Genomic DNA, 115,343 nt, shown 5'->3' on the forward strand with positions numbered 1-115,343 from the left:
GCGCTACTGGTGCCACTGGACCTCAAGGTGCTCAAGGTAACACGGGTGCTACTGGTGCCACTGGACCTCAAGGTGCTCAAGGTAACACGGGTGCTACTGGTGCCACTGGACCTCAAGGTGTTCAAGGTAACACAGGTGCTACTGGCGCTACTGGACCTCAAGGTGTTCAAGGTAACACAGGCGCTACTGGTGCTACTGGACCTCAAGGTGTTCAAGGTAACACAGGCGCTACCGGGCCTCAAGGCATTCAAGGACCAACGGGTGCTACCGGCGCTACTGGCATAGGAGTTACTGGACCTTCTGGACCTTCTGGTGGACCTACCGGACCTACTGGGCCTACTGGACCTAGCTTCCCTATAGCAACAATTGTTGTAACAAACAATATTCAGCAAACAGTACTGCAATTTAATAATTTTATTTTTAGTACTGCAATTAACGTAAACAATATTATCTTCAACGGCACAGATACAGTTACTGTTATTAACGGTGGTATTTATGTAATTAGCGTATCCATTTCTACAACTGCGCCAGGATGCGCTCCACTCGGAGTAGGAATTTCAATTAATGGAGCAGTCGCAACTGATAATTTCTCTTCAAATTTAATAGGCGACTCACTTTCATTTACTACAATAGAAACATTAGCAGCTGGTGCAAGAATCTCTGTCCAATCTACACTTAATGAGATTACGATCCCTGCAACAGGAAATACTAACATCCGCCTTACTGTATTTAGAATCGCTTAAATTTCACTATATATTGTTTATGACAAATAAAAAAAGAGCGAGGAAACTCGCTCTTTTTTGTTATGTACAATAATTCATTACTATTCTAATTCAATTGAAACATTTTTTTGTGGTACAAATGTAGAAATTGCATGTTTATAAATAAGCTGTTGCTTACCTTCTGTTTCCAGCAGGACTGTAAAATTATCAAATCCTTTAATTAGTCCACGAAGCTGGAAACCATTTAATAAGTACAGCGTAACAAACGTATTTTCTTTACGGAGTTGATTTAAAAACTGATCTTGAATATTGATTGATTGCTTCATGTCGAATCCTCCTCTTTTTCTCTACTTACTATTATTCGACTTTACTTGTAACTTTCCTTCTATGTATCGTAAAATTTCTGACGTTTTTTCACCGTTTGTAACATCAAACCACGTGACATCCATTTTATTACGGAACCACGTTAATTGACGCTTTGCATAACGACGCGAATTCGTCTTTAATTGTGATACCGCATCTTCTAAAGAAACTCGATTCTCAAAATAATCATAGATTTCTTTATATCCAATCGCTTGAATAGATTGACAATCTCGTATCCCTCTATTATACAGCCCTTCTACTTCCTCTAATAGGCCTTGTTCCATCATCAAATCCACTCGTAAGTTAATGCGATCGTATAGCATTTCTCGATCCATTGTCAAGCCAATTAATGAAACATCATAGAGTAACTCTTTTTCTTGTTTCTCAATTTGTTCACTCATTTTTTCACCCGACGTGTGGAAAATTTCTAACGCCCGAATGACACGTCGTACATTATTTGCGTGAATACGCTCCGCACTTTCTGGATCTACTTCTTGCAATTTTTTATGTACATATTCCACACCGCGTTCTAAAGCTAACTTTTCCATTTGCTCTCGGTATATCACATCACCAGCATCATCTGTAAACTGATAATCGAATAAAACAGATTGTATATAAAGACCGGTCCCACCAACTATAATTGGTAATTTACCACGTTCTGTAATTTCTCGAATATGCTTGCGAACACGTTCTTGAAATTCCGCGACAGAAAATGAATCTTCCGGATTTTTTATATCGATCATATAATGTGGAATTCCGTCCATCTCTGCTTTTGTTACCTTTGCAGTTCCAATATCCATCGTTCGATAGATCTGCATGGAATCACCACTAATAATTTCACCGTTCAACGCTTTGGCAAGATTGATACTTAACTTCGTCTTTCCAACAGCAGTTGGTCCAATGATGACAGCAACTTTTTCACGTTGCACTTCTCCCATATCATTCAACTCTCTTTATGTAATATACTCCATCTATTGATTATACCCAATCTTACCAATTTTAACGGCATGATTGCAAGTTCTTTCATTTCGGTACATGAAATTACACAGAAAAAAGAACATAGTTTGTCCAATTCTGCATATACATGATAAAAATAGTTTCGAGAGGATGAGTTAACTATGAAACAATCCACCATCAATTTTTCATCTTTGACAAAAGACCTCATTTTAGCTACTTCTATAAAAGAACAAAATTGTTCACAAGAGGAATTATACTTCGCCCTAAATTGTTTACTACGGGCTTTTCATTCTACCCTCCATGAAACAACATTACATCCAGAAAATAAAAATACAGAATATATACAAACGCAATTTTGCAGTGCATATAAAATTATTACAGGTAAAACTATTTATCCATTTCAATAATCCATAAAAAGCGGCTGCTTACATAATTTCAAGCAACCGCTTTTTATATTAATATCGATAACCTATTGTATAACTTTCACTTTTACAGATTTGCGCCCCCAGCTATTAGCACTACCATCTGAACCGACTAATACATCAATACGATTTCCTTTAATCGCACCACCAGTGTCTCCAGCAATCGCTTCTCCATATCCTTCTACCCATACTTTTGATCCAAGCGGAATTACTTTCGGATCAACAGCAATTACTTTCATATTTGGATTTGCTGTTAAATCATGCCCCATTGCAGTTAATACACGACCACCATACGAACCATTCTCACTCGGATCTGCTGTATATGCCGTCGCTTCTACTGTAATTTCACGACCACCAGTAGGCGCACTTGTTTCAGTAGATTTTGCAACTGGTTTTGCAGCCGGTTTTTCTTTTACCACAGGTTTACTTGATTCTACATTCTTAATAGAATCGTTACTCTTAACAGACTCTTTATTCTTAACTACTGTATTATTTTTAACCGGCGTATTTGTTCTAGCTGGCGCTTCTTCTTGAGCTACAACCTCTTTCTTTTCGATTACAGGTGCTGTTCCTGTTAAAAATGGCACGTGAACATATCCAACTTTTCCATTGTAGTCGAATTGTAACCATTCATTTTGAACTTGATTCGTCGTTTCAATCACATCATTTTTATTAAGTTTACCTAAAATTTCAGAATCAGTATTCGCTCCAGCACGAACATTTAATACGCCCGCCGTTACATAATATGTGCTCTTTGTAAAATCGGCACTTACAAACGCTTCCTTACCGTTCAACTTAATTTTTGTCCATCCATTTTCTGTATTTATAACATCTAGTGTATTCCCACTTAACACTTTACCTACAAGCTTTGACTCTACATTTGGGTTTTCTCTAACATTTAATACGTCTGTTGTTACAATTGTTTCCGCTTTAGCAGAACCCGCAAAAATCCCAAGACCAAAAACTGCTGCTGTTGCTATACCTAATAATTTTTTCATGAATAGCCTCCATTTGCTTTGTTTTCGTATTTTCATTATAGCAACAGATTTTTAGAATTTTTAGAAATCACACAATTACAAAGCATTCGTAATATACGATTAACGAGTTGTAACATAAATTTCCATATTAATAAAATGTATTTCTCATACAATCTCCAGTGGTTTTCATATATTTTTCATATACGAGCACAAGAACTTTTTTCCAGAAAAAATTACAGTGTTACTTTTTTGTTACAAAAAATTCACAATTCGTTACATCTTTTACCAAAAAACATCAATATTTAATTGTTAACCTATTTTTTTGTAATAAAAAGAGAGCAGCTACTAAAAGCTGCTCTCTTTTCATTTGTTATTGAACTTTCTTTTTCCAAACACCTAGCATAATAGCCGAGACAATCGTTCCAATTAATATAGAGAAAATATATAGTAACGGTTTATTTACTAACGCTATTACAAATAATCCACCATGCGGTGCTGGTAATGTAATTTGGAATAACATAGATAACGCACCTGCAATACTTGAACCAACAACACAACTTACGATTACTCGAACCGGATCTGCAGCTGCAAACGGAATCGCACCTTCTGTAATGAACGATGCTCCCATAATATAATTTGTTAAACCAGATTTACGTTCCGCTTCTGTAAACTTTGATTTAAAGAATGTAGTTGCAAATGCAATCGCAAGTGGCGGTACCATACCACCAGCCATAACTGCTGAGTGCACTCCAAAATTCTGTGCTTCTATTGCAGCAATACCAAACGTAAACGCCGCTTTATTAATTGGACCACCCATATCAATTGCCATCATACCACCTAAAATAAGACCTAGTAATATAGCATTCGTACCGTTTAAACCATTTAACCACCCTGTCAACATTTCATTTAATGCTACTACAGGCGGAATCACTGCTTTTTGCATTACAACTCCTGTAATCAATAATCCAAAGACTGGATATAACAAAACAGGTTTAATTCCTTCTAATTGTACTGGTAGTCCTGAAAATAATCTTTTCAACCCTAAAACAACATATCCAGCTAAGAAACCAGCAATTAATCCACCTAAAAAGCCAGCATTCGCATTCGCCGCTAAAAATCCACCTACAACACCAGGCATAAAACCAGGACGATCAGCAATAGAACTCGCAATAAATCCAGCTAAAATTGGTACAAGGAATAAAAACGCACCTGTTTTTCCTCCACCAATTGACATGAACAATTCAGCTAAAGGACCTTCCGCCTTTATACCACCAAACGAAAACGCTAGCGCTATTAAAATCCCGCCGCCAACAACGAACGGAAGCATATTACTTACGCCATTCATTAAATGCTTATAAATTCCTAATCCTTTTTCTTTTTCCGTACTTTCTGCCTTTCCATCTTCTTTTACACCTTTAAAGATTGGTGCATCTTGCTTTACAGCTCGATTAAGAAGTGTTTCCGTTTTTCTAATCCCATCAGCGACTGGTACTTGAATGACATGTTTACCAGCAAAACGATTCATTTCTACTTGTTTATCCGCCGCAACAATAATAGCTGTTGCACGTTCAATATCCTCTTTCGTTAAACCGTTTTTAATACCTGTCGATCCGTTTGTTTCAACTTTAATCGCTATTCCTAACTCTGTCGCTTTTGCTTTTAAGCTATCCGCTGCCATATATGTGTGAGCGATTCCAGTTGGACAAGCTGTAACAGCAAGTACGTACGGTTCATTTACTTCTGGTTTTGCGACTTCAATCTCTTCTTCTTTTTCATTCTCTTTTTCATCAAATAGTTGAAGAAGCTCACTTTCATCCTTTGCTTCTAATAGTTGCTTGCGAAACCCTTCATCCATTAATAATGTCGATAAACGAGACAACGTTTCTAAATGAGTATTATTCGCTCCTTCACTTGCAGCAATCATAAAGAATAAGTGTGCTGGCTGTCCGTCAAGCGACTCATAATTGATACCGCTTACACTTCTACCAAAACAAATCGATGGTTGTTTAACAGCCTTTGTCTTCGCATGAGGTATTGCAATACCTTCCCCTATTCCAGTCGTACTTTGGGACTCCCGCTTTAAAATAGCTTCTTTAAATTCCATTTTACTATTTAAACGATTTGCCCCATTTAATTTCTCAACTAATTCATCTATGACAGCTTCTTTATTTGAAGCTGTCAAATCCATAATGACTGTATCTCTTTTTAATAGTTCTGTAATTTTCATATGTTGCTTCCCCCTATCGCTTAGCTACAATTACTTGCGACAATAATTCTTCTACTTTTTCCTTCTTACATAAATCAGCTGAAAATGCTGTTGCACTCCCTGTTGCAACGCCGTATTGAAATGCCTTTTCAATATCTTTTGTCTGTTCATATTTGCCTACAAACCCTGCAACAAGAGAATCTCCGGCCCCAACTGAATTAATTACAACACCTTTTGGAACAGTCGCTTCATATATACCTTCTGCCGTAAATAATAAAGCTCCCTCTCCAGCCATCGATACGATAACGTGTTTTATACCTTGTTCAATTAATTTTCTTCCATAAGGTAAAACGTCCTCTACTGTTGAAAGCTCCACTCCAAACAACTCACCAAGTTCATGATGGTTTGGCTTAATTAAAAATGGCTTATTTTTAATTACATGCTGCAGTGCACTTCCACTCGCATCGACTACTACTCGAATACCTTTTTCAGCTCCGAGCGCTGCGATTGATTCATAAAAGGTAGTTGGGATAGATGCAGGTACACTTCCAGCTAGCACAACGCAATCTCCCTGCTTCATACTTTCGATTTGTTTCATTAATTGTTCAAATTGCTCATTTGTCACATTAGGACCTTGCCCATTTAATTCTGTCTCTTCTTGCCCTTTTATTTTCACATTAATTCGGGAATCTCCGTCTACTTGGATGAAGTTTGTCATTACGCCTTCCGCCTGTAATACACCTTTAATAAATTGACCGGTGAATCCACCAGTAAATCCAAGTGCTATATTTTCCACACCTAAACGATGGAGAACGCGAGAAACATTAATCCCTTTTCCTCCAGGAAACTTCATATCTTTCTCTGCTCGATTGATTGCGCCTAAATCAAAGGAATTAACTTGTACTACATAATCAATAGATGGGTTTAAAGTAACTGTATAGATCATTGTTTATCAGCCTCAATTACATTGGTTTGTCTTTTATATTTTTCTAAATCAATTTCTAAATGGTTTGTAATAATATTTGCTTCTTCAACATTTGCAATTTTCGCAAATGCAACTTCTGAAAACTTACTTTCATCAATTAAGAAATATCCTTCGTTTGCTAATGTTAATGCCATTTGTTTTAAGAGCGCTTCTTCTGGATCTGGCGTTGTAAAGCCAAGCTGTTCATGTACACCATTTGCACCTAAAAAACATTTATCAAAACGATACTTCTGCATACTTTCCTGTGCCATAGCACCGATTAAAGCTTTCGTCCTACTCTTCATCATTCCACCTAGTAAATACGCACGAATATTATTTTCAACTAAAGCTTCAATATGCATAAGTCCATTCGTAACGACAGTCACATCTTTATTTATTAAAAATGGAATCATTTCAAATGTTGTACTTCCTGCATCTAAATAAATACAATCACCTTGTTCAATAACGCTAGCCGCATAATTAGCAATTTGTTGTTTTATTTGAATGTTTTTGGATGATTTTTCAACCATCGTTGGTTCTTGCCCTTTTCCTGTTAAAACAGCGGCACCACCATGAACTCTTTTTAATAACCTTTGCTTTTCCAATTGTGCTAAATCACGGCGAATTGTCGACTCAGAGCTTTCTGTTCTTTCAACTAATTGCTGTAATTTTACAACTTTCTGTTCTTTTACAAGTTGCAATATCATTTGATGACGTTCAGGAGTTAACATTTTATTCACCTCTTCTTTGATTACAGTATAATGAAAACGGTCACAAAAATCAACCACAAACAATCAAAAATAATCAAAAACACCCATAAACATTTATAAACAGCAAAAAGAAACCTATTCGATTAAACAATCAAATAGGTTTCTTTTCTAAATTCACTTATAAAGAAGCTTTATATATACTTAAAACATCATCTTTATTTAATTTTTTAAAGTTACCAAATTCACCATACGCCATCGCTTTATTAGCCATTATATCAATTTCATTTTCTCCAATACCGTAATCAGCTAATGTTGCTGGCGCTTCAATTGAAGTCCAAAATTGACGCAGTGCCTTAATTCCTTCTAAAGCCACTTCTTTATCTGTTTTGCCATCTGTTTCTATATCAAATACACGAATAGCGAACTGTTTAAAACGACTTACATTTTCCTCTACAACATGTTTCATCCAGTTCGGGAATAAAATCGCAAGGCCACCCCCGTGTGGTATATCATGAACAGCAGAAACTGCATGCTCAATATTATGAGTCGCCCAATCTCCTTTTACTCCCATCGCTAAAATGCCGTTTAACGCCATAGTACCACAATATAAAATAGTTTCTCTATGCTCATAATTTTCTAAATCACTTAAAAGCTTAGGTGCTGTCTCAATTACTGTTTTTAAAACAGCTTCACAATAACGATCTTGTAGTTCTGTATTCGTTCCATGATGGAAATATTGTTCTAATACGTGCGACATAATATCTACCATACCGTAAATGGTTTGATCTTTCGGTACAGAAGTAGTATGAACTGGATCTAAAATTGAAAACTGCGGGAAAGTAACTGGGCTACCCCATCCATACTTTTCATTCGTTTCCCAGTTTGTAATTACCGAGCCTGCATTCATTTCAGATCCTGTTGCTGCAAGAGTAAGTACAGTACCAAATGGTAATGCCTCATTAGCAAATGTTTTTTTCGTTACAATATCCCATACATCTCCATCGTACTTACTACCAGCTGCAATTGCCTTCGTACAGTCGATCACACTTCCTCCACCAACTGCTAAAATAAATTCAACACCATTTTCTTTACAAATTTGAATCCCTTTCTTTACAGTTGATACACGTGGATTCGGTTCAACACCTGTCAATTCAAATACTTCTGCATTTATATTCTTTAAAATAGAAATTACATTATCATAAATACCGTTTCTTTTAATGCTGCCTCCCCCGTATACGAGAAGAACTTTTTTACCGAACTGTGGAATTTCAGTTTTTAACTGCTCTAATTGACCTTTACCGAAAATAAGTTTCGTTGGATTACGAAATACAAAATTTTGCATATTCCTTTACCATCCCTTCTATATGAAAAGCAACTATACTTTTGTATACCATATTTTTTTCATTTCACAAAAATATTTGCTTAATAAAAAAATCCCAGCCTACAGGCTGAGATTTTTTATTGGTAATAAGGTGAGATCATTAAGTAAACAATAACACCAGATAAACTTACATATAACCAAATCGGCATCGTCCAACGTACAATTTTACGATGACGTGTTAATTGATTTGTAAAACCAAATACAAGTGCAAACAATGCAAGCGGTACAATAATTGCCGCCAGGATAATATGTGTAATTAAAATGATGAAATACACATATTTAATGAATCCTTCTCCGCCAAAATGTGTTGCTGGTGCTAAGTAATGATAAGATAAATAAGAAACACAAAATAGCAACGTCGTTGTAAATGCTGCCAGGATGAAACCACGGTGCATTTTCACATTCTTCTTAATAATAGAGTATAGAGCTGCTAATAAGAATACGAACGTAAAGCTATTAAAAATTGCATTTAACATTGGTAAAATTGTTACATCAAAATGTAATTCTCCTTCATAGCCAACAGGTCCAAAGAACAAAAATAAAATAATCGCATTTACAATTACAGAAAGCGTTATCACAATAGGAGCATAGCTTTTCTGATTTGTTGATTGATCCACCAAAATGGTCACTCCCTCTTCCTTCAAATATGTATACGTAACCTCACTATTTTAACATACTATTCACAGTGTAAATGTGACAATAGTTTGACACAGCAAGATAAGACAAAGAAAAAATCCTTCTTAATAAAACTTCTTAAGAAGGATTTTATCGCTTTATTATTCAAATAGCAACGCGATTAGTTTTTGTTAAAAAATGTATCGCTATATGCTTGAAAAATTTCAGACACTTGATATCCCATTAAAGAAATTGCTGTTAATGAAAAGAAACCAATCATAAGAAATCGAAACCACATATAAATCTCCTCCTTGTATTTAGCTTAAAAAACATTCGCTATATTACAAGTTGAGTGGCACTCTTCATCGTCACTTTCCTTTTTCCTTACAATTGCTGTAATAAATCGAATCATAAAGAAAATAACAAAAGGAATTTGTTCGTAATTCACATTGGCATAGTTTAGCAACGGCTCGCGCTGCATATCGAACGGGGATGAGAAGGAATAGAACATACCTTGCTCTTCCATATATACAATTACAATTTTCATGCAAAATACGATTCCTAGAAACGAAACAATATCTTGCCATTCTGTCGTATATAACAGGTTATACAGCTCTAATACGTACTCTTCCATTATCATCCCCCCCTTCCTTTTTTACCATTTTGCTCGCCTTCGTATAAAAAGTCAAGAAAAAAGTTTATATCCACTATGACAATAGTAATTACTTGTTTCTATGATTATATATGATTCTTTTATAGCAATGACTGGGTGTAACTCTCTTCGAAAATTAGAAAATTAGAATCGAACAGATTCCTCATTCTTACTTTTAGGATTCAAAACTGTGCTATTTTTATTTCTATTAAAAATAAAATAAGAAAGTATGATAAGAACAGTAACAAACATTGTTAAAAGTGCTTGTGAACGTAAAGTATCAATTGCGAACATCGCAACTAAAACTGCTATAATAGCAACAATTGTAACATACGTTACATACGGAAAAAGCCACATTTTCACTTTCAAATTTTGTTGTTCCACTTTCCCCATTTTTTTACGCATCTTTAAATGCGAAACTGCAATAACGAGATAAACTAGTAACGCAATCCCGCCAGATGCATTCACTAAAAACAAAAAGACTTTATCTGGAGAAATGTAACTAAACACAACGCCAATATAAGCGAAGAAAGTTCCAAATAAAACGGCCCGAACTGGAACACCACTACTGTTCAATTTCAAAAACGCCTTTGGAGCATCTCCTCTTTCTGCCATCGAAAAAAGCATTCTTGAGTTTGTATATAAACCCGAATTTAAACAAGAGAGTACAGCTGTTAAAACGATAAAATTCATAATTTGTGCCGCAGCTGGTATTCCTATATGTTCCAATACAGCTACAAATGGACTTTTTAATATGTTTGCTGAATTCCATGGCAGTAGCGTAACAACTACCGCTATAGACCCAATAAAAAATACAAGAATACGCCAAATCACACTGTTTGTTGCTGTTTTTACTGCTTTTACAGGTTCTGCAGATTCACCTGCGGCTACCGCTACAATTTCTGATCCCATAAATGAAAATATAACGACAGTAATTCCAAGCAGTACCGAACTTATACCGTTTGGCATAAATCCACCTTGTCCAATTAAATTCGAAGTGCCGGGTGCTTCTGTTCCTGGAACAAATCCTAAAATAACAGCAAGACCTAGACAAAGGAACAAAACAATACTTATTACTTTAATAAAAGAAAACCAATATTCAAACTCTCCAAATGATTTCACCGAAAAAACGTTCGTCAGCGTTAATAAAATTGTTAATATTAAACTTAATAACCAAAGCGGTATTTGTGGAATCCAATATTGGATAATACCAGCACCTGCTGTGGCTTCTATTGCAATAACAATTACCCAAAAAAACCAGTATAACCAGCCTATTGTATAACCCGCCCAAGGACCAATCGCTTCTCTTGCATACGTTGCAAATGAACCACTTGTCGGATTAACAGCTGCCATTTCTCCTAGCATTCTCATGACGAAAATGACTAGAAGTCCTGCTAATGCATATGAAACGATAGAACCTGGTCCTGCCGAATGTACAACTGCACCACTTCCAACAAACAAACCAGCCCCTATTACACCGCCAATTGAAATCATTGTAATGTGACGTATTTTGAGGTCTTTCTTTAGATTTTTATCCAAATCTTGTACATCCCCTTCCAAACTAAATTTTGAAATTTATGTAAGAGTACTGTGCGAAAGATTTTGTCCTATACTTTAAAATATATCAAAATATTCTGAATTCAACAATTAAAATTCAACCTCCTTCAAAAATTATTACATTAGGTTTAATACTTTCCCATACACAATTGTTGAGAAAATTATAGTCCCTTTACAAAAGAAAGAATTTTCAGATATTATTAAATAAACAAGATTATACATCTAGACAACTTTTTGTATAGGAGTGTTGATATGTTAAACAAGTTCAAATTTTTTTGTTGTATTTTAGTAATGTTCTTACTTCTACCGTTATCCCCTTTCCAAGCACAAGCAGCAAACAATTTAGGTTCAAAATTACTCGTTGGATACTGGCATAATTTTGATAACGGTACTGGCATTATTAAATTAAAAGACGTTTCACCAAAATGGGATGTAATCAATGTATCTTTTGGTGAAACTGGTGGTGATCGTTCCACTGTTGAATTTTCTCCTGTGTATGGTACAGATGCAGAATTCAAATCAGATATTTCTTATTTAAAAAGTAAAGGAAAGAAAGTAGTTCTTTCAATAGGTGGACAAAATGGGGTCGTTTTACTTCCTGACAATGCCGCTAAGGATCGTTTTATTAATTCCATACAATCTCTGATCGATAAATACGGTTTTGACGGAATAGATATTGACCTTGAATCAGGTATTTACTTAAACGGAAATGACACTAACTTCAAAAACCCAACTACCCCTCAAATCGTAAATCTTATTTCAGCTATTCGAACAATCTCAGATCATTATGGTCCAGATTTTCTATTAAGCATGGCCCCTGAAACAGCTTATGTTCAAGGCGGATATAGCGCATATGGAAGCATATGGGGTGCATATTTACCAATTATTTACGGAGTGAAAGATAAACTAACATACATTCACGTTCAACACTACAACGCTGGTAGCGGGATTGGAATGGACGGTAATAACTACAATCAAGGTACTGCAGACTACGAGGTCGCTATGGCAGATATGCTCTTACATGGTTTTCCTGTAGGTGGTAATGCAAATAACATTTTCCCAGCTCTTCGTTCAGATCAAGTCATGATTGGGCTTCCAGCAGCACCAGCGGCAGCTCCAAGTGGTGGATACATTTCGCCAACTGAAATGAAAAAAGCTTTAAATTATATCATTAAAGGAGTTCCATTCGGAGGAAAGTATAAACTTTCTAACCAGAGTGGCTATCCTGCATTCCGCGGCCTAATGTCTTGGTCTATTAATTGGGATGCAAAAAACAACTTTGAATTCTCTAGTAACTATAGAACATATTTTGATGGTCTTTCCTTGCAAAAATAACAAAGTAAAACTATAATTAGCCCTCATCAATCGGACATTTATGGGCAATCAATGCAGGATAAAAACAACAATAGGTCCCTTTATAGGTCCTATTGTTGTTTTTTACTTATGAAAATTACTTTGTCACATCTAAAGTTTTAAGAAACTCTTTTCCATCGACCAACATCGCACGTTCCTTGGAATCATATTGTTAAATATTCTAGTTACTATTTTGCTTCAACACAAAAATTGAAAGTTCAGGTACACTACAAAATCTAACAGGCATCCTAGTAGTCCCAATGCCACGATTTACATATAAATATAACGGCTTACTCTTCCCCTCTACTTCATACATACCTTCAACGTAGTGCTCAGCTAGTTTGGTAGTAATTAACGGACCTACAAAAGGAATTTGGACTTGTCCTCCGTGACTATGTCCTGACAGTTGAAGATCAACTGGGTAACGATTTATTTTGGTTACAACATCCGGCTCATGTACTAATAACATGTTGAAATCATTTTGTTTCAAGTTTTTTAAAGTTGAATCTATTTGCGGCTTCCCTAATAGAAAATCATCCAAACCTGATATTATAATATATTTGCCGTTTTCCACTTTAATTTTCTGCACTTCATTTACTAATACAGAAAAACCAGCTTCTTCCATATATTTTTTGTAAAATAAACTACCGCCCCCGCCCCTATCATGATTCCCGAACACAGCATATTTCCCTAAGGGCGCGTAAATTTTCTGCAAAATAGCCTTCGCTTCTTCTCTTTCCGCACTATAAGATCCAAATTTATCTATTAAATCTCCGGTAAAAACTACTATATCTGGATGTAATTCATTCATCTTCTCCACTAAATGTTCAAGTTGCTTCAGTGTAAACTCTGGCCCTAAATGTACATCTGAAAACTGTAATATTTTTTTATTATTAAATTCTTTAGGAATTGCAGAAGCTTCTATTTCATTCCATGTAACTGTTACTAGTTTTCGTTCTATTTCTGTCGCATAATAATACAAACTTACTGGTATCATTAATATACTTATAAAACTAATAATAAATATCTTTACGATTGATTTTTTTCGTTCTTTTTTTACATGATTCGTATTCATGTTTTCACCTCTAGAAACACTTTAAATCCTTATTGTTACATTCATGTGACAACATGAACAATGTTATTAATATGTAATTTCCTCCCTATTCACTTTGACAATTTTATACAGAAGTCATAACATATTTCTATAATACATAGATTTTCGAAATTTTTTTCTATTCATTCCATCATTTTATTACGGAGGGGTTATTCATGTCTGTATTTACACCAGAAGAAATTACGGAACTTGCTGCTAATTCCGGAAGAAAAAAAGCTCATTTATCATTGCTCCCTATGTTAATTCTCGGTTTTTTTGGCGGTGCTTTTATAGCATTAGGGTATTTACTCGATATTCATGTTATTGGAACAATGCCAAAGGCTTGGGGATCATTTACTAGTTTTCTAGGCGCTGCTGTATTCCCTATTGGCCTTATTCTCGTTATTCTTGCAGGCGGTGAACTAGTAACTGGTAACATGATGACAGTTTCTATGGCCTGGCTTCAAAAGAAAATTACTTTATTTTATTTCATACGAAATTTAGTTATTGTTACATTTAGCAATTTCATAGGGGCTGTATTTGTAGCCTACTTTTTCGGTCATATCGTTGGCTTAACTGAAGGAGCTTTTTTAGCAAAAACTATTTCTATCGCTCAAGCGAAACTACAAGATACACCATTGCAAGCATTTATTTCTGCAATCGGATGTAATTGGCTCGTTTGTTTAGCTGTTTGGCTCAGTATGGGAAGTAAAGAATTTATCGGAAAGATTATCGGTATTTGGTTCCCGGTTATGACTTTTGTTGCGATTGGATTTCAACACGTTGTAGCCAATATGTTTGTCATCCCAGCCGCGATTTTTGCCGGTCATTTCACTTGGGCTGAATATTTTCCAAACTTTATTTTTGTTTTCTTTGGAAATTTAGTAGGAGGTATGTTATTTGTAGCACTACCTTACTTCATATCTTATAATAAGAAACTACCTGCTCATCAAGAGAAGACTGAAATGAAGAACAAATCTCTGTCCGCTTAAATGGAATGTCTATAAAGTGCCCTAAAAAATATTACAAATTTCATTTTTTTTGCGAATATATGTACGTACACTTGTTCTCGAATGTTTTATACGTTATAATAACAACTTAAATAGCATTATTTACATATGAGGTGAAAAACATGAACAAAACAGAATTAATTAAAAACGTAGCACAAAATGCTGAGATTTCTCAAAAAGAAGCTACTGTAGTTGTACAAACTGTAGTAGAATCAATCACTAACACTTTAGCTGCTGGTGAAAAAGTACAACTTATCGGATTCGGTACATTCGAAGTTCGTGAAAGAGCTGCTCGTACAGGCCGTAACCCACAAACTGGTGAAGAAATGCAAATCGCAGCTTCTAAAGTACCTGCTTTCAAAGCTGGTAAAGAACTAAAAGAAGCTGTAAAATAATGAAAAATATCCTTCTCATTTATGAGAAGGATATTTTTTTCATAACATAATTAATAAAAATCTGACCATTATGTTGTTTCTTTTGTTCTTTTATGCAAATAAAACCTTTACTTTCAAAAAAAGGTTTTGCGGTAATGCTCGCCTCTGTATATATCTCCCTATGCCCTAGGTTCACTGCTTCTTTTTCTAACTTCTGTAGTATGTATGAAGCGACTCTTTTCCCTTGATAATCTTTATGCGTAAATAAACGATCTACGTAACGATCATCGTTATAATCCCCAAACCCCACAATCACACCTTTATGATCCGCTACATAGCTAATATTCTTTTCTAAAGACTGTAACCAATTTTCTCTATCTAGTCGCTCCGGTGCCCACGCCTGTAGCTGTAACTCATTATAATCTTTCGCATTAACCGTATGAACTGTTTCATAGAACAATTGTAATACTTGATCTAAATCTTCTTTCTGGAATGTTCTAATTATAATATCTTTTAACATATATAAGTCTCCTTACGAAACTACCTCTTAACTTTTCTACTACATACGATTCTATATTTCTGCTTTATTATATCGTTTTAATTTCTATACGAACAAAAAAACAATACTTATTCAAAGTATTGTTTTTTAATTCTATTCAATTACTTAATGTAGCTCTTTAAGATTTTAATTTAACTCTTTGTAATCGTAATGCATTTAATACAACGGATACAGAACTAAATGCCATCGCTGCTCCAGCAACCCAAGGGGCTAAGAAACCTAATGCCGCAATTGGAATTCCTAACGCGTTATAAGCTAATGCCCAGAATAAATTTTGTTTAATATTTCTTATCGTCATTTTACTCATAAAGATCGCATCAGCAATACTATTTAAGTCACCGCGGATTAACGTTATATCCGCTGCTTCCATCGCTACATCCGTTCCCGTTCCAATTGCCATACCAATGTTCGCTGTAGCAAGAGCAGGAGCATCATTTATCCCGTCTCCAACCATCGCTACTTTCTTACCATTTGCTTGCAGTTTCTTCACTTCTTCTGCTTTTCCTTCTGGCAATACTTCTGCAATTACGTGATCAATACCAACTTGCTTTGCAATTGCCTGAGCAGTTTGTGTATTATCTCCTGTAATCATCACAACGTCTAGACCCATTTTTTTCAGTCTTGCGATAGCTGCTTTTGAAGTATCTTTTACAGTATCTGCAACGGCAACTATACCAGCATATTCTTTATCGATTGCAATAAGCATTGCTGTTTTTCCTTCTCGTTCTAGCGCTTCCATTGATTTAGAAACTTCTTCAATATCAATATTGAATTTCTTCATTAATCGACGTGTACCAATTAATAAGTGTTTTCCTTCTACAACTGATTCGATACCAAATCCCGGAATCGCTTCAAACGTTTCTGAACTTGGGATATCAATTTTCTTTTCTTTAATTCCTTCTACAATCGCTTCTGCAAGTGGATGTTCAGAATTTCTTTCTGCTGCCCCTACTAATCTAAGCAGTTCATTTTCATTGAATCCATCTGCTACAATTACATCTGTTAACACCGGCTTCCCATTTGTCACTGTACCCGTTTTATCTAAAATAACCGTACCTAATCGGTGCGTTGCTTCTAAATGCTCTCCACCTTTAAATAAAATACCATACTCTGCTGATCTTCCTGATCCTGCCATAATAGATGTAGGCGTTGCAAGACCTAATGCACATGGACAAGCGATAACAAGTACTGCTATCATTTTCTCAAGTGCTCCGCCAAAATCACCAGGTGTAACAAATATCATCCATACTGCAAATGTGATAATCGCAATCACAACTACAACCGGTACGAAAATACCTGAAATTTGATCTGCTACCCTTTGAATAGGAGCTTTTGAACCTTGTGCCTCTTCTACTACTTTAATAATTTGAGCTAATGCAGTATCTCTTCCTACTTTAGTTGCTTTCACTTTTAAAAATCCATTTTTATTTATTGTCGAACCTATTACTACATCCCCAATTGACTTATCAACAGGAATACTTTCACCCGTTAACATCGATTCATCAATTGCTGACTTTCCTTCTACAATCTCACCATCTACTGGTATTTTTTCACCAGGCTTTACATAGACGATATCACCAGCTACTACTTCTTCAATCAAAATTTTTATTTCTGTTCCATCTCGCACAACTGTAGCTGTCTTCGCTTGTAAACCCATCAATTTTTTAATTGCTTCTGATGAGCGCCCTTTTGCTTTCGCTTCAAATAATTTACCTAAAATAATTAATGTAATAAGTACCGCACTCGTTTCAAAATATAAATCTGTCATATGTTTCGAAGAACCAATAGATTGAATACTTAAATATACACTATAGAAATACGCGGCCGACGTTCCAAGCGCCACGAGAACATCCATATTCGCACTTTTATTACGTAACGCTTTATAAGCTCCAACATAAAACTGTCCACCAATGATAAATTGAACAGGGGTTGCAAGTGCTAGTTGCACCCAAGGGTTCATTAACATATCCGGTAAATAAATAAACGACGTAAATGAGAAATGACTAACCATTGCCCATAATAATGGGAAAGATAAAATAAACGAAATAATAAACTTCTTCTTTTGTCTTTCAATTTCTTGTAATCGATGATCAGTTGATGCATCTTGATCATCTGGTTTCACTTCTAATTTATATCCTAGCTTCGTAATCGCACTCTTCATTTCATTTACATTAACTTCATCAGGATTAAAGTCTACTGTAGCTGATTCTAAAGCAAAATTTACTGTCGCTTTGTTCACACCATCTAACTTATTTAAACGCTTTTCAACTCTATTTGCACATGCTGCACATGTCATTCCTGAAACAGTAAATTCAGCTTTATCACTTACAATTCCATATCCTAACGATTCAACTTTTTCTTTAAACTGTTGCGGATTTGTTTTAGTTGGATCGTACATTATTTTTGTTTTTTCAAGTGCAAAATTTACATTCGCCTCATGAACACCTTCTACTTTTTTTAGACCTTTTTCAATTCTATTTGCACATGCCGCACATGTCATTCCTGATATTTGAAGATTGGCCTCTTTTTTTTCATTCATGTCTCTCACCTCTATATACCCTTATGAGGTATAATTATTAGCAAAATAAATCGTACTTCATTTAAAGTACGATTTATTTCCATATCTAAAAATAATTATTGAACATCGTATCCTTGGTCTTCGATTACAGCAACGATATCTTTTAATGTTACGGCAGACGAGTCGATAGTAACTTCAACAGTTCCTTCTGCTAATTGAACCTTCACTTGTTCAACACCGTTTAGCTCTTTCACACTGCTTTCGATAGCATTTACACAATGTCCACAAGACATACCTTCAACTTGTAATGTTAACTGTTCCATTTAAAATCCTCCTCTTGTTTCTTCATTCTTTGTTAATCACAATTACATCTTACCATACCCCCCTAAGGTAATCAATGGTTTTGTATCATGATTTTTCAATTATTTTCTAAAAGTTTATTTTACACACACTTTTTCACATCAATACCCCGAAACCTTATTATGAAGGTAAACAAAAAAACAAGCCAGTGACATACTAGCTTGTTTTTACGCTTTTGAAAAACGTTCAAATACAGTCATTAATTCTTCAATTGCTTCGTCACCATTGCCATCTTTAATAGCACCTGAAACACAATGACTTGTATGGTTTTTTAATACACCCATTCCTACTTTTTTCATCGCTGCATTAATCGCTGAAATTTGCACTAAAATATCCACGCAATAACGATCATTTTCAATCATATTTTGAATACCGCGGACCTGTCCTTCAATTCTCTTTAATCTATTTATAATTTGTTCTTTTTCTTTTTCTGATCTATGTGTTACCGCTTCATGCTCTTTATGACCCATATTATCACCTTCTTAAAGTTTCTCTTCATCCAATAAAACAATTGCTTTTACGAGTATACCAATTATAGCATTAATTATCTATGTATGATACCCCATATGAGTATATTTCCGCTTTATGATTATTCTTAACAACGCATTAGCTTCTTAATCTCAATTTTCAGTATACCCTTTCTTTTTTTCAAAAAAATCATTATATCTCTCATCAAAGTTCAATAAAATGAAACAAGAATAAGCGGGGATTACCCGCCCCCGCTTATTCTTTGTCTATAATATTAAAAACTTAATTTTCAGCTATTTAATCCAAGAGTTTTTTCTTTCCATATATGATTATTGCTGATCGCATACTTTTGTATCATTCACTACTGAAGTTCCTTCAACGGTTACCGTATGAAAACAGTCATTTACTCGAACTGTTACAACATTATCTTGCCGGTCAATGATATGATATTCATTAAAATTTTTATTCAGAGCACTGCGAATTTGTTCTCCTTCATAAATTGGGATGCCATGCGATAGAACCCAAATAAGTCCAGCGATAGCAAGAATAGTTTTCATACGATCTACCTCCTTGGGAATATAGTGAACTTTTAATCCATACTTTTTCAGCTCTACAAATCATGATCGGAATAAACCGAGCCTTTTTGGAAATAAGTTCATTTCGTCTATTTTATGTTTATGCTAATTGTGACCGTTTTGTGACAACTTTTTGTCTCTTTAGACGAAAAGTTGAAACAAAACTTTCAAAAAGGACAATTCTACATATCAAAAAAGGTTATGGAATGTTTCATCCATAACCTTTTTTCCTATATGTAACTAATAAATCTCAACCCTTTACTTAAAGACGTCGGCACAACAGATGCATGATTCTCCCCTTCAGCTTCATAAAACTTAAATTTAAGTTTATCGTGGTTTACTTGGAGAAGGCGCTCTGATAATTCATTTGCACCTACAACCATATGCTCTCGTTCTAGTGACCCAACTGTAAGGAACACTCCTGTTTCAAACTTAGCATTGTTTAATTCATTTATAAGGTTCTCTTCTTTTTCAAGTACGGATTGGTTATTCCACCATATAGATGGACTACTAATAAAATAATTTTGAAAAGCATTTAAGTTTGTAAATAGTATATAAAGAGCAAATAGTCCACCTAAAGAATGTCCAAATAACGTTTGCTTACTTTTATCGATCTCAAAATTCTTTTCAATTTGTGGTTTCAGTTCTTCTTCAATAAAAGTAAAGAAATTATGTGCTCCTCCTGTTTTAGGCCACGGTTTACCGTCTGGTTTTAAAGGGGCATCTTTTGAAATTACGCTAGGCGTAAAATCATAACATCTTTCTTCCCCTGAAAATGCGCCTTCAATTGGATAACCCAATCCTACTATAACAGCTGGTGAAACACCGGTTTTTTCCGCTCTTACTGATTGTATTTTAACTGCTTCATGAAATGTTTGAAAAAAGGCATTGCCATCTAATACATAAATGACAGGATATCCTGAATCCGGTGCTGGTTGCCTCGGCTTTGAAATATGAATTTGATATTCCTTACCTTCTAATTTTGAATACATTTTCCACTGTTCTGTATTAGATGTTATAATCTGCTGTTTTTCAACTGTAGTATTCACCCTATCCCCCCCTTTTTAACTTGTTACATATATTTCGATTTTTTCTTCTTGAGATACAACGCTATCATAACCGAAACAAACAGGAGCCCCGTTATACGGATCTATCATGACACGTGCATCAATATGAAATACTTCTTTTAATACTTCATTTGTAATGATTTCTTCTGGGCTACCAGTTGTAACAATTTCTCCTTCCTTCATTGCAATAATTTCATCTGAAAATCTTGCTGCATGGTTAATATCATGTAATACCATAACAACCGTACAATTATGTTCTTTATTTAACTTCTCCACAATTTGTAATACATCTAATTGATGAGACATATCAAGGTATGTAGTTGGCTCATCTAATAGCAACACTTCTGTCTCTTGTGCTAATGCCATCGCTAGCCATACCTTTTGTCTTTGACCACCTGATAAATTTGCAATTTGTCTCGTTCGAAATTCAGAAGTTTTCGTTATATTTAATGCCCAATCAATCATTTCTTTATCTTTTGTCGTTAACTTATTTACGTTATTTCGATGTGGATAGCGTCCATAAGAAATTAATTCTTCCACTTTAAGTTCACCTGGTGCAATTGGAGTTTGCGGGAGTAAAGCTAACTGCTTCGCAATTTCTTTCGTTGAAATTGTATGTAAATCTTGCCCTTGCAAATATACTTTTCCGCTTTTTTGTTTTAAAATTCTTCCCATTGTTTTTAACAATGTCGATTTACCGCAACCGTTTGGACCTATAATTGTCGTTACTTTTCCTTCTTGTATTTCCACATTTAAATCGCGAAACACTGTAAGCTTTTCATAACTTGTTTCTAAATTTTTTGCACTTAAAATACTCACTTTTATTCCTCCTCTTACGCTTTCGCCTTATAAAGTAAATATAAGAAATACGGTACACCGACAATAGAAATAACGATTCCAACTGGTAACTCTACAGGTGTGAAAACTGTTTTTGCAATAAAGTCTGAGGCAATTACAAGAAACATTCCGATTACGCCGCACGTAGGAATTATATACTTATGTTGAATACCGACAAGTCTTTTCGCTATATGCGGTGCCATTAAGCCAATAAAACCGATACTCCCTGAAACAGCAACACATGCACTCACAAGCCCGATACTGCTTAATAATAAAATCGATTTCTCTCTTTCTACTGAAACACCTAAACTTGTAATACTCGTTTCTTCCAATTGGAATAAATCTAATAAATAAGCTTTCTTTTGTATAAGTGGAATTAAGATAATAAGCCATGGTAACATAGCCACAATATACTTCCAGTTCGCACTATATATGCTTCCAGACACCCACACTGCAGCCATCTCGAAATCAGTTGACTTCATTTTGAGTGATAAGTACATAGAAAAAGCTCCAAATCCCGATCCAATTGCAATCCCTGTTAATAAAAGTCGCTGCGAATCTAATTTACCGTTTTTCCAAGAAAACAGATAAATGATGATAGCTGCACCTAATCCACCTACTAAACCAAACATTGGCATCATCATAATAGAAACCCAGTCTGTGCTTTTTAATTGTCCTTGAAAGAAAAACATAAAAATGACAATCGCTGTTCCCGCTCCGGCATTTACTCCTAAAATACCTGGGTCCGCCAATCCATTTCTCGTAATCCCTTGAATAACAGCACCTGCAACACCAAGGCCTAATCCTACTAATCCAGCAATTACGATACGCGGAAGACGAAACTCAAAAATAACTAAATCATGTTCTGGTACTGGATCAATTCTAAAAAGTGTTTTAAATACATCTGTAATCGTAATGTCGAACGTACCATTTGTTAAACTAATATAGATAGCACATAGTATGAAAAATATAATAATCCCCATCGTCATTCCGAAACGTTGACTTGAACTTTTAAGCATGTCTCTCTCCTCCTCTAGTACGGATTAAATAAAGGAAGAAAGGAATTCCAATTAAGGAGGTAACGACTCCAATAGGTGTTTCAAATGGATAGTTTACAAATCTACTCAAAACGTCACATAACGCTAAGAAAACGCCACCAATAACACCTGCACATGGCAAAATCCACTTATAATCTACCCCAATTATAAAGCGGGTAATGTGCGGAATAATTAAACCTACAAAACCAACTTTCCCCACTAAAGCAACTGCTGTTCCTGTTAAAAAAATTACCGATAAAATTGCCATCGCTTTAACTAGTTTTGTACGCTGTCCTAAATTAATAGAAACCTCTTCGCCTAATGAAAGAATGGTAATAGATTTTGATATTAACAATGCTAAAATTATTCCAATTATCCCAAACGGTATCGTGATTTTAATTATATTAGGATCTACTTGATCTAACTTTGCATTAAACCAAAAACTAACATTTTGAGAAATTTGGAAATACGAAGCCATTGCAGTCGATACACTGCTTAAAAATGTTCCAATAACTGTTCCTATAATCGCTAACCTAACTGGTGATAAGCCATTTTGAAGGAGCGAACCAAAACCAAACACGATACCGGCTCCGAGTGCAGAACCAATCATTGAACATATAACCATACCAATTGATGACATTCCTGGAAGAAAAATCATACAAAGTGTAATAACAAAGGCAGCACCATCCGTCACACCCATAATAGAAGGGGATGCAAGATAGTTTCTTGTCATCCCCTGCATAAGTGCTCCTGATATGGCTAGAAATGCTCCGACTAAAAGAGCTGCAACTACCCTTGGTAAACGTGAAGTAATAATAATATTATGATTTACATCACTTGAATCAAAATGAAATAATGCGTTCCACACTGTTTCAGCATCAATACTTTTCGCCCCATACAAAATCGAAAGTATAACTGTAAATAAGATGAGTATGGGTGCTATACATAATATAGTTACTGGTACTGCATTTGTTTTCTGCATATCATTCAACGCACCTTACTTATTGTATTATTTAGATAAATTTTTCACTGCTTCTTTTAAGAAGGCAGTTTTACTCCAAGCAGTACCACCTTGCGCCATTGGATCTACAACGTTTACAAATACTTTCTTTTCCTTCGCAGCATTCATACTTTGCCAAATTGGATTACTTTCAATTTCTTCTAACACTTTTGGATTTTTATTTTCACTTGCCTCATATTGTAAGAAAATATAATCTGGGTTAAGTTCAGCAAGTTTTTCAAATGAAATTTTCTCTTGTGCTTTTACAGTTTTCAATTGTTCTGGAGCAGTTAGTCCAAGATCTTTATAAATTACAGGGTTGAAGTATACTCCTTCTGGATATAGGAATAATTCGTTTGCTCTTAGTCTAATGACAAGTACTTTTTTATCTTTTAACTTATCTCCTAGTTTTGCTTTTGCTTTTTCAGCGTCTGAATTGTAGTCTTTAATAATTTTTTCTGCTTTATCTTTTTTACCAGTTAATTCTCCCATTAACTTTAAGTTATCTTCCCAATTTGTTGAAACGTGTGATACCGGGAATGTAGGAGCTACTTTCGTAAACTTTTCAGCTGTTTCTGCTGGGAATTTCGTACTTGATGTAATCACATCTGGTTTTAATTGTAGTAATGTTTCGAAATTGGGTTGCATTTTCTCACCAACAGATTTCGCACCTTCTAACTCTTTTTCCAGGTATTTTGGTAGTTTACCACCTACAGTAATGGCACCAACTGGTTTAATTCCAAGTACTGCCGCATCTTCCATTGACTCTAAACTAGCTGTCGCAATTTTATCTACTTTTGCTGGCACTGTATATTCTTTACCTAAATATGTAATTTTTCGTTTTTCATCTTTTTTCGTTTCCGTAGCTTTTGTCTGTTGTTTTTGCTCGCCTGAAGTTTTATCCGCACTATTACATGCCGCTAAACCTACACTTAAAACTGTAACCATCCCTAAAGTAAATAATTTCTTGTTCATCTTTATATGTCTCCTCTCAAATTTTCAAACTATATTCTCAATAGAATTTAACTATATGAATCTTATCCCATATATATATTTCATTAGATTAATAATTTTATCCAGAACTCATTCACGTTCACTTCCCCTAGACTATAATTCTTTTACGCCTTCATCACTTGATAATCATTTTCACTGATAATGATTATCGTTACTAAGTATATATTTAATATGAAATTATTTCAAGAATGATTTGAAAAATTTTAACAAACTGAATTAAAAAAAGAAGTATCTCCCTAATATTAGGGAGATACTTCTTTTTTTAGAAATTTATATGCAATTCAACTGGACAATGGTCTGATCCCATCACTTCACTATTAATTTTCGCTTCTGTTATTTGGTCTTTCATTCTTTCCGAAACAACAAAATAATCTAAACGCCATCCGATATTTTCACCTTTGCAATCTTGCTCTTACATTTATGAATACATACATACGCACTTTATTCAGGTTATACTAATTTCAGAGGTGATGTTCTTTGCACAATGAAGGAGTTATATTAACAAATGAGTATTGGCAAGCAATTATTCATAACGATTCTTCCTATGATAGCAAATTCTTTTATGCTGTGAAATCAACTGGAATTTTTTGCAGGCCATCATGCAAATCAAGAATACCGAATAGAAACAATGTACGAATTTTTCATCATGCAGAGCAAGCATTAAGCGAAAACTTTCGCCCGTGCAAACGTTGTAAGCCAAATGGGATCACTTTACCTAATGAAGAGTGGGTAGAACAAATTAAAGACTATATCGAAAAGCATTATGACGAATCCTTAACCCTCGACATGCTTGCGGAAATGTGTCACGGTAGCCCTTTTCATTTACAGCGTACTTTCAAAAGAATAATAGGGCTAACTCCTATAGAATATATACAACAATTCAGGGTTCTTAAAGCAACCAAATACCTTTTACACACAAATCAATCTATTAAAGAAATTAGTACTGCTGTCGGGATAGAAAACCCAGAGTATTTCGCAACTTTATTTAAAAAGAAAACCGGATTTACTCCTACTGAATATCGAAAAAAGAACGAAATGAAAGAGGGATACGATAATGAATTCCTACAAAAATAATTATATATATTGGACGCTACTTACACATAAAAATTGGCGATTTCATATTGCTGCAACTGAAAATGGACTATGTTTCATTGGATCACAAGACGAAAACTTTGAAGAATTAAATATATGGGCTAGAAAAAAACTGCCCCAACATATATTGATTCATAGTCCAGATTACTTGCAAATATATACTCAAGAAGTTATCGAGTATTTAGAAAACAAGCGAGAAACTTTTACATTTCCTATCGATGCTTATGGAACTAATTTTCAATTATCTGTTTGGAATACGGTACGTGAAATTCCTTATGGAAAGACATATTCTTATACAGAAATTGCTGAAAGAATTCAAAAACCTAAAGCTGTGCGCGCCGTTGCTTCTGCTATTGCTGCTAACCCTCTCCTTATTACTATTCCTTGTCACCGTGTTATTGGGAAGAATGGGAAACTAACCGGATTTAGGGGTGGATTAGAAATGAAGAAAAAATTGCTTACATTAGAAAAGTTACAGGTGGAATTCATATGACAGCAGAATATAATAGCGCATTATCTATAGTAGTTCCAAAAGAATTTTGTTTCCAAGAAAATTTACGTTATCTATCACGTTCTAACAATGAATGTATGTTTCATATTGAAGATAACAAAATTTATAAAGTTATCCCTGTTCAAGATGTAAATCCTTTAGTTGAAATTAGTGTGAATACAGATGGCAATATTCAAATACGTTGTTTAGAAGAATCATATACATCTGAAAAATCGATACGTGAAACTGTAGCTAACTATGTAAAAGAATGGTTTGATTTAACTACTGATTTAGCTCCCTTTTATACATTAGCTAAACATGATTTACTCCTTCAAGGACCAATTGAACAATATTATGGCCTTCGTACTTTAGGTATTCCAGACTTATTTGAGGCACTTTCCTGGGGAATTATCGGTCAACAAATTAACTTAACATATGCTTATACGCTAAAAAGAAGATTAGTTGAGCAATTTGGCAGTTATGTAGAATGGGACGGTAGAAAGCATTGGATATTCCCATTACCTGAAACAATTGCAAATCTACATGTAGAAGATCTCCAACAATTAAAAATGACGACTAGAAAATGTGAATATTTAATCGGTATTGCGAAGCTTATTACAGAGAGAAAACTATCAAAAGAGGATTTACTGCAAACACAAGATGTAAAGGTTGCTGAGAAACAATTAACCGCTATCCATGGTATAGGACCATGGACTGCCAACTATGTTTTAATGCGTTGTTTAAGATTTCCTTCAGCTTTTCCAATTGATGATGTTGGTCTGCATAATGCAATTAAATTTATAACAGGTTCCGAAAATAAACCGACTAAAAATGAAATAAAAGGTTTCGCGGCAAACTGGGCTAATTGGGAGTCTTATGCGACTTTTTATTTGTGGCGAGTACTATATTAAAAAGAACCAAGTAGCACATTCGTACTACTTGGTTCTTTTTTAAGCTTGCTCCTCAAAACGTCTTGCAATTTCCACAATAACTTGAACGGCTTTTTCCATAGTATCTACCGAAACATATTCAAATTTACCGTGATAGTTTTCACCACCAGTGAAAATATTCGGCGTCGGTAATCCCATATATGATAATTGTGATCCATCTGTGCCTCCGCGAATCGGATGAATATTTGGTTCAATGTCTAAACTTTTCATTGCTTCATATGCAATATCAACAATTTCTCTTACCGGTTCAATTTTTTCAAGCATGTTATAGTATTGATCATTCATTTCTAAAACGACTGCATCTTCGCCATACTTTTCTTGCATAGTCTTCACAATATTTTTAACGTTATTTTTACGCGCCTCAAAATTTTCACGATCAAAGTCTCGAATAATATAATACGCTTTACTTTGCTCAACATCACCATTTAAAGAAAGTAAATGATAGAATCCTTCATAGCCTTCTGTATATTCTGGCGCCTCTTCTACTGGTAAATACCCGTTAAACTCCATAGCTAGTTTAGTAGCATTGCGCATTTTATTTTTCGCTGTTCCAGGATGTGTATTCGTTCCGTTAAACGTTAACTTAGCACCTGCAGCATTAAAACTTTCATACTCTAAACCACCTAATGGACCTCCATCCATCGTATAAGCGAATGATGCACCAAACGCTTCTACATCAAAATGCGCTGGCCCACGACCAATTTCTTCATCCGGTGTAAATGCTACTCTTATTTTCCCGTGCTTAATTTGCGGATTATGTATTAAATGGTTCATTGCAACCATAATTTCTGTAAGACCAGCTTTATCATCTGCTCCTAGAAGTGTTGTACCATCAGTTGTAATAATGGTATGTCCTTTATATGATGGTAATTCCGGGAACTGCTCTGGTGTTAACACAACATTTAGCTCTTCATTTAACGTAATTGCATTACCATCAAAATTTTCATGAATTTGTGGTTTGACGTTTTTCCCTGTAAAGTCTGTTGCTGTATCTAAATGGGCTAAAAATCCAATTACAGGAACATCCTTGTCCGTATTAGCTGGAAGTGTTGCCATTACATAACCATTATCATCCATCGTTACTTCTGTTAAACCAATTTCTTTTAGCTCTTCCACTAATAACTTACCAAACTCAATTTGTCCTGGTGTTGTTGGTACTGTATGGCTTTCTTCATTTGATTGCGTATCAATTTTTACATATCTCGTAAATCTTTCAATAAGTTCTTGTTTCAAGTTCATTCACTCCCTTTTATGTTTCTCCCTCCATTATAATCCTTAAAACGAAATATTTTAACTTTTTTGAATGTGAAGATGTATATTTCATTTACATTGTTAACACTTTTACATATTTTACATAACAAAAAGAAAATTAGTGAACATATTTAAAGTACAGCTTAATACAAATAAATTCACCCTATTTACGACTCTCATCGCAAATAGGGTGTTTCTGTTTTTATCTCGCAATTTAAGAATATATACTACTCATTTACAATAAAAGTATATACATCATCATAAATACAGCCATTTACTTTAATCACATACTTCCCAGGTTTATTAAAACTAATTGTGTATTTATTTAACTGAATTGCTTCTTTATCTCCAGAAAGAATATCAATACTTCTGCCACTTAATACATACAATTCATTTAGATTCATCGTTACATCAATTATATTGAAATTTTCTACTTTCACTTGCTGTGCTTCCGCAACGCTTACACTTGGTTCTAAAAACAGTAGTCCACTTAATCCAATCGTCCCCGCTAAAGCAACTCCCGCAAACTTTTTAATCTGTTTCATTACAATGACCTCCTTATAGATTTTGTGTAAAGGTGATGTCCTCCCTTACACCACAAAGCCTATATGTAATGAAATGAAAAGTAAACGGGGACTGTAAGACAAAATTCTACATCTTTTTCTCCTATTGAATATAAATCCAACGTTTGGAGTTTTGACACATTTAAAATTGTTTCCCTAAACCAATTTCTCCATAATTTATTCAAAGACTGAATAATTACTTATTTATTTAACATTCTAAAAATAGTTGATAAAGATGCTTTCTATTCAAAAAAAAGACTTTGCTATAAAAGTAACTTTTACAACAAAATCCATGCAACTAATTTTATTCCTCTTTCCATAATCTCTCCACATTCATTAATTGTTCTTCTTTAAACTCCATCTTATATATATCCGGTTTTGACGTATTCATTAAAAATTCAAAACCATATTGTTTATCAAAATAGTTTATCATTAATGTCATGACAAGCCCATGTGTACCAATTACAATTTTGCATCCTTGAAAATCCATTAAGATTTCTTTTAATACTTTCACTACTCTTCTCTGGCAATCTGCATATGACTCTCCTTCCGTTCGTGCAAAGTCCGGATTAGAGAACATCTTCTGTACAAGTGGATACACCTCTTTGTCTGATATAACCTGATCCTCACTTGAAAACATACACTCTTTAAGATTTTCATATACTACTATTTCTTTTTCATGGAAATTAGCTGACTCCTCTATCGTTAGCACAGCCCGATTATAAGGACTTGAAATAAAAGTATCAATCCTCTCCGCTTTTAATATGTCAGTTACTCTACGGGCATCCATATGTCCCCTCTCAGTTAACCCGCGCATTCTTTCATTTCCTTCTAGTTTTGGTGATTCACCATGTCTAACCATATAAATATATGTGCTCATAATTTCTCCTTAAAATTTTTTATAAAGTGAAACTTTAATTAGCCCTTACTAATCGGGCTTTTACAGGAAAATAGCGAGATAAGTTAATAAATCACGTTCATTTATCCCATTTCAACACTTAGGCGTAATACTACAATACTTTATAAACTGTGCTGATTTGTTCGTCTAATCCATTCTCCTACTAAACTCTCAAATAATTCAGGCTGCTCAATTTGCAAATTATGCCCTGCCATATCTAACACTGCTAATGTTGCCCTTGGATATTCTTCAATAATTTCTATAATATTTTGATAACCTACTGATATATCTTGTCTTCCAGTCAGTAAAAGAACGGGATTTTCATATTTTTCATGCTGAAAATCCATAGTAAGAGAGTAATTCTTTTGCAACCTTTCAATAAATTCATCATTAGCAACATCTAACCCAGGCTTAATTTCTTCTTTAAATCGCTTATATGTATATTCATTTGCTATTACAGCTAACTCACAAAATTCCTCTCTTTCTGTGGAAGTGAGCGTATTTAAAAATTCCTCATCTTGTACAATTACCTGTTTATCTGGAAGAATCCTTTTTTCTGGCTCCGCTACAACAACAGGACATACTAATAGTAATCCGCTAACTCTCTCAAACATCTTTGCAAGTATACCTTTAGCTAAATAGCCTCCATATGATTCTCCTACCAATAAAAATTTTTCAGTAGAAATGATTTCCTCAATAAATGTGATAAGCACTTCTACTATACGATCTGAACTATTTATCCAATTTGGAGCATTCGATTTTCCCATACCAGGTAAATCAATATATATTCGCTTATAACCTTCATACTTCTGAAATACTGATTCCATACATTTCATCATTAACCTATGGTCAGGGGAGCAGCCATGTATGATAATGACTGGTTTACCCTCTCCCACAATTTCATAGTATATTTCTGCATCTTTAATTCGATATATCATAAAAAAGCCTCCCTATTTAGTGGCAATACTATTCCACTCTGTAAGAATACACGTTCTTATTTTATATCCTTTCTCAACATTTTCACAAATGTTAATTTTCAGATTAAAAATAAAAATCTCACCAAAAAAAGATACACATCATTTTATATGCAATTTTGCATCTCCACTTACAAATCACTAAAAAAACTTTACAATTCAAAGGATGACTAAATATACAATTTCTATTTAAAGTCTTGATACAGTCTATACTATCAACCGCAATATTTTTTCAACCTTAAGAATACTTACACTCTTTAACACTTTCCTTATAAACATGATTTTTATAAGGAAATCTGATACAATTCTTAAATAATATTATTATGTATAGATATAACGAACATAGTGCATAATTAAAGAAGGTGATTTCATTGAAATTAAATAAAAATTTACAATTATGTATATTAGTCGGAACATTGATATGCTTTTCAATCTATTTTATGTTTTTCTATCTGTTCCCTACTCATTTTTCAAATTCAGATGTACGCTTCGCTTCACTTGTCGTTGAAGCCATTACATTTGTATCACTGATTTACTCTATATATTCTAAGAAAGTCAGTTCAAATCCGTTTTGGATATGTATTACAATAGCAATTGGTAGTTTTTTATTAGGAAAAATAGTATATACATATCAAGATAGCTTCTTCGAAATTCCAATACATCGTTTTACGGTTTCTGATGTATTTTACATGTTTTTTCTATTTTTCTGTCTTATCGCTTTCTGCTATAAAATCTTAAAGGAATGCAATAAATGGGAAAAAGCGTTCTTTATTTGTGATATATGCATAGTGCTTACTTCCATATTCACATTAGAATGGTATTTATTTAATCAACCAAATTTAAATATATTCGCTCTTTCACTAGGAGATGTTTTCCTTTCATTTTTATACCCAATTGCAGATTTATTATTTCTACTGCTAGGTGTTAGTCTCTTTTTCCGTCCAACAATTTTTAATTCCAAACGGAAAATTTATATCTTTATTTTTGTATTAATAAGTTCTGCAACTTTTAACTATATTTATTTTTACTTAAATAACCACTTATCAACTGAAACTATAATATTATTACGTCTTTTATATAGAATACCTATATTACTTATTGCAATAGCTGGCTCTATTTCAGAAGATCATAATAGCCATAAAAATTATTTCCTTGTAAACCCTATAATAGGAAAAAAAGCTTTAGTTGTATTTCCTTATCTTGCTGTTGCAATACTAATCGGGTTTACATTAAAAGAACAAACATCCTCTTCAACTCTCATTACAGGAAATTGTATTACTTTTATTTTCGTACTCATTCGTCATTCTATCGTACGTATGCAAAACAATTCCTTAACAAAACGTTTGCAGGCATTTAATGCCCAACTAGAAGAAAAAGTTACTTTACGGACGTCTGATTTAGTTCATAAATCAGAGGCTCTTTCTCAAAAACAGCAAAAGTTTAAATCATTATATGAATATCATCCTGACCCTATCTTCACCATTGATTTAAATGGAATATTCTTAAATGTAAATAAGGCTGGGAGTGTACTACTTGGGGCACCAACGGATGAGTTACTAGGTGAAACTTGTTTTTCGATCATTTTAGATGAAGATAAGCATAAGCTAGCATTGGCATTAGAAAAAGTGAAACAACAAGAATCGGCATTCTTACAACTTAGTTCTCAATATAAAGATGGCTTTACTTATTTTTTATACGTTACAATCATTCCTATTATAATAGACGGACAAATTTCAGGAAGCTATATTATGGTGAAAGATATTACTGCACTAAAAAAACAGCAAGAAGAAATAAAATATTTAGCATTCCATGACACTGTAACGAAAATTGGGAACCGTGCCTTTTTCCATAAGAAATTAAAGAGAGTTATAAAAAATGCTAAAATAACAGAAAGCGAGTTTGCATTATTATATTTAGATTTAGATCGCTTTAAAGCAATTAACGATACACTTGGACATTCATCAGGAGATTACATATTAGAAGAAGTAGCAAAGCGATTCCAATCATGTCTTCCATCACATACTCATCTTTCAAGAATCGGTGGCGATGAATTTACAATCATAATTGAAAACTATACTGACGAAGATTACTTATTCCAATTATGTAACCAATTATTTGAATGCATGAAAAAGTCATTTATCATACATGAGCATAAATTAACTTTATCACTGAGTATCGGCATCGCTATTTATCCACATTCCGGAATCGATACCGCTACACTTCTGAAAAACGCTAATGTTGCAATGTATGATGCAAAAGCAAAAGAGCTTAACTCTGTCTCTATTTATGACGATGTAATCGCTAAAAAAATTGAAAGACGATTACGATTAGAAAAAGATTTACCAAACGCACTACAAAATGAAGAATTGTTCCTTTTGTATCAACCTCAAGTTGATAGTGAATCTAATAAAATTATCGGTGCAGAAGCTTTAATTAGGTGGAATCATCCTGAATTAGGTATTATTTCTCCATACGAGTTTATTCCGATTGCAGAAGAAACACTACAAATTATTTCAATAGGAAAATGGACATTAGAGCAGGCTTGCAAGCAAATGAAACGTTGGCACGCACTCGGATATTCACATTTAAAAATAGGTGTAAATTTATCTGCTAAAGAATTTGAACAAGAGGATTTTGTAAAGTCTATTTCTTCTACTTTAACAAATACAGGTTTACCAGCAAGCTCTCTTGATCTTGAATTAACAGAGCGAATTGCAATGATGGATGAGCGAGAAACATTGATAAAACTGCGTACACTAAAAAGTTTAGGGATTCACATTTCTATCGACGATTTTGGTACAGGTTATTCTTCGCTAGCCTACTTACCTTTGTATCCAATTGATACGTTAAAAATCCCGAGAGAATTTATTACAATGTCTGAAACATGTGATGATGGAATGGAAATTATTAAAACGATCATCACATTAGCAAATACATTAGGAATGTCTGTCATTGCTGAAGGTGTAGAAACGAAAGAGCACGTAAATTTCCTTCAAAAAAATAAATGTCAGTTTATTCAAGGTTATTATTACAGTAAACCTATTCATATTCATGCATTTACTGAGCTATTAGAAAACGGCATTCACCGATAGTACATAACTAATTAGAATAAATAATAATGAATTTGAACAAATATAGTAAAAAGGAAAGAAGATACCTTCTTTCCTTTTGTTTTTCTATTTACATTTCTATTACTCCACCACTTCATTTATTATATCTATTATTTGATGAATTCCCTCATCATTTGTTTTCTTATATCCATTCATGTTTTGAATATATTTCTCCTTATTTGTATACAACTTATTTACTGCATATATAAATGTATTCGTACTTACTCTGTCTTGGAGTATAACTTCCGCATATCCTTGCCGTGAAAAATATTCAGCATTTAAAACTTGATCTCCCCTGCTGGAACTGTTAGTTAACGGGATAAGCAACATCGGTTTCTTCAAAAATAACAATTCAGAAATAGCAGTAGAACCCGCTCTGGAAACTACAACACTTGCCATATTTAGTATATGCGGCAACTCGTCGCCTATATATTCAAATTGCATATACCCCTCCATGCCAATAGATGGGTCTACCTTCCCTTTACCACATATATGAATAATATTAAAGTTTAATAGTATTGTATCTAAACATTCCCTTACCATATCATTTATCCACTTAGCACCTTGACTCCCACCCATAATTAATAATACTGGTTTATCTTGCTGAAATTCACAATATCTTCTTCCTCGTAATACGTTACCCTTCTCAATTTCTTCCCTTACAATTGGTCCTACATAAACCTTCTTCTCATTACTTACATTTTCTCCTGTCTGAGGAAATGTTGTGCATAGCTTTGTAGCAAAAGGTAATGCTATTTTATTGGCAAGTCCTAATGTGCTATCTGGTTCACGTATAATTATAGGCACACGATTTAACCATGCTCCTATAGCTACAGGAACTGAAACAAATCCTCCTGCTGAAAAGATAACGTCAGGCTTTGTTTTCTTAATTAATTTATAACTTTGTAAACAACCTCGTATAATTTTAAAAGGATCTTTAAAATTTTCCCAATCCCAATATCTCCTAAGCTTGCCCGTTGAAACACTATTGTATTTAACATTTTGCACTAATGATTTTTCAATTCCATTTTTGGATCCAATATACTCGACTCTCCAGCCTTTCTCTATAAATTTAGGAATTAATACAATATTAATCATAACGTGTCCGGCTGTACCGCCCCCAGTAAAAAGAATCGTTTTGCTCATAACTTATACCCACCTTTATTATTAAAAATCTAGCTTTATATTTACCTTTTAAATGTAAATAAAATTATTATTTTTTATATAAATCTTTAACTCCACCTCTATATCTTGTAAAAGATCTTTAATGAGTTCATAAAAATCATTTCCATACTCACTACACTCGTATTGAGCAAAGATTTGAATCACATATCTAGTTTTCGTCTCTAATGCTGACTTTATTTGTTTAACCCTTTTTTCTTCTACATACGCTTGATATTTATGTATTGCCTCATAAAGACGCAATACATGCGCTTCTTCATCTCTCCAATCCAACGCATCAACAATTGAAAGAAATAGCGTATTTTGATTATCTATTATTTCATAATCATTCATATATTTCTTACACCCTTTTTTGTTTTTCATTGCATGCAGATGTCACTACACTTCGCATACTCAAGTACATCTTTTAATGATTGATGAAATTCAATTTCTGGGATCCAACCTAACCTTTTTATTTCCTCTATTGCTAAACTCTCATTTGAGTCGCTCCCACTTTTCTCTGTTTCCTCTATAAAAAAATTTAGCTGTGTTAATTCTTTATATTGTTCTAGTACATTTAACAAAGATCGTTTTACTCCTGATCCGATATTATATTGTTTTCCATTTATTCCATCTCGTAATAACACATGATACGCTTTGACCGCATCACGTACATCTAGAAAATCTCTACTATCTTTCAAACTGTTTACTTCAATAATGGCTTTACTTCTACCTGATTCTATATCTATCATTTTCTTTGCGAGAATCGAACAAATGCCATTCGATTCCCCTGGACCAATTAAGTTTGAGGGCTTTGCAATGATAATATTTGAATCCATTAATCCTCCCCAAGCCTCTGCAATAATAACTTGCATCGTTTTACTTAAACTATATGGATTTGAAATTTTTATTTCGTTCATACTATCTGCTTGCAAAGCAGATCCTATAACTAATGTTCTACAATGCGAGGCTTCTTGCTTAATTGCTTCTAATAAATATAATGTTCCTATTACATTAACCTCTATATATTCAAGGGCAGCTGTCCAAGATTCTATAACCGAATTCCTTCCTGCTAAATGCAATACGTAGTCTGGCTTTATTTGTTTCATTACCTTCATTACTTCGCTCTTATTAGTTAAATTACAAGTAATACCATTTCTAATTTTTTCTCCATATGCACGATTTTGAAACATAGGAATTACATGAAAGCCCTGCTGTAAAAAATAGTGGCAAGCATGGCGTCCTGTGAAACCATTTGCACCAGTTATTAAAAGGCTCGCATTTTTTTTCATCGCAAAAACCCTCCTTTTAATAGCATTTGTTTCACCTCATGTTTTGCAAGTAAATCTTGTTGAGAACTAAAACTCTTCACATCCACTAGAGGATAGCTTGAATAATATTGTTGAAGTCCTTGTATAGGAATAGTCGGTAGTACCACAAAATAATTTTGATCAAAACTTATACTTGTTTTACTCTCTACCTCAGATAGAAGCATTTCACTTAATTTTTCACCCGGTCTTATCCCTACCTCTTTTACCTTAACATTTTCTTTTCCGGAATCTTCAATTAATACTTCTGCTAAATCTGTTATTTTACATGCCGGCATTTTCATAACAAAGATTTCCCCGCCTCTACCTTGAGATACGGCTTTAAATAACAACCCAACAGCATCTTCAACTGTTAAGAAAAATCTAGTCATATTCGCATCGGTAATCCCTACTTGTGAAGATTTTTTAATTTGTTGTTTAAAAAGTGGTACTACACTTCCACTCGTTCCTAAAACATTTCCACCACGAACACAAATGAATTTTGTTTTCTTCGTTTGTATATTCGCATGAACCATTAATTTTTCACCAATTGCTTTTGTCATCCCATACGTATTTGATGGATCAGCTGCTTTATCAGTTGAAACATATATAACTTTTTCAACTTGCATCTGTATAGAGGCTTCAATTACATTTTGCGTACCATGTATATTGGTTTTTATAGCTTCATAAGGATAATACTCACATACTGGAACATGTTTTAAAGCTGCAAGATGGAACACATAATGTACACCTTGGCAAGCATAGACTAGTTGATCTTTATCACGAATATCTCCAATAATAAATTTTAACCTATCATCATTTATAAACTGTTGCTGCATTTCAAACTGAACCGTTTCATTTCTTGAAAAAATTCTAATTTCTTTCGGTGATTTTTCTAATAGTTGTTTTATAAGTTCATGCCCCCACGAACCTGTACCACCAGTAATTAAAATTATTTTATTTAACATTCTTCTTCCTCCTACGAAACATCTCAATTTAAATAATATTTATTGAATTATTTTCAATTGATTCAAATCATAATCGTCGTTTGTTACATTTAATTGACAAAATAAAAAAACAGAAACTATTAAACGTAGTTTCTGTTTTTCATTTCATCTCACAACAGTAAGATTTTTTATACTGTTTGCATGATAAATAAATTCCTTGTAAAAAAACACCGCTCATTTATTTCTTATACTCGTAATAAAATAAATAGAATGATTCATAGCCAATAATCATGTTTAAATTTATGAAAAAGGGAGGTAACGGAATGGACCGAAGCAATTCAAATCATACATATAACGGACCTTCCAAAGCACTGCCTCTCTCCCTATTCGACGTAAAAAATGAATTGAAACAAAAAAGCAAACTTATTCCTTCTGACACCATGTATAAATTAACGAAAGAAGAACAACTCATCATCAACAAAATAAAAATACAAACAGAACAACTAAATAAAAATAATGTTACAAGAACACGCGCATACTACCAATTTTACATTCAATATCCAGAAATACATTGGGCACTGCTTGGGCATATGGTATCACGTAACGGCGGTTGGAATATGACTGATTTAAAGGGCGATTTATATACGAGAATTTTATCAGAGAAAGATCAATTCATATTTTTTTCTTTTTTAGAAAGAGGGAATTGGCTTATTTTCCAAGATGTATACCCTCAATTTTTACTTTACGAACAAAGTGTAAAGAGATCACAAAAGTTATTTCACCTTCTCCCTCACCTAAATGTTTCTACATTTATGGAAACGATGTGGAACCATTTTTGGAAAACAGGTAACAAAAAAACTTTAGCAATTGCAACTATTATTAATGAACAAAACTACTTAGAAAAAAGAGTAATTCAAAATGTACAATTTAAAAAGACTGTACTAAATAGTATTGGATTTAAACTCTTTGATTTCTTTCAGTTTAATCATATCCTTTTCCCATTCTACGAAAATGATAAGAAACAAAAAGTATTACTATTTGGTGATACAATGAAACATTTCACTTCCTTACATGAACGGATATTAATTGGAAAAAGATTGTACTCATTATTATTTCGAGATACACATGTTTTATCTCAAATAATAAGCTGGGCTCAACACCATCCACATACAGGATCTAGGAAAGATTACTGGCCCCATTTATTTTCAAGTGTAAATGAATCTTTTTCCCGTGAGTTTTATAAGCGCCGAATTAAGAAATGCCAGTTACGAAATGGCGCTTATCGTATATACAGCCCTGCACTCATCTATGCATGGCGAGATATGAAGCATGAAGAAGTTGACAGTGAAGATTGGTTTACCGATTGGCAAGTTGTAAATTACTTAGTTGATAAGGAGGAAAATATAAATGGACAAATTACAGAAGACTACTGCAAAACACTCGAAAAAATTGAAATCGCCATTCTCGCAAAGAAAAATGTCCTCCTCCGAGAAGAAGAATGAGTTTCTAGCATTAGTAGTTACAATCTTTCTCTCTTCTATTATTGCAACTTGCTTAGATGCCTTTTTTGTTCATAAACAAATATATTCCTTTCCGGCTAGGCCCTTCTCATCCACATTTTCGGTTAATATAGCTTTTACATTGTTCGTACTGCCGATTTTAACAGTTATCTTTATACACATTTCAAAAAAATTATCTAAAGTTTCTAGAATTTCATTTATTATTTCAATCGGTATTTGTGCTAGCCTTTTTGAACAGATTGCTGAAAGTTTAGGTTTATTTGTACATAGTGCGAATTGGAACCATACATATTCTTTATTTGGTTATATAATTTTTCATTCTTTTATTTGGAACGTATATAATTGGATAAAAAAATAAAGAGACCATTATAGGTCTCTTCTTAAGCATACTCTTCCGTTATTACTAATGGTGTCAATGTTTGAAGGCTTTTAGAGCGTAAACGATAGGCAACGACTTTCTTCTTATATTGCTTAATGACATCAACATGTTCCTCATAGCTATATAGCGAAAATCTAATCTCTTTACTCCCTTTCTTCGTATCAATGACTATTGGTGTCCCTTCTCCGTGCGGCGGGAAATAATGTTTATCTAAAAACAACGCCTCATTAAATTCATGAATAACTTGTAGTTTCATTTCTCCCTCTATATTTTTTCCATCTATCGATATAGAAGTATTTTCCGCCTCAAGCTTTTGATGCAATTCAAATCTACTAATAATTGATTCTACAACAGAAGTGGGCATGCTAGAAACTAATACTTTAATAGCTCCAAAAACAAATAATGTAACTATAAACCATGTTGTCATTGTTATCATCTCCATTACATTTAAAAAATAAATTTCGTTCCATACGGTATTAGTATACTAATAAGTATTCCAGTTACAATCATCGTTACCGAACCGATAGTCGCTTCTTTCTCGCCTTCTTTCACTAAACGACTCACACCGATAATATGTGATGCACAGCCCATTCCAACTCCTTTTCCAATCGTACTTGTTATACGGAAAAACTTAAGTACTGTTGGTCCGATCATAGCACCTGTTATTCCTGCAACAACTACAAAACTAGAAGTCATAGATGGAATACCACCAATTTGATCCGCTATTGAAAGGGCAATTGGCATTGTCGCTACCTGTGGTAAAGTAGTTAATATAAGTTCCTTATCTATATTTAAAATTCCGCCAATCACTACATTCATGCTCGTTACAGCCACTATACCTATCACTACTCCGATTAGTATCGATGAAAAATTTTTCATCAGTATCTTTCGCTCTTTAAATAGAGGTATGGCCAATGCTACAATTGCAGGGCTCAATAAGCTTGAAAGAATGTTTCCCCCATTTTCCCTATACTCATGATGAGAAATACCAAAAATCAAAAATAAACAAATCATAATTGCCGTAACTGTTAACACTGGTAACGTAAATGCAAACGTAAATTTTTTATATAGCTTTGTCGCCAAGAAATAAATTGCTACAGTAATAATAATTAAGACCATTTGAATCGTGCACCTTGTCGATTTTATTTTTTTGATGTGACTAATAATTGACTTATATACCCTGAAACAATCAAAGTTACTACAGTACTTGCAACTACTAAAAGGAATATAATACTTCCCTTACTGAAAAGAAAAGACCCGTATTCCATGAGCCCTGTTGTCGAAGGGATTAAAAATAACGGTAAAAATACGATTAACTTTTCCGAACCTAACTCAAACCATTTTAACGGTAAAACGCGAGTGGAAAGGAGCAGGAACAGTATTAACATCCCTATTAAATTCCCCGGTATTGATAGATGGAATATTTCCTGAATCCACGTACCCACTAGGCTAAATACATATAGCACGCCTACTTGAAGTAAAAGCGTCACGTACTTCATTTCTTTCCCTCATTTCACTATCACACATCCATATTATGAAATCTCATTTAGCGTGTCGGCAAACCGTTTAATTCCAAGTTGAATTTGTTCTATATTCGCTCTACCAAACGTAAATCGTATATATTCATTTTTCGAACCTAAAACACTGCCCGGAACAAATGCGACACCATTCCGTATAGATTCACCTAATAAGTGATATTCATCAAACTTTCCTGTTACTTTACACCATACATGTATTCCACCCTCTGGCACGAAACATTCAACTCGTTCTCCCAATGTTCCTTCAAGCTCTGCAATTAATTCATCTCTTCTTTGCTTCAATTGTCCACGAAGTATCGTAATATGTGTATGGAAATCCTTTGATTCTAAAAATTGATTTGCTACCCACTGCGTAAATACACTATGGCCAAAATCAACTTGTTGCTTTGCATCTGCTAAACGCTCAATTACGCGTGTAGGACCAATTACCCATCCAATACGTAATCCTGATGCAACAATTTTTGATAGTGAACTTATATAAAGAACATTTCCATTTTGGTCCATTGATTTTAATGTTGGGTTCACTTCTCCATTAAAAGAAATTAAACTATACGGATCATCTTCTACAATTGGTATACCGAACTCAGAAGACAGTTCTAAAATTTTTTTACGTCTCGCTAATGAAAGCACAGTACCCGTCGGATTCTGATAATCTGGATTCAAAAACACCATACGAATGCGATGCTTTTTGTGCAAATCGATTAAGTCATCTGGATTCATTCCATGCTCATCAACAGGTAAATGAAATATGTTTAAACCGGCCGATTTAAACATTGGAAGCGAAAAACAATACGAAGGATCTTCAATCGCGATCGCATCGCCAGGTTTTAATAAACATTGAACGATAAGATTAAGCGCCTGTTGTGCTCCTGACGTAATAAGAATAGAGCTTGAATCTGCTTCAATTTGTTTATATTGCTGAACATGTGCTGCAATTGTTTTTCTCAACATCTCATTTCCAAGTGGATGGTCATAACCGAGGTTTTCCATAAATGTTTTCTCCGACAAAATTGTTCGAAATCTATCACTTGGAATTAATTCTGGTGACAGTTCACCACTTGCTAAATTAATTAAATCATCTTTTTGTGTTTCCGTTCGAATTTGTTGAACGAGTGGTACGTTAGGTAAGAACGATCCATCCTCCACGTACCTACCCCAGTTCGGTATTCGTTTATGTGAGACACCCCATATGTCTGTATTGACCCGTGTTCCGCTTCCCTTTTGCCGTTCTACTACTCCAAGTGATTTTAATTCTTCATACGCAGCTACTATTGTACTCCGGTTCACCTGTAATTCCTTTGCTAACATACGCTCAGAAGGTAACTTACTATCAGAAGGAAATTCGCCTGAAGAAATGCCTCTTTCAATATAATCTGCAATTTGTTTATATACAGGTGTCTTATCTGCACGATTTGGTTTCCATTCCATATAGTTCCCTCCTTTCAAAACGAACTATCCTCATTTTTTACTAACAGTATTCACCGTAAAAATAGTATTAATTAGTCACATTTTCTTATCCGTAAATGGATATATCCAAAATGGTTCTCTTTCTGATTACTCAATAGCTTCTGAAATTCCAACTTCATACTCTCATTTCAGTTCTTTTACAAACTATTAAATCGTTACCGCATACCATGTTACCCCAACTAGTAGAACAAAAAGAAGAAGAATATAGATTGCAGATAAGTTTTTCACATTTCTTTTTGTAGACTTACCGTAATTCTCCTCCACGTTTCTTGCAACTAGTACAGTCCCAAATAGCGATACAATTACAATAATAACGACTAGTGAAATTGCAAAACTCATTGTCTTTTCACCTCTCTAAGACCCATCTATTTTAATTAAAGAACTTACATAAAAACCTTCCTCTTTAAAACGTTGATAACATACTACCTTTCTTCTCTTATCATAATAGATGTTTGCAAAAAGCGGACCAACCACTTTCGTGTTTTTTTGCTCATCCACTTAAAAAATAAAAAGCAACTGATCACTTAGGACCAGTTGCTTTTTTCACACAATAATTTTTCATTTAAAATTAATTCGATTTAAAAGTTTCGCCTTTTCATAATGAAACATCGACTGAGATAACTCAAAAATTGTTCCATTTACAAGATACACTGTATTTTCAATAAGAAGCGCCGGATCACCTTCATTTAATTCTAAAAGCTGTGCATTTTCTTTATTTACTTTTTCACAACTAATAACTTTATCAGCAAAACCAATATTTAATCGTAAATCTTCAATGAAATAACTGTATACAGAGCTTAATGCTATTTCTTCGTTCAAATATGGAATAATATCCTTTTTGAAATAACTTACTTCAATAGAGAATGGTTTAGCATCTACAATTCTTAAGCGCTTCAAAAAATACAACCTAGTTCCAGCTTCGCATTGCATCTGCTTTGCTATCTCTTCGTCCGCATCTATTACTTCAAGCTCTAACACTTTCGTTTCAATATTTTGTGAAACAAGATTTTTCGTTAATCCACGTAAACTTCCTAAATTAATGTAATCTGTTACAGAAGTTTCGCGTAAAAACATGCCACTACCTTGCACTTGAAAAATATAACCTCTATTCACAAGCTGACTAATTACTTTACGTATCGTATTACGGCTTACTTCAAATCGATTCATCAACGCTTCTTCTGTAGGTAGTTTTTTCGTTTCATTAAAAAGCCCATCTCGAATGTTTTGCTCTAACACATCTGCAATTTGTTTATACTTTGCACTCATACACTTTCTCCTAAAATACTCTTTTATCTGTTATAACTCTTCCCCTCTCGTTTCGATCACACGTTTATACCAATGAAACGAAAGTTTCTTCTTACGTTTTAAGTTATCATTATGATCGACAAAAATAAAGCCATATTGCTTTTTATATCCATTTAACCAACTTAAAAGATCAATCACTGACCATGCATAATAACCTTTTAAGTTAATTCCCTCTTCAATTGCACGCTTCATTACTTTTAAATGCGCTTCAATAAATTTAATTCTCGGAACATCTACAATTTCTCCGTCAATGATCGGATCTTCATCACCAAGTCCATTTTCCGTTACATACATCTTTATGTCACCGTAACGCGCTTTCAACATATGCAATCCCTCTAAGAAACCTTCGGGAGATATTTCCCATCCCCATTTTGTATATGTTTTATCATCCATTTTAACTGTTCGATAAAAACCATCAAAAGAAGAGTTACCTGGAGCAAACGTTGAGTTTTCTCGAGAATGTTCCTCACTCTTTATATCCATATCGTATCTTTCTACTCGTATTGGTTGATAATAATTCAAGCCAATAAAATCATTTTCTTCTGCATTTTGTTTAATGATTTCTAATTCTTCAACCGTCCAATTAGGAGTCCATCCTTTTTCCTTTAATTGTTGTACAACATAAGACGGATACTCGCCTTTTAAAATTGGATCATAATACCAATACGTTTCATATTCATTCGCATGATTTGCTGCTTGTATATTTTCTTTTTGATCATCCACACTATAAGCTGGTAAGAAAACATGTGTAATCCCAATTTCACCATATTGTTTCAGCTGCTTGTACACCGCAACTGTTTTCGCGTGTGCATAAAATACATAATGAGTAGCTTGAAAATACTTTGGAACATCATTTTGTATTCCTGGTGGATGTGCACCTTTTAAATAACCTAATCCACAAAACATTACGGTCTCATTAAAAGTAATCCAATGCTTAACTCTGTCACCAAATACCTTAAAACAAGTTTCTGCATATTTTACGAAAGCCTCTGCTGTTCTTTTATTCGTCCATCCACCATCTTTTTCTAACGGTAATGGTAAATCCCAATGATATAAAGTGACAAACGGCACAATCCCGTATTTTAAACATTCATCAATTAAGTTGTTATAAAATTCAATCCCTTTTTCATTTACCTTTCCATCTCCAGTCGGCAATATTCTCGCCCAAGAAATAGAAAAACGATACGATTCTAATCCCATCTCAGCCATTAAGCGAACATCTTCCTTATATCGATGATAATGATCAACAGCTACATCACCATTTGTTCCATTGTATGTTTTGCCAGGAATTTTTGAAAACTCGTCCCAATTCGTAACACCTTTTCCATCTTCATTCCATGCACCTTCTACTTGATAAGAAGCTGAAGCAGCTCCGAATAAAAAATCATGTGGAAACTTCATAGTATATACCTCCATTTCATTACAACAAATCAAATTCAATCATACATATAAAATTTATAGGTACAAATTTTATATGTATGATTATATCTTATGTTTTTATTTTTTTCTATTATAAAAGTACAATTTATATTGTTGGTTATTGGAAAAGAAAAAGAAGCGATATATTTTATCGCTTCTTACTCTCATCATCTTTATTCTTTTATTAATGACTTATTCGCTCTTATAACTTCTTGATACAATAATGGTGACCACTTTTCATTTATGTAGTCTTGAATTACCCAGCCCACTCTCAAAGGATTCTTTTGTTTTATATAGTTTGCAATTTCAGGATTTATATAAGAGGCATAGTAATATGGACTATTCCATGCTGTACCACCAGAAGACAAGCTTGTAAAATTAATATATAGATGATTTAAATCCTCGCTATTGTTCATCGTTTCATCCATCGTATCTTTAATAGATTTTACTTTCTCATCATAGCTCACTTTATATTTATCTTGTACTGTTACATTTGCATTTTGGTTTACAGTTGTGGTAAACGTCTCATTATCTGGCCAATAAAAATTATTATATCCTCCAGGTTCATTACTACCACTATATCTTTTTAGTAGTACAATTTTCCCACGAGCATCTCCAAGCTTTATATTTCCTTCTGTTTTTAAAAAAATAGGATCAACAAAATATTTTTTTTCAAACGTGCTACTAAATGAATCTTCTGCCCCTTTCATATCCTCATACTCTTTTTTTAAAGACATAATAATTGTTTCACTCGGGTTATCTTTTAAAAATTGTTTCGCTTCATTTATGAATTCATGCAGTGTTACGTAAAGATATAATGGCCCATGATGAAGAACTATCGTATTATCATCTGTTAAACGTCCTCTTATATCAAAAATGCGAGCTCCATGGTCCATTTGATAGCGAAAATCATATTCTTGCGTCATTCCCCATACTTGCTTAATCGGATTTTGCAACTTGAACGTCCCACTATCGTGTGTTCCTGGAATTGAAATTCGTGCTAACGGGATATTATCAGGTATAGGTTGCATCCATTTTGACAAATTTTCAAGCTCATTAACAGAGCTAGCTGCAACTACTCTCTTATCATGTAAAGCAAATACAAATGTGATAAATATTGTACTACATATGAATAATTTCAAAATTAACTTCTTATTGCTCATTATTATCCCTCTCTCTTTCTGTTTTTATATCAAACTTATTGAATATAATATAAGCTAGCTCAGAAAAAATAAATAACATTTCATCAATATGAAATATTGCATAGAAGTAAAGTTAAAAAATCATTCACATATACTAAATTAGAAAAATTTAAAGGAACTTCATCTGAAGTTCCTTTTACTTATTTTATGTTCAATACGTATGAACCATTTTTATTCTCATATTTATAGACGTATAAATAATATTTACCTGGCTTTGCATTATAAGTTCCTTTAACTACATTGCCTTCATTTTCACCATATGCTACATAGTTATTTAAATCTGATTCATGATGAAGTACCCATGTCATTCCAATATTTTGTTCATTTAGTAGAGAAATATTAATATTTTCCGGCGAATCAATTTGGAAAGTAAATACATCTACTCTATCACTATTATGTAGCGTTCCTTTCACCGGTGTATGAAAGTTAACTTTATTTGCCTGTCTAGGCTCATTATTTGGTTCATTTTCTGTTACTTGTAATTCATTCCCACCGTTTGGTTTTCTTTGTTCATAGCCTAAGTTTGCTAGTATAGACTTCAAATCTGGTAAAACACCAATTTTATCTGCATATGGATCTTTAGATTTTGTTCCTGTGCTCTGGTTACTTAATATTGCTCTTAGTTCACTTGGTCTATATGGTTGTCCTAAATTTTCTTTAGCAATGCTTTGTACTAAAGTCGCTGCCCCAGCAATAATTGGTGAAGCACTAGATGTTCCGCTAAAGCTTGAAGTATAAAGATTTACAGCACTTCTACTTTGCTCGGCTGTAGTTGTATCTACATTTTCTCCCCATCCGTACACATCAATACGGCTTCCATAATTCGAAAACCACATACGTTCATGAGGGAAAGATGAAGAGCCAGCTCCTACCATAATTGCACCCGAATCTTTAAAATCTTTACTATTACGATTTAAGACTTGCTTACCTTTTCTATCTTTGAACTGGTCTAAATCATTCCACCCATTTGCTCCGGCCTCTATAATTACAATCCCTTTATCTGTACCAGCACGAATTGCATCAAAGATATCTGGTTGTACTTCAACAGGTAAATATTTATCACCATATCCATCGAAAGATGCTTGTGCCTCTAACAATAAAACATCCCCAGCTTCTAACTGATTTACAGCGCTTAATATTGCATCAGCCGTATTATACTGTCCATTATCTCTTATTTGAGAGATAACCTTTGCTTTCGCTTTTGGCGCAATCCCAATATTCCCAACTTCATTGTCCTCAGAGGATACAATTCCTAGTACAGACGTCCCATGACCGACATGCTGATCTATATTTCTTCCAGACATTAACTCAATTTTTTGATGTAATAAATCCTCATGATTTAATAACCATCCGTATTCCATATCAACAAAAGTGATACCATTTCCATTACCGCCTTGAATTCCCCAGGCGAAAGGCGCATTAATACCGTATGGGGCCGCTTCAAGATAACCTTGTTTTTTAAATCTAGGATTGTTACTAGGATTAAGAGCTACACTTGATGATTGCACTTCAGGTGGCATTATTTTCTCTTGTTTCTTCATATACGCATCTTCTATTAAAGAAGATGCCTTTAACTTATCTACTATTTCTTCTTCATACCCACTATTTTGATTTTGAAGAATATAGTAGTTTAATAAACTTGTAGATACATGATTAGGTGCTTTCACTTCAAGGTTTTGTATTTGTTCCGGGCTTACAGATGTGAATAAACGAGTAAATGTTACATCTGGATATTCTGTCAAAAGATCTTTTATTACTTTATCATTCGTTTGAGATTGTATTTGTTTTTCAATACCATCTTCATATGGCAAATCCAAATCCGCTTTAAATTTTACAATGATTTGCTTATCTGTTTCTTGTTCTATCCCTGATTTAATCTGCTGTTCTATAGAATCAGCATGTACACTATTGATAGTACCCCCTGTTCCTAAAAGTGTTGTAATGATTACAGTTGACGCACACATTTTTTGAAATATTTCCATTGCATTAATCCTCCTATTAATAATTAATCATTATATTAACCTATAATGATTTCATTTCTATAACGTATTCCCTTTCTACTAAATAGATTATAGTAATCAGAAATATGAACTTCAATGTATTTTCATATGCAATATTTCATATTCGGACTCTACACTACACGAATATGAAACTTATAGTGATTATTTATTTTATATGTGCTAATATACTTACATTAATATATTACGCATATATACATTTCAAACTACATTACTTAATAGTTTCACCTTAATTTTTTCTTAGGAGGATTTACAATGAAATTACTAAAACTAAAACATATAATCCCTTTATCTGCAGCTGCAATTACATTCGTATGTAGTCAAAGTACAGCTGAAGCTTCTACCATTCATACAGTAAAAAAGAACGATACACTTTGGGGCATTAGTAAACAATACGGAGTTTCAATACAATCCATTAAACAGGCTAATAATAAAGGAAACGATCAAACCTTTATTGGCGAACAGTTACATATTCCAGGGTCCGTGAAATCAAATGAAATCACTGTTCCTCAAAACGCCAAGCCTGCGAACATTTCTGGACAAATTATTTATCAAGTACAACCGGGAGATTCATTAGAAACGATAGCAAGGCGTTACAATGTCACTGTCCAATCTATAAAACAAATTAACAATACAGTCGGAAACAAGCTTTATACAGGACAACATTTAAAAATCAACTCAAGTATTTCACAAAAAGAAAAAGACTTAATGGCACGCTTAGTTACCGCTGAAGCAGGTGGCGAATCCTATAAAGGAAAAGTAGCAGTAGCGAAAGTTATACTAAATCGTGTAAATGCAAAAGGTTTTCCAAATACAATAACAGGCGTTATTTATGAACCTATTAAATACGGATATGCATTTACTCCTGTTACAGATGGAAGAATTAATCAGCCTGCAAGCGCAGAAGCAAAAATGGCTGTAGAAGAGGCTATCTCCACAAATGGAGTACATTCTGACTGGCTTTATTTCTACAATCCAAAAACATCAACAGACAAGTGGATTACGACACGTCAGACAGTAGCAGTAATTGGTAATCATGTGTTTGCTAAATAAGATTTAAAATCATTAACAGACCTCTTCACTTAAAAGGTCTGTTTTTTTTCTATGTAAGATGTTATTAATCATATGACATAGTTATTTTTTAAACTATTTCTTCTTTCAAATAAAAATTTTTGTATTTACTCTGCCACTCGTAGAAATTAATAAAGCATCAAGTTCAAAAACTCCCACTTTATTAATAAAAGCTATTTCTTAACTTTATAAAATTGTTATACACTAGAAAAATAAAAAACAAACTATTCGTTAGCAGGTGGAAGAATATGTATGATGTTACAATTATCGGCGCTGGAGTAAGTAGCATTTTTATGGCTTATTCACTAGCTAAAAGTAACAAAAAAGTTTTAATTCTTGATAAAGGTAAAGCGCTAGAAGATCGCCATTGTCCTTTAGACGAAGGAAAAGTGTGTAATTGTACTACATGTGATAAATATTTCGGGTTTGGTGGTTTAGGAAAATCTGAAGGGAAATTTAATTATACAAACGGATTTGGCGGAGAACTTGAGAAAAAAGTCGGTAAAGAGGGTTTTATACAACTCATGGCTGAAGTAGATGAAATTCTATGTCAGTTTGGTGGAAGTTCGGTTTCAAAATATTCTACTGAAAATTCAAGTCTCACTAAGAGAGCTGAAGCGTGTGGTTTACAAATGCTAACAACAGAAGTAAGACATCTTGGTACTACACTTTCCAGTAACATTTTTCAGCAGCTCTATGAATTTTTACTGACGAAAATAAAGATCCAATTTCATATAGATGTACAACATATTCTGAAACAGGAAGATCATTTTACAATAGAGACAAATCAAGGAACAGTTCAAACTAAGCAACTTGTATTTGCAACTGGGCGCTCTGGGGCCGATTGGTTAAAAGAAATATGCAGTTCCCTAAATATTTCTCAGGAGCAAACACGTGTAGATTTAGGAATTAGAGTAGAAATGAAAGAACATCAATTACGTTCTATATTAAAAGATACTTTTGAAACAAAACTTTCTTATCAAGGTGAGCATTTCACAGCAACTACTTACTGTATGAATCCACAAGGCCGCATCATTCGAAAGTACGAAGAAGGTTTAGTTATGCCTGACGGTCAAAATTTTCGGGAACAAGGAACTGGCACTTCTAACTTAAATTTCACTTTATTTATTCCTCGCTATTTTCCAACTCTCAAAGAAGCAAATGCATACGCAAGTTCAATTATTGAAGGTATTAACCAAGGACGAGATCGGATTGTTATACAGCGCTTAGAGGACTTACTAAAGAAACAACCTACGGTGGAAAACAGCATGGAGCATAATCGTATACAGCCTACACTACAGGGGGATTATGGAGATTTGAATCAAGAAATTCCTCAATCATATATTGAAGGGCTAAAAGAATTTTTATTACGCTTAGAACAATTTATACAGGAGCCTATCGATCAACATACTTTACTATATGGAATTGATGGAAAGTTCTATGCTCCTACGATAAAAATTAATAATCATTTTGAAACTAGTATACATGGGCTATTTTTAATTGGAGATTGTTCAGGCGTTACGCATTCATTATCTCAAGCAGCTGCAAGTGGTCTGTATGTTGGAAAGTACTTATCTGACATTTAATTTCTATCATTAAAATATCAGTCAAATATTTTCAATTTCAAAACACTTTACTTATATATAGTAAAAGTATATTAATAAGACCCCTATCCTTCCCTGCTAATGATTAACCGACAAAAAATCGGGATTTTACAAAATACATATGTAATATAACTGTATATTTAAAACGATTGGCATTCAATTCTAATAAATTGAATGTCAACAGTTTTAAAAGTCTCTATCCATTTTCACTTTTATTTGTTCGATATTTTGTAACATCATCATAGTGTTTAATATGGTAGGATGTCTATAAGTCAATTTCACTACAACTATGACTTTTTCTGCCTGTTTCTCAAAAAAGAGTTATATTTATGCTACTACGCTTTAAAAATCCCCATTGTATATATATGAATACTTCAAATTATTCCCTTTAGAAAACAAAGTCTAAATGGTTCATTACAGTCTAATAGTTATAAAAACATAATATGTAACTTTAGTTAAATAAATTATATAAAGAAGGTGTAAAAATGAAGAACAAAATAAATTTACAAATGCAAAATATAAGTTTTGTTATAATAATGGCTTTAGCAGTATGGTTAAAAACATATCTTATTACGCGATTCAGTTTTGATTTAAAAATCGAGTCTTCAACGCAAGAGCTCATTTTGTTTATTAGCCCTCTAGCCGCATCATTAGCATTTGTTGGATTAGCATTATTTGCAACTGGTGAAAAGCGAAATTATATAGCGCTCTGTATTAATTTCTTATTAACAATCGTGCTTGTTGGAAATGTAATGTTCTATGATTTTTATAGTGATTTCGTTACATTACCAGTACTTGGACAAACCTCAAACTTTGGCCAATTAGGCGGCAGTATTATAGAAATATTAAACTACAAAATTATACTCGCATTCGTAGACATTGTTTTCTTCTTTATTTTATTAAAAAAGAAATCATTGGTCTTTAAAACAGAACGTGTAACTCATTCTACGCGCTTGTTATATTTTCTTTTAACGATTGGTGTATTCTTTGCGAATCTACATCTTGCAGAAAAAGAGCGCCCTGAATTATTAACAAGATCATTCGACCGAGTCATGCTTGTCAAAAATTTAGGCTTATATACTCACCAAGTATATGACTTAACACTGCAAGTAAAAGCTGGGTCACAAAAAGCACTTGCTGATAGTAGTAAATTACAAGAAACTGAAAACTACGTAAAAGCAAATCAAAGCGAGCCAAACCCTAATATGTTTGGTGCAGCGAAAGGAAAAAACGTAATTGTCGTCACTCTTGAATCCTTGCAGACCTTCTTAATAGGCGCATCAGTGAACGGGCAAGAAGTTACACCATTCCTAAATGAATTCATAAATGAAAGTTATTACTTTGATAACTTTTTCCATCAAACTGGTCAAGGGAAAACATCCGATTCAGAATTTCTAATCGATACGTCGTTGTATCCATTAAATCGAGGAGCTGTATTCTTCACACACGGTAACAATGATTATACTGCAACTCCAGAAATTTTACGTCAGCAAGGTTATTTCACTTCTGTATTCCATGCGAATAACGCAACATTTTGGAATCGTAATATCATGTACTCTGCTCTTGGTTATGATCGTTACTATAATGAGCTTGATTACAAAATTACACCAGAAACAAATTTAAATTGGGGATTAAAAGATATCGGATACTTTGATCAATCAGTAGATATATTAAAAACTGTTAATCAACCATTCTATGCTCGTTTCCTTACTTTAACAAACCATTATCCATTTACGTATGATGAAGATACAAAATTCATTGAACCATACAACTCTGGTAATGGCGTATTTGATCGTTACATCGTAACAGCACGTTACTTAGACGAATCCATTAAAAAATTTATTGAACGTCTAAAGGCCGAGGGGCTTTACGATAATTCTATTATTGTGTTATACGGTGATCATTATGGAATTTCCGAAAAACATAATCGTGCAATGGCACAGTTTTTAGAAAAAGATCAAATAACAGAATTTGATACTTTAAATTTACAACGTACACCTTTATATATTCATATTCCTGGACAAACAGAAGGTCAAACTATTTCAAAGCCTACGGGACAAATCGATATGAAACCTACGATTCTAAATTTATTAGGTGTTGATTCTACGAATGATATCCGTTTTGGCCATGATATGTTTTCAGATGAATATACTGGCTTTGTTGTTTTACGTGATGGTAGCTTCGTTACAGATAAGTATGCATACAAAAACAACACTTTCTACGACCGTATAACAGGTGAAATTGTAGATTTACCAAAAAAAGAAGCTCAAGCCCTCATTAAACGTGCACAAAATGAATTACGAATGTCTGACAAAATTATTGAAGGCGATTTATTACGTTTCTCAGAAAGCAATAAAATTAAAACTGGCGAAGTACAAACTAAAATTAAAGAAACAGAAAAATAATCTATATGAAAAAGGAGCAACTTATTACAGTTGCTCCCTTTTACTTTTATTCTACACTTGTTTCTAAAGCTACATCTGTATAGGTATTATCATCACCTATATTTAAAATTACTTCACATTGACGCAATCTCAATTCAAAGAGCATGATAGAATCATGATAAACTTCAGGATTTGATTTCATTTTATGTAACATCTCTTGTTTTTCTTGTATTTCTAATTGCGTATTTTCTACAGCTTGCTTTAAGGAGTTAAATGGATTCCTAAAGAATATATGAATATCCCTCTCTTGTGTGTTTTCAAACAGCTCAAATTGCAAGAAAAATTTCTTCATAATAGAAGCCGTTACTTCAGTATAATCTTCATTTTCTACATACTGTTTATATTTGTTATATAGCATAGATTTATTTTTAGGAAGAACTCCAAATAATTTACCGGCACTTTTTAGTAAAAATTGTGCTGGCGTAAATCGACGTAAAATATTTACTTCATCCATTTGTATTCTAGTCGTCATCCTGTCAGTATCTCTGCGCCAGTCATCAAGCACTTTAAAGTCACATTCTAACTGTATTTTATTTTCTCCAAATAGTGAATTAAGCCCTTCACTAAGTTCTTCTAAATACGTTTGACTTTGAAGAAGCTCATTATTAGAAGTTGCAATCCAATTTTGCATAGAAAGAGCAAGATTAGGTAATACAGTTTGTTCTAAATATTTATGCACTCTTTCATTCATTGCTTTATTTAGTTCCGTATCCATGTGCCCGAAATCACTTTCTTCACTAATTAAATTAGAACAGCTCTTTAATATCTTCGGAATATTTTCGGTAAGATCATTTGTAATTTCAGTCTTCATTGAACGATATGATTGTGTAATGAAATGAATTTTTTCCCTTTCAAATGCAGTAAGGTTATTAATGCTACCGTTTAGTTTCACTAGCATATCTTCATTCCAATTAATAGCATCCACCAGGTTATTTTCTTTCTCAACACGTTTCTCCAAAAGATATGTAATTGTTTTTCGAATGAAAAATAATAACTTTTCAGTACGTTCTGCATCGATATTTTTATGATTAAAGTTAAAATGAATAAACTCGATTAAACTATTTAATTGTTGACTACTTGTATATAACGAGGAATAAGGGAAAATTCTCGCATACGGAAAATATGTATTTATTCTCGTTGCCGTATCATGTAATACCCTTTTCACTTCTGCTTCACTGTAAATGTTATCGATTTTATTTAATAAGAAATGAATTTGTAAATTTGGCGTATGTTCTTGAATACTTAATAGAATGTCACGTTCTTTATCAGTAAAAGGTGAATCCGCATTCAATACGAACAGTAATTCGTCTACAGAATTTAAATATTCGAATATCTCATCTCTAGTGTCGTTATTTCTATTAAAGCCAGGTGTCACTACAAATGTAAGTTTATTTTCATTTAAAAATCTGCATGGTAATTTAAATTCAACACACGCTCTATCTCTATATGTTTGATGGTGCTGAGACATCATATTATGGTAATCAGTAATATCTTCCGTTGTTGTAATTGCTGAGTCTGTTATAGCGTTTATTTCTATATGAGCATCATTTTTTAAAACTACTACATTTGAAATTGATTTTTCTAATATATTTTCTCCTAATATAGAGTTAATAAATGTAGTTTTTCCGTTCCCTGAAGTTCCCGTTACTAAAATACGATTTGTTCTTAAATCTGCGAGCTCGTCAACTAACCATTTAAATCGGTGACCTATTTCTATATTCTGCTTTTGTGCCCACTGTGTAATAGATTCAAAAAGGTGTAAGCTGTACTCTAAGCCATTTACATGATTAATAGAATGTGACAGTAAGTTTTCCGCATGTTCTATATTTGCTGAATCTATTTTGGAAGGGAAAATCTCATCCCATGCCAATACAGCTGCAGATGGAAATACAGCATAAGATGGATTGACTACCTTTAACCAGTTTGCTAACAGATTTGGTATGATATCGTCTAATTGTCTAAGCGTATATTGACCTTGAATTAATGTAAAGTACGTTTCTTCGTAAAGAGCAGAAACTTTGTTCCATATATCGGACGAATGTATTTCAATATGTAAGAAAAATTCATTTATTGTATTAAGCCATAATAAATAATTTGGTTCATCTTTATAACTGTTCCAAAGTGATGAAACCATTTGTGTAAATTGTACTTGATCTACATTATTTAATGTAGCTAATGCATCATAAAAATAGTCTGGTGAAATATGTTTAGTAAACCCTTTATCGATATATCCTTTTAACACCTCAAACCACGGATACGACTCTATTCGAATTAACTCATTCACAGCAAGCTCTACTGCACTATCAAAATCTTGCTGTTCCTCATAAAAGGAACGGGCAATTTTTGTGACGTTCGGATAATCAGGATTTAAAGAAACTGCTTCTTTAATAACACCGAAAGCTGAATCAAAATTATTTTGCTCAATGTAAAGAGAAAGTAGTTGTAATCTAATTTCGGTCATCAATATTTTATTATCAGTAGTAATGGAAGTATAAATATTTTCAGCATATGGTAATTGATTAAGTTCGAAATAAGCATCCGCAATATTTTTTTGTGCCCATGGTGCTAATTCATTACTAACCTTCTCCCATTTAAAAATAGCTGCTTCAAAATCTTGATGACGATAATAAAATTCACCTTGTGCAAAACGAATATAAGACCCATCAGAAATCTCATTTCGTTCTTCGTTTACATAAGCTTGTCCAAGTACGTCAAGAATTGACTTTGTTTCATTCTCCATTAGGAATGTTTCATAATACACCTTTTTTATTAATTGTTTTTCTAATCTCATCTTTTCCCCCACTATATCTTGAAAATACATTTTTAAGATATGTCAATGCTTTTTGTATGTATGCTTTTTATCTTAACAAAGAATATCTTTTGGAAAATTTCATTTTCCTTTCATTTTTCAAGTTAGATTGAATTTTTATGAGAAAAGTTTCAGTTTTTTTTCAATTCCCTTTCAGTTATGAAACAGCATTAAATGTTCCTAATAACCTAATAACACTATAATATTCCACATTATATTATCAGGAAAACCCCATATAAACCATATTATAAAAACAATCTATAATGAATTTATATGCGCAATTCACTGTGCTGTCAAACAAAAAACAACAATAGGAGCCAACATCTATTCATACCATTTCTTTCTCAAATTGTTTTCCTTTAAAATGTTTCAGTAGTTATGTAATTAAATTCCATTAACCTATATAAATAACTAGTCCAAAAAATATCTATATGCATATCATGTTATAGTAAAGAATTTAGGAGATCCTAAAAGGAGGCATTTTCATGTTTGAAGATAAATCTAAAATAAATTACCCATATGAATTTACTGAAACTACAACAGTTCCTCTAAAGAACCCCATTGACAAAAAATTCAAGAACGGCACAGGTACACATAACTTCCCAATTAAGAAGCACTATAAAGAGCAAGTTCTATACACTGAAAAAATTAATAATAATAAAAATAAGTAATTGTATAGATCCTTATGACAATTGGCTAAATAAGAAGCAACATTTGGCCATGCATAGTTATTTAGTTAGTAATGATACAATTCATGCACCTTTTAAAAAGTGCTGTATACAGCGCTTTTTTATACATAGATAAATTTAAGTTAACGCAACCAAGAAATACACTACAAAATTACTCCACCATATTCTCGTTTACAATTAAATCTACATATGAAAAGGGAGCAACAGTAAATGTTGCTCCCTTTTCATATGTAATCTATTCACTCTACATAACCCTCTTAAACATCTTCTCCAACTCATAAGTAGAATGATGCACAAGAATTGGTCTTCCGTGCGGGCATGTGTACGGGTTTGTTGTTGTACGTAGTTCTTCCAGTAAAGCAAATATTTGATCGTTCGTTAAATATTGATTCGCTTTAATGGATGCTTTACAGCTCATCATGATGGCTGCTTCTTCACGTAACTTTTTAATATCAACTTTTTTTAGTTTAACAACTTGCTCCATCATTTCATCGATGATTTCTGTTTCTTGTCCTTTCGGGAACCATGTTGGATGCGAGCGGACGATAAAGGATTGATGGCCGAATTGTTCTAAAAATAGCCCGACTTTTTTTAGTTCTTCTAACTGCTCTTCGACACGTAAAAATTCAGTAAGAGATAGATCAATACGGTACGGTACAAGTAACTCTTGTACTTCTTGCGCTACTCTTCCTACTTTATCACGGAAGTATTCATAATTAATACGTTCCTGCGCGGCATGCTGGTCAATCATATATAATCCTTTATCATTTTGAGCGAAAATATATGTTCCATGCATTTGTCCAATTGGATAAAGCGGTGGTAAGTCATTCCCGTTCATCTCAATCTCTTTTATTTCCCGAACTTCTTCTTCTAATTCCTCTAGTTCAAAGTCCTCTTCATTACTGTCCCACGATTTCTCTTCTTGAATTGGCTCTTCGATTATCGGTTTAGTGGATGGTTGCCAACTTTGTTCTTCTCTCACGAGCGACTGTGGTGGTTGCCATTCTTGCTTCGGTGGTTGCCAAAGCTGCGCAGGCTGTTTCACAGCCTGCGGTTCTTCTTGTTTTGCATCCATGCCAGTCGGTAAAACGATGTCCGGCATAGATGGTTCTTTCGGCTTCGCATGCTCAAACTGGAACTGTTCTTGCACACTTTCGTCTTTTTCTTTTTTCTTCGTTGTTACACCTGCATCTGGAATAAGCTGTATTTTTTTAAATGCAGCTTGCAATGTTTCTTCGATCAGCTTTAGCAATTCTTGTTCTTTACTAAAACGAACTTCTAATTTCGCTGGATGTACGTTAACGTCAACTAGCATTGGATCCATTTCAATCGATAAGAAACCAATTGGATACCGGCCAACTGGCAGTAATGTATGGTATCCTTGCTGAATTGCTTTCATTAATACAAAGTTTCGAACGTAACGACCATTTACAATCGTTGACATATAATTACGAGATGCTCTCGTTACTTCTGGTAATGTTACATAGCCTTTAATTGTAAAGTCTAAAGATTCTGCTTCAATTGGAACAAGCTTCTTCGCAACTTGAATACTGTAAATCGATGCAAGTACTTGTCTTACATCACCGTTACCTGACGTATGAAGCAATTTCTTTTCATTATGAAATAGTTTTAACGATACCTCTGGATGTGACATTGCAATACGATACACGATATCTGTAATATTTCCGAGCTCTGTATGAATGGTTTTCATATATTTAAGACGTGCTGGTGTATTAAAGAATAAGTTTTGTACTGTAATATCTGTTCCTTTTCGGCTCGCAGTCTTCTCTTGCTTTATAATGTCTCCACCTTTAATAATAAGGTGTGTACCAGGCGCATCACCTGTGCTAGTAATTAACTCTAATTCACTAACTGAGGCAATACTTGGCAATGCCTCACCGCGGAAACCGAGTGTTCTTATGCGGAACAGATCGTTTTCATCTTTAATTTTACTCGTTGCATGGCGTTCAAAAGCGACGATACAGTCTTCTTCTGCAATACCATCACCATTATCAATGATACGAATTTTCGATAACCCAGCTTCTTCTAAGTGGATTTCAATAGATGTACTATTCGCATCGATAGAATTTTCCACAAGTTCTTTTACGACTGAAGCAGGGCGCTCTACTACTTCCCCTGCCGCAATTAAGTTAGAGAGTTGGTCATCGAGTTTGCGAATTTTCCCCATCTACTTACTCATCCTTTCTTTAACTTTTTCTGTAAGCGATACAATTCGTTCATCGCTTCTAAAGGTGTCATATCAAGTAAATCGATTTTTTTAATTTGCGCCAGTACTGCCGTTTCTTTTTGATCTAGCAGAGGCTTTTCTTGTTTCTTCGAAGACTGTTCTCCTCCAAAGAAAGATAGTTGCGATTCTTCTTCAGTCTCTACTTTCGTTTCCTGTATTTCTGCTATTTCTTCTTTTACAACTACAGGTTCTGGAGCAGCTTCTTTTACTTTCACTTCTACTCGCTTTGGAATAATAATTTCTTCCTGTCCTTCTAGCTGTGCTAACACTTCTTTCGCACGAGCGATTAAGCTATCTGGAAGCTCCGCAAGTTGCGCAACGTGAATTCCGTAACTTTTATCAGCTGCTCCATCTTGAATTTTATGAAGGAATACTACTTTTCCATTCTCTTCAATTGCTGAAACGTGTACATTTTTCAGTTGATCTAAACTCTCTTCTAACACCGTCAATTCGTGATAATGCGTAGAGAATAACGTTTTTGCACCAATTTGGTCATGAATATGTTCAATAATCGCTTGTGCAAGTGCCATACCATCATACGTAGATGTACCGCGTCCAATTTCATCGAATAAAATTAAACTTCTTTCTGATGCGTTTGCAATTGCATTTTTCGCTTCTAACATTTCGACCATAAATGTACTTTGACCTGAAATTAAATCATCCGCTGCACCAATTCTCGTAAAGATTTGGTCAAATACAGGTAATACTGCTTCTGTTGCTGGTACGAAACAACCGATTTGCGACATAACCGTTACAAGTGCTAATTGTCTCATATACGTACTTTTACCAGACATGTTCGGCCCTGTAATTAAAAAGACATCCATATTCTCTGGCATAATACAATCATTCGGTACATACAATTTCCCGTTCAATACTTTTTCAACAACAGGATGACGACCATCTTTAATAAAGATTTCGCGCTTCGTTGTCAGTACAGGTTTTACAAACTGTTCTTCTTCACTAACTGTCGCAAAACTTTGCAGTACGTCTAATTCACTAATTACTTTCGCTAAATGTTGTAATTTCGGAATAAATACTTTTACTTCTTCACGAAGTGCTGTAAATAAATCGTATTCTAGCTGTACAATTTTTTCTTCAGCTTCTAAGATTAACGTTTCTTTTTCTTTCAGTTCATCTGTAATGAAACGTTCAGCATTAGCAAGCGTCTGTTTACGCTCATAGCGACCTTCTGGAAGTGCTGCAAGATTCGCTTTCGTTACTTCAATGTAGTAACCGAAAATACGGTTGTATCCGATTTTTAACGATTTAATTCCGGTAATATCACGTTCTCTTTTTTCAAGCTCAGCAATCCACGTTTTCCCGTTTTTACTAACGTAACGATATTGATCAAGCTTGTCATTATAACCATCTTTAATAATATCTCCATCTTTAATCGAAAGCGGTGGGTTTTCTTGAATACTTCTTCCTAGTAATTCTGTTAAGCTTTCACATGGATCTGCACCTTGAATTAATCTCGATGCATAAGCGTTATCTAACAAACTAATTGCTTCTAAAATAGCTGGTACTTGAAGCAATGAACGTCTTAATTGTAATAAGTCTCTTGCATTTACGTTACCAAATGCAACTTTTCCTGCTAAGCGTTCTAAATCATATACTTCTTTTAACTTTTCCTTTAAATCTTCACGTAAGAAGTAATCATTTACAAACGTTTCAACCATTTCTAAACGCTCTTCAATTCTTTCTTTTTGTATAAGTGGACGTTCCATCCACTGTTTTAACATACGACCACCCATAGCTGTTTTCGTCTTGTCCAATAACCATAATAGTGATCCTGTTTTTTCTTTCGTTCGAAGTGTTTCTGTCAGTTCTAAATTTCGCTTTGAATGTACATCAATTTTCATAAATTGATTCGTATAATAAATTTCTACTGGTTGCAAATGATCTAAAGAACGTTTTTGCGTTCTTATTACATAGTTAAATAAACGTCCAACTGCTTTAATTAATTTTGCTTGTGAAACATTTTTCACAAGATGTTCTAATCCTTCCGGAATTGCCGTTGCATCTTCATACGAAATCGTCATTTTCAATGTTTCAGTTAACTTGTTTAGTTCATCTTTAGAAAATGAAGAATCAACAACAATTTCTTTCGAACCAGTTGCATACACTTCTAATAAAATATCTTCTACTGAACCAGTCAATAACGTTACTGTATTTTGTCCAGTCGTTAAGTCGTTACAAGCTAATGCATATGATCCATCTTCAAAATGTGTTAATGCGGCTAAGAAGTTATTTTCTTTCTCATCAATTGTACGCCCTTCCATCATCGTTCCTGGCGTAATTAATTGTACTACTTCACGACGTACTACACCTTTAGCTGTTTTCGGATCTTCTACTTGCTCACAAACAGCTACTTTATATCCTTTTTCAACAAGTTGTTCAATATAGTTTTTAGCCGCATGATACGGTACACCGCACATTGGTATACGTTCACTACTACCGCCATCTCGGCTCGTTAATGTAATTTCAAGTTCATGAGCTGCTTTTACAGCATCCTCAAAGAACATTTCATAAAAATCGCCTAAGCGAAAAAATAAAAAGGCATCTTGATAATCTGCCTTAACCTTTAAATATTGCTGTATCATAGGCGTATATTGAGTCATACTTTTCCTCCATAATTCTTACATGATAATCTATTTTCATATATGTCGCATTTCACGGACACTCTTATCTCCTATTTCAGGAGTCTTTCTTCATTATAACATATTTCATAAAGAATCATGTTCATTCAGCCCCACTTATGTAAAGTAAAAAGCTAGGAAGAACTTCTCCCTAGCTTTCTATTACTCTTCTTCTGCATCAACTATAAAGTTCGGATCTAATTCTTCAAATTCATCATCAGCAATTTGGAAATCATCATCTGATTCTACGCAGCCTTCAGGATTTACACTTACACAAATTTTCGTTTCTCCAACTACTTCTGTTACAAATTCACGTTCTACAGTTACAACAATTTTATTACCATTTGGTGATACAAGTGCTTCTAAACAATTTGGCGGCTGAATAACACGAGCAATAATTTCTAAATCGTCACCAGAAAAGTTTTTATCACGATAACCAATACTTACTTCGTCCGTGTAGTTCACACGTTCTGTTACAACTTCAGTCTTTGTATTTCCATCAAATGAATACCAAGTGTTCACATCATAGAAACCTTCAATTTCCACATGTTTTCCATTCTTTCTTGCTTCGTACGAGTGGTTAATTACCCAGCACCCTAAAATACTTGTTGGCTCATTATTCGATTCACATGTATGCGTTGACTTTGTATACTTACGTCCTTTTCCAACCACTGCTTTTGTAATAATCTCTCTAAATTCGGACATTCGTAACCCTCCTCAATCACTATTCACTTAATCATATGCGTGACAATAGCGGAATGTGTCATTCTTTTTTTGAGAAGAACTTACGTTTAATCCACAAAAAAAAAAGAGATGTCAATATGACATCTCTTTAACAACCACAATTTCCTTTTTTACTTTCTACCGCTGCGCCAGTTTCACCCTTTAGTACATCGCCACCAGTTGAAATTAATATTTCATCTGTTACGTTGTTAGAAATTGTACTAGCAACTAACTGTAATAAGTCATTTACGTATGTTTGTGAAGATTTAAATTGTTGTACGACTGGAATACTGTCTAACTTATCTTGCAATGCATCAATTTCAGCTTCTACCTTTTTTAAAGCTTCCCATTTCCCGTAATGTTGCAAGTTTACTGCTTGTTTTTGCAGTGCTTTAATTTCATCGATTGCGCGCTTTACATTTTCATTTTTATGAATTTGCGCCTCTGCTTTCTTAAAAAAATCAACTTCTTCTGTTTCAGAAATCATTTTTGCTAATTCTTTCGCTTGTTCAACAATGTCATCTTTCGAATATACTTTCATCTATTATTTCACCTCAATCGGCTCTTCAACTAATTCCCCGTTAAGAGACCAAGTTTTTGCTTCCGTTATTTTCACTTTCACAAGCTGACCAATTAAAGATTTTGAAGCGACGAAGTTTACAAGTTTATTCGTACGAGTATAACCTGCAAGTACTTCCGGATTATTTTTACTTTCCCCATCAACTAACACTTCTACAATTTGACCTTTGTAACGACTATTCTTTTCAATTGCCAACGTATTTACTAGTGTATTTAAGCGCTGAAGACGTTCTTTCTTTACTTGCATCGGTACATTATCTTTCATTTTTGCAGCTGGTGTACCTTCGCGAGGAGAATAAATGAATGTAAAGGCAGTATCAAACCCTACTTCACGATATAACGACATCGTTTCTTCAAATTGCTCATCTGTTTCATTTGGAAAACCAACGATAATATCTGTTGTTAATACTACATCTGGAATTGCTTCTTTAATTTTTCTTACAAGTTCTAAATAATGCTCACGCGAATATTTACGTGCCATAATTTTCAGCATATCTGTACTTCCAGATTGAACTGGTAAATGGATATGTTCTACTAGGTTGCCACCTTTTCCAAGCACTTCAATTAAGTGATCATCGAAATCACGTGGATGGCTCGTTGTAAAACGAATACGGGCAATATCAACTTTACGAAGTTCGTCCATTAAATCGCCAAGACCGTATTCTATATCTTCAAAGTCTTTACCATATGCATTTACGTTTTGTCCAAGTAAAGTAATTTCTTTATAACCATTTGCAGCTAAATGACGAATCTCTTGGATAATATCTTCTGGACGTCTACTTCGCTCTTTTCCGCGTGTATACGGTACAATACAATACGTACAGAATTTATCACAGCCATACATAATATTTACCCACGCTTTAATATCACCACGACGTACTTTCGGAAGGTTTTCAATTACGTCACCTTCTTTTGACCAAACTTCAACTACCGTCTCTTTCGAGAACATCGCATCTTTTAGAATATACGGTAGTCTATGAATATTATGTGTTCCAAATACCATATCTACATGCTGATTTTTTTGCATAATTTTATTTACAACAGATTCCTCTTGAGACATACAACCACATACACCAATTAAAAGGTCTGGATTTCTTCGTTTGAGTGACTTTAAATGGCCTAGCTCACCAAACACCTTATTTTCAGCATTTTCACGAATTGCACAAGTGTTTAATAAAACTACATCTGCATCCTCAGTTGAAAAAGTTGGTTCATATCCAAGTGCTGTGAAAATACCTGCCATTACTTCCGTATCATGCTCATTCATTTGACAACCATATGTACGAATATAGAACTTTCTTCCTGTACCAAAATTGCGAAACTCTTCAGGTAAGCCAAAATCCCGTTCAATTTTAACTTCTTCTTTCCCACGCTTTTTCGCATCCTTTAAGGAAGGTGGTTGATATACACTTTCAAAGTATTTACTATAATCTTTCTCTTCTTTTTTCGTAGAGGAATTTGCTTGTTGACTTGCTAATCGTTGTTGCTCGTTCATCGGTAATCTCCTTTCACCCTTAACTATACACACTCTATAGTCCATTTTAATGCGCTTAGACTCACCTCAAAAATGGTTAGATAGCTGGAGAGATAACTTGTCCTTTGAAACTTGAGTAATCAATCTAATCATTCATAAGAATGAAGTCTTCCCCACGCAAATAGACATTCCCTTTTTATCATTTCTTGTTGTCCTACCCAAAAGCATATTGCTTTATCCCTATAAACATTACCATAGTATGACGTGTTTCGCCAATCTTAACAATACAAAGGCCTTTTATTACCTTACATTTCATAAGCAATGAACTTGCCATTTTCATACAACGATTTATATATTATTTTATCATTCTGAATTTTCTAAGTAAATAAGGCTACCCTATATTTTTGTACATAAAAAAAGGTTGCCAAATCGGCAACCTTTTTTTCTTACATTACATAAATTCAGCAACAAGCTCATCAAACATTTTCTGATCCATATTTAAATCAGATTTCACTAAAGGCTCTTCACTATAGCCTTTAACAAGTTCTTGATATGATGGTTGCTTAGTATTTTGATAAATTAACCCTGTTACTAAACCGTTATTTTCCATTAAAGTTTGCATAGCCATCATGCGATTAGATGGATCATATCCCTCTACTGTGCTTAGTTTCGTTAAGTTCTCTTTAAACCAATCGTAAGTATTTACTTTATTGTAAGTAACACATGGGCTAAATACGTTAATTAATGAAAATCCTTTATGGTTAATACCAGCTTCAATAATTTGTGTTAATTCTTTTAAATCACTCGAAAAGCTTTGCGCCACAAATGTCGCACCAGCTGTTAAGGCCATTTCCATTACATTTAGTGATGGTTCAATTGAACCTTGTGGTGTGCTTTTCGTTTTAAATCCAGCTTCACTACGTGGTGAAGTTTGCCCTTTTGTTAATCCATAAATTTGGTTATCCATTACGATGTACGTAATGTCGATATTACGACGAATAGAATGGATTGTATGTCCCATACCAATCGCAAATCCATCACCGTCACCACCTGAAGCGATAACTGTTAAATCACGATTTGCCATTTTCACACCTTGTGCAATCGGAAGGGCACGACCATGAATACTATGCACACCATATGAATTAATATAACCTGAAATACGGCCTGAACAGCCGATACCAGAAATAACAGCAAGTTCATCTGGATTTAGGCCAACGTTAGCTGCCGCACGTTGAATTGCAGCTTGCACTGAGAAGTCTCCGCAACCTGGGCACCAGTTTGGCTTTACACTGTTACGAAAGTCCTTAAATGTTGCCATTTAATACAACCCCTTTTTTGCATTCGTTGTAAATCTCTTTCGGCAAGAATGGGTTTCCATCATATTTTAAAAGACTAGAAATTTTCTCACCATTACCAAGATTCATTTTCATAATGTTAGCAAGCTGACCTGTTGCATTGTTTTCTACTACTACAACACGCTTCGCCTTTTTCACAAGTGGATCGATTTCAGCTGTTGGGAACGGGTGAATTAAACGCACATGAGCATGGTTTACTTTCATACCCTCTTGTTCTAAACGCGTCATTGCCTCTTCGATCGCACCACGAGTTGAGTTAAATCCAACAAGCAATACGTCTGCTTCTTCATGCTTAACATTTTTATAAACAGGGGTATTAAACTTCAAGTTCTCCATTTTACGGAAACGTTTGTCCATTTGATCTTTACGGTTTATTGCTGATTCCGATGGTTTTCCAGTTTCATCATGTTCTACACCTGTAACATGGTGAACACCATTTTTCATACCAGGTAAAACACGTGGTGAAACGCCGTCTTCTGTTACTTCATAACGCTTGAAGTATGCTTTATTTTCACGTTCTGGTAATTCTGCTTCTAAATCAAGCTTACCACGACGAATTTCCACTTTATCTAATTTAAGTGGTTCTACTGTTTGTTTTCCTAACGAAAGCTGTAAATCTGTTAAGAAAATAACAGGAACTTGATATTCTTCAGATAAGTTAAATGCTTCTACAATGTCATAGAAAGCTTCTTCAACTGTACTTGGCGCCATTACGATTTTTGGAATTTCACCATGCGTACCGTAAATCATCGCCATTAAGTCAGACTGTTCTTGTTTCGTTGGTAATCCTGTACTTGGGCCGCCACGTTGTGTATCAACAATTACTAATGGGGTTTCTGTAATACCTGCTAAACCGATTGCTTCCATCATTAATGAAAGACCAGGACCAGCAGATGCCGTTAATGTACGAACACCAGCATAGTTTGCACCGATTGCCATTGTACAAGCTGCGATTTCATCCTCAGTTTGGATTACTGTTCCGCCGACTTTCGGTAATTTTTTAATTAAGTATTCCATAATTTCTGATGCAGGTGTGATTGGGTATGCTGACATAAAACGAGCACCACCAGCTACCGCACCAAATGCGATTGCATCGTTTCCAATCATAAACATGCGTTTTTTACCATCAGCTTTTTCAAGCTGCATCATGTTTACTTTCTCACCTAGTAATTCTTTCATATATTGAGAGCCGCGTTTAATTGCGTCCATATTCTTTTGAACGACTTGCTCTCCTTTACGACCAAAGATTTCTTCAACAACATCTAAATAAGCTGTTTCATCTAATCCTAATACTGCACTTGATGCTCCAACAGCAACCATGTTTTTCATTAATGATGTGCCTAATTCTGAAGCAATATCTGTAAACGGTATCACATATAGATTTACATCTGTATTGTCAGGTATTGTTGGATTAAATTTCGCATCCGCAACTACAATTCCACCTGGACGTAGTTCGTGGAAATTAAAATCAATTGTTTCTTGGTCAAAAGCAATTAAAATATCTAAATCATCTGAGATCGCTCGTACTTCTGTTGTACTTACACGAATTTTATTATTTGTATGGCCGCCTTTTATACGTGATGAGAAGTGGCGGTAACCGTATAGGTAATATCCTAATCGGTTTAATGCAATACAGAAGATTTCTCCTGTACTTTCAATTCCTTCACCTTGTTGGCCTCCAACTTTCCATGAAAGTTGACTAATCATCTCCTACACCCCTTTTGGCTGCATTCATTGTAGTGTATTTTTTTACAGTAATAGTTTAGCATTTTTTATGCAAATAAACTACAACGGACGCAAATTATGCCTCTTCTGATTTCCCTGAATCTTTAGTATAAAGCTATTTTGTTTTTCATTCTAGTATTAGGTCTTAAAAAAAGCAATAAAATCAAATGAATTAATTTTAATTTTTCTGAATTTTAAATCGGAATTTAAAAACTCATATGTTCTACAAAATTATCATATAAAAATCGTTCTACAGTAGATGCAGCATAGTGTTTACAAAGCTCATTCATTACATTTTCATAATCTCGATACGCTGATACATTTACAACTGTTTCTAAAATCCCATCAAAATCGGAACCAAATCCTATATTGCGCTCTCCACCTAATGAACAAATATATTCGATATGTCTTACTATATCTGCTACATTCGCTTGTTTTTCATTTGTTAGAAACTGCGGTACAAAAGTGACACCAATCATGCCATTTCGCTTTATAAGAGCTTTAAGTTGTTCATCGTTTAAATTACGTGGGTGCTCGCAAAGTTTCATACAATTTGAGTGGGAAGCAATAGGATTTTTTGCAATCTCTATAACATCCCAAAAACTTCTTTCATTCAAATGAGACACATCAGTCCATACATGTAACGCATTCAGTTCTTGTACAACATGTTTACCAAAAGTCGTTAAACCCGCCCCACGTGTCTCTAGCGCACCATCAGCTAAGAGATTGGCATAATTCCATGTTAGTCCAAAAGAACGTACTCCTAGGCGATACAACAACCGTAATTTCATTGCATCTTTTCCAATTGCTTCGCATCCTTCTATTGTTAATATCGCTCCAATCTCGTCCTGTTTTAATATGTTAATATCATCTTTTGTCTGAATAAACTTCACACCTTGTAGGGATAAAATTTCATTATAAAAAATATCTACCATTTGTAATGCTACTTCAAATCGGTTTTCATATGCCACTGTTTCTGGTACATATATAGCAAAACATTGTATACTTCCTTTTCTTCTCTTTAACTGTTCAAATGTAATATGTAATTGTGAATCATCTTTAAAATTCCTTTTCCCTTGTGCACTCCATAACTGAAGAAGCACGTCACAATGAGCATCAAAAATTTTCATTTTCATTCCTCCATTATAAAAACAACCTGTTTGCATACTGCAAACAGGTTGTTTAAACTTAACGAGGTTCTACAATTAATTTTATTGCTGTACGCTCTTCGCCATCAATCATAATATCTGTAAACGCTGGGATACAAATCAGGTCCAAACCACTAGGCGCTACAAATCCTCTTGCGATTGCTACTGCCTTTACAGCTTGGTTCAATGCACCTGCACCAATAGCTTGAATTTCTGCTGTTCCGCGTTCGCGAATAACACCTGCAAGTGCACCAGCTACAGAATTAGGGACCGACGTTGCTTTAACTTTTAATATTTCCATTCCGCGTTTCCTCCTCGTTTCTTTAAAAAGTATTAGCAATTATTTCACTTTAACTTATATTCACGAGGAATGGCGCGTATTCCTGCTAAATTTTCGTAATTTTTCTAAAAAATTAAAATATAATAACTTATCTAAAATTTAACGAAAATTTACTCAAAAAATGGTTGATCATCATTAATTAAAATACGTTCAATTTTCTTTGCTTTTCCTGTATTTGGATCCACATCAATTAACACTGCACTTAATTGCGTTCTACCATTTGTTACTTCAAATCGTACTGGTAAGTTTGTTAAAAACTTCTTCAATACTGCTTCTCTGTCCATACCTAATATTCCGTCATACGGCCCTGTCATCCCAACATCTGTAATGTATGCCGTTCCGCTTGGTAAAATACGGTTATCCGCTGTAGGGACATGCGTATGCGTACCTACTACTGCTGTAGCACGTCCATCTACATACCAACCTAGCGCTTGTTTTTCACTTGTAGTCTCCGCATGGAAATCAACAAATATAATATTCGTACGTTTTTTCGCAATATTAATTAATTCATCCACTTTACGGAATGGACAATCAATTGGAGGAAGGAAAGTACGTCCTTGTAAATTAATAACTGCAACTTCTGTTCCATTACAGTTCACAAAGATAAGTCCTTTTCCTGGAGTTCCTTCTGGGAAGTTAGCTGGTCTTGCAAGATATTTTGCATCATCGATGAATTCAAATACTTCACGATTATCCCAAGCGTGGTTTCCAAGTGTAACTGCCTGCGCCCCACACTCTAAAAAGTTTCGATATATTTTTTCTGTAATCCCACGCCCACCTGCTGCATTTTCTCCATTAATGATTGTTACTGTAGGTGTATATTTTTTCTTTAATGCCGGTACGTATTGTTGAATCATACCTCTACCAGGAGATCCTACTACATCCCCAACAAATAATATTCTCATATGTCTTACCCTTTCTATGTACTGCATTTTTTATTGCTTTAGCATCAAGTAAATTCCTTATAATATCTTTATTATAAGTTTGTTTCACTTTTATGCTATATAGCTAACTGTCTTTATTTTATCCAATTCCAACACAAAAAAATAAAGTGGTGTTTCACCACTTTATTTTGCGTATTCCACTGCACGTGTTTCACGAATAACAGTTACTTTAATATGTCCTGGGTAATCCAGTTCATTTTCAATACGTTTTCGGATATCACGAGCTAAACGATGAGCTTCTAAGTCATCGATTGTATCTGGTTTTACCAAAATACGAACTTCACGTCCTGCTTGAATTGCAAATGATTTTTCAACGCCTTCATAAGACTCTGAAATCTCTTCTAACTTTTCAAGACGACGAATATAGTTTTCAAGTGTTTCACTACGAGCTCCCGGTCTTGCAGCTGATAAAGCATCTGCTGCTGCAACTAAAACTGCAATGATAGAAGTTGGTTCTGTGTCACCATGGTGAGATGCAATACTGTTTATAACTACAGGATGCTCTTTATATTTCGTTGCAAGTTCAACACCAATTTCAACGTGGCTTCCTTCTACTTCATGGTCAATCGCTTTTCCGATATCATGTAATAGACCTGCACGTCTTGCTAGTTTTTCATCCTCGCCAAGCTCTGCCGCCATAAGTCCAGTTAAATATGCAACTTCCATAGAGTGTTTTAAGACGTTTTGACCATAACTTGTACGGTATTTTAAACGACCTAAAATTTTAATTAAATCTGGATGTAATCCGTGAACACCTACTTCAAACGTTGTTTGCTCTCCGACTTCGCGAATATACTCGTCCACTTCACGTCTTGATTTTTCGACCATCTCTTCAATACGCGCTGGGTGAATACGTCCGTCCTGTACTAGTTTATCAAGAGCGATACGAGCTGTTTCACGACGAATTGGGTCGAATCCAGAAAGGATTACCGCCTCTGGTGTATCATCGATAATTAAGTCAATACCCGTTAACGTTTCTAACGTACGAATATTACGACCTTCACGCCCGATAATACGTCCCTTCATTTCGTCATTTGGAAGATTTACAACCGAAACGGTTGTTTCAGCAACATGATCAGCTGCACATCTTTGCATTGCAAGAGATAAAATCTCTTTTGCTTTCTTATCCGCTTCTTCTTTCGCGCGAACTTCACTTTCTTTTACCATAACAGCGATTTCATGAGAAACTTCACTTTCTACTTTACCAAGAATAATTGCTTTCGCTTGTTCGCGTGTCAGATTGGAAATGCGCTCTAATTCTGTTTGTTGCTTTTGAACTAACTCTCCCACTTTGCTTTCCAACTCTTCAATCTGTTGTTGTCTCGCTACAAGAGATTCCTCTTTCTTCTCTAACTGTTGCTCGCGTTTATCGAGCGTTTCGTCTTTACGATCAAGGTTCTCTTCTTTTTGCATTAAACGATTTTCTTGTTTTTGTAATTCGCTTCTACGGTCACGAATTTCTAATTCAGCTTCTGTACGAAGTGTATGAATTTCATCCTTTGCTTCTAAAAGCGCTTCTTTCTTAAGTGCTTCAGCATCACGATTCGCTTCGTCTAAAATACGTCTCGCTTCATTAGCTGCACCATTAATCTTCGCTTCAGCAATAGACTTTCGAACAAAAAAGCCAACAACTGCACCGACTGTTGCAAGCAAAATGGAGATGAGTATCCAAACTGTACTCGTCATGATTTCACCTCCCCTTGCTATGAATGAAAAAAGACTGTCGGCATGTACATTGAATTACAACATACAGCAAAGACCGTCGTCCCGCTTTTTTAAGGGACTTTCTTCATTTCACAATTAAAATGTCATATTATTATTTCGGTAAGATTTAAACCTTACTCCGAATATTACTTCTCTTCTTGAGAAGAGTATATTGTATATAAGAAAAAATATACATTCTCATTGTATCTATCGTAATTTTCATTGTCAAGCGTTGTCTACTTTTACTTTCTTTACCTTCAGCCTTGAATGTGACCTAAATTTAAAAAGTAAGGAGCCTACTATACTGGAAAACCTTAGTAATTCCCATTTCTTTTCCTTAAAATATTTAAATATCCTTCTTTACACAACCCATTTGAAGTAAAAAAATATTTTTATCTATAGTATTATGCTCCTTAATAGTAGATAAAAAAATAAAAGACACGAGGCCGTGTCTTTTATTTTTTTAATCAAGAAGAGTTGAATCTTCTGCGCCCTCAGCACCAGAATCTTCACTAATTCCGTGATGCTCACGAATAAAGAAGGCAATTTCTTCTCTTAAATCTGTATTTTCTTTTAAGAACTGCTTCGAATTTTCACGACCTTGTCCTAGGCGTTCGTCATTATAAGAATACCAAGCACCGCTCTTTTGAACAATATCAAGCTCAGAAGCCATATCCAAGATTTCACCTTCTCTTGAAATACCTTCTCCGTACATAATATCAACTTCCGCAACACGGAATGGTGGTGCTACTTTATTTTTCACTACTTTTACTTTTGTTTTATTACCAACGATGTCGTTACCTTGCTTTAATTGCTCCGCACGACGCACTTCAAGACGAACAGTTGAATAGAATTTCAACGCACGACCACCTGGAGTTGTTTCTGGCACTATCTATAGATTTTCCATCTCTATAGTCTGGACTATCTCTTCATCTCTTTACAGAGAGCCTTGCACTTCCAGCAGTAGCCTATCATCTGCCGTACCCTACTCAGTTAACTAAAAGTCCTTTTCGGTAGTCTCTACACCTTCCCCATATCACTATGGAGCTTGGCACGGTATTACCCTAAATAATGGTGGGCTTCACCGTTAGCAACTATATGGATAGTTACACCCTTAGGCAATAAGGTTCACAAGGTTTTTTAACATGCTATCACTAGCAAGGGAAACCCATGGTAAACTCCTTAATCTTTTGTAAGACTTTTTCTTTATTTGCTAACTCTTCTTCATGTATAACAAGATATTTATAGCAGCCCTCTTCCATAAATAAAAGTTTTCTTTTATCCCGTTCTTTTATCTTTTTGAGTGAGTGTGCCCATTTCCCATGGACATCTAAACAATATTTTCTACCTAAGTAGAAATCAATAGACCACTTATCGATTCTTTTTTGCTTAATGAACGCCAGATCTAAACTTAACAACATCTGTTCAACCTGTTGTTCCAGTAAAGTATCATAATTTTTCTTTCTGACCTTTACATTAAGCTCTTTTCTCCTCTTAGCAACACATGTATCGGATACGCCATACTTAATAGCAATTTCAACATGTGATAAATATGGATTTTTCAATTCTTGTTCAACTTCTGCGGTTTTAGGCAAGTAAATCTTTCTATGTCTGGTTCTTTTAATTCCGAGTAACTTTAATATTTCACCTACTCGCCTTTCATCAAGATTAATTTCTTTACCTATATCTTTCAATTTTCTATCCGCATGTTTCACAATAAAATCCACTTGCCATTGTTCTATGTTTCGATAAGTTCTATTTCCAATTGTCACTGCCACTTTAATCTCTCCCTATAAGAAATCCCTTATAAAGACTTAGTCGAAGAAGACAAATAAAGACTCAAGTACATCACTTTGATTAAGCAACTTGTAGTTGATTTCCGAACATAACCCCAACTTTTTCACGAATTTGGTTAATAAAGATTGCAATTGTTTTTGATTTGTTGATTGCTCCTGAAAGCTTACGAAGTGCTTGTGACATTAAACGTGCTTGTAAACCTACGTGTGAGTCACCCATATCGCCTTCAATCTCTGCTTTCGGTACAAGAGCTGCTACAGAGTCAATTACGATAATGTCAACCGCACCACTTCGTACAAGTGCTTCCGCGATTTCCAATCCTTGCTCCCCTGTATCAGGCTGTGATAATAGTAATTCATCTATGTTAACGCCTAATTTTTGTGCATATACAGGATCCATTGCGTGCTCCGCATCAATGAATGCTGCTTGTCCACCTTGACGTTGTACTTCTGCAATTGCATGTAATGAAACTGTCGTTTTACCTGAACTTTCAGGTCCGTAAATTTCGATAATACGGCCACGTGGATATCCGCCTACTCCTAGTGCCACATCAAGTGCTAAAGAACCACTAGAAACCGTAGAAACTCTACGCTCCGCTTGTTCTCCTAATTTCATGATTGAACCTTTACCGAATTGCTTCTCTATTTGTTTTAACGCCATATCTAACGCTGCTTGACGATCACTCATTCAAAATTCCTCCTTAACTGAATTGCTAATCTTATTATACCTATTTTCAATTCAATTTGCCAACAAAAATCGAACATTTATTCGATTTTTTTATTTTCTATCAAATAATATCTAAATTTAACCGTAAAAAAACTAGAAGAAACTTATATCTCTTCTAGCTTTTTATATAAATGATAAAATCCATATTTTACTGTTCGTTCTCTAATTTGTTGACGACTTCCGCTTAAATTAAGAGGAAAGACTACAGTTGGCTCATCCTTAATCGAAAGCCCAACAAATACTGTTCCTGGTTCTTTCTGTTCTGAAGCATCTGGCCCTGCTACCCCAGTGAAACTAATTCCGATATCCGCTTTTAATACATCCTTAACATTTTCAGCAAGATAACGAGCACATTCTTTACTAACTGCACCATCAGTATGCAATACTTCTTCAGGCACACGTAAAACATGTTGCTTCACATCATTATGATAACAAATGACACCGCCTTTAAATACAGAAGAAACACCAGCGTTTTCAGTTACTTGATTTCCAAAAAGACCACCTGTTAAACTTTCTGCACACGCTAAAGTTAACCCTTTTCTCTTCAATAACTCGATTGCCTTATAATGCAAAAATTCTTGGTCATATCCGTAGAAAAATTCTCCTACTCTTTCTAAAATCAAATCTTCCACATGTTGAATTAGTTTCTCCGCTTCGCTAACATTTTGATGCTTAGCGGTTAAACGTAATGTCACTTCTCCATCATTTGCTAACGGGGCAATTGTTGGGTTTGTTTGTCCATCAATTAAATCTTGCACTTTCACCTCTAATTGGGACTCCCCAATACCGAAGAAACGAAGCACACGAGAATAAATGTTTTCTCCTGTTGTAAAATTACGTAAAAAAGGCTCTACGTAACTTACATACATTGGTTTCATTTCTTTTGGCGGCCCTGGTAATAAAACATAAACTTTTCCGTTCTTATTTACCCCCATACCAGGCGCCATACCGTGGTCATTTGCAAATACTGTTGCTCCATTTAAAACGAGCGCTTGCTTTTTATTATTCTCCGTAAATTCACGGCCTGTACGCTTAAAGTAATTACTTATTAAGGCTAATGCCTTTTCATCATACACAAGCTCTTCATCTAAACTAGCAGCTATCGTTTCTTTCGTTAAATCATCTTTTGTTGGTCCTAATCCACCTGTAAAAATAAGTATATCAGCACGTTCTTCCGCAGCTTCAATCGCCTTTTGCAATCGCTTATTATTATCACCAACAACAGTATGATAGTACACGTTAATTCCGATTGAAGCTAACTTTTCAGATAAAAACTGGGCATTTGTATTTGCAATTTGTCCAAGTAATAATTCAGTTCCAACCGCAATAATCTCAGCATTCATCCCAATTCCCCCATAAACTTCTATTTTGAGTTTACAAAAGCAGCTCTATTTTTCCAGAAATAATCCCATCCTGAAATAACAGTAAAGATTAATGCAATCCATATGAAGATATCTGCAACTGGAATATGGATTAAATTTAAAGGTACATCGTGTAATAAATATGCTGCAATTGCAATAATTTGTGTCCACGTCTTAATTTTCCCTAGCTGGTTTGCTGCAACTACTTCCCCTGTTCCAGCAAGTACAAGACGTAAACCTGTTACCGCAAACTCACGACTGATAATTACAATAACAATCCAAGCCGGTACATATTGCATCTCTACCAATGTAATAAGTGCTGCCGAAACAAGCAATTTATCAGCTAACGGGTCAAGAAACTTCCCTAAATTCGTTACAAGATTATACTTTCTTGCGTAATGTCCATCAATCCAATCTGTAGCTGAAGCAATGATAAAGATAAGTGCCCCCACTAAATGTTGAATTGGCAAATCAACATCACCAATTTTGTATGAACCCCAATCAAAGGGCGCTAACATAATTACCATAAAAATTGGAATTAAGAAGATTCTAGATATTGTAATTTTATTTGGTAAATTCACAGCTATTCCTCCATCATATCAAAAACATTTGTTCATCGAAAAAAAGTCATCGAAGCGATGACTGTTATTGTGCTGGTTGCTCTATCCCTTGGTTTTTAATCACCAATCTTTGGTGATATTCTTTTTGTGGATCTAACGGGAAAGCAAGCACTTGGCCATTCAGTTTAATTTCAACATTCGGTGCACTTCCAATATTAAGTCGTACTTCTTTTAATGTTGATACATCGCGTTTCTCTGTTTGACCGCTTTGTACTGTAGTATTTAGAATTTCGTTACCCGCATCATCCTTAACATCTACATAACTTGTACCCTTAGCTGAAATTTCCAGTTCTAATGTTTTATTATTATGAATTTCCAAAGTAGATACCTTTCCAGTTGTTCCAACTACTTTCACTTCTTGCTGTCCAGTTGGTTGTGCTGGTTGCTCCTCTTTCTTTGGTTCTTCTTTCTTTGGTTCCTCTTTTTTTGGCTCTTCCGCTTTCACTTCATCTTTCTTCGTATCTAACGGAGAATCTTTCGCTTTTTGAACTTCAATTTTCTCACTTTGAGCGCTTGGAACTTTTTCATCATCTTTTCCAGTTAACGCTTGAAACACAAACCAGATTACCACTCCAACTGCGATGACTAACAGCGCAACTAAGATTTTCGGCATGTGATCTGCAATTGGCCATGATGATGATTTTTGCATTGTTTCTTGTGTTTTTTGTCCCGTTGATACTTGTGGAACTTCACGCTTTTCAGATTGTGGTATCGTACTCTGATGTTCTACAAGCAGTTCCTCTCCATTTAATCCAACCGCATCTGCGTATTGTTTAATGAATGCACGCGCATAAAAAGCTCCTGGCAATACATCATAATTGCCTTCTTCAATTGCCACTAAATGGCGTTTTTGAATTTTTGTAATCTCATGCAGCTGATCAATAGACAAGCCTTTCGCTTCTCTTGTTTCTTTCAGCTTTTGTCCCAATTCCGTCACTACTAACACCTCAATATTTCTTTAAAAGTCAAACATAGAGAAATTATTTTGCGTACCTTGCTCAATTTCATCTACTAAATTATATTGTATTTCTTCATCATAATCGTTACGCAACTCGATAATATAATCAAAATCATCCAATGTGTATTCTGACTGACTCACAAATACATCAGGATGTTCCACAACTTTCGTTGCAGGCAATCTCATAATTTCACGAACGAGCTGCCAATGTCTTTCGTTAGCACGCTTCGTTGACACAATTCCATCTAGGATGAAAATATTGTCATCGCTATACTCATCTTCAATTAATTGACTGCGAACAGTTTGCTTAATAAGAGTAGATGATACAAATAACCACCTTTTATTTGCACAAACACTTGCAGCAACAATGGATTCTGTTTTTCCGACACGAGGCATTCCGCGTATCCCAATTAGTTTATGGCCTTCTTTTTTCATGATTTCTGCCATAAAGTCTACAAGTAAGCCTAATTCATTACGCACAAATCGAAATGTTTTCTTATCATCTGCATCTCGTTGTATGTACCTACCATGCCTAACCGCTAGCTTATCTCTTAGCTTGGGCGGACGATATTTCGTTACCGTTATGTTATCCATCGTATTTAAAATTGATTCAAGTCTAGAGATTTGCTCTTGATTATCACACATAAGAAGTAACCCACGTCGTGCATTATCTACACCATTAATTGTGACAATATTAATGCCGAGCATACCGATTAACGAAGAAACGTCACCAAGCAAGCCAGGTCGGTTTTTATGTATTTCATATTCAAAATACCATTCAATCATCCAAGATCACTCCCCTTGCTTACTTTACACCTACGTACTATATTATATGATTTCACCCTAATAGGGAAGCTAAATGTATAATCTATCCTGTGTAATTATTATACAAAAAAAGTAGAGAGGAGAATCTCCTCTCTACTTTTACTTATGTTGTACAAACTTAACCATTAAATTTGCAATTGTATGTTGCTCCTGTTCATCAGCAACTTTCCAAAGCTCAGCTAATAATTTCTCTTGGTCATTGCGTCCTTCTACTTCATTAGCAAGATAGTCGCCAACACGAAATGCCATATCTGATACCGCACCGCCATCTAAACCTTTGTCTTGCGCTTGCTCTAAACGTTCTCCTAAAAAGCTCTTCCACTGATCAAAATTATCTAATACTGACATAATTAAGCACCTCACTATTGAGTAATAAAATCATCCTTAATTTGTGCAACTATTCATTTTTTATGTAAGAATTTTTTAGCAGTGCCAACCGCCATTCACTCCGATAATTTGTCCAGTTATGTAAGACGCTCCTGGTGATACGAGAAATGAAACTGTTTTCGCTACTTCTTCTGGTAATCCTATTCTACCTAATGGTATATCTTCAGCAATTCCCATTTTATCTTCTTCAGAAAAAACACTTAACATTTCCGTTTCAATTGCTCCTGGTGCTACTGCATTCACACGTAATCCACTTAAAGAAACTTCTTTCGCTAAAGCTTTCACATATGAATTTTGCGCCCCTTTTACCATTGAATAAAGTACTTCACAAGAAGCCCCTATTTGTCCCCATATAGATGAAACAATTACAATATTACCACTTCTTCTCCCGATCATAGGCGGAAGTGCCATAGAAAGTAATTTATATACGTTCTTCACTTGAAGTTCTACCATATAATCCAATTCATCGTTTGTTACATCTGTTACTAGTCCAAAAATACTCTTCCCAGCTGCGTATACAATAACATCAATAGGATGTTCAATTTGTCCCCACAATTGCTCTGCTCCATCACTAGAAGCTAAATTAGCTTGAACAGGGATAACTTCTCCCCATGCCTTCTGCAATTCCAATACCTTTTCTTCACTGTTATTGTAATGAACATAAACTGTATATCCATCTTGAATTAATTGTTTCGAAATAGCAGAGCCAATTCCTCCGCTCCCTCCAGTTACTAACGCATACTTTTTCATAAAGTCCCTCTCTTATCTCTACAAGTTCAATTTTCACACAACTAAATAATACCCTCATCTTACAATTTTTCAATGATAAGATGAGGGTATCTTTTTAATTTTATTTTTTCGGTAACACCTGACAAATACTCATTTTTTCTTCTGATAACAATAATTTCGCTACTTCTTGTAAGTCTTGAACGGTTAGTCCTTCTAATACAGTCAATGCGTCAAATAGGCTAGATTCATTAAACGCGTATCGTGTAAATTGATTTGCAATATATTCTGGTGAATTCAACGAGCGTAAAAAACCACCAATTTTCTTTTTCTTCACTCGTTCTAATGCCGCCGCATCTAATTGATCATAATCTGTTTTTAATAAAATATCTTTTAAACGATTTGCCAATTCATCAGGTTGTTTCGTATCACCGCCAACCATTGCAAAACCGAAGTTATTTTCTTCTGTATAGTCATACGAGAATGAATCATCAATAAGTCCTTCATTATATAAAGCTTCGTAATGAACAGAACTTTTTCCAAATAAATAATCTAAAAGTAACGTAAGCGCAATTTCTTGTTTTAAAAGCGCTTGCCCCTTTTCTTTTAAATTAGTCGCTTTAATACCAACTAAACATTTCGGTGTTTGCACAGGCATTGAAATAATTTTTTTCTTTTCATTTACCTCATGTGGTTCTTCTTCAAATGAACGCACAATTTCTGGCTGGTTTTTATAATCTTTTTTCGCTTGATTTTCACGTACTAAATCCATTGTTTTCTCTGGATCAATTGCACCCACAACAAATAATAACATATTGCTCGGATGATAAAATGTTTCATAACATTCATATAATAAATCTTTCGTAATTTTACTAATAGATTCGATTGTCCCCGCAATATCAATTTTAATTGGGTGTTTTACAAATAAGCTATCAATTAACCCAAAGTACAAACGCCAATCTGGGTTATCTTGATACATTTGAATTTCTTGCCCAATAATCCCCTTCTCTTTTTCAACCGTTTTTTCAGAGAAATAGGGCTCTTGTACGAAGTTTAGCAATGTATTTAAATTTTGTTCTACGTTTGAAGTACCTGAAAAAAGGTAAGCTGTTCGTGTAAAGGATGTAAAAGCATTTGCCGATGCTCCTTGTTTACTAAACAATTGGAAAGCATCGTGATCTTCTTTTTCAAATAATTTATGCTCAAGAAAATGTGCAATCCCATCTGGCACACGAATCATTTCTTCTTTCCCTAATGGTACAAATGTATTATCTACAGAACCATATTTCGTCGTAAACGTCGCAAATGTTTTATTAAATCCTTGTTTCGGTAAAACATATACATCTAATCCATTAGGAAGTTTTTCATAATAGAGTGTTTCTTTTAATTGCTCATAAACAATTTTCTCCATTTACTCTCCCTCCGTTCCTTGTAAAAAGTAAATTGTATCTAGTTCAATATTTTTAGCAACTTTTACAATTTCTTCTTTTGTCACACTTTCTATACCTGTAAGCCATTCTTCAACTGGACGTGTACGATCTGAAATAATACCATGATATAGCATTTCTACAAAGCCACGTGGTGTATCAATTGCCTCTAATATTTGATTTTGGATGACACTTTTTGTTTGATGTATTTCTTCTTCAGAAAACTCTCCGTTTTGCATCGCAAGCATTTGTTCTTTAATAATCTCAACTGCTTTTTCATAATTTTTCGCTTCAATTCCTGACATAACAAATAATAAACCTTTATGACTTTCAAAGCGCGATGCTGCATAGTACGCTAAACTATTTTTTTCACGCACATTTACGAATAACTTCGAATGAGAAAAGCCACCAAACAATCCATTGAACAATTGCAATGCAAAATAATCTTCATCTTTATATGTGACAAATGTACGATAACCGATGTGTAATTTACTTTGTTTTAATTCTTGTTTTTCAACAACTTCTTTTTCTTCATTATTTCGTCTATGAAGGAGTACATTTCTTTCTCTCACTGGACGAGCTGAAATAGAAAAATACTTACTTACAAGATCAACGGCGTTTTCTGAAATATCACCAATAATATATAGATCCATTTCATCTTCCGCTAACACCTTTTGATAATATTGATACAGACTTTCATTTGTAATAGACATAACACTCTCTTTTTTTCCATTTGCACTTAAACGATACGGTTCTACTTTGCACATTTCTTCAATTAAACGCTCGTTTGCATAACGCATTTTATCGTCATAAGTAGCTTCAATTCTCTGTAACAGTGCTCTTTTTTCACTTTCTACGATAGAAGATAGGAAACCGTTGCCCTCCGTTGCTGGATGTAACACAATATCTGACAACATAGAAAGCGCTTTTTCAAATAACGGTGGTGCATCATGTAAGTAAACTTCATTTGCAATGTCTACATAAATGGAGATAATATGGTCTTCCCCTTTTTTACTTACATCTACCGCTAAAGAAGATCCGTATAATTCTTCTAAATATTGACGAAGACGAATTACAGAAGGTAATTTTTCTGTCGCACTTTGCAATACGTATGGCAATAAGGCACGCTCTGTCACCGTCTCCTCATTTAAAGGCGCTTTAAAACGAAATACAAAGGTATTCGTTTTATATTTATCAGTCGGAATAATATGTACGCGCAAACCATCTAACTCATGTAGTTGTTGTTCCATTAGTTTCATTTATAGCCCTCCTTTACGTATATAGGAATATTCCTCTTCAATATACAGTTTTTAGAAATAAAAAATCAACTTTTCTCCCTTATTATGCTTACATATGATTCTTTCTAAAAACTTTAATATGTAAGGAACATAGTAAAATTCCGTATTAAATATATTCTATGTAAAAAAGCCCACACTAATGTGCGAGCTTTTTTATACTTATAAAATACTTATCGTTTTCCTTTTTCATAAGGAGTTCCTAATGCTTTCGGAGCTTCAGAACGACCTACAAAACCAACAAGCGCTAATATTGTGAATACATATGGTAATATCGTTAATAAAACACTTGGAATTTGATCTAATACAGGAATTGTTCCGCCCGTTACACTTAGAGATTGCGCAAAACCAAAGAATAGAGCTGCACCTAATGCGCCTAGTGGATTCCACTTCCCAAAAATCATAGCAGCTAAAGCTAAGAAACCTTGTCCTGTAATAGTTGCCCCTGAGAAGTTATTAGAAATTGACATTGCAAAAATCGCTCCACCGATTCCAGCAAACACTCCTGAAATACAGACTCCAATATAACGCATTTTATATACATTAATCCCCATCGTATCCGCTGCCATTGGGTGTTCACCAACAGCACGTAGACGAAGACCGAACGGTGTTTTATAAATAACATACCAAACAACGAATGCTAAAATAATGGCAATATACGACGTTATTGGTACGTTCGAGAAAAATATTTTCCCTAAAACCGGAATATCCGAAAGGCCTGGAATATCAATCTTTTCAATACGATACTGAATAAAGTCAGTCTGCCCTTTATCAAAAATCTTCTTAATTGCAAATACTGTTAAACCAAGAGATAAGAAGTTAATGGCTACACCACTTACAACTTGATCTGCTCGGAATGTAATAGAAGCTACCGCATGAAGTAATGCAAATAATCCACTACCAATTGCCGCAAATAATAACGCAATCCATGGAGTCATCGTTCCCCAAGTATCACCCATTAATAAGTTTGTAACAACTCCAATAAATGCACCAAATAGCATTAGTCCTTCTAATCCGATATTTACAACACCTGATCGTTCACTAAATACACCACCTAGTGCTGTGAAAATGATAGGTGCCGATGTATATAACGTACCCGTCACAAGAATGGCTAATATATCTAAAAAGCTCATTTATTTCCCCTCCTTGCTCATGCGTGTAAGCGCCCATCTTAACACATAACTACATGCAACAAAGAAGATGATACATGCAATAATTACATTAATAAGCTCTGACGGTACATCTGCCTCAAAGTTCATTTGAGGGGAAGCACTTTTCAAACCACCAAATAATAAAGCTGAAAGGATTATACCAAACGGATTATTCCCTCCAAGTAATGCTACGGCAATCCCATCAAATCCTACTCCTGTAAACGAAGACATCGCTGTCATACTCTGGAATGTCCCTAATCCTTCCATCGCTCCACCAATCCCCGCAAATGCACCAGCAATTGTCATAGAGAATACTACATTACGAGAAACTTTCATACCTGCATATTGAGAAGCATGCTGATTAAATCCTACAGACTTTAATTCGTAACCTAAAGTTGTTCGATCTAATAAGAACCACATTAAAATAGCGATTAAAATTGCTACAATAATTCCCCAGTGTAGACGTGAACCGTCAGTAATAGAAGCAAGCCAGTCTGAAGATAGTGACGCACTCTCTTTAATATCATACGTTTTGTCATTACCCGCATGTAAGAAACGCTTAATGATGTCATACGTTACATACAACGCAATATAGTTCATCATAATAGTTACAATAACTTCATTCACTTGAAACTTCCCTTTTAAATATCCCGGAATGAAGCCCCAAATTCCGCCCACCAATGCGGCAAATAAAATCGATAATGGAATATGAAGGAACGCTGGTAGTGAGACTGCATAACCGAACCAAACCGCCGCAAGCCAACCAACTAACAATTGACCCTCTACCCCGATATTAAATAAACCTGTACGAAATGCAAACGCCACCGATAAGCCAGCAAGAATAAGCGGTATCATTGTACGGAGCGTTTCACCAATCGCACTTGCGCTGCCGAACATTCCTGTCCAAAGTGCACTATAACCAACAATTGGATCATAGCCACTAACTAGCATTACAATCGCTCCTACAAGTAAGCCGAAAATAACGGATAGTACTGGGACTAAAATATTTATCGTTCGTTCTGTTAAAAGTTTTTTAGCCATTTGTACCCACCTGCTCCTTCTTTGTTCCTCCAGCCATTAACAATCCAAGCTGTTGTTCATTCGTTTCTTTCGCATCAACTATTGCTACAATTTCCCCTTCATAAATAACAGCAATTCGATCGCTAACATTTAAGATTTCATCTAACTCTAATGATAAAAGTAATACACCTTTTCCTTTATCCCTTTGCTCTATTAATCTCTTATGAATAAATTCAATTGCTCCTACATCTAAACCACGTGTTGGCTGTGCCGCAATTAATAAATCTGGATTTCGGTCTACTTCACGTGCAATAATTGCTTTTTGTTGATTGCCCCCAGATAGAGCGCGTGCTAACGTTTGCTCACTAGGTGTACGTACATCAAACTGTTCAATAAGAGCCTTTGCTTTTTCTGTAATTTTGCTGAAATTTAAAATCCCTTTCTTTGAAAACGGATTTTTATAGTACGTTTGAAGAACTATATTATCTCTAACAGAAAAATCAAGAACGAGTCCGTGTTTATGACGATCTTCTGGAATATGACCAATTCCTTCTTCTGTTATTCTTCTAACAGGCCAATTTGTTATTTCTTTTCCTTTAATTGCAATAGAACCTGACTCAACTTTTCGTAAACCAGTAATCGCTTCTATTAATTCACTTTGTCCGTTTCCATCAATCCCTGCAATCCCAACAATTTCCCCCGCACGAACAGTTAAGTCAAGGCCTTTTACAGCAGGTAGTTGACGTGCATCGTGAACAACAAGGTTTTCAATTGAAAGTACCTCTTCTTTTGGCTTCGCGTCTATTTTTTCTGTTTTAAAATTCACTTGACGTCCGACCATTAATTCTGCAAGTTTATTTTCATCCGTATTTGCAACGTCAACCGTTCCAATCCCTTTTCCTTTACGAATAATCGTACAACGATCGCAAACTTCCATAATTTCTTTCAACTTATGTGTAATAAGAACAATAGATTTTCCTTCTTGTACAAGCTTTTTCATAATTTGAATTAGCTCATGAATTTCTTGTGGTGTTAACACAGCTGTCGGTTCATCAAATATTAAAATTTCTGCACCGCGGTAAAGAGTTTTCAAAATCTCAACACGCTGTTGCATACCAACTGAAATATCCTGTATTTTCGCATATGGATCTACAGCCAAACCGTATTGTTCAGACAGTTTTTGAATTTCTTTAGCAGCATCCTCAACAGCAATTTTCCCTTTTTTCTTCGGTTCATTTCCGAGAATAATATTCTCTGTAACTGTAAAATTATGAACAAGCATAAAGTGTTGATGGACCATTCCAATACCAAGGTCATTTGCTATATTCGGATTTGTAATTTTTACAGGTTTACCTTTAATTTTAATTTCACCCTGCTCTGGTTGGTACAAACCAAATAGTACATTCATCAATGTGGATTTCCCTGCACCATTTTCTCCAAGTAAAGCATGTATCTCACCCTGCTTTACTTGCAGCGTAATATCATCATTCGCTACAATGCCTGGGAATACTTTCGTAATGTTATTCATCTCAATTACGTATTCCATTGTGTTCCTCCTTTTAACAGGGAACATTCCCTATTACACTATTAACTTATTAAGCAATTCGGAAGTTTTATACATACAAAGGTTAGTTCTATGAACTAACCTTTGCTATTTCTCTATTTATTTTTTTAGAGAAGCTTCGTATTCTTTATACTCTTTATCTGTAGCTGGCACTTTAATTTCACCGGCTGTAATTTTCTTTTCAAGCTCTTCTACTTTTGTTAAAATTTCAGGGTTAACTTTTTTCACGTTATCAGTTGTTTTTGAAATACCAATACCGTCATCTTTTAAGCCAAACTCTTCAATTTTCCCACCTTTTAAATTCCCATCTTTTGCTTCTTTAGCTACTTTTTCTACTGCTACATCAACACGTTTAATCATTGAAGTTAATGTTACATTTTCAGGCATACCTTCTTGATGTTGGTCACGGTCAACACCGATTACCCAAACATTTTCACCTTTTTTCTTACGGTTTTTCGCTTCTGTGAACACACCGTTACCTGTACCACCAGCAGCATGATAAATTACGTCTACGCCTTGACCATACATTGCTGAAGCAAGAACTGTACCTTTTTCAGGCTTATCGAATGCTTCTGCATATTCAGATACGATTTCAATGTTTGGATTTACTGCCTTTGCACCAGCTTTAAATCCATTTTCAAATTTACTAATTAAATCACTTTTCATTCCACCAACAAATCCTACTTTATTCGATTTTGTTGACATAGCTGCTACCGCACCTACAAGGAATGATCCTTCATGATCTTTAAACGTAATGCTCGTTACGTTCGGTGCATCTACAACAGTATCTACGATTGCAAATTGTTGTTTTGACGATTCTTTTGCTACTTCTTTAATTGCACCTTCTAATTTATAACCAATTCCGAATGTTAAATCATATTTATCTTTCGAGAATTTTTTTAAATTCGGAATATAATCAGCCTCTTTTTCAGACTGAAGGTAACGATAATTTGTCTTTTCTTTTAAACCATTATCTTTACCAAACTTTTGTAACCCTTCCCAAGAAGATTGGTTGAATGACTTATCATCAACGCCCCCAACATCCGTTACAAGACCAACCTTGAAGTCTTTATTGTCTTTCGTGTCTTTCTTGTCACTGCTCGCCTTATCCGAGTTACCACATGCACCTAAAACTGTACTTGCTGCTAATGTTAATGATAATAAAAGGCCTGCTTTTTTCTTCATACTAGAAACCCCTCCAAAAATGATATATATTTATTTATTCTTACGCTGCTGTTCCTTACTTCTTGCTGTCACCTCCCTAAAAAGGAATTTACCTACATACGCTTTCTTAATACGTGGAAGCTAAATTTATCAGCTCTAAAGTAATTGATAGAATATAAGATTGGCTCATCATTTTGATCATAGTGCATTTGTTTTAATACAAGCAGTGCTGTTTCAGGCTCACATTCTAAAATCGGTGAGATTTTAGGGTGATAGCCAATTGGCTCAATGTGGGCAACCGCATATGTTATGCGCTTATGTGTGTTATTATGTATCACCGTTAATAATGATTCCTCATTGTAACCCGATAAATCTGGCAATATTTCTTTTGCAAGTTTATCGATACAATACACAACAGGTTCCCCATCTGCTGTACGCACGCGTTCAATCATCACTGCATTAAAACCATCTTCACTATTAAACTTCTCTTTTTCCTCTTCTGTTAAAGTTGTAGTAGATGATGATAAAAAGATTGTTCCTGGTGTTTTCCCCACACTAGAAATCATATCTGTAATACTAGAAAGTTGTTCTATTCCAGAAGAAAATAATGGCTTTGCATTTACAAATGTCCCTACACCATGTCTACGAATGACAACATTTTCTTCTTCTAAAATACGCAACGCTTCCCTTAAAGTCGCTCTACTTACGCCAAGTTCTTTCGCTAAATCAAACTCTGATGGTAACTTTTGTCGTTCTTTATAAGCCCCATCTTTAATTTTTTCTTTGATGTGATCAATCACCCGTAGATATAGGTGACGACTATCGGATTTTACTGACATAAGACTCCCCCGCATTTCAATTATTCGACCTCTGATGTAAGACTTCTTTTCTCTTTTTTCAACTTACAACATAGTACAAATGACTAAACACCAAAATAAGCGTAATTGTCGAATAAATAATAATAATTTTTTTTAATGAAATTTTCACTCTTTATTGCATAAAAAAAACTTTGCACCATAAACATTCCTCATTTCGAGAAAAAGTTCGGCACAAAGATCCTTTACATCCTTTGTTACACACTTTTCCCCTCATAGTCTAGCAATTCATGGTTGCCAGGTAGAAACTTATGGACCTTATCTCCAAGATTATATGAGGCAGTGATTCTTTTCGAAGTAATCTTACCACTTGCTCTCATACGTGTCAACAAAATCCAACATTTTTCTGCATTAAATATCGAACATTTACATAAAACATAATCAAAGTATTCGTATTCTAAAGAGCCCCCCTAAATGTAAGCCCTTTCTTTATTACTGAGTATAGTATATAACAAAAACACTATATAAAAAAGCCTAATTGTATAAACAATTAGGCTTTTTTTAAGAACTTTTTTCTTGTACATCATTAATGAGCACTTCTCTCGGTTTACTACCTTCATACGGACCTACTACACCATTCATTTCCATTGCATCAATTAGGCGAGCAGCTCGCGTATAACCTACTCTAAACCTACGTTGTAACATAGAAACAGATGCTGTTTGCATTTCCACTACAAGTTGAACCGCTTCATCATATAATTCATCTTCTACTTCCTGCTTCGTATCAGGAACATCTTGCGGAATCATATCTTCTTGATATTGTGCTTTTTGCTGTCCAATAACATATTCTACAACTCTCTCAACTTCATCATCTGATAAAAATGCGCCTTGTACACGTACAGGTTTCGATGCACCAATTGGTATAAACAGCATGTCTCCACGACCTAGTAGCTTCTCTGCACCACCACCGTCAAGAATTGTACGAGAATCTGTTTGAGAAGATACAGCGAATGCAATACGTGATGGAATATTTGCTTTAATAACACCCGTAATAACGTCAACTGACGGACGTTGCGTTGCAATAATTAAATGAATACCAGCAGCACGAGCCATTTGCGCTAGACGCATAATCGCATCCTCTACATCAGACGAAGCAACCATCATTAAATCTGCTAACTCGTCCACAATTACTACAATATAAGGTAATTCGGGTTGTTTCGCTTCTGATTGACTATTATGCTCTTTTATATAATCGTTGTATCCTTCAATGTTACGTGTACCACTATGAGCAAACAATTCATAACGACGTTCCATTTCACTCACAACTTTTTTCAATGCTTGCGATGCTTTTTTCGGATCAGTTACAACTGGCGTTAACAAATGAGGCACACCGTTATATACATTTAACTCTACCATTTTCGGGTCAATCATCATTAATTTTACTTCATGTGGTTTTGCACGCATTAAAATACTAACAATAATACCGTTAATACATACACTTTTCCCGCTACCTGTCGCACCAGCTACGAGTAAATGGGGCATTTTATTTAGACGGGCTAATACAGCTTCACCTGTAATATCTCGGCCAAGACCAATTAACAACTTCTCTTCCGGATGGTTATTAGCCTTAGAATCAAGCACTTCCCTCAGTGTTACCATCGAAACTTCTGAGTTCGGAACTTCGATCCCTACAGCTGATTTCCCGGGAATTGGCGCTTCAATACGAATGTCCTTTGCAGCTAAAGCAAGGGCTAAATCATCACTTAAACTGACAATTTTGCTTACTTTTACCCCCATATCAGGATACACTTCATATTTTGTAACTGCAGGACCTCTATGTACTTTTGTTACTTTCGCTTTCACTCCGAAACTTTGGAATGTACGTTCTAATTTACGAGCATTCTCATAAATTTCCGCATTTTCATTTGTAACTTGCTTATTCTTTGGAAATTTTAATATATCAAGTGAAGGAAGCTTGTAATCTTTATTTTCTACATTTGAAAATTGCATAGGAGGTGCTTGCGCTTCACTCTCTAACGATTCAACAATTTTTTCTCCACGCTTTTTCTTTGGTTCTTCAATTGGTGGAGTCTCTTCAATAAACGGTGAAGTGATCAAATCTTCTTCCTCTACTTCGATTCGTTTATCCTCTTCTTCATTTACAGGATAATTCTCAGTGAAATTCGAAATAATCGGAGGATCAATTGAAATTTCTTCCATCGGCTCAATAATTTCTTCTTGTTCTGCAGCACGTTTGCTTCTTGTGCTTCTTGTTGTTTTTTTCTTTTCTGTTTGTTCAGCCGTTCTTTTAGCTCTCCAATCTTTATAATCCCCTTGCATCACTTGAAATTGACTTCTAAGAATTCTACCAACTGGCGCTAACACTTCTCCAATATGCTTATTTGTTATACAAAGTATACCGAGAATAACTAGAATAATACCAATGATATAAGCTCCTACTTCGTCAAATAAGAAGTAACATGTTGCGAACATAAGCGCACCAAACATACCACCACCTAAATGAACGCTATCTGGCCCCTTTTTCATTTCAAGAAAGAAGTTATCTTTCGTACTCACAATAACAGAAGTATTTTGCACTGCTCCATCTTTTGTAAGAAGGTTAAATAATGTAATATGACTAAACATTAATATCGCCAATACAATTAAATAAAATCCAATTAATCGTTTATTTAAAAGGTTCGGCCATCCGCGTTTTATAACAAAGGAAACCGATAAAGCTATTACACCTAACACACCAATTATGTACCACTCACCAAAGAAGAAGCGAAAAAATAACACAAACGATTTTCCTACAACGCCTAGCTGTAAAATCGTAATGATTGAAAGTGCAAAAAGAGTTAAACCGACAATTTCATAATACAAAGTTGGCTTTATCGTACGCCTTGCCTTTGCCTTCGTCCCTCTTTGCTTTTGTTTTGCCATTTCTTCACCTCGCGTTCTACATATAAATAAAGCTCCCCTCAAAATGCTCTATTTATATGTCTGTTTTCTCTATTTTTCAGGTCTTTATATCTTCTATTTTTACACTTCTTGTAAAATGCTAAATAAACAGAAGAAAGCAGCCTACTCATGGCTGCTCAACCGTCTTGTTTTTTATATTATACCATAGCTTCTAAACAAAATCCTTCTTTTTGCTAAAAGGTTATTTTCTGACCGGGCTCAAACTCTAAATAGTGAAGTGGGTCCGTACTTAGCACACGTACAATAGAATAACATCCATGTTCCTCTTCAGAAACCATTAATTCCACACCATTTATATTTACAACTTTTTGACTTTCACATTGTGAATAATCGGCCGGATACACAAGTTGCTCTGGCATAATTGTATATAAAATCATTGTAGCATTGTCCCTTCTGTACTATCTTCCGCACGAACATCTATTAATTCGTTTAATTTTCGAATTGCATTTCCAATACCGCCGACATCATCTATAAGACCGTACTTTACTGCATCCCCACCAATTACATTCGTCCCAATATCTCGCGTTAAATTTCCTTTCGCAAACATAAGCTCTTTAAAACGATCTTCTGTTACTTTCGAGTGCTTCGTCACAAAACGAATGACTCTTTCTTGCATCTTATCCAAATACTCAAATGTTTGTGGCACACCTATGACAAGACCTGTTAAACGAATTGGATGAATTGTCATCGTCGCAGTTTCCGCAATAAACGAATAGTCAGTAGAAACAGCAATCGGTACACCGATGGAATGTCCCCCACCTAAAACTAGAGATACTGTTGGTTTTGAAAGTGAAGCTACCATTTCAGAAATTGCTAGCCCAGCTTCAACGTCACCTCCAACCGTATTTAATATTAAAAGCAAACCTTCAATTTTCGGATTTTGTTCAATCGCAACAATTTGCGGAATGATATGCTCATATTTTGTTGTTTTATTTTGCGGTGGTAATTGAACATGACCTTCCACTTGTCCGATAATCGTTAAACAATGAATACGTGATTCATTCATCTGTGGTACATTTGTCTGTCCAAGCTGTTGAATTTTTTCAACTATTGAAGCCTCTTTTCCAGCTTCTTTTGGCTCAGCTTCTTTTTCTTCATTTGTATATCGATCACGTTCTGTCATTTCGCATCCCCTTTCACTCGTATATAACTATTATTTCTTAAGTTATAAATTTCATTCGATAGGGTTAAAAAGAAAAAAGATCACCCATAAGGGTGATCTTTTTATACTTCCATAATAATCGGTAAAATCATAGGTTTTCTCTTTGTCTCTTCGTACAAGAACTGTCCTAATAATTCACGAATATTTTGTTTTAACATTGACCATTCAATTGAATATTCTTTAATTGACTGCTCAACAATCATACGTACAATCTCTGTAGATCGTTCAATTAACGCTTCTGATTCACGAACATATACGAAACCACGTGAAATGATTTCTGGACCAGAGATAATTTTCTTTTCATCTTTACCAAGCGTTACAACAACTACTAGTATTCCATCTTGAGATAACATCTTTCTATCTCGAAGAACGATATTACCAACGTCACCTACACCTAATCCATCAATTAAAACATTACCAGCTTGTACTTTACCGACTAAGTTCGCTTCATCGTCACCAAAAGCAATTACATCGCCTTTTTCTACGATAAAGATATTTTCTCTTGTAATCCCTACATCTTCAGCTAAATATGCATGTGCTTTTTGCATACGGAACTCACCATGTACGGGTACAAAGTACTTTGGTTTCATTAAATTTAACATTAATTTTAATTCTTCTTGGCTACCGTGACCTGACACGTGAACTTTTCGTTCGCCGTAATAAACAACTTCAGCTCCAGCTCTAAATAACAAATCAATAATTTTTGATACAGATATTTCATTACCCGGAATTGGCGAAGCAGCAATGATAACAGTATCACCTTTACGAATTGAAATTTGTTTATGTGCTTGTTTTGCCATTCTAGATAGAGCAGCCATCGGTTCACCTTGACTACCTGTCGTTAAAATAGCTACCTTCTTCTCTGGAAAGTTGTCTACTTCTTGTAATGAAATAACCATACCTTCTGGAACATCTAAATAACCAAGACGTCTTGCAATGTCTACTACTTTCACCATACTACGTCCTACTACCGCTACTTTTCGCCCTGTTTCAGCAGCTGCATCAAATACTTGTTGAATACGATGTACATTCGATGCAAATGAAGCAACGATAATACGACCTTCTGCGCCGTAGAACACTTTAGAGATTTCTACACCAACTTCTTTTTCTGAACCTGTATAGCCTGGGCGCTCTGCGTTTGTACTATCAGATAATAAGCAAAGTACGCCTTCATTTCCGATTTGCGCCATTTTCCCAAGGTCTGCTCCACCATTTCCAATTGGAGTTTGATCGAATTTAAAGTCTCCCGTATATACGACTGCACCTTTTGATGTATGGAAACAAACGCCAACAGAATCCGGAATACTATGTGTCGTTCCGAAGAATGACACCGTTGTAGTGTTAAATTCTACTGTTGAATTTGAATCGATTGTTTTTAGGTCTACACGGCCTAACATGCCCGCTTCACCAAGTTTTTCTTGTATAAGTCCTACTGTTAATTTCGTTGCATAGACTGGAATAGATAATTTACGAAGTACATACACAATTCCACCAATATGATCTTCATGACCGTGAGTAATAAATAAACCTTTTACTCGCTCTTGATTTTCCACTAAATATGTAATATCAGGAATAACGATATCAATTCCAAACATTTCATCTCCCGGGAACATTAACCCTGCATCTACGATAAAGATTTCAGAATCAATTTCAACACAGTACATGTTTTTCCCAATTTCACCTACTCCACCAAGAGCAAATACTTTAACAGACTCATTCTCTTTTCTCTTCATGTTGTTGCCTGGTTTAAAAATCTTGCAAACACTGATTTCACTAAAATTGCAGAGACACCAGGGGAAACTCTACAACCACCATATTTTCACCGTCCAAGACGAATGTCCTTACCGTTATGCGATATCATGTCCTTGTTTATTTTTTAAACCAGGTTTCACCTCTCTTTCATTATATAAATCAAATATCTTATTCGATATGATATGAAAATTTAATTAAATTATAATTTTTCCCAATTTTGCTAAGCATACCCGTACTAAGCTACTTAGCCATATTATACCTGATACAAGAAATAGAACACAAGTTAAATCGTGCGAAAGAAAGAGTAAAAGAACGGAATGACAACAAAAGTATCGAACGTATTTCCTTTATATTTACTCCGATTTTATACTCCATATTATTTTGAAAAACTAGCCATACATACGCTAAATTCATTTCATAATAGGGAGTTTCAAGATTTATTTTTCTAGAATCTAACAAAAACACTTACAAAATGGAGTTTTTTTATGAATTACGTCACATTTGAGGGGATTTCTCTAAAAACAGACACCGTAGTTTATTACGTTTATGCCATAATATCTATCATTTTTTGACTCAGTTAAAGGGGTACAATTATTTTCTTATACACATAATGAAGAAGCGATTAATATTCTTATAAGAACACATATAAGTGAGAAAAAGAGGAAAAGATTTGCATATAATAAAAAATGACCTAGTTCTACACTAGGTCATTTTTTATTAACGAGGGATAGATTGCATTACAGATTGTAACGTTACTCTTTCTTCTTCTGTTAATGGAAGAAGTGGTAAACGTACAGAACCTACATCTAATCCAACCATTTGTAACGCTGTTTTTACTGGAGTTGGACTTGGCGCCATAAATAATGAATCAGTTACTCTTACAAGTAATTGATGTAATTTTTGTGCCTTCTTAAATTCTCCTGCTTGAAATGCTGTAATCATTTCTTGCATTTCGTTTCCGATAACATGAGAGGCTACCGAAACGATACCTTTCGCTCCAACTGCCATAGCTGGTAACGTTAAACCGTCATCACCGCTGTATACCGCAAAGTCGTCCGCTGTTTTTTCAATGATTTCTGTCATTGTTAACACATCGCCGCCAGCATCTTTAATAGCAACAATGTTTTCTATTTCTGATAAACGAACAACTGTATCAACGGAGATTTGTACAATAGATCGTCCTGGAACGTTATATAGCATAACCGGAAGCGGCGTGCTTTCAGCAATTGCTTTAAAATGCTGATACATTCCTTCTTGACTCGGTTTGTTATAATACGGTGCTACTAGCATTACTGCATCCACACCAACTTCTGTTGCCTTTTTAGTTAAGTCAATAGAAGCATGCGTATTATTGCTACCTGTTCCAGCGATTACGGGCACTCTTTTATCGACAACAGATACGACATGGCGATATAACGCTACTTTCTCTTCTGAAGTTAATGTAGGAGATTCTCCTGTCGTTCCTCCTACCACGATTGCTGTTGTACCGTTATCAATTAAATAATTTACCAATTTCGTTGTCTTTGCAAAATCGATATTCCCGTTTATATCAAACGGTGTTACCATCGCGGTTGCAATTGTCCCAAAATCTATCATGGTCTCACTCCTTATTGTTCCAGTTGCTTTTCTTTTGAAAGCTCAAACGCACTATGTAATGCATTTACAGCCTCCACTAAATCAGTCTCTTTTACAAGAACCCAAATTGTTGTATGACTATCTGCCGATTGCAGGATTTGAATACCTTTTTCCGCTAAAGCTGTAACGATTTTCGCAGTAACCCCTGGGTATCCTGCCATTCCAGCTCCAACGATAGATACTTTCGCACAATGTTCTGTCACAATTGGCTCATATCCAAGTTGTTTTAGCACTTCGACAGCACGAGCTGATACATTATCATTTACTGTGTAAGCTACACCAGTAGGAGAAATGTTAATTAAATCAACACTAATGCCTTCGTTTGCCATTTCTTTAAATACATGCTGCTGTATGTCGTATGCCGTTTCTTTTGCAAGTACTTTAATTTGCGTTACGTTCGATACGTGGGCAATACCTGTAACAGGACGTTCTTCTACATCCTGCCCTTTTGTAGCACCGTCATATGCTGAAATAAGCGTACCTTCACTATCAGAATACGTAGAACGTACACGAAGTGGCACTTTTGCATGCATCGCAATTTCAACTGCACGTGGATGAACGACTTTCGCACCTTGATAAGCCATGTTACAAATTTCGTTATACGTTACAGTTTGAAGATGACGTGCATCTTTTACAATACGAGGATCTGCAGTCATAACACCTTCTACATCAGTGAATATATCGATGTATTCAGCATGAAGTGCAACACCTAATGCTGAAGCTGAAGTATCACTACCTCCGCGTCCAAGTGTTGTCGTATCACCTTTTTTCGTTTGCCCTTGGAATCCTGTAACGACGATTACATCTACATTTTCTAACTCTTCATGTATACGATCGCAATTCATTTCAATAATCTTTGCATTCGTAAAGTCATCATTCGTTACAAAACCAGCTTGTGCACCATTTAATGCTGCTGCTTTTATACCGTTCTCATTCAACATATTAGAGAAAACAATTGCAGAGATTAACTCTCCACACGATAATAATAAATCTTGCTCACGTTTAGAAATAGTAGATTCCTCTTGATTTACAAGACTTAATAACGTATCCGTTGCATATGGTTCACCTTTACGGCCCATAGCAGATACGACAGTAACTACTTTATAACCAGCAGCTAATGATTTTTTTATATGATGAAGCGCATGCTTACGTCCATTATCATCACGTACTGATGTGCCACCAAATTTTTGAACAATTATTTTCATATTTTGCACCTTCTCTTAGCCGTTTACACTAATTGTAATTTTACTAAGCGCTCTGCAATTTGAACAGAATTCCATGCAGCGCCTTTTAATAAGTTATCAGATACGACCCAAAGATGGAATCCTTTATCGTTATTTAAATCTTTACGGATTCTTCCAACGAATACTTCGTTTTTACCTACTGCAGTAGCTGGCATTGGATATAACTGCTCTTCTGGATTATCTTGCAGAACAATACCTTCCGCATTTGCAAGTAAGCTCTTTAATTCTGCTACTGTTACGCCTTCTTTTTCTACTTCGATGTAAACAGACTCAGAGTGTCCTGATACAACTGGTAAACGTACACATGTTGCCGCTACTTCTAATTCAGGCATATGCATAATTTTTTTCGTTTCGTTAATCATTTTCATTTCTTCAAACGTAAATCCATTATCTTGGAATTTATCAATCTGTGGAATCGCATTAAAAGCAATTGGGAAATGCTTCTTATCACCTGATACAGGAAGAACATTTGCCTTAACTTCTTCGCCATTTAAGATTGCTTGTGATTGTTCATGCAGTTCTTCAATAGCTGCCGCACCAGCACCTGATACAGCTTGATATGTGGAAACGATTACTCGTTTTAAACCATATTGCTGACGAACTGGCTCAAGAGCTACTACCATTTGAATTGTAGAACAGTTTGGATTTGCAATAATACCATTATGTTCTTTTAAGTCGTTTTCATTTACTTCAGGTACAACAAGTGGCACGTTTTCTGTCATACGGAATGCACTTGTATTATCAACAACAATCGCACCGCGTTTTGCTGCTTCTGGCGCTAATTGTTTCGATACAGATCCACCAGCACTAAATAGTGCGATATCTACTCCTTCAAAGCTTTCAGGAGTTGCCTCTTGAACTGTAAATTCTTCGCCTTTAAATACAAGTTTCTTACCTGCAGATCGTTTAGATGAAAGTAACGTTAATTTCCCGATTGGAAATTCTCGTTTCTCTAAAGTATTTAACATTTGTTCACCAACTGCGCCGGTTGCTCCAACTACAGCGACATGAAAAGTTTTTTGCTTTTCCATCACTATGCCCCTTTCTAGATACCAATCCTTCTATAACTTAGAATCAGAAGGAGTATACAATACCCCTTCTAATCTTAATAACGTTAATTTTATCATATTCTACAGTAAGAATGATGGTTTCATCAAAAATTGTCCGTTTTTTTTCGTTTTTTAATTCATATATCTGAATTTTTCTACGACCACCGGTTGCAATTGCTTCCCTTGCAGCGCTTCTAATACTGTATCTTCCAGTAACTCCATACGAGCTACCATTGAGTTTGGTTTTTTCTCTGGTGCATCTTGACCGAATGGGACGAAGTAGATGTTTTTTGTTGCCATTAGGCGCATGAGGTTGACACCAACATGGTAGCGACAATATAAACATTTCTTTTTTCTTCTATTATATATTCATTTCAAATCCTGTAAATTTATTTTGTATACCATATTCTTCACAGGTACCCATAAACGAATTAGACGGTACTTTAGTAATTAATTGGAAAAGTTCTACTTTGATATTGAGTTTACTACAGCAGCATTTTTACATATATATCCTTTAATTGGTATGATTTACTTGTTCGCATAAAAGGGGGGAGATTTTTGAGTTTAAATATGTATTTAGGGGAAGTACATGCCCAAACACAAAGTATGAATGCTGTATGTACGGCTACCATTCAAGCTATGGAACAAGCGATTCAGTCGATTGATACTTTTGCAATGGATACTGTGTTACAAGGGCAAACATATAGCAGTGCAAAAGCCTATCTTGTTCAAACATTTCGGCCTTTGGCGCAAGGAATTATATATTTATGTGAAGAATTAATTCGTCAAAATGATGCGTTTCCAAATGATTTTCAAGCAAAGGTTGCTTCAACAGATGTTATCGAACAAGAAATAAGAGAACAAATCCAACAAATCAATCAAACAATTGCAAGTATAGAAGCAATAGAGTTACTTACACCTATGCCTGGAGTAGACGCAATTGTGGCTGTTTTAGTTGAGATGAAAAAAAAACTTGAAGAAAAACTAGAGCATTTATATGAATTCAATTATACATCCAGTAATAACTACAGCACTGCTCTTCAATTAGCAGCTAGTATCACAGCCGGACTCGCTGAAGTGCAAAGTGGAAAAGGATTTAGTCCCGCAAGTGGGACGTTTAGCACACAAGGGTTGAATATGGAATGGACGACTTCCATTCAGGTGATTGAAGAAGATAGGAAGCGTCAGGCCGACAATCTTTTAAATGGTAGTTCAATTGAAGAAGGAGCAATGTGCGGTCCATTAAATAGTGAAAAAAAGATGAATCTTTACTAGATACGTTTAAACATGGTGTCGAAGATATTTATGAAGGTGCTTTGGACTTTATACAAGGCGCTGGCAGTGCAGTAGCTGAAGACTATATTGGACTAACACCACCTGATAATGATAAATTAGAAAGCAAAGCAACTTATCAAGCTGGAAGATTTACTGGACATGTTATATCAACGGCAGGATCTATTGTAGAAATTTTTGAAGGTATTTCAGTCATAGGTGGGGCTAATTTCTTAACATTCTTCGCAGAAGTAGGAAGTGGTGGGTTAGCATCACCAATTGTTCTTCCATTAGATGCAGTTGCTACAGCGGCTGGTGTTGGTGCTGTTGTATACGGTGGATTGGTTTGGGATAAATCGATTCAAAATGCCCAGGATACTCTTCAAAAATTCAAGTCTTCTCCATCTTCTGGTGAGCGTGTTAATAAAGTTAAAGAGAATGGTAAACTTGATAAAGAGGGAAATGCAACTAAAAAAATAGATAATGCTGGTAAGGAAGCCAACGGAGCTAATTCCACAATCACACCCGAAATGGAAGAAAAAATTCTGTGGGGACAAAGAAAAAATCCTAATAAGAATGAGATTATTGGGGGACATTCTTCTGGAATAAATAATAATCATCATAACTATGTTGTAGAGGAAATTAAAATTAATCCAGATGGAACAAAGAACATTAAGTATACTACTCAGTTTCCAGATGGTAAATTATCTAAAATAAAAAGTAGTACAGTATTTCCAGATGGGTGGAGTGACACAAAAATAATAAATAGCGTTGAGAATATCGGGAATTCTAAATTAATTAGTACTAGAGCTAGGGACGGAGCAACTTGGCATCGAGGTACTATTGATGGTGTAGAAATAGATGTGATAAAGAAAGGAGATAGTGTTATTAGTGCCTATCCGACAGGTAAAGCTAATGCATTACCACCATCTGGATTTTAGAAATAAAGGCGGAATAAGAAATGTATGAAGAATTAAATGAAATATTATCCGAAAATAGTTCAGAAGATTCTTGGTATGATGATGGATTTATGTATGCTCAAGAACTGCTGAATGATTTTACTGACAAAGATTGGGGAAAATTATTTCAAAGTATTAATGATAAAAATGATAAGTGGAAAATTAGGCTGGCTTATTGCATTGATGATGATTTAGGAATAAATGGATTAGAATTACTATTGAATATGCTTGAAGAAAGTGATGAAGTTGTTGAGACTACTATAGATTCTTTAAGGTCTTTCAATTCTGAAGAACATAAAAAGATGATAGTATCCAATAGTCGAGTAATTGATACAGCACAAAAATTATTGGAAAAGGCTAGCTTACCCGTCAAAAGAGTTCTAGAAGATTTTTTGAAAGATATTAAAAATTAATTTTTCGGGATATAAAGAAGAAGTAGCATGGATGAAAGTAATTGAATTTGACTAGCTATTTTACTAGATTCTGAGCACAAGTAAAGTAGAGAACTTTTCGAAGAAACAGCTTTCTTTAAGATTGGATATTTCAATGAAGCATGTTATCTAGCTTGGATTAAGTGAAGAGAAGTTACATATGGAGAATAATCAACAAAAGAGACCTCACATTTGAGGTCTCTTTTGTAACTCTTACTTTACATACACATAGGCTTCAATTGCTGATACATAGTATGTTTTGCCCTTTCTATTTTGTACTTTGTATTTTGGCGAACCATTCACACTTACCTTTGCACCAATAGTAAAGTTTAATCCCATATCTATAGAAACAGCAACATCTTTACCCTGCCAAAAAGGAGATTCATGGAAAGGAGAAATTTATATGTCTTTAGATAAGTATAAAAATATGTCTGATGAAGAGTTTAAACAATTGTCTACTCAAGAATTTCAAAACTATATAAGATTAAAGCAAGAAGATTTTTCAAGACATTATAGGAAAATAAATGAAATTACTATAGATGTGATGTTAAAACCTCAGGAAGCAATAGAAATTGCTAAACATTATCATAAGAAAAATAAATTAGATGGAGTAGTTAATGAAGATATCAACCATCTTTTCTTTGATGAGGCTTATACATTTAAAATTGAGAAAGAAAATAGAAACAACGATGATATAAGACCAGCTTGGAGAATACTAGTGGATTTACCAAAAAAACCTTTTCTTATGGAGGACTATACACTGATTGTCTCTGATAGGGATAAAAAAGTGATGGGTATGCTCGATCCAAATGGGCATCCAGTATTTAAAGGCAATGAATTTACAGATGAGGATTCTGAAGATTAATTAAGGTAATTATTCGTTTGTTTTTAAATGGTAATGGTAAAATTATTTCTGCATTTCCAAGACAAGTTCGATGATGAAGATGAAATTGAAATCTCTCTTAAAATAGAAACTATTATATTACGAAATCTAATACACATTTGGATAAATGATCACACCAAACCATCTGAACTTACTCCAGCAGAAAGAGCCAAGGAAATACGGGAACATTGGAAAAAACGTGGTAGTGAGTATGTTTTACCAGGAGAAGGTATTTAAAATTAAAAATAGAGGTGAAAACAAATGAATTATAATGAAGTAGAGTCTATATTATCAAATATTCTAGAAAGAGAAACTGAGGTATTAGACAAGCCAACAGATAAAGAATGGAAAGAATTAAGTGATAAATTTAATTGCTCGTTTAGTAATGAATTTAAATATTTTATTGAGTTGATGACGTTCTGGTCATTTCCAGGTGATATTTATAATATTTCAAAGGGTAAAACAAATGGAAATGATACACTAGAAGAGGTATATAATTATGAAATGAGTAATGGTAATTGGGATTCAAATATGCTCCCATTCTATGGTATTGGAAATGGAGATTATTTTTGCTTACATAGGTTAGAATCGAAGGTGTATTATTACTATGATGATAAAGGGAAATTCGAAGAATATTGCGACAGCTTCAAAGCATGGATAGAGGATTTACCAAATTTTTTAGCTTAAAATTTGTTTGAAATGGACTTATTTAAAGTTACGACTCAAATACCTCACGAATTAGACGTGCACCCCAATTATATCTAACATTTGGGGTGCATTTCATAATAGATGGCCTTTTTCGTTAAATTAAAGCACATTCACATACATATCACTAGCATAATATAGAACACTTATATAGAAATCATGTTTTGTTAAATCGCTGTGATTTTATATGGAAGAAAATTTTTTATATAATGATACATTTATTAATATCAACTAGGAGGAACATTCCTTGAAAGTTGTACGCTCTATATTTAAAGGCTTTCGTTTAATAGGTTTAATTGTAAAGCCAGTACTTAAAGCATTATCTAAAAGTAAATTTTAAATCTCATAAATATTAAAATCCCCTTCTGCATATAGGTGCAAAAGGGGATTTTTTTCAAATTATTCTATTCGTTCTACAGACAGTACTCATAGATAAATAAGAAACGGTGTATATTTACCCTAACATTTATAAAGATGAAAATCAATATATAATTATCTACATATAGAACCAGATAATAATTTTGTTCATAAAACTATTCTTTTCTATGAAATATTTAGTCTATGCATAGACTTCATTTGCCGTTACATAGTATCCCTTTGCTATTGTGTAATTTATATGTGGCCTCATTATTAATATGCAACATTGCATATTAATGCAATATATATAAATGTTGTAATTTACATTTAACCCCTGTAAAATTTAGGGTGTAAAACCATTATAGGAGATGTGATTATGAAGAAAATTTTAACTTCACTTATGCTAATTGGATTAGTAGTATTTGGCTTTCTTTTACCAAGCAATAATGCAAGTGCAGCTGAAAACACGCCACTTGTCGACAAAGTGCAAATTACTAACATTGGAAACAATGAGTATATCGACTATGGTCAAGGTAAAAAGTATCGAGTTTATGCATATAAAAACACAACATTCAAAGGATATGCATATGACGCAAATGGACAAGCAGTACCTGCTGGTACAACTTTTTACATTTACTTCGATGGCGCACTAAATTTTGCTAAAAAAGATATTTTATGTACTGTAGGAGCAAATGGTGCATTTGAAGGTTCAGTGGAAATGCCTAGTGGTAAGGGGAATTATTCTTTCTGGGCTTCAAGATCAACACACTACTACGATATTGTGACTCTTGGTTATTACAATGGTCCTAACAAAACTAATCCGATTTCAAAAGCAAATGAAAAAACAGTTTATCATTACGCTCAGGGAGTATATCATCCATAAAAAAGAGCCAGCCTATAAGCTGGCCTTTTTTTATTTTATAGAAATATAGACGTTATAAGTCGTAATGTAGTAAGTTTTTCCTTTTAAATCGTATTCTTTATATTGCACGGATGCTTTCGGTTTAAATACTCAGTTTAGATATGATGAATTAGTAAATATAAATTAAAAGAAGCCACCCAACAGGATAGCTTTCAATGTTTATTTGTTAATGTACTCGTACCACCAGTTTCTTTCATCCATCCAAGCTGTAATCTTATCAAGCTCGCCATTAGGTAGTACTTCAGTTTGTAAGTACGCTAAACCAGTTAATGGATTAGAGACAACTTTCCCTTTTGTTCCACGCTCATTCATAGCATTTACGACTTCCTGAACCAATGAAATGCCAAACCCACCAGATTTAACGTATTGATAGCCACCATTAGCAACAGATTGTTCAATTTGTTCCTCTCCTGTAAACCAAGATAACGGTTTACTTCCAATCAATTGGTTCAAATCACACTTACCGATACCTGGTACATTACCTGTCTCTGTGTATTGCCAAATATCGCATGGATAAGCTGGCTTGTTACCGCCATAACGAGGGATCCAAACAAAGTCAGATTTTACATTTGCCATACCAAACGGAGCATACATATGATGACCAACGTATAAACCAACTTTCTGAGCACCTAATCGGCGTAGTTCATCAATAAATGCTTGTGTGCCCGCTCTCATATCATTCATTGTTTTTACTTCAACATCTGCAACCCAGACTGTCGCGCTCTTATCTCCACGCTTCCAGAAGTCACGAGCTTCTATTCGTGCATCATTTTCAGAAACAAATCGACAAAATGCATAGTTACCAAAAGGAATACCGTGTTGCTTCATGGCTTGTACATACCCTTTATACAATGGATCTACATAATTTGAACCATCTTGTACACGAGCGATGATGAAATCAATGTATTGCTTTGCTATAGGCCAGTTAATGTCACCATTCCATTTTGAAATATCAATAATTTGTCCCATTACTTAACATCTCCTTTTCTATCTTCTTGTTTTTGTTTACCGCCTAAAATCTCAACTGCATTTGTTAAAGCTTGCGGAAGCGGAATACCCATTCGTCCGGCATTTTCTAAAAGTGAAAGTAATTCATTACCCATGAAGAAGAAAATTGTCGCTTCACGAATAGCACTATTACTTCCTAACGCTGCATCTAATTGAGCTGCCGCTCCGACCAAAAGAAAAAGCACCACCTTTTTGGCGATGCCTTTGAAACCAACTTTACTTTTTAATTCTCCGTTATATCCTGCTGCAATCATGCCAGTTAAATAATCAATAACTGCCATCGTTACTAAGATTTTCAATGTTGCATCCCATCCTCCAAAAAAATACCCACAAAAGCCTCCAAATGTAGCTATAAATGCTTTCATTAATATATCAATACGATCCATCTTTCCATCTCCTTATTTATAATAAAAAAGAGAGACGCTTGTCCCTCTCTCAATAAGTACTTTTATTTTAGGATATTAAATCATCCCTTTTAATATTAAACCCAAGACTGACATAGTAATTGCGCTAATAATAATTCGTAAAATCCAAGTTGTATTCATGCTAATCTTTTCTAATTGCTTATTAATTGTAGCAATGTCTTTCTCATTAATTGTTGTGCGAGTTTCTAAACTACGAATATCTCGCATAATTTCTTTTTGTTCTGCTTTTAAACTGTCGATTTTTACATATACATCTTCCACTGTATTCACATCCTTTTAAAATCTTAATAAAGCAATCTTTACATAATATGAGACAACCTTACTTATGGTGAATGCATCGCAGAAATTCCAAAACAAAAGTCGTATTTTGTGCAAAATAAAAAACAGCTTATGGCTGCTCCTGCTCTGTTTGTGTGTTATTTTTATTAGTTGGTGTTGGCGGTTCTTGAGATGGATAATTCCCTGTCAGCGATGTATAACACTCTAAACAAATATTCTTTTTCGCGAATCCCATATCTAGTGCGTACAGACGCGCTCCGCGTTTACATATTTCACACAACGTAGCAATTCGAAACTTTACTGTCCCATCCATCTCTCTCCATACTTCAACCCTGCTAATACCTTGTAGAATACCTGCATTATTTAACATATCAGCAGGTATTTGAACAAAAACCCCTGTCTCTGTTCGCTCTGCATCCACCAGCCTCCCCATAAAAGGAAAGCTTTCACCTGCTTGAAGTGGCATCATTTGATTCTCATTCATTCCTACTTCCCCTTTCTATCCAAGTGCGTTAAATTTCCAACCACTTGGAGTACTCACATAAAAACCTGCTCCAGCATTACCGTCTGTAAAACGAATATGCCCCCATTGTTGGAATCCACCGCCACCTAAGTTAATTCCCTGCATTGCTCGTATACTCCTAAAGATTTTCACTTCTTTTTCAGTACTTATATCAAACGTTTGTCCGTCTGGTGCTAGAGATATATTATTATTCACACCACCTACAGCAAGTGCGTTAAACGGCTGAATACCATCTGCTCTTTCTGCTGCAGCACGATCCCAATTATACATAGATGCATATTTGCCACTGTATAACGTTACACCACTTACACAAATCGCTGTCCCTTGTCTCATGTCAGCATTTCCAGAACAAACTTTAATAATCAATGCGTGTTCTTGTGGAATATAGTTTGTCGGGACTTTAAAAGTAAAAGAATACCTTCTGATTTCTCCGTAAAATGTAGACGGCTCAGGGAAGTCCATCTTTTGTTCACTCAATATGTCGTAACTAACGTTGTCTCGGAATTTAACGCAACACACGTGTATTCTCGGTTTTCCTGTCTTTCGCACGCCATTTATCATGGCAGTTCTAAAGTGTGCGGATGCTGTATATTCGTTGCCAGGATGTATCCCATTATTCACGATTGCTTCTGGATAGTTATACATATCTACCCTTGCAGCATTCACCATTTGCTCGTAATCGAATATATGTGTATTCTTTTCTATTACGACATTTCCCCAGGACTTCCAAGTAAGACCGTATCCACCTTCAAACCCATAATAATCTGAATTGCCAATGTTTTTCTTTGTAACACTAGAAAAGTCTGGATCAGCTATTAGGTTTCGTCTTGATACCGCAGTTGTTTTTGTACCCCATTCGTCTTGGAATAGGAAATCTAGCATTTTAACAGTTACACCATCTTTATCAATGGTGATCTTATCACCATCAATTCTAATAAGATTTGTATCTATGCCTTTTGCTGTTAACCATTTGACCATTGTGTCAGCATTAATATCCAGCTTTGCAGCATTAATTGTAATTTTGCCAGGGGACATATTGATGGCAGTGACAATGCCGTCCTTTAAAATCTGCGCTATAATTCCTTCGTCTAACACTTCTAACCTTGATTCCGTTTTCTTTACATAGGCATTATAAGTCTCATTTATAAACGTTTCTTGTTTTCCGGAGATGATTGAAACGCCTTTTTCAGTAGCACTAATACTTCTTTCTAATTCAGTTACTTTTTTAGTGTAATCTTCAGTTGCTACTCTATTAGCAATATCCTCTATCATTTTATCAACATCCGTTTGATCTTTTGGATGTAACCAAAATTCTGTAGCTACAGTGCCACGTTGTAACATAGGTGCAGCACACCATAAACGCCCATTTCTTGTAACGTAATAACGCCATCTCACAAACGCTGCATTGGCTGGTGCTTTATCTGTGCATACAGCACGAACCCATGTATGATTTACAACCTTGATATTTGTTCTAGCTGTTTTAATACGAGTTTTTTTATCAGTAGTCCACCATTCAATTTCAATAAATGCACCGCCACTATCAATAGGTGTTTTCCCATCAGTATTGAAATAACCCGATGCAACAAAATCTTCGTTAACCTGACACTCGATGAATTGACTTGTAAGTCCCCACCAACGATCTTGAGTCTGGCCAGTAACGGTAATTGCAAATGTATTCATACCTTTGTATTTTAAATTCGTATCAACAGAACCAGTAGCTCCATTACCACTATTCCAAAACCAATATTTCTGCCCTAACTTAAAATCAGCATCACGCAACTCGTTGACAGTACCTAAACCACCAACATAATCCTCAACATCTTTCTTTTTCATTGCTAGTTTCAATTCTTCAGAGTGTTGCTGTATGGTTGTAGCAGCCTGAGTTAATGTTTTCCCTTGCTCAGTTTGTGTTTCCTGTAATTTCTTAACGCTTGCAGTTGTTCCTTCTGCATTCTTTTCTACAGTGTTAACACGTTCATTAAAAGAGGTTTGTGTTTTTTCTACCGTTTTAATACTTTCTTTAATACCATCCACACTTTTTTCAATCTCGGTTGTTTTCTTAGTGAATTCATCATTCGTTACTTGATTTTCTGGAGCTGGTGTCCAATCCTGTGGCTTATTACCTTTATATAAAGCGACCCATTCTACAACGGCTTTTGTAGTGTTACTTGGAAAGTTATACAGACTCAACTTTCTTTCATTTCCACCCGTTGTTACTACAGCTTTAAAAGTTACATAGGTAATTCCATTCGCATAAACACTAGTTGCATATCCAACATTATTTGAACCACCATTCTGCCAAATTCCAAATTTCTGGCCTTGCGGAACACTCCCTTTAATTACAAAAGTATATTCCTCTCCTGCAACAAAATTTTCAGTTAAAGAATATGGATTGATTAGATAATCTGTTTTGTCATATTTGACATTTGAATCTAATAACAGATTACGACCTCCAGCTTTATCGTTATTAACTTTCTTTTCTACACTCTCCAACTTCTCACTAATCTGGCCAGCTTTTTCTGTAATTTCAGTTGTGGTTTTCTTTAGATTATTAGTTGTTTGCTGCACCTCAGAGATTGTCTTTTTCGTAACTTCAGCAGTCTCTACCACTGTATTTAATTTTTCAGTGATTTCACCATCTTTTTTTGTTAACGATTCAATAGATTTAGTAAAGCTCTCGTTAGTTTGTTTTATTTCAGAAACAGTTCTATTAATTTCACCTTGAGAGTTTTGTACATTTTTAATAGTTTGCGAAACTTCTTGAAGACTATTTTTAACTTCCTTGAATTGTCCATTGGTTTCACTTTGCGCTTCTTCCACTTTTTTGTTTAATTCTTCTTTTGTGAGCTGAATATCTTTATTAACCTGCTCCAGTGTATCTTTTTTAATTGATTCCACATCAGGAATAAGAAGCTCCCAACCTTTACCGTTCCACACTTTTAAAATACCAGGTTTACCGTTACTAATATCTCGCCATAATGTTTTACCTACTATAGGATTATCCATTGGTGGATTTTTAGCTTCAATAATATTTACCGTATTATTTTTTAGGTTTTCCTGGACCTTTTCAACAATTTTCTTAGCAGATTCAGATTCTTTTTGAGCATCATTTGCTTTTTCAGCAGTCTCTTTAACCAATTTATCTAGCTGATCTAAAATTTCTTGTTTACTACCTAATGAAGCCAGGACTTTATTATAGAGCTTACGTAATTCCTCGTTTGGATCAACAATTTCACGGTAATCACCAAATACATATTTATCTTGCATCGGATCTTTAAATGACTCATCGCCAGCGATTGCTCGTGCTTCAAGGTATAACTTGGGTGTAAATCCAGTATCTTTAATTCGTATTGTATCTCCTTCATTAATTAACTCATGTGCCAATCCAAACACACGACCAATTGATTGTGCTTCAACTTCATAAGAAACAGATGTGTTTACACGTTTTTTCATCTCTGTTTTCATAAGAGTCATTAAACGGCCTGGAGTTATATCTTCTTCTGTCTCTGGAGTATAGAATCCGAATTTATGCTTTCCTTTTTCATTCCAGCGCTGGAACGCATCATTATCTACGATGTACGGCAAACCATTATTAATACTCTCAACTGTAATTATTTTATCTCCTTCACCTTTAACAAACCCTATAAGCGCTGTACAGATATTTTGAGAGTTTTCAATACGTTTGATTCCCATTAAATCTTTACCAAGAGTTACTTCTTTACCTATTTCTCGACCTCGCTTCTTAACCATATCCACATAACGACCAACGAATTGATTACCAACAACCTCAGCACGATACACAATTTCCAAATCAAAAAGAGAAGCGATATCCTTTAATAATTTAAGCGGATCGATAGGTTCATTGATAGTCATTGTATGAAAACCAGGGTATTCTGTACGACCTCGTTTCCACTTTGTCCCTGTTAAAGCTATGTCAATAAACTCATTGACCGTTTTCCCTTCAATTCGTTGAGGATTGATAACACCTGCTTTTGCTAATAAAACCCACTCACCAGATGCATAAGTAATTACGGATCTATCATTAGAAACTTTTTCAGCTTCAGTAATTACATACGGTACAATAACACCACTACGCACCTCTTTTAATACTAAGTTTTGTTGCATGAGTGTAGCTGCTTGTTCTGTTCCATCAGCCGTTGTAAAATCAAACTTATCAATATTGTTTTTGATTTCCCAATGCCGTTTATCATCCCAATAATCTTTAGATTGGATAGTGGAAACAATTTGTTCTGTTTGAAAATCAACAACATGAAGTATCCCACTTGGTGTTCTCATCTAAATCGCTCCCTATATTTAACCTTTGCTGTTCCTATATCAGAAGGAATAATTTCAAGTTTATTCGTACCTTTATTGATAACAGGAAAATTACTAAAAATATCTTTTATGTTAATAGCGTTTTTCCCTTCAATACTGACACGACTGTTTTCTGTATCAATCACGACTTTGTCACCAACATCGACTATATAAGGCGGTGTATTTTGATTATTTAAATTTACTTTCCAAAATTTCAAATCAGAAACTGTCATCGCTTCTACTGGCGGAACATCTTGCCACTGCATGATACTAATCTGTATTTGAGCTGCTTTTTCCATATGTTTATTGTCTTTATCGATCCACCTTGCAAAGCGTTCTGAATCATCTTTTTCTGTTCCAGGAAGAAATTTTGAAATATAAGCTTCCCAATCATTACCGGTTCTAGCGATCCACAACCTACCATAATACTGATTCCATGTATTTGGATAATCACCACTCTCATAAATTAAACCTGTTTTTCCAGGCTTATTATCATATCCAATTACCATCGTTCCAAAATTTTGTTCAGCTTGCCAATAGAGGTCATTCATGGCAATTTTTGAAAGAACTTTGCTGTTTTCATCGAGTATCGCTATCTCAACTCGTCCCATTTCATTGATCGTTTTACTTTTACATGTAACGTGGGCTTGCATAATAAAATCTTGTACTGGCCCACCAGGGATACTCTTCTTAACAGCTGCACCATGCCATCCATTACCCGATCCATAGTCCGAACAATAGAATTGGTAACTATCTGTTTTCATTTCACTAACGGGATTACCGTCTTCCATAGAACTAACCTTACTCCATCCTACAGTTGTGGACATTTCATCCCATATAAGACGTTGATTTCTTTCTACAGGCAATTGCTCCAATTTTAATGGCATTCCAATACGGAAATAATCCGGCTCCTTTGCATATTTTTCTTCAAACCATACATCTAAAAAAGTATGTTGTTTTTTAATATCAATTTCAATAATCGGATTTGAATGTACCGAGCCTTTGTTTTGGACATTAGCAACTAACCCACTAACATCTTTTTTAAAATCAACCGTTTTCTCATTCCCTAACTTATACGGCATTGGACAAACAAAGTTCAAAGTACCTTTACCTAAAGTAACGAAATCTTCAGGATCAAAATCTTCATCAATAACTGCCAGGTATGTCCTATCAGGTGTTACATCAAAGACTAATTCAACAGGTTTTTCTGTAATTAACCACCCTGCTATTTCTTCTTTTAATGTTTCTAGGTCAGATCCATCAGGAACAATAATTCCGACCGGAACAGGTAAAACTCGCATTTCAGTTTCTGTCGTTAATAATCTTGCACCTGGATAACCTGGAACACCTAGAAATTTCCGTTTTAACGGCGCCCACGCTGGTCTTTTCCATCCCTTTTCTATTTGAACAAAATCTTTGCGTATGTCATTAAATGTAAAAGAACTCATACAGTCACCCCAATTCTTTATAAAATAAAAGAAACCCAAACCTAAAAGTCTGAGTTTCTTTTTGCTTCTCTTTCTTGATATTCGGTTGTATAGCGATAAGTACCGCGTGCCACGTCTCTTCCTTCTAAATTAACAGGCACTTCAATAACTAAATCTCCACCAAGCATTGGAATGACTCCGCCGCCAGATGATCCTGAAGAATAATTAATCACTTGATTCGCAACACTAGCTGCCATAGCTTGTCTACTATTTGACATATTTCCATACACACCACTCATAACGGTCTTTAATCCTGCTAATTGACTTGCGGAACCAGCCATCATACGGCTCATATCATCCATTAATTGATTTATTTCTCCTGATATAGCAAATTGTTGTCGTGGCATTGTTGCTACTATTCCTGCACCAATATCTCCAAGTGTCTTTTTATTTAAAGGTAAAACCGCTTCTTTTCCAGCTTCACCTGCACCTTGCAAGTTCCCACCATTCATTCCAAATATAGTCGGTTTAGTGAAGATACCACCTTTTGCGCGCCAATCTATATTGAGTCCAGAAGGGAATGTAATATCCTTCCCTAAAATATTTTTCGTACTAGTTTGCAAGCTAAAGTGTGGAAGAGGTGGCATTTCAGGTTTAGGAATTTTTAACTTCAAGTCACTAAAGAAGCTCTTGATCTTCCCAATAAATTTTTCTACACTGTCAACTGCATCTTTAATTGGATCAATAATAAAACGTTTAGCTGCTTCAAATTTTTCTTGAGCTGCATTCTTTACAGAATCAAATTTTTCCCGTGCTGTGTTGTACATATCATTGAATTTCTCTTTTGCAGAATTATAAGCTGAAATAATCGGTTCAACGATGTATGTGTAAACCATCTTCCAAGCTTCAAGTGTATCCCCTTTTATTTTCGCCCAATTTCCTAATATCCAATTGGATAAATCATTTAACTTTTCTTTGGTTGCGTTCCACAATTCCTGAACAGGCTGAATGACATATTGTTTTACTAAATTCCACGCTGCAGAAGTATATGATTTAACTGTTTCCCATTTCGAGTTTAGCCAAGAAACTAAATCGCCAAACTTTTCTTTTACTAAGTCCCAAGTATCTATGACAGGTTGAATAATATATTGCTTAAATAGTCCCCAAGCAATTTGCGCCATAGCTTTTGCAATTTCCCATTGTGTACCAAGCCAAGTGACCATTTCACCGATTTGTGTACTTACCCAGTCGTAAGCTTCCTGGATTGGTTGGATAATGTATTGACAGATTGCTGCCCATGCAATTTGTGCACCTGCCTGTATTACCAACCAACCAGCTTCTAAAACGGTAGAAACTGCCGAAATAATTGGATCTAACACAGTAAGAATCGTATCCCAGGTTTCTTGCCATGCTTGCGTTAATAATCCCCACAATTCAGACGCTGTTTCAGTTAAAGAAGACCACCAAGAGGAAGCTGTTTCCACAATTCCGGACCATAAACTACTAAAAAATTCGCCTATCGGATCAAAGAAACTATGCATCATTTCAGTGAATGAAGCCCAAGCTCCAGAAAAGAATTCAACAATAGAATTCCAGGTAGTACTACATATCTCCCCTATACTTGTCCATAAATCGCTGAAAAATTGACCTATCGGATCAAAAAATGCATGCATTGTTTCTAAAAATAAATTCCATGCTTCACTAGAGGATTGAACGATGCCATCCCAAAGTTCTATTAAATATTCTTTAATTGAATTCCACATATCTATAGTCCATTGTTTTATAGACTCCCAATTTTGATAGATGGCAATTCCTAAAGCGACTATAGCCGCAATAATAATCGGAACAATAGCAACTATTCCTAATGCCGCTGCTGCTCCGATTTCAAATACACCCATGACCGCCATAACTATAGGAGCAAGCGCCATAACTGCACCTGAAATTACGCCAATAGCTATTGCGACAGCTGTTAATGTGGCTGCTAATTCTGGGTTATTAGAAATCCATTCAGCCACTTTTGAAATGACATCTGCTATAACACTAAGAACCGGCTGAAGTGCAACTTGTAAATCTTGCATCGCCTTTTGAAATTTAACTGCTGGGTTTGCATCCATTTTTTTAATAGAGTCATTCAATTTGTCCTGTTGCTTTCCAAAATCGACTGTTTTATCTTTCGCGCCTAGTAAAGTATTTATAATGTTTTGCCCTTGATCTTCATACATTGTCATTTTGTTATCGTAAAGGCTTTTTATCCTCTACTTCCGGGAATTTCTCCGCATTATAGGACGTTAACTCGTCCTCGGTTCAGCATATATTTTCAACCTATAGGGTTGTCGTTCACTCGTGGGAGTATTTTATTCTGTAATACAGGTTCAACTCCTATGCGTTACGGTGAGCCACACCTTTTAAAATGTGCTTTACCACGGTATTAGCATATAAATTACAATAATAAAAGAGCACTTATAATAAGTACTCTTGGTTATTCTTATATGTTATAAACTGTTCTTTTGTATTATTTCTCAAACCATATATTGCATGAAATTTATTATGACAGGTCTCGCAAAGAGTAACACCATTGTCCACATCGGTTCTTTTTTCTACACACCAGCTGTAGCCATCTAAATGGTGTGCTATTAAAGTTCCTCCTTTACTATAACCACAACACTGACATATGAAATTATCTCGCTCGTAAACTTTACGTCGCCATATTCCATACCCTTCAATTAAACGACCATTATTTCTATCTTCGTCTGTTTTGTCAGGGTTATAATTAGGATTCTCCTTTCCAAACCTCTGTTTACCATACATTGGATTGTTCTTTCCACTAAAGTCAATTGTAGAAAGAATATTTGGATTTTTATCCGTTTTAAAGACATGGGTAATATAACAATCTGCACATATTTTATTATCTTTCCTACCAGATTTATATATTTTTTTACATATTGCACACTCATGGCTATATCGTGAAGTATCTTTTTTTCTTTCACATGGCTTACAATAGCTAAAAGGTCTATATTTCCCTAAGATAAACCTCACATTAAAATTGCTTAATAGTTTTTCCTCTCCACAACTCGCACAGTATTTATACCCCTCTCTTGGCTGAGGTTTTATTGGTGTTTTTCTTCGCTTTAGATTTTCACACTTCTTACATCTATTTCTGTGTCCATCTTTCTTACCCTTGTCCTTAACAAATTTATTAATATTTTTGGTTTCATTACATGTTTTACAAAATTTATACATTATAATAAACCTTTCATAGATTCTCTTTTTAAAAAAACCAAGTCTTTTTCCATATTATAACATATTAAGTTGTATTTTACTTAGCCTCTACCGTTTTTGAACGATTTTACTTCGGCACAATTCATCATCTACCGAAAAACTTAACACCTAATTCATTACGCTTTGTTTCGTCTTCAACTTGTGATAGAGCTTGTGCAATCTCAGTCATAGCTGCTGAACCTTCTTTACCACCATTAGCTACAGCTTGACCCCATTTCTCAACCTGTTCTGCTGAAATTTGTGTACCTTCAAGGGCTTCTTTCATTGCTTTATCGACACCTTGACCGAATTCAGCTGCTTTAACACGTCCCTCCTTCAAACCATCTAAGAGATTATCGATCATTCAAATTCAACGTGATTCGCAACGTCACGCCCGTTCTCTATGAACTGCTATACGTCACCGTATAGATTAGACTATATCTTCAACTACTTGAGTTGCTCCCCGTTTCGAGTGTCATATGCTTACACCCTACGTCTTTCGACTAGTCGTTGCACGTTCCTTAATTAAAAGGCTTCGCTCAGTATTGTCTCATTTGAGAGTTTCACTGAATTAAAGGAGTTTTTCATTGTATGTCGCCATACAAGGGAACTATAATCTAATTCCAAGTACCTGTTTCGACCCCAGCTGCCATAATAGCTTGCACTTCTTCAGCATTGTATCCGGCCCGCGTCAGCTGACCACCATATTCAGCAATAATATCTAATTGTTCCGGTGGAAAACCCATTTTTAATAAGGCATCAGCCATACCGAGAGCGCCTTCTTGTGAAATACCTAATTCATTACCGATTTCATTTGTTTCTTGAATTAATTCAGTAAAATCTATGCCAGCATAAGCATTAGAAATAACAGCTGCACTCTTTACGAAAGAAGCATTTGCTTCATCACTAACATCTTTATTCAAAGCCCATTGTCTTCTTACACCCTCAAGTGCTTCTTCTGCATCTAATCCATAGGCTGAAATTCCTCTCACAGCATCCTCTACTGATTTTTTTGAGGACTCAGGAACATCAAATCCTATTT

The 115,343-nt window shown here is 34.7% G+C and carries 99 protein-coding genes, 8 pseudogenes and 1 riboswitch (1 of these 108 running past the window's edge); of the genes and pseudogenes, 21 read left to right on the forward strand and 86 right to left on the reverse strand.

The annotated features are described in order from the left end of the window. Positions 1–743 (forward strand): Gly-Xaa-Xaa repeat protein (locus HFD78_RS22650; protein ID WP_191968113.1); only part of this gene is annotated, 743 nt, incomplete at its 5' end. A gap of 80 nt (positions 744–823) precedes the next feature. Here the strand turns inward: HFD78_RS22650 and hfq are convergent. Next, positions 824–1,048 carry an RNA chaperone Hfq gene (gene hfq / locus HFD78_RS22655; RefSeq protein WP_000813896.1) on the reverse strand — a complete coding sequence of 75 codons (225 nt, stop codon included), beginning with the start codon at positions 1,046–1,048 and terminating at the stop codon, positions 824–826. Positions 1,049–1,069: 21 nt separating this feature from the next. Next, positions 1,070–2,023: a tRNA (adenosine(37)-N6)-dimethylallyltransferase MiaA gene (miaA, locus tag HFD78_RS22660; protein WP_000504957.1), complete on the reverse strand. Its 954-nt coding sequence runs from the start codon at positions 2,021–2,023 to the stop codon at positions 1,070–1,072. Positions 2,024–2,203: 180 nt separating this feature from the next. On the opposite strand from miaA, the gene HFD78_RS22665 reads away from it, so the two are divergent. Further along, on the forward strand, positions 2,204–2,449 hold the full coding sequence (locus HFD78_RS22665) for a hypothetical protein (protein WP_000814426.1): 246 nt from the start codon (positions 2,204–2,206) through the stop codon (positions 2,447–2,449). Positions 2,450–2,511: 62 nt separating this feature from the next. On the opposite strand, the gene entD is transcribed toward HFD78_RS22665, so the two are convergent. The 8 genes from entD to gabP all read right to left on the reverse strand — a co-directional run bounded on the left by entD (position 2,512) and on the right by gabP (position 11,508). Then, on the reverse strand, positions 2,512–3,462 hold the full coding sequence (gene entD / locus HFD78_RS22670) for a cell wall-binding protein EntD (protein ID WP_000734613.1): 951 nt from the start codon (positions 3,460–3,462) through the stop codon (positions 2,512–2,514). A 349-nt stretch (positions 3,463–3,811) separates the two neighbouring features. Next, positions 3,812–5,668, reverse strand: a complete 1,857-nt coding sequence (locus tag HFD78_RS22675) for a PTS fructose transporter subunit IIABC (protein WP_000704599.1) — start codon at positions 5,666–5,668, stop codon at positions 3,812–3,814. Positions 5,669–5,681: 13 nt separating this feature from the next. Then, positions 5,682–6,593: a 1-phosphofructokinase gene (gene pfkB, locus HFD78_RS22680; protein ID WP_000640827.1), complete on the reverse strand. Its 912-nt coding sequence runs from the start codon at positions 6,591–6,593 to the stop codon at positions 5,682–5,684. Beyond that, a complete protein-coding gene (locus HFD78_RS22685) occupies positions 6,590–7,342 on the reverse strand; it encodes a DeoR/GlpR family DNA-binding transcription regulator (RefSeq protein WP_000957286.1) in 753 nt (250 codons plus the stop codon). Before HFD78_RS22685 ends, pfkB begins: the two co-directional genes overlap by 4 nt. A gap of 157 nt (positions 7,343–7,499) precedes the next feature. Beyond that, complete coding sequence (locus HFD78_RS22690) at positions 7,500–8,663, reverse strand: iron-containing alcohol dehydrogenase (protein ID WP_001179111.1); 1,164 nt, start codon at positions 8,661–8,663, stop codon at positions 7,500–7,502. Positions 8,664–8,779: 116 nt separating this feature from the next. Further along, positions 8,780–9,322, reverse strand: coding sequence for a DUF420 domain-containing protein (locus HFD78_RS22695; RefSeq protein WP_000228314.1), 543 nt, complete (start codon positions 9,320–9,322; stop codon positions 8,780–8,782). A gap of 317 nt (positions 9,323–9,639) precedes the next feature. Continuing rightward, positions 9,640–9,957, reverse strand: coding sequence for a hypothetical protein (locus tag HFD78_RS22700; protein ID WP_103595474.1), 318 nt, complete (start codon positions 9,955–9,957; stop codon positions 9,640–9,642). 156 nt (positions 9,958–10,113) lie between these two features. After that, positions 10,114–11,508 carry a GABA permease gene (gabP, locus tag HFD78_RS22705; protein WP_000360110.1) on the reverse strand — a complete coding sequence of 465 codons (1,395 nt, stop codon included), beginning with the start codon at positions 11,506–11,508 and terminating at the stop codon, positions 10,114–10,116. Between the two features lie 270 nt (positions 11,509–11,778). Between gabP and HFD78_RS22710 the strand changes: the two genes are divergently transcribed. Further along, positions 11,779–12,861, forward strand: a complete 1,083-nt coding sequence (locus HFD78_RS22710) for a chitinase (protein WP_000932440.1) — start codon at positions 11,779–11,781, stop codon at positions 12,859–12,861. A gap of 199 nt (positions 12,862–13,060) precedes the next feature. Here HFD78_RS22710 and HFD78_RS22715 read toward each other — a convergent pair whose 3' ends face one another. After that, a complete protein-coding gene (locus HFD78_RS22715; protein ID WP_001095339.1) occupies positions 13,061–13,954 on the reverse strand; it encodes a metallophosphoesterase in 894 nt (297 codons plus the stop codon). A gap of 194 nt (positions 13,955–14,148) precedes the next feature. Here HFD78_RS22715 and HFD78_RS22720 point away from each other — a divergent pair, with 194 nt between their 5' ends. After that, on the forward strand, positions 14,149–14,964 hold the full coding sequence (locus tag HFD78_RS22720; RefSeq protein ID WP_000110530.1) for a formate/nitrite transporter family protein: 816 nt from the start codon (positions 14,149–14,151) through the stop codon (positions 14,962–14,964). Positions 14,965–15,104: 140 nt separating this feature from the next. Continuing rightward, complete coding sequence (locus HFD78_RS22725; RefSeq protein ID WP_001043904.1) at positions 15,105–15,377, forward strand: HU family DNA-binding protein; 273 nt, start codon at positions 15,105–15,107, stop codon at positions 15,375–15,377. Between the two features lie 19 nt (positions 15,378–15,396). On the opposite strand, the gene HFD78_RS22730 is transcribed toward HFD78_RS22725, so the two are convergent. The 11 genes and pseudogenes from HFD78_RS22730 to HFD78_RS22780 all read right to left on the reverse strand — a co-directional run. Further along, complete coding sequence (locus HFD78_RS22730; RefSeq protein ID WP_000910158.1) at positions 15,397–15,876, reverse strand: GNAT family N-acetyltransferase; 480 nt, start codon at positions 15,874–15,876, stop codon at positions 15,397–15,399. A 157-nt stretch (positions 15,877–16,033) separates the two neighbouring features. Next, positions 16,034–18,454: a heavy metal translocating P-type ATPase gene (locus tag HFD78_RS22735; protein WP_191968114.1), complete on the reverse strand. Its 2,421-nt coding sequence runs from the start codon at positions 18,452–18,454 to the stop codon at positions 16,034–16,036. A gap of 95 nt (positions 18,455–18,549) precedes the next feature. Next, positions 18,550–18,756, reverse strand: coding sequence for a copper chaperone CopZ (gene copZ, locus HFD78_RS22740; RefSeq protein WP_000436973.1), 207 nt, complete (start codon positions 18,754–18,756; stop codon positions 18,550–18,552). A gap of 204 nt (positions 18,757–18,960) precedes the next feature. Then, complete coding sequence (locus HFD78_RS22745) at positions 18,961–19,263, reverse strand: metal-sensing transcriptional repressor (RefSeq protein WP_000509876.1); 303 nt, start codon at positions 19,261–19,263, stop codon at positions 18,961–18,963. Between the two features lie 327 nt (positions 19,264–19,590). After that, the gene (locus HFD78_RS22750) at positions 19,591–19,818 is read right to left on the reverse strand and encodes a hypothetical protein (RefSeq protein WP_000849103.1); all 228 of its coding nucleotides are present in this window, start codon (positions 19,816–19,818) and stop codon (positions 19,591–19,593) included. 248 nt (positions 19,819–20,066) lie between these two features. Next, positions 20,067–20,885: an alpha/beta hydrolase gene (locus HFD78_RS22755; protein WP_001098704.1), complete on the reverse strand. Its 819-nt coding sequence runs from the start codon at positions 20,883–20,885 to the stop codon at positions 20,067–20,069. A 15-nt stretch (positions 20,886–20,900) separates the two neighbouring features. Then, the gene (locus HFD78_RS22760) at positions 20,901–21,722 is read right to left on the reverse strand and encodes an ABC transporter ATP-binding protein (RefSeq protein WP_000025773.1); all 822 of its coding nucleotides are present in this window, start codon (positions 21,720–21,722) and stop codon (positions 20,901–20,903) included. 14 nt (positions 21,723–21,736) lie between these two features. Further along, positions 21,737–22,759 carry a FecCD family ABC transporter permease gene (locus HFD78_RS22765; RefSeq protein ID WP_000920436.1) on the reverse strand — a complete coding sequence of 341 codons (1,023 nt, stop codon included), beginning with the start codon at positions 22,757–22,759 and terminating at the stop codon, positions 21,737–21,739. Further along, on the reverse strand, positions 22,752–23,759 hold the full coding sequence (locus tag HFD78_RS22770) for a FecCD family ABC transporter permease (RefSeq protein WP_098005964.1): 1,008 nt from the start codon (positions 23,757–23,759) through the stop codon (positions 22,752–22,754). The genes HFD78_RS22765 and HFD78_RS22770 overlap by 8 nt, the downstream gene beginning before the upstream one ends. Positions 23,760–23,786: 27 nt before the next feature. Next, positions 23,787–24,752, reverse strand: a complete 966-nt coding sequence (locus tag HFD78_RS22775; protein WP_001035506.1) for an iron-hydroxamate ABC transporter substrate-binding protein — start codon at positions 24,750–24,752, stop codon at positions 23,787–23,789. A gap of 301 nt (positions 24,753–25,053) precedes the next feature. Then, a pseudogene (locus HFD78_RS22780) lies at positions 25,054–25,191 on the reverse strand (exodeoxyribonuclease III); the annotation flags it as partial. Positions 25,192–25,268: 77 nt separating this feature from the next. Between HFD78_RS22780 and HFD78_RS22785 the strand changes: the two are divergent. From HFD78_RS22785 to HFD78_RS22795, 3 genes are read left to right on the forward strand one after another with little or no spacing between them, the layout of a single operon-like run. Then, complete coding sequence (locus HFD78_RS22785; RefSeq protein ID WP_000551300.1) at positions 25,269–25,865, forward strand: bifunctional transcriptional activator/DNA repair enzyme AdaA; 597 nt, start codon at positions 25,269–25,271, stop codon at positions 25,863–25,865. Continuing rightward, positions 25,846–26,376 (forward strand): methylated-DNA--[protein]-cysteine S-methyltransferase, encoded by a 531-nt coding sequence (locus HFD78_RS22790; protein WP_001089839.1) that lies wholly within the window; start codon positions 25,846–25,848, stop codon positions 26,374–26,376. Before HFD78_RS22785 ends, HFD78_RS22790 begins: the two co-directional genes overlap by 20 nt. After that, positions 26,373–27,284, forward strand: a complete 912-nt coding sequence (locus HFD78_RS22795) for a DNA glycosylase (RefSeq protein WP_000123512.1) — start codon at positions 26,373–26,375, stop codon at positions 27,282–27,284. The genes HFD78_RS22790 and HFD78_RS22795 overlap by 4 nt, the downstream gene beginning before the upstream one ends. 39 nt (positions 27,285–27,323) lie before the next feature. Here HFD78_RS22795 and pepT read toward each other — a convergent pair whose 3' ends face one another. The 4 genes from pepT to HFD78_RS22815 all read right to left on the reverse strand — a co-directional run bounded on the left by pepT (position 27,324) and on the right by HFD78_RS22815 (position 30,973). Beyond that, complete coding sequence (gene pepT, locus HFD78_RS22800; RefSeq protein WP_000807014.1) at positions 27,324–28,556, reverse strand: peptidase T; 1,233 nt, start codon at positions 28,554–28,556, stop codon at positions 27,324–27,326. A gap of 245 nt (positions 28,557–28,801) precedes the next feature. Then, positions 28,802–29,119 (reverse strand): hypothetical protein, encoded by a 318-nt coding sequence (locus HFD78_RS22805; protein ID WP_000809493.1) that lies wholly within the window; start codon positions 29,117–29,119, stop codon positions 28,802–28,804. A gap of 322 nt (positions 29,120–29,441) precedes the next feature. Continuing rightward, complete coding sequence (locus HFD78_RS22810) at positions 29,442–30,017, reverse strand: histidine phosphatase family protein (protein ID WP_000109183.1); 576 nt, start codon at positions 30,015–30,017, stop codon at positions 29,442–29,444. A gap of 140 nt (positions 30,018–30,157) precedes the next feature. Next, a complete protein-coding gene (locus tag HFD78_RS22815; RefSeq protein WP_000640341.1) occupies positions 30,158–30,973 on the reverse strand; it encodes an alpha/beta fold hydrolase in 816 nt (271 codons plus the stop codon). 407 nt (positions 30,974–31,380) lie between these two features. Here HFD78_RS22815 and HFD78_RS22820 point away from each other — a divergent pair, with 407 nt between their 5' ends. Continuing rightward, positions 31,381–34,101, forward strand: a complete 2,721-nt coding sequence (locus tag HFD78_RS22820; RefSeq protein WP_000773583.1) for a putative bifunctional diguanylate cyclase/phosphodiesterase — start codon at positions 31,381–31,383, stop codon at positions 34,099–34,101. 99 nt (positions 34,102–34,200) lie between these two features. Here HFD78_RS22820 and HFD78_RS22825 read toward each other — a convergent pair whose 3' ends face one another. From HFD78_RS22825 to HFD78_RS22840, 4 genes are read right to left on the reverse strand one after another with little or no spacing between them, the layout of a single operon-like run. After that, positions 34,201–35,265 carry an undecaprenyldiphospho-muramoylpentapeptide beta-N-acetylglucosaminyltransferase gene (locus tag HFD78_RS22825; RefSeq protein WP_000047556.1) on the reverse strand — a complete coding sequence of 355 codons (1,065 nt, stop codon included), beginning with the start codon at positions 35,263–35,265 and terminating at the stop codon, positions 34,201–34,203. Between the two features lie 48 nt (positions 35,266–35,313). Next, the gene (locus HFD78_RS22830) at positions 35,314–35,664 is read right to left on the reverse strand and encodes a DUF6572 domain-containing protein (RefSeq protein WP_002103505.1); all 351 of its coding nucleotides are present in this window, start codon (positions 35,662–35,664) and stop codon (positions 35,314–35,316) included. Beyond that, complete coding sequence (locus HFD78_RS22835; protein ID WP_000739084.1) at positions 35,661–36,572, reverse strand: SDR family oxidoreductase; 912 nt, start codon at positions 36,570–36,572, stop codon at positions 35,661–35,663. The genes HFD78_RS22830 and HFD78_RS22835 overlap by 4 nt, the downstream gene beginning before the upstream one ends. Next, the gene (locus HFD78_RS22840; RefSeq protein WP_000932591.1) at positions 36,569–37,555 is read right to left on the reverse strand and encodes a UDP-N-acetylglucosamine 4,6-dehydratase family protein; all 987 of its coding nucleotides are present in this window, start codon (positions 37,553–37,555) and stop codon (positions 36,569–36,571) included. The genes HFD78_RS22835 and HFD78_RS22840 overlap by 4 nt, the downstream gene beginning before the upstream one ends. 302 nt (positions 37,556–37,857) lie before the next feature. Between HFD78_RS22840 and HFD78_RS22845 the strand changes: the two genes are divergently transcribed. Further along, the gene (locus HFD78_RS22845; RefSeq protein WP_000376162.1) at positions 37,858–39,036 is read left to right on the forward strand and encodes a DUF2515 domain-containing protein; all 1,179 of its coding nucleotides are present in this window, start codon (positions 37,858–37,860) and stop codon (positions 39,034–39,036) included. Then, positions 39,011–39,412, forward strand: a complete 402-nt coding sequence (locus HFD78_RS22850) for a CBO0543 family protein (RefSeq protein ID WP_033667178.1) — start codon at positions 39,011–39,013, stop codon at positions 39,410–39,412. The genes HFD78_RS22845 and HFD78_RS22850 overlap by 26 nt, the downstream gene beginning before the upstream one ends. A gap of 22 nt (positions 39,413–39,434) precedes the next feature. Here HFD78_RS22850 and HFD78_RS22855 read toward each other — a convergent pair whose 3' ends face one another. The 9 genes from HFD78_RS22855 to HFD78_RS22895 all read right to left on the reverse strand — a co-directional run bounded on the left by HFD78_RS22855 (position 39,435) and on the right by HFD78_RS22895 (position 48,346). Continuing rightward, positions 39,435–39,860 carry a YfmQ family protein gene (locus HFD78_RS22855; protein ID WP_000214645.1) on the reverse strand — a complete coding sequence of 142 codons (426 nt, stop codon included), beginning with the start codon at positions 39,858–39,860 and terminating at the stop codon, positions 39,435–39,437. Positions 39,861–39,880: 20 nt separating this feature from the next. After that, positions 39,881–40,552, reverse strand: coding sequence for an LrgB family protein (locus tag HFD78_RS22860; RefSeq protein WP_000242946.1), 672 nt, complete (start codon positions 40,550–40,552; stop codon positions 39,881–39,883). Between the two features lie 23 nt (positions 40,553–40,575). Continuing rightward, positions 40,576–40,932 carry a CidA/LrgA family holin-like protein gene (locus HFD78_RS22865; RefSeq protein ID WP_000878485.1) on the reverse strand — a complete coding sequence of 119 codons (357 nt, stop codon included), beginning with the start codon at positions 40,930–40,932 and terminating at the stop codon, positions 40,576–40,578. Between the two features lie 33 nt (positions 40,933–40,965). Then, positions 40,966–42,399 carry a MocR-like pyridoxine biosynthesis transcription factor PdxR gene (pdxR, locus tag HFD78_RS22870; RefSeq protein ID WP_000454966.1) on the reverse strand — a complete coding sequence of 478 codons (1,434 nt, stop codon included), beginning with the start codon at positions 42,397–42,399 and terminating at the stop codon, positions 40,966–40,968. 186 nt (positions 42,400–42,585) lie between these two features. Then, complete coding sequence (locus tag HFD78_RS22875; protein ID WP_000006460.1) at positions 42,586–42,777, reverse strand: hypothetical protein; 192 nt, start codon at positions 42,775–42,777, stop codon at positions 42,586–42,588. Between the two features lie 219 nt (positions 42,778–42,996). Beyond that, positions 42,997–43,704, reverse strand: coding sequence for a GntR family transcriptional regulator (locus HFD78_RS22880; RefSeq protein WP_001274909.1), 708 nt, complete (start codon positions 43,702–43,704; stop codon positions 42,997–42,999). A gap of 30 nt (positions 43,705–43,734) precedes the next feature. Then, complete coding sequence (locus HFD78_RS22885; protein ID WP_000671633.1) at positions 43,735–45,144, reverse strand: glycoside hydrolase family 1 protein; 1,410 nt, start codon at positions 45,142–45,144, stop codon at positions 43,735–43,737. A 191-nt stretch (positions 45,145–45,335) separates the two neighbouring features. Next, a complete protein-coding gene (gene plcA, locus HFD78_RS22890; RefSeq protein ID WP_000066292.1) occupies positions 45,336–46,325 on the reverse strand; it encodes a phosphatidylinositol diacylglycerol-lyase in 990 nt (329 codons plus the stop codon). Positions 46,326–46,504: 179 nt separating this feature from the next. Then, positions 46,505–48,346, reverse strand: coding sequence for a S8 family peptidase (locus tag HFD78_RS22895; RefSeq protein WP_000402321.1), 1,842 nt, complete (start codon positions 48,344–48,346; stop codon positions 46,505–46,507). A 291-nt stretch (positions 48,347–48,637) separates the two neighbouring features. Between HFD78_RS22895 and HFD78_RS22900 the strand changes: the two genes are divergently transcribed. The 3 genes from HFD78_RS22900 to HFD78_RS22910 all read left to right on the forward strand — a co-directional run bounded on the left by HFD78_RS22900 (position 48,638) and on the right by HFD78_RS22910 (position 53,462). Next, positions 48,638–49,435 carry a cell wall hydrolase gene (locus tag HFD78_RS22900; RefSeq protein ID WP_000771174.1) on the forward strand — a complete coding sequence of 266 codons (798 nt, stop codon included), beginning with the start codon at positions 48,638–48,640 and terminating at the stop codon, positions 49,433–49,435. A gap of 266 nt (positions 49,436–49,701) precedes the next feature. After that, complete coding sequence (locus HFD78_RS22905; protein WP_000272401.1) at positions 49,702–51,039, forward strand: NAD(P)/FAD-dependent oxidoreductase; 1,338 nt, start codon at positions 49,702–49,704, stop codon at positions 51,037–51,039. Positions 51,040–51,542: 503 nt separating this feature from the next. Next, complete coding sequence (locus HFD78_RS22910) at positions 51,543–53,462, forward strand: LTA synthase family protein (RefSeq protein ID WP_000791033.1); 1,920 nt, start codon at positions 51,543–51,545, stop codon at positions 53,460–53,462. A 46-nt stretch (positions 53,463–53,508) separates the two neighbouring features. Here HFD78_RS22910 and HFD78_RS22915 read toward each other — a convergent pair whose 3' ends face one another. Further along, the gene (locus HFD78_RS22915) at positions 53,509–56,292 is read right to left on the reverse strand and encodes a dynamin family protein (protein ID WP_001235337.1); all 2,784 of its coding nucleotides are present in this window, start codon (positions 56,290–56,292) and stop codon (positions 53,509–53,511) included. A 503-nt stretch (positions 56,293–56,795) separates the two neighbouring features. Here HFD78_RS22915 and HFD78_RS22920 point away from each other — a divergent pair. Further along, positions 56,796–56,981: a hypothetical protein gene (locus tag HFD78_RS22920; RefSeq protein WP_000461138.1), complete on the forward strand. Its 186-nt coding sequence runs from the start codon at positions 56,796–56,798 to the stop codon at positions 56,979–56,981. A 262-nt stretch (positions 56,982–57,243) separates the two neighbouring features. On the opposite strand, the gene mutL is transcribed toward HFD78_RS22920, so the two are convergent. From mutL to spoVFB, 35 genes and pseudogenes are all read right to left on the reverse strand, one after another. Continuing rightward, on the reverse strand, positions 57,244–59,187 hold the full coding sequence (gene mutL, locus HFD78_RS22925; RefSeq protein WP_000516463.1) for a DNA mismatch repair endonuclease MutL: 1,944 nt from the start codon (positions 59,185–59,187) through the stop codon (positions 57,244–57,246). Positions 59,188–59,195: 8 nt separating this feature from the next. Beyond that, positions 59,196–61,868, reverse strand: a complete 2,673-nt coding sequence (mutS, locus tag HFD78_RS22930; protein WP_000196025.1) for a DNA mismatch repair protein MutS — start codon at positions 61,866–61,868, stop codon at positions 59,196–59,198. A gap of 180 nt (positions 61,869–62,048) precedes the next feature. Further along, the gene (gene cotE, locus HFD78_RS22935; RefSeq protein WP_001288799.1) at positions 62,049–62,591 is read right to left on the reverse strand and encodes an outer spore coat protein CotE; all 543 of its coding nucleotides are present in this window, start codon (positions 62,589–62,591) and stop codon (positions 62,049–62,051) included. A 127-nt stretch (positions 62,592–62,718) separates the two neighbouring features. After that, positions 62,719–63,150: a YlbF/YmcA family competence regulator gene (locus tag HFD78_RS22940; RefSeq protein WP_000870461.1), complete on the reverse strand. Its 432-nt coding sequence runs from the start codon at positions 63,148–63,150 to the stop codon at positions 62,719–62,721. Between the two features lie 3 nt (positions 63,151–63,153). Beyond that, complete coding sequence (gene miaB, locus HFD78_RS22945; RefSeq protein ID WP_001005389.1) at positions 63,154–64,683, reverse strand: tRNA (N6-isopentenyl adenosine(37)-C2)-methylthiotransferase MiaB; 1,530 nt, start codon at positions 64,681–64,683, stop codon at positions 63,154–63,156. Positions 64,684–65,113: 430 nt separating this feature from the next. Beyond that, positions 65,114–65,980: a 2-oxoacid:ferredoxin oxidoreductase subunit beta gene (locus tag HFD78_RS22950; protein ID WP_000190155.1), complete on the reverse strand. Its 867-nt coding sequence runs from the start codon at positions 65,978–65,980 to the stop codon at positions 65,114–65,116. Further along, positions 65,967–67,724 carry a 2-oxoacid:acceptor oxidoreductase subunit alpha gene (locus HFD78_RS22955; protein ID WP_000625417.1) on the reverse strand — a complete coding sequence of 586 codons (1,758 nt, stop codon included), beginning with the start codon at positions 67,722–67,724 and terminating at the stop codon, positions 65,967–65,969. Before HFD78_RS22955 ends, HFD78_RS22950 begins: the two co-directional genes overlap by 14 nt. Before the next feature lie 224 nt (positions 67,725–67,948). Continuing rightward, positions 67,949–68,872 carry a dipeptidase gene (locus HFD78_RS22960; protein WP_000688043.1) on the reverse strand — a complete coding sequence of 308 codons (924 nt, stop codon included), beginning with the start codon at positions 68,870–68,872 and terminating at the stop codon, positions 67,949–67,951. Positions 68,873–68,930: 58 nt separating this feature from the next. Then, positions 68,931–69,191, reverse strand: coding sequence for a stage V sporulation protein SpoVS (gene spoVS, locus HFD78_RS22965; protein WP_000404341.1), 261 nt, complete (start codon positions 69,189–69,191; stop codon positions 68,931–68,933). 149 nt (positions 69,192–69,340) lie between these two features. Further along, a complete protein-coding gene (locus HFD78_RS22970) occupies positions 69,341–70,135 on the reverse strand; it encodes a TIGR00282 family metallophosphoesterase (RefSeq protein WP_001221095.1) in 795 nt (264 codons plus the stop codon). Between the two features lie 162 nt (positions 70,136–70,297). After that, positions 70,298–71,860: a ribonuclease Y gene (rny, locus tag HFD78_RS22975; RefSeq protein WP_000204911.1), complete on the reverse strand. Its 1,563-nt coding sequence runs from the start codon at positions 71,858–71,860 to the stop codon at positions 70,298–70,300. A gap of 481 nt (positions 71,861–72,341) precedes the next feature. Further along, positions 72,342–72,764, reverse strand: a pseudogene (locus HFD78_RS22980) (recombinase RecA family protein); the annotation flags it as partial. Positions 72,765–73,032: 268 nt separating this feature from the next. Next, positions 73,033–73,656 carry a PDDEXK family nuclease gene (locus HFD78_RS22985; RefSeq protein WP_000301532.1) on the reverse strand — a complete coding sequence of 208 codons (624 nt, stop codon included), beginning with the start codon at positions 73,654–73,656 and terminating at the stop codon, positions 73,033–73,035. Between the two features lie 97 nt (positions 73,657–73,753). Beyond that, positions 73,754–74,362: pseudogene (recA, locus tag HFD78_RS22990) on the reverse strand (recombinase RecA); the annotation flags it as partial. A gap of 143 nt (positions 74,363–74,505) precedes the next feature. Further along, complete coding sequence (locus tag HFD78_RS22995; RefSeq protein WP_000990693.1) at positions 74,506–75,744, reverse strand: competence/damage-inducible protein A; 1,239 nt, start codon at positions 75,742–75,744, stop codon at positions 74,506–74,508. A gap of 20 nt (positions 75,745–75,764) precedes the next feature. Next, entirely contained in the window at positions 75,765–76,343 is a 579-nt protein-coding gene (gene pgsA, locus HFD78_RS23000) for a CDP-diacylglycerol--glycerol-3-phosphate 3-phosphatidyltransferase (protein ID WP_001052967.1), read from the reverse strand. A gap of 64 nt (positions 76,344–76,407) precedes the next feature. Then, a complete protein-coding gene (locus HFD78_RS23005; protein ID WP_000137491.1) occupies positions 76,408–77,319 on the reverse strand; it encodes a helix-turn-helix domain-containing protein in 912 nt (303 codons plus the stop codon). A gap of 21 nt (positions 77,320–77,340) precedes the next feature. Then, entirely contained in the window at positions 77,341–78,126 is a 786-nt protein-coding gene (locus HFD78_RS23010) for a DUF3388 domain-containing protein (RefSeq protein ID WP_191968115.1), read from the reverse strand. Positions 78,127–78,264: 138 nt separating this feature from the next. Beyond that, positions 78,265–78,513 carry a DUF3243 domain-containing protein gene (locus tag HFD78_RS23015; RefSeq protein WP_000114450.1) on the reverse strand — a complete coding sequence of 83 codons (249 nt, stop codon included), beginning with the start codon at positions 78,511–78,513 and terminating at the stop codon, positions 78,265–78,267. A 75-nt stretch (positions 78,514–78,588) separates the two neighbouring features. Continuing rightward, positions 78,589–79,302: an elongation factor P 5-aminopentanone reductase gene (gene ymfI, locus HFD78_RS23020; protein ID WP_000759604.1), complete on the reverse strand. Its 714-nt coding sequence runs from the start codon at positions 79,300–79,302 to the stop codon at positions 78,589–78,591. A gap of 100 nt (positions 79,303–79,402) precedes the next feature. After that, a complete protein-coding gene (gene yfmH / locus HFD78_RS23025) occupies positions 79,403–80,689 on the reverse strand; it encodes an EF-P 5-aminopentanol modification-associated protein YfmH (RefSeq protein WP_000411981.1) in 1,287 nt (428 codons plus the stop codon). Next, positions 80,690–81,964 (reverse strand): EF-P 5-aminopentanol modification-associated protein YfmF, encoded by a 1,275-nt coding sequence (yfmF, locus tag HFD78_RS23030; RefSeq protein ID WP_000772405.1) that lies wholly within the window; start codon positions 81,962–81,964, stop codon positions 80,690–80,692. A gap of 209 nt (positions 81,965–82,173) precedes the next feature. Next, positions 82,174–83,133 (reverse strand): ABC transporter permease, encoded by a 960-nt coding sequence (locus HFD78_RS23035; protein ID WP_000008857.1) that lies wholly within the window; start codon positions 83,131–83,133, stop codon positions 82,174–82,176. Further along, positions 83,134–84,192 (reverse strand): ABC transporter permease, encoded by a 1,059-nt coding sequence (locus HFD78_RS23040; protein ID WP_001085254.1) that lies wholly within the window; start codon positions 84,190–84,192, stop codon positions 83,134–83,136. Beyond that, a complete protein-coding gene (locus tag HFD78_RS23045; RefSeq protein ID WP_000456908.1) occupies positions 84,185–85,717 on the reverse strand; it encodes an ABC transporter ATP-binding protein in 1,533 nt (510 codons plus the stop codon). Before HFD78_RS23045 ends, HFD78_RS23040 begins: the two co-directional genes overlap by 8 nt. A 117-nt stretch (positions 85,718–85,834) precedes the next feature. Continuing rightward, the gene (locus HFD78_RS23050; RefSeq protein WP_000725771.1) at positions 85,835–86,920 is read right to left on the reverse strand and encodes a BMP family lipoprotein; all 1,086 of its coding nucleotides are present in this window, start codon (positions 86,918–86,920) and stop codon (positions 85,835–85,837) included. A gap of 92 nt (positions 86,921–87,012) precedes the next feature. After that, a complete protein-coding gene (locus HFD78_RS23055) occupies positions 87,013–87,738 on the reverse strand; it encodes a GntR family transcriptional regulator (RefSeq protein ID WP_000114182.1) in 726 nt (241 codons plus the stop codon). Between the two features lie 232 nt (positions 87,739–87,970). Next, positions 87,971–88,072: riboswitch (purine riboswitch) on the reverse strand. Positions 88,073–88,275: 203 nt separating this feature from the next. Further along, positions 88,276–90,657, reverse strand: coding sequence for a DNA translocase FtsK (locus tag HFD78_RS23060; RefSeq protein ID WP_001118776.1), 2,382 nt, complete (start codon positions 90,655–90,657; stop codon positions 88,276–88,278). 212 nt (positions 90,658–90,869) lie between these two features. After that, positions 90,870–91,073: a YlzJ-like family protein gene (locus tag HFD78_RS23065; RefSeq protein WP_000605020.1), complete on the reverse strand. Its 204-nt coding sequence runs from the start codon at positions 91,071–91,073 to the stop codon at positions 90,870–90,872. Beyond that, positions 91,070–91,819: a translocation-enhancing protein TepA gene (tepA, locus tag HFD78_RS23070; protein ID WP_000139806.1), complete on the reverse strand. Its 750-nt coding sequence runs from the start codon at positions 91,817–91,819 to the stop codon at positions 91,070–91,072. The genes HFD78_RS23065 and tepA overlap by 4 nt, the downstream gene beginning before the upstream one ends. A gap of 101 nt (positions 91,820–91,920) precedes the next feature. Continuing rightward, a complete protein-coding gene (locus HFD78_RS23075; RefSeq protein ID WP_000823091.1) occupies positions 91,921–93,591 on the reverse strand; it encodes a ribonuclease J in 1,671 nt (556 codons plus the stop codon). A gap of 736 nt (positions 93,592–94,327) precedes the next feature. Further along, entirely contained in the window at positions 94,328–95,206 is an 879-nt protein-coding gene (dapA, locus tag HFD78_RS23080; protein WP_000564763.1) for a 4-hydroxy-tetrahydrodipicolinate synthase, read from the reverse strand. 11 nt (positions 95,207–95,217) lie between these two features. Next, entirely contained in the window at positions 95,218–96,450 is a 1,233-nt protein-coding gene (gene dapG / locus HFD78_RS23085; protein WP_000692449.1) for an aspartate kinase, read from the reverse strand. A 23-nt stretch (positions 96,451–96,473) separates the two neighbouring features. Continuing rightward, a complete protein-coding gene (gene asd / locus HFD78_RS23090) occupies positions 96,474–97,520 on the reverse strand; it encodes an aspartate-semialdehyde dehydrogenase (RefSeq protein WP_000414846.1) in 1,047 nt (348 codons plus the stop codon). Positions 97,521–97,670: 150 nt separating this feature from the next. Then, positions 97,671–97,859: pseudogene (spoVFB, locus tag HFD78_RS23095) on the reverse strand (dipicolinate synthase subunit B); the annotation flags it as partial. Positions 97,860–98,096: 237 nt separating this feature from the next. Here spoVFB and HFD78_RS23100 point away from each other — a divergent pair. Together HFD78_RS23100 and HFD78_RS23105 are read left to right on the forward strand one after the other, a co-directional pair. Then, a pseudogene (locus HFD78_RS23100) lies at positions 98,097–99,751 on the forward strand (EndoU domain-containing protein). Positions 99,752–99,771: 20 nt separating this feature from the next. After that, on the forward strand, positions 99,772–100,182 hold the full coding sequence (locus HFD78_RS23105; RefSeq protein ID WP_000272779.1) for a hypothetical protein: 411 nt from the start codon (positions 99,772–99,774) through the stop codon (positions 100,180–100,182). Positions 100,183–100,413: 231 nt separating this feature from the next. Here HFD78_RS23105 and HFD78_RS29615 read toward each other — a convergent pair. Then, a pseudogene (locus HFD78_RS29615) lies at positions 100,414–100,590 on the reverse strand (N-acetylmuramoyl-L-alanine amidase); the annotation flags it as partial. A 13-nt stretch (positions 100,591–100,603) separates the two neighbouring features. Here HFD78_RS29615 and HFD78_RS23110 point away from each other — a divergent pair. The 4 genes and pseudogenes from HFD78_RS23110 to HFD78_RS23120 all read left to right on the forward strand — a co-directional run bounded on the left by HFD78_RS23110 (position 100,604) and on the right by HFD78_RS23120 (position 103,028). Further along, positions 100,604–101,065, forward strand: coding sequence for a hypothetical protein (locus tag HFD78_RS23110; RefSeq protein ID WP_000050868.1), 462 nt, complete (start codon positions 100,604–100,606; stop codon positions 101,063–101,065). 60 nt (positions 101,066–101,125) lie between these two features. Beyond that, positions 101,126–101,320, forward strand: a pseudogene (locus tag HFD78_RS29620) (hypothetical protein); the annotation flags it as partial. A gap of 24 nt (positions 101,321–101,344) precedes the next feature. Continuing rightward, the gene (locus HFD78_RS23115) at positions 101,345–101,770 is read left to right on the forward strand and encodes an SMI1/KNR4 family protein (protein WP_001108706.1); all 426 of its coding nucleotides are present in this window, start codon (positions 101,345–101,347) and stop codon (positions 101,768–101,770) included. 751 nt (positions 101,771–102,521) lie between these two features. Further along, on the forward strand, positions 102,522–103,028 hold the full coding sequence (locus HFD78_RS23120; RefSeq protein WP_089171118.1) for a hypothetical protein: 507 nt from the start codon (positions 102,522–102,524) through the stop codon (positions 103,026–103,028). A gap of 198 nt (positions 103,029–103,226) precedes the next feature. On the opposite strand, the gene HFD78_RS23125 is transcribed toward HFD78_RS23120, so the two are convergent. The 10 genes and pseudogenes from HFD78_RS23125 to HFD78_RS23170 form a co-directional block, all read right to left on the reverse strand. Continuing rightward, positions 103,227–104,036, reverse strand: a complete 810-nt coding sequence (locus HFD78_RS23125) for a GH25 family lysozyme (RefSeq protein WP_000529739.1) — start codon at positions 104,034–104,036, stop codon at positions 103,227–103,229. Beyond that, positions 104,036–104,461 carry a phage holin family protein gene (locus HFD78_RS23130; RefSeq protein WP_000373853.1) on the reverse strand — a complete coding sequence of 142 codons (426 nt, stop codon included), beginning with the start codon at positions 104,459–104,461 and terminating at the stop codon, positions 104,036–104,038. Before HFD78_RS23130 ends, HFD78_RS23125 begins: the two co-directional genes overlap by 1 nt. A gap of 75 nt (positions 104,462–104,536) precedes the next feature. Next, positions 104,537–104,761, reverse strand: coding sequence for a hemolysin XhlA family protein (locus HFD78_RS23135; protein ID WP_000390484.1), 225 nt, complete (start codon positions 104,759–104,761; stop codon positions 104,537–104,539). A gap of 127 nt (positions 104,762–104,888) precedes the next feature. Continuing rightward, positions 104,889–105,263, reverse strand: coding sequence for a hypothetical protein (locus tag HFD78_RS23140; RefSeq protein ID WP_097998516.1), 375 nt, complete (start codon positions 105,261–105,263; stop codon positions 104,889–104,891). 15 nt (positions 105,264–105,278) lie between these two features. Next, a complete protein-coding gene (locus tag HFD78_RS23145; protein WP_097998517.1) occupies positions 105,279–109,598 on the reverse strand; it encodes a phage tail spike protein in 4,320 nt (1,439 codons plus the stop codon). Next, on the reverse strand, positions 109,595–111,064 hold the full coding sequence (locus HFD78_RS23150) for a distal tail protein Dit (protein WP_000094098.1): 1,470 nt from the start codon (positions 111,062–111,064) through the stop codon (positions 109,595–109,597). The genes HFD78_RS23145 and HFD78_RS23150 overlap by 4 nt, the downstream gene beginning before the upstream one ends. 41 nt (positions 111,065–111,105) lie before the next feature. Then, on the reverse strand, positions 111,106–113,271 hold the full coding sequence (locus HFD78_RS23155; RefSeq protein WP_000180075.1) for a phage tail tape measure protein: 2,166 nt from the start codon (positions 113,269–113,271) through the stop codon (positions 111,106–111,108). 232 nt (positions 113,272–113,503) lie between these two features. Then, positions 113,504–114,283: an HNH endonuclease gene (locus HFD78_RS23160; RefSeq protein ID WP_000276334.1), complete on the reverse strand. Its 780-nt coding sequence runs from the start codon at positions 114,281–114,283 to the stop codon at positions 113,504–113,506. 124 nt (positions 114,284–114,407) lie between these two features. Continuing rightward, positions 114,408–114,665, reverse strand: a complete 258-nt coding sequence (locus HFD78_RS23165; protein WP_002197191.1) for a hypothetical protein — start codon at positions 114,663–114,665, stop codon at positions 114,408–114,410. A gap of 256 nt (positions 114,666–114,921) precedes the next feature. After that, a pseudogene (locus HFD78_RS23170) lies at positions 114,922–115,343 on the reverse strand (phage tail tape measure protein); its annotated part runs 790 nt beyond the window's last position; the annotation flags it as partial.

Origin of the sequence: Bacillus sp. EKM501B (assembly GCF_011800505.1) — a bacterium.
Lineage (GTDB): Bacteria > Bacillota > Bacilli > Bacillales > Bacillaceae_G > Bacillus_A > Bacillus_A cereus.

Bases quoted from the DNA above. Each gene is read 5' to 3' on its own strand.
- HFD78_RS23035 (WP_000008857.1), bottom strand. From the start codon at position 83,133: ATGAGCTTTTTAGATATATTAGCCATTCTTGTGACGGGTACGTTATAT.
- HFD78_RS22950 (WP_000190155.1), bottom strand. From the start codon at position 65,980: ATGGCAACATTTAAGGACTTTCGTAACAGTGTAAAGCCAAACTGGTGC.
- HFD78_RS22805 (WP_000809493.1), bottom strand. From the start codon at position 29,119: ATGAAACAGATTAAAAAGTTTGCGGGAGTTGCTTTAGCGGGGACGATT.
- HFD78_RS23165 (WP_002197191.1), bottom strand. From the start codon at position 114,665: ATGATCGATAATCTCTTAGATGGTTTGAAGGAGGGACGTGTTAAAGCA.
- HFD78_RS22940 (WP_000870461.1), bottom strand. From the start codon at position 63,150: ATGAAAGTATATTCGAAAGATGACATTGTTGAACAAGCGAAAGAATTA.
- HFD78_RS23105 (WP_000272779.1), top strand. From the start codon at position 99,772: ATGTATGAAGAATTAAATGAAATATTATCCGAAAATAGTTCAGAAGAT.
- HFD78_RS22770 (WP_098005964.1), bottom strand. From the start codon at position 23,759: ATGCAGAAAACAAATGCAGTACCAGTAACTATATTATGTATAGCACCC.
- HFD78_RS23160 (WP_000276334.1), bottom strand. From the start codon at position 114,283: ATGTATAAATTTTGTAAAACATGTAATGAAACCAAAAATATTAATAAA.
- HFD78_RS22750 (WP_000849103.1), bottom strand. From the start codon at position 19,818: ATGAAAACTATTCTTGCTATCGCTGGACTTATTTGGGTTCTATCGCAT.
- mutL (WP_000516463.1), bottom strand. From the start codon at position 59,187: ATGGGGAAAATTCGCAAACTCGATGACCAACTCTCTAACTTAATTGCG.
- entD (WP_000734613.1), bottom strand. From the start codon at position 3,462: ATGAAAAAATTATTAGGTATAGCAACAGCAGCAGTTTTTGGTCTTGGG.
- HFD78_RS22830 (WP_002103505.1), bottom strand. From the start codon at position 35,664: ATGAAAAACAAAAAAGGGTGTAAGAAATATATGAATGATTATGAAATA.
- HFD78_RS23115 (WP_001108706.1), top strand. From the start codon at position 101,345: ATGAATTATAATGAAGTAGAGTCTATATTATCAAATATTCTAGAAAGA.
- rny (WP_000204911.1), bottom strand. From the start codon at position 71,860: ATGACGAGTACAGTTTGGATACTCATCTCCATTTTGCTTGCAACAGTC.
- dapA (WP_000564763.1), bottom strand. From the start codon at position 95,206: ATGATAGATTTTGGGACAATTGCAACCGCGATGGTAACACCGTTTGAT.
- HFD78_RS22865 (WP_000878485.1), bottom strand. From the start codon at position 40,932: ATGAAGTACGTGACGCTTTTACTTCAAGTAGGCGTGCTATATGTATTT.
- HFD78_RS23075 (WP_000823091.1), bottom strand. From the start codon at position 93,591: ATGAAGAGAAAAGAGAATGAGTCTGTTAAAGTATTTGCTCTTGGTGGA.
- HFD78_RS22995 (WP_000990693.1), bottom strand. From the start codon at position 75,744: ATGAATGCTGAGATTATTGCGGTTGGAACTGAATTATTACTTGGACAA.
- HFD78_RS22835 (WP_000739084.1), bottom strand. From the start codon at position 36,572: ATGAAAAAAAATGCGAGCCTTTTAATAACTGGTGCAAATGGTTTCACA.
- HFD78_RS22960 (WP_000688043.1), bottom strand. From the start codon at position 68,872: ATGAAAATTTTTGATGCTCATTGTGACGTGCTTCTTCAGTTATGGAGT.
- HFD78_RS23065 (WP_000605020.1), bottom strand. From the start codon at position 91,073: ATGATTTTATATACAATTATGCCAGAGCAACTTGTGTATCCGGCCGAT.
- spoVS (WP_000404341.1), bottom strand. From the start codon at position 69,191: ATGGAAATATTAAAAGTTAAAGCAACGTCGGTCCCTAATTCTGTAGCT.
- HFD78_RS22735 (WP_191968114.1), bottom strand. From the start codon at position 18,454: ATGAATGAAAAAAAAGAGGCCAATCTTCAAATATCAGGAATGACATGT.
- mutS (WP_000196025.1), bottom strand. From the start codon at position 61,868: ATGACTCAATATACGCCTATGATACAGCAATATTTAAAGGTTAAGGCA.
- HFD78_RS22685 (WP_000957286.1), bottom strand. From the start codon at position 7,342: ATGTTAACTCCTGAACGTCATCAAATGATATTGCAACTTGTAAAAGAA.
- cotE (WP_001288799.1), bottom strand. From the start codon at position 62,591: ATGTCCGAATTTAGAGAGATTATTACAAAAGCAGTGGTTGGAAAAGGA.
- HFD78_RS22775 (WP_001035506.1), bottom strand. From the start codon at position 24,752: ATGAACAAGAAATTATTTACTTTAGGGATGGTTACAGTTTTAAGTGTA.
- HFD78_RS22765 (WP_000920436.1), bottom strand. From the start codon at position 22,759: ATGCTTAAAAGTTCAAGTCAACGTTTCGGAATGACGATGGGGATTATT.
- HFD78_RS22910 (WP_000791033.1), top strand. From the start codon at position 51,543: ATGAAGAACAAAATAAATTTACAAATGCAAAATATAAGTTTTGTTATA.
- yfmF (WP_000772405.1), bottom strand. From the start codon at position 81,964: ATGAAACTAATGGAACAACAACTACATGAGTTAGATGGTTTGCGCGTA.
- pdxR (WP_000454966.1), bottom strand. From the start codon at position 42,399: ATGGAATGGAAACCAAATCGTGCAGATAAGACACCTGTATATAAACAA.
- HFD78_RS22885 (WP_000671633.1), bottom strand. From the start codon at position 45,144: ATGAAGTTTCCACATGATTTTTTATTCGGAGCTGCTTCAGCTTCTTAT.
- HFD78_RS23045 (WP_000456908.1), bottom strand. From the start codon at position 85,717: ATGGAATACGTAATTGAGATGAATAACATTACGAAAGTATTCCCAGGC.
- yfmH (WP_000411981.1), bottom strand. From the start codon at position 80,689: ATGGAGAAAATTGTTTATGAGCAATTAAAAGAAACACTCTATTATGAA.
- HFD78_RS22665 (WP_000814426.1), top strand. From the start codon at position 2,204: ATGAAACAATCCACCATCAATTTTTCATCTTTGACAAAAGACCTCATT.
- HFD78_RS22810 (WP_000109183.1), bottom strand. From the start codon at position 30,017: ATGAGCACATATATTTATATGGTTAGACATGGTGAATCACCAAAACTA.
- HFD78_RS22900 (WP_000771174.1), top strand. From the start codon at position 48,638: ATGAAATTACTAAAACTAAAACATATAATCCCTTTATCTGCAGCTGCA.
- HFD78_RS22920 (WP_000461138.1), top strand. From the start codon at position 56,796: ATGTTTGAAGATAAATCTAAAATAAATTACCCATATGAATTTACTGAA.
- pfkB (WP_000640827.1), bottom strand. From the start codon at position 6,593: ATGATCTATACAGTTACTTTAAACCCATCTATTGATTATGTAGTACAA.
- HFD78_RS22710 (WP_000932440.1), top strand. From the start codon at position 11,779: ATGTTAAACAAGTTCAAATTTTTTTGTTGTATTTTAGTAATGTTCTTA.
- HFD78_RS23140 (WP_097998516.1), bottom strand. From the start codon at position 105,263: ATGAATGAGAATCAAATGATGCCACTTCAAGCAGGTGAAAGCTTTCCT.
- ymfI (WP_000759604.1), bottom strand. From the start codon at position 79,302: ATGAAAAAGTATGCGTTAGTAACTGGAGGGAGCGGAGGAATTGGCTCT.
- HFD78_RS22875 (WP_000006460.1), bottom strand. From the start codon at position 42,777: ATGAGTTTTGCAATTTCACTAGTCGTTATTATTGTAATTGTATCGCTA.
- HFD78_RS22955 (WP_000625417.1), bottom strand. From the start codon at position 67,724: ATGATTAGTCAACTTTCATGGAAAGTTGGAGGCCAACAAGGTGAAGGA.
- HFD78_RS23055 (WP_000114182.1), bottom strand. From the start codon at position 87,738: ATGTCAGTAAAATCCGATAGTCGTCACCTATATCTACGGGTGATTGAT.
- HFD78_RS22850 (WP_033667178.1), top strand. From the start codon at position 39,011: ATGTCCTCCTCCGAGAAGAAGAATGAGTTTCTAGCATTAGTAGTTACA.
- HFD78_RS22855 (WP_000214645.1), bottom strand. From the start codon at position 39,860: ATGACAACATGGTTTATAGTTACATTATTTGTTTTTGGAGCTATTAAA.
- HFD78_RS22970 (WP_001221095.1), bottom strand. From the start codon at position 70,135: ATGAGAATATTATTTGTTGGGGATGTAGTAGGATCTCCTGGTAGAGGT.
- HFD78_RS22715 (WP_001095339.1), bottom strand. From the start codon at position 13,954: ATGAATACGAATCATGTAAAAAAAGAACGAAAAAAATCAATCGTAAAG.
- HFD78_RS22675 (WP_000704599.1), bottom strand. From the start codon at position 5,668: ATGAAAATTACAGAACTATTAAAAAGAGATACAGTCATTATGGATTTG.
- HFD78_RS22905 (WP_000272401.1), top strand. From the start codon at position 49,702: ATGTATGATGTTACAATTATCGGCGCTGGAGTAAGTAGCATTTTTATG.
- HFD78_RS22745 (WP_000509876.1), bottom strand. From the start codon at position 19,263: ATGGGTCATAAAGAGCATGAAGCGGTAACACATAGATCAGAAAAAGAA.
- HFD78_RS22730 (WP_000910158.1), bottom strand. From the start codon at position 15,876: ATGTTAAAAGATATTATAATTAGAACATTCCAGAAAGAAGATTTAGAT.
- tepA (WP_000139806.1), bottom strand. From the start codon at position 91,819: ATGACAGAACGTGATCGATATACAAATGAAGAAAAAGAAGCTGAGCCA.
- miaB (WP_001005389.1), bottom strand. From the start codon at position 64,683: ATGAACGAGCAACAACGATTAGCAAGTCAACAAGCAAATTCCTCTACG.
- HFD78_RS22690 (WP_001179111.1), bottom strand. From the start codon at position 8,663: ATGCAAAATTTTGTATTTCGTAATCCAACGAAACTTATTTTCGGTAAA.
- HFD78_RS22825 (WP_000047556.1), bottom strand. From the start codon at position 35,265: ATGAGCAAAACGATTCTTTTTACTGGGGGCGGTACAGCCGGACACGTT.
- copZ (WP_000436973.1), bottom strand. From the start codon at position 18,756: ATGGAACAGTTAACATTACAAGTTGAAGGTATGTCTTGTGGACATTGT.
- asd (WP_000414846.1), bottom strand. From the start codon at position 97,520: ATGGAAAAGCAAAAAACTTTTCATGTCGCTGTAGTTGGAGCAACCGGC.
- HFD78_RS23120 (WP_089171118.1), top strand. From the start codon at position 102,522: ATGAAGAAAATTTTAACTTCACTTATGCTAATTGGATTAGTAGTATTT.
- HFD78_RS23125 (WP_000529739.1), bottom strand. From the start codon at position 104,036: ATGGGACAAATTATTGATATTTCAAAATGGAATGGTGACATTAACTGG.
- HFD78_RS23110 (WP_000050868.1), top strand. From the start codon at position 100,604: ATGTCTTTAGATAAGTATAAAAATATGTCTGATGAAGAGTTTAAACAA.
- HFD78_RS22840 (WP_000932591.1), bottom strand. From the start codon at position 37,555: ATGTTAAATAAAATAATTTTAATTACTGGTGGTACAGGTTCGTGGGGG.
- HFD78_RS23145 (WP_097998517.1), bottom strand. From the start codon at position 109,598: ATGAGAACACCAAGTGGGATACTTCATGTTGTTGATTTTCAAACAGAA.
- HFD78_RS22700 (WP_103595474.1), bottom strand. From the start codon at position 9,957: ATGATAATGGAAGAGTACGTATTAGAGCTGTATAACCTGTTATATACG.
- HFD78_RS22815 (WP_000640341.1), bottom strand. From the start codon at position 30,973: ATGATATATCGAATTAAAGATGCAGAAATATACTATGAAATTGTGGGA.
- hfq (WP_000813896.1), bottom strand. From the start codon at position 1,048: ATGAAGCAATCAATCAATATTCAAGATCAGTTTTTAAATCAACTCCGT.
- plcA (WP_000066292.1), bottom strand. From the start codon at position 46,325: ATGAGCAATAAGAAGTTAATTTTGAAATTATTCATATGTAGTACAATA.
- HFD78_RS23060 (WP_001118776.1), bottom strand. From the start codon at position 90,657: ATGGCAAAACAAAAGCAAAGAGGGACGAAGGCAAAGGCAAGGCGTACG.
- dapG (WP_000692449.1), bottom strand. From the start codon at position 96,450: ATGAAAATAATTGTTCAAAAATTTGGTGGCACATCAGTACGTGATGAT.
- HFD78_RS22880 (WP_001274909.1), bottom strand. From the start codon at position 43,704: ATGAGTGCAAAGTATAAACAAATTGCAGATGTGTTAGAGCAAAACATT.
- HFD78_RS22860 (WP_000242946.1), bottom strand. From the start codon at position 40,552: ATGGTCTTAATTATTATTACTGTAGCAATTTATTTCTTGGCGACAAAG.
- HFD78_RS23150 (WP_000094098.1), bottom strand. From the start codon at position 111,064: ATGAGTTCTTTTACATTTAATGACATACGCAAAGATTTTGTTCAAATA.
- HFD78_RS22895 (WP_000402321.1), bottom strand. From the start codon at position 48,346: ATGGAAATATTTCAAAAAATGTGTGCGTCAACTGTAATCATTACAACA.
- miaA (WP_000504957.1), bottom strand. From the start codon at position 2,023: ATGGGAGAAGTGCAACGTGAAAAAGTTGCTGTCATCATTGGACCAACT.
- HFD78_RS23155 (WP_000180075.1), bottom strand. From the start codon at position 113,271: ATGACAATGTATGAAGATCAAGGGCAAAACATTATAAATACTTTACTA.
- HFD78_RS23040 (WP_001085254.1), bottom strand. From the start codon at position 84,192: ATGGCTAAAAAACTTTTAACAGAACGAACGATAAATATTTTAGTCCCA.
- HFD78_RS23010 (WP_191968115.1), bottom strand. From the start codon at position 78,126: ATGATTGAATGGTATTTTGAATATGAAATACATAAAAACCGACCTGGC.
- HFD78_RS22845 (WP_000376162.1), top strand. From the start codon at position 37,858: ATGGACCGAAGCAATTCAAATCATACATATAACGGACCTTCCAAAGCA.
- HFD78_RS23015 (WP_000114450.1), bottom strand. From the start codon at position 78,513: ATGTCAGTATTAGATAATTTTGATCAGTGGAAGAGCTTTTTAGGAGAA.
- HFD78_RS22915 (WP_001235337.1), bottom strand. From the start codon at position 56,292: ATGAGATTAGAAAAACAATTAATAAAAAAGGTGTATTATGAAACATTC.
- HFD78_RS23050 (WP_000725771.1), bottom strand. From the start codon at position 86,920: ATGAAGAAAAAAGCAGGCCTTTTATTATCATTAACATTAGCAGCAAGT.
- HFD78_RS23130 (WP_000373853.1), bottom strand. From the start codon at position 104,461: ATGGATCGTATTGATATATTAATGAAAGCATTTATAGCTACATTTGGA.
- HFD78_RS22720 (WP_000110530.1), top strand. From the start codon at position 14,149: ATGTCTGTATTTACACCAGAAGAAATTACGGAACTTGCTGCTAATTCC.
- HFD78_RS22725 (WP_001043904.1), top strand. From the start codon at position 15,105: ATGAACAAAACAGAATTAATTAAAAACGTAGCACAAAATGCTGAGATT.
- HFD78_RS22790 (WP_001089839.1), top strand. From the start codon at position 25,846: ATGAATTCCTACAAAAATAATTATATATATTGGACGCTACTTACACAT.
- HFD78_RS22795 (WP_000123512.1), top strand. From the start codon at position 26,373: ATGACAGCAGAATATAATAGCGCATTATCTATAGTAGTTCCAAAAGAA.